Source organism: Azospirillum canadense (assembly GCF_025961225.1).
Classification (GTDB): domain Bacteria; phylum Pseudomonadota; class Alphaproteobacteria; order Azospirillales; family Azospirillaceae; genus Azospirillum; species Azospirillum canadense.
On the sequence record NZ_JAOQNG010000007.1, the window covers coordinates 1,121,058 to 1,233,582 of the forward strand.

The window sequence follows — 112,525 nt, forward strand, 5'->3', positions numbered from 1 at the left end:
CTCACGGCCTTCATGAACGGTTCCGGCCCGCAGCAGTAGACGTGCCGGTCGAGATAGTCCGGCGCGATGGCGCCCAGCATGATCTGGTTCAGCCGGCCGCGGTAGCCGGTCCAGACGTCGAACGGGTCCTCCTGTTCCACGATGAAGTGCAGCTTGATCGACGGGACGCGGGACGCCATCAGCTCCAGCGTCCGGCGGCAGACGAGTTCGGCCGGCCGCTTCGCGCAGGTGACGAGGACGACGTCGATCCCGGTTCCACGGTCGAACAGGTATGTGGTCATCGACACCGACGGGGTGACGCCGGACCCCGCCGAAAGGAACAGGTACTTGTCCCGCGCGTCCGGCCGCAGCGCGAAGGTGCCGGACGGTCCCTTGGCGCGCAGCCGCATGCCGGGCCGGAGATGATCGAGCATCCAGCGCGTGCCGATGCTGCCGGGCTGCGCCTTCACCGTCAGCGAAACGCCCATCGGGCGCGAGGGCGACGACGAGATGGTGTAGGTCCGCCACACCGGTCCGCCGGGGACCGGCAGTTCCAGCGTCAGGAACTGGCCTGGACGATAGCGGAACTGGGCACCGCTGGGTGCCACGAAGCTGATCGTTGCGGTGTCCGGCGCCTCCGGCACGACGGAGCAGCATTCAAGCGGCTCGTCGTCCGTCCACAGGCCAGGGTCGGTTGCGTTGGGCTCGGTTGCCAGGGCCATTGCCAGGTTCATCTCGCCTTACTCCGCGGCCATGGCGTCGCGCAGGGCGGGCACGCCGGTCAGGGTGGCGGCGTACCAGTCCTGGAATTGGGCGATGCCCGCCTCATGGTCGCTCGACAGCGGGCCGGGTTCATAGCCGGGGGACAGGATGCCCCGCTGGTTGTCCTCCACCACCGTCCGGTCCTCGGCGTTGGTGGCGATCCACACCTCGGTCAGCCGGGTGAGGTCGTAGTCCTGCCCTTCGACCGCGTCCTTGTGGACGAGCCACTTGGTCGTGACTTCCGTCTCGGTGGGGCTGATCGGCGTGACGCGGAAGACGATGGAATGGTCGCCGAGGAAATGGTTCCAGGTGGACGGATAGAGGAATTTCAGGAGCGCCCCGGCGTTCCTGAACGGGAAGCTGGAGTTCGGCTTTGTGACCGCGGCCTTGCCGTCCATGGTGTAGCTCTCGGCCGCGCCGAGCAGCGGCATGCGGACGAAGCGCCAGACGCCATCGGGTGAAATCCGGAATTCGGACGGGGCGCCGACCGCCTCGCACCGGTCGCGGTGCGCGTCGAGTTCGCTGGCGAGGCCGCTGCCGCTGTTGCCGATCAGGCGTGCGTCTTCCGGAAAGGTCCGGCAAAGCGCCGGGTGGTTGCCGGCGCAGTGATAGCACTCCCGGTTGTTCTCCCAGACCAGCTTCCAGTTTCCCTTCTCGACGATGGTGCTCTGGTGGGCGACCTTGGAGTTCACGAGGTCGTGCGGCGCCAGATAGCGCGCGGCCTCGCCCACGAAATCCTCGAAGGGCGGGGCGGTTTCGGCGAGGCAGATGTAGACCAGCCCGGCGACCTCGCGGCAATGGACCGGCCTCAACCCATGTTGCTTGCGGTCGAAATCCGCGCCCATGTCGCGCGCCCAGATCAGCGCGCCGTCGAGGCCATAGGTCCACTGGTGATACGGACAGACGATCTTCGGCCGGGATCCCTTCTCGCCCTTGCACAGGACCGAGCCGCGGTGGCGGCAGGTGTTGTGGAAGGCGCGGATCGTACCGTCGTCGCCGCGCACGATGATCACCGTGTGATCGACGACGTTGTGGACGACGTAGTTCCCGGTCTTCGGGATCTCGCAGGCGGGGATGGCGAAGAGCCAGCGCTTGTACCAGATCCGGTCCAGGTCCATCCGGAAGACGGCGGGGTCGGTGTAGAGTTCCCGGGGCAGGGAATGGCCGGGGCGGCGGTTCGTCAGGAGTGCGAGGATGTCCGCATCATGCAACATGGTCGATGCTCCGGGAACGACGGGGCCCGTCGGTTGATTTTGGCTGAACGCGCCCCCTGCCGGCTTCGACGCCGTGCATCGAAGGGCGGCTTGCGGGCCGTGCGGGAGTGGGGAATTGAAGCAGCCGGTCCGTTGCCGACGATCGGCTTCACACCATTTGCCGTTCTGCCGGCCGCTCCATCATTTGAGTGCAGCTTAACGGATGTTCGCGGACCGGACGGACTGAAAAAAAATCGAAGGCGCGTCGACAAAAATTCACGCCGTGTGGGTCGCGTCGGCGGTCTCCTGGGCGGCTTCCTTGGCGGCCTGCTCGACAATCCAGTCCCGCACCGTGCGCACGGCGTCGCTCATGGCGAGATTGCGGTTCCAGGTCAGGTAATAGGCGCCGGGCGCGCGCAGCTTCAGGTCGGTCAGCGGGACGAGCGTTCCGGCCGCGACATGCTCGCGGACCATCCGGTGCCAACCGATGGCCACGCCCTGTCCGGCTTGGCAGGCCTGAAGGGCGAAGGCGAAGTTGCTAAACCGCCGTCCCAGCAACGGGGCGTGAGGGATGTTGCCGCGCCGCAGGAATTCGTCCCACCCCGTCCAGTCCGGATCGACCCAATCCACGTGAAGAAGGGGCAGGGCCGGAAGGTCGGCCAGGGCGATCCCCCGATACCGCTCGGCCAGCGCGGGGGATGCCACCGGATAGATCGTCTCTTCGAAGAGCTGAACCGAGATTTCGTCCGGCCAGGCACCCAGGCCGTAACGGATCCGCAGATCGACCTCCGCCCGGCGGAACCCGTGGGCGTTGTCGGTGACGAGGTGGTTGACGACAATGTCGGGGAAGCGGTGCCAGAAGTCGCTCATTCTCGGCATCAGCCAGCATTTGGCGAAGGCATCCGTGCAGGCGAGCGTGACCGGCCGCTGCGGCCGCCCGGCCCGGATCGCGTCGACGGTGTCCGCCGTCCGCCGGAAAGCGTCCGAAAGGGTAGCGTAGAGCGTCTCCCCCTCGCTGGTCAGCGCCATGCCGGATTGGCTGCGGCCGAACAGCTGGATGCCGAGTTCCTCCTCCAGCCCCTTGATCTGGCGGCTGACCGCGCCGGGGGTGACGTTCAACTCCTCCGCCGCCCGCTTGACGCTGCGATGCCGGGCCGACGCTTCGAACGTCGCCAACGCGGTCAGGGATGGCAACCGATAGAATCGTGACGTCATCAGCAGCCGTTCCTACCCGTACCAGTGACGATGACGCGGACGTCCAGCGGCGCCCACTATCGCACAGGGACGACAGCTGTTCAAATCGGGGTCACCGCAGAACGATCGCCCTCTGGTCGTGCAGCATGACGCGCGCCTCGATGTGCAGCCGGATGGCGCGGGCCAGGACGACGCTTTCGACGTCGCGGCCGATGGCAACCAGATCGTCCGGCGACATGGAATGGTCCACGCGCGCCACCTCCTGCTCGATGATCGGCCCCTCGTCCAAGTCGTCGGTGACGTAATGCGCCGTGGCGCCGATCAGCTTCACGCCGCGCGCGTAGGCCTGATGATAGGGCTTGGCGCCCTTGAAGCTGGGTAGGAAGCTGTGGTGGATGTTGATGACCCGGCCGGCCATCCGCGTGCAGAGATCCTGCGAGAGGACTTGCATGTAGCGCGCGAGCACGACGAGTTCGACGTCGTGCGTCTCCACAATCTCCATCAGGCGGATTTCCTGCTCCCGCTTGTTGCCGGGCGAAACCGGGAGATGATGGAAGGCAATGTTGTGCGATTCGACCAGCGACTTGAAGGCGTCGTGGTTGGAGACGACCCCGACGATGTCGATGGGCAGCGCCCCGATGCTGTGCCGGTACAGAAGGTCGTTCAGGCAATGGCCGAACTTCGACACCATGATCAGGATCTTCGGCTGCCGCCGGGCGTCCCGCACCATCAGGTTCATCGAAAAACGCCTGACGATGGGTTGCAGTTCTTCCAAGAGAACAGCGTCGCTCTGGATTGTCTCCGGAGCATCGAAGGCCATCCGCAGAAAGAAATGCTCGCCGTCGTGGTCGACGAACTGGGCGCTTTCGATGATGTCGCAGTTGCGGTCCGACAGGTAGGTCGAGATGGCGGAGATGATCCCCGGCCGGCTCAGGCAACTGACGTTCATGTAGAACTGGTTGTGATTGGGGCGCATCGCGGATCTCGCGCTGAAGGGATTGGCCGGGGAGAGGTCAGGCGAGGTCGACGATCGTCGGCTCATACCCGAGCCGGCGCAGAAACGCCGACAAATCGTCCGGATGCATCGAAAGCGTCGCGCGGTTCGTCATCGGATGGAAATTGACGACGTCGCCGGCCAGAACGCGCCGCTCCAGCACCGGCCGGACACGCCGTTCCTTGTCCGCCACGAGGGCCAACGGGCTGACTCCACCCGGCTCGATCGCCAGGACCTGCTCTAGCGTGATCGGCGAGGCAAAGGACAGCTTGGCCGCCCCGATGACCGGAGCCAGCGCCTTCAAATTCACCGACTGGTCGTGCGGAAGCACGACCAGCCACAGCACGCCCTTGGCATCCTTCAGAAACAGGTTCTTGGTGTGCAGGCCGGGGACGCTGCGCCAGTGCTCCTCGGCGTCGGCGACGGTGCGCACCGGCGGATGGGCGTGCAGACGCATCGGTGTCGACGCCAGCGCAAGCTCCTGGCACAGCTCCTCGGGAATGCCGGCCTCACGCCAATGGAGGGTGATGGAATCGCTGCTCTCAACCATGCTGGCCATCCTTGTGGTACCGGCAAGCCGGAAAGCGGTTTGCCGCAGTGCAGGGGGAGGTCACGCGGCTTTGCTTGCGCCCGCGGGCATGTTCGTGACCGTTCCGTTGGATGCAGCATGGCGGAACGATCCACCCGCCGCTTGTACGGGGGCGTCATGATCGTTGAAGGATTCCGCCATGCCGGACCCTTGACCGGCAGAGCCTCAGGCCTTTCGGAAGACGGACGGCGTCATGCCGCGCCGTTCCTTGAAGGCGCGGACGAAGTGCGAGGAATCGCAGAAGCCGACGGCGGCGGCGATCTCCGTCACCGACTGCTCGGTGTTGCGCAGCAGGAATTCGGCGTGTTCCAGCCGCATGATCCTGTAGGCCTCGGTCGGCGTCATGCCCAGTGCGTTCTGGAAATGCCGCTCCATCTGGCGCCGGGCCGCACCCAGGCGGCGCGCCATCTCCGCCACCGACAGGGGCACGTCGATGTTCTGCTGCATCAGCAGCAGCGCCTTTTTCACGACCTCGTCGTTCGTGGTGAAGTCGAGCGGAATGCCCGGCTGCGGCTTCTCCCCGCGCAGGGCATCGTCGATGATCATGATGTGCAGGCTTTTGCGGGCCTGGGCGCGGCCGACATGCTTTTCGACGAGATAGGCGGCCAGATGGGCCGAACTCGTCCCGCCCGAGCAGGTCAGCCGGTCGCGGTCCACGATGAAGATCTGGTCGGAGACCGGCGTGATGCCGTCGAACTGCTCCAGGAAATCGGCGTGATGGAACCAGCTGATGCAGCAGCGGTACCCGTCCATCAGCCCCGCGCGCTGCAGGATGAAGGCGCCGGTGCAGACCCCAACCAGGGGGATGTTCGAGGCCGCGGCCTGACGCAGATAGCGGATGTAGTCGGGGCTGAGGTTGGAGATCTCGTCGATCAGCCCGCCGATCACGACGATGTAGTCGAATTTTGTCGGGGCGCCGAGCCGCTCGGTCGGCTGGACCAGCATGCCGCAGCTCGACGCCACCGGCCGCATCTGGTCCGACAGCACGGCCCATTCGCACAGGATCGGACGGCTGCGGTCACCTTCATCGGCGGCAAGCCTCAGCACGTCCACGAAATTCGCAAAGGCGCACAGCGTGAAACGGTGGGCGAGGATGAACCCGACGGACAGGCGCGGCGCCGTGGCGCGGTCCGGGAACCGGCTTGCCCTGGTGGCGCCTGCCCTAACGCTGTTTGCCCCGATGATGTTCGACACGTGACCTCCGGTGGACGGACCGTCGCACGGGTGACATTAAACTGACGCATCCATTCTGTCCAACGAAGGGTCGCTTCCCGATACTGTCAGCACATTGAACTTCGCGGTGCTGCCATGACCCGCTTCTCACTTTCCTCGCTGTTGACCAACGCGCTGACCGGCAACAAGAACTGGCAGCCTCAATGGCCCGACGCGGAACCGAAATCCGAATATGACGTCGTGATCGTCGGGGCGGGCGGGCATGGTCTGGGTGCAGCCTACTACCTCGCCAAGGAACACGGCATCACCAACGTCGCGGTGGTGGAAAAGGGGTGGCTCGGCGGCGGCAACACCGGCCGCAACACCACCATCATCCGCTCCAACTACCTCTACGACGAGAGCGCCCGGCTCTACGAGCACGCAATGAAGCTGTGGGAAGGGCTGAGCCAGGAGCTGAACTACAACGTTATGTTCTCCCAGCGCGGCGTTATGATGCTGGCGCACACGGTGCATGACATCCAGAGCTTCAAGCGCCACATCCATTCCAACCGCCTGAACGGCATCGACAACGAGTGGCTGACGCCCGAGCAGGCCAAGGAGTTCTGCCCGCCGCTGAACATCGCCGCCAACGCCCGCTACCCGGTGATGGGCGCGGCGCTGCAGCGGCGCGGCGGTACCGCCCGACACGACGCGGTCGCCTGGGGCTATGCGCGGGCCGCCGCGGCGCGCGGGGTCGACATCATCCAGAACTGCCCGGTGACCGCGATCCGCCGCGACGCCTCCGGCCGTGTCGTCGGGGTGGAGACGGAGCGCGGCTTCATCAAGGCAAAGAAGGTCGCGGTGTCGGCCGCCGGCAACACCTCGGTCGTCATGGGCACCGCCGACGTCCGGCTGCCGCTGGAAAGTTATCCGTTGCAGGCGCTGGTGTCGGAGCCGGTCAAGCCGGTGTTCCCCTGCGTGGTCATGTCCAACACCGTGCACGCCTACATCAGCCAGTCCGACAAGGGCGAGCTGGTGATCGGATCGGGCACCGACCAGTACACCTCCTACAGCCAGCGCGGCGGGCTGCCGCTGATCGAGCACACCGTCGCCGCGATCTGCGAGGTGTTCCCGATCTTCAACCGCATGCGCATGCTGCGCAAATGGGGCGGCATCGTCGACGTCACGCCCGACCGCTCGCCGATCATCGGCAAAACGCCGGTGCCGGGCCTGTACGTCAACTGCGGCTGGGGGACCGGCGGCTTCAAGGCGACCCCGGGGTCGGCGCATGTCTTCGCCCACACCGTCGCCCGCGACGAGCCGCACCCGATCAACGCGCCGTTCACGCTGGAACGCTTCAAGACCGGCCAGCTGATCGACGAGGCCGCCGCCGCCGCCGTCGCGCATTGAGGAGACGATCATGCTGCTCATCCGCTGCCCCTACTGCGAAGCCGAGCGTCCGGAGGTGGAATTCACCTACGCCGGCGAGGCGCACATCGCGCGACCGACGAACCCGTCCGTCTTGTCCGACGACGAATGGCGCGACTTCCTGTTCATCCGCTCCAACCCGCGCGGCCGGCATTTCGAACGCTGGCGCCACATGCACGGCTGCGGTCGCTTCTTCAACGCGGTGCGCGACACGGTGACCGACAAATTCGCCATGACCTACAGGGCCGGGGCTCCGCGTCCGAGCGACGAGGAGATCGCGCTTGCCGCCACCAGTGCCGCCACCCGCGCCAAGGATGCACGCCCATGACCACGTTCCGCATTGCCGGCAAGGGCAGGGTCGATCACAGCCGCTCGGTCCACTTCGCGTTCGACGGCGCGCAGTACGCCGGTTGCGAGGGCGATACCCTGGCGTCCGCCCTCCTGGCGAACGGCGTCCATCTCGTCGGGCGTTCCTTCAAGTACCACCGGCCGCGCGGCATCCTGACCGCCGGGTCGGAGGAGCCGAACGCGCTGGTCGGGACCGACCGCGGCAACGGGCGGTTCGAGCCGAACACGCGGGCGACCGTGCTGGAGGTCTACGACGGGCTGAAGGCCGAAAGCCAGAACCGCTGGCCGTCGCTGACGCGCGACATCGGCGCCGTGAACGACGCCCTGTACATGCTGTTCTCGGCCGGCTTCTACTACAAGACCTTCATGTGGCCGAAGAGCTTCTGGGACAAGGTCTACGAGCCCTTCATCCGCAGCGCCGCCGGCCTCGGCAAGGCGCCGTCGGCGCCCGATCCCGACACCTACGCCAGCCGCTTCACCCATTGCGACGTGTTGGTCGTCGGTGGCGGTGCGGCCGGTCTTGCCGCGGCTCTGGAAGCCGGCCGCAGCGGCGCGTCGGTCATCCTGTGCGACGAGCAGACGGAGCTTGGCGGCTCGCTGCTGTCCGAACCCGGTGCGGAAATCAACGGGCAACTGGCTTGGGACTGGCTGGAGGACGCCACCGCCGCGCTGGCGGCGCTGCCGAACGTCACCCTGCTGCCGCGCACCACGGCCATCGGCTACTACCACCAGAACTTCGTCGGCCTGTGCCAGCGGCTGACCGACCACCTGAGCGTGGTGCCGGAGGGCGCGCCGCGCGAGCGGCTGTGGAAGGTGCGGGCGAAGCAGGTGGTGCTGGCCCAGGGCGCCATCGAAAAGCCGCTGGTGTTCGCCGGGAACGACCGCCCGGGCGTGATGCTGGCCGGGGCGGCGCGCACCTACCTGAACCGCTATGGCGTCAAGGTCGGCAACCGGGTCGTCGTCGTCACCGCGCACGACAGCGCCTGGCACGCCGCCTTCGATCTGGCCAAGGCGGGGGTGGAGGTCGCGGCCATTGTCGATATCCGCGGGACCGTGTCCACCCAGCTGGCGGCGACCGCTGACGCGCTGCGCATCCGGACGCTGATCGGCTGGACCGTCACCGGAACCCGCGGCCGCCTGCGCGTCTCGTCGGTGCGGGTCAATCCAGTGACCGGCGGCACGGTCGGCCGGGCGCAGACCATCGCCTGCGACGCGCTGCTGATGTCCGGTGGCTGGACACCCAGCGTCCATCTGTTCTCGCACACCAAGGGCGCGCTGACCTGGAACGAGGATGGCCAGATGTTCCTGCCCGGCCGCGGCATGGAGGAGTGCCGTCTGGCCGGCGCCGGCAAGGGCCGCTTCGGGCTGAAGGCCGCGTTCGAGGATGGCGCGGCGGCGGGCAGCGCCGCGGCGGCAGACGCCGGTTTCACCGCCGAACCGGCGGCCTACCATGTGGAGGGCGAGCTTCCCTTCACCGGGGTGAGCAGCCGGGATCTGCCGACCGACCGCGATCCGGGCCACGCCAAGGCGTTCGTCGATTTCCAGAACGACGTGATGGCCAAGGACATCCGGCTGGCCGTGCGCGAAGGCTTCAAGTCGATCGAGCACATCAAACGCTACACCACCAACGGCATGGCGACGGACCAGGGCAAGACGTCCAACATCAACGGGTTGGCCGTCGCGTCCGACGCGCTGAAGCGTCCGATCCCCGCCGTGGGCCTGACCACCTTCCGCCCGCCCTACACGCCGACCACCTTCGGGGCCTTCGCCGGCTACAACAAGGGCGAACTGTTCGAGGTGACGCGCAAGACGCCGATCGACGGCTGGGCCGAGGAAAACGGCGCGGTGTTCGAACCGGTCTCGCTGTGGCGGCGCGCCTGGTACTTCCCGCAGGTCGGCGAGGACATGCACCAGGCGGTGGCGCGCGAATGCAAGGCGGTGCGCTCCTCGCTGGGCATGTTCGACGCCTCCACGCTCGGCAAAATCGAGATCGTCGGTCCCGACGCCGCCGAGTTCATGAACCGCATGTACACCAACGCCTGGACGAAGCTGGCGCCCGGCCGCTGCCGCTACGGCCTGCTGCTGGGCGAGGACGGCTTCATCCGCGACGACGGCGTGATCGGGCGGCTGGCCCAGGACCGCTTCCACGTCACGACCACCACCGGCGGTGCGGCGCGCGTGCTGAGCATGATGGAGGACTACCTGCAGACCGAGTGGCCGGACCTGAAGGTCTGGCTGACCTCCACCACCGAACAGTGGGCGGTGATCGCGCTGAACGGCCCGAACGCCCGCAAGCTGATCGAGCCGTTCGTCGAGGGCATCGACCTGTCGGAGGGCGCGTTCCCCCACATGGCGGTGGCGACCGGCACGATCTGCGGCGTGCCGACCCGTCTGTTCCGCGTCTCCTTCACCGGCGAGCTGGGTTTCGAGATCAACGTGCCGGCCCGCTATGGGCGCGCGGTGTGGGAAACGCTGTTCGAGGCAGGGCAGCTGTATGGCATCACCCCCTACGGCACCGAGACGATGCACGTCCTGCGCGCCGAGAAGGGCTACATCATCGTCGGCCAGGACACGGACGGAACGCTGACGCCGGACGACGCTGGCCTGTCCTGGGCCATCGGCAAGACCAAGCCTGACTTCGTCGGCAAGCGCTCCCTGGCCCGGCCGGACATGCTGGCGGCGGACCGCAAGCAACTGGTCGGCCTGCTGACCGACGATCCGAAGACCGTGCTGGAGGAAGGGGCGCAGATCGTCCTGGATCCCAAGCAGCCGGTCCCGATGGAGATGGTCGGCCATGTGACCTCGTCCTACTGGAGCGCGGAGCTGGGGCGGTCCATCGCCCTGGCGGTGATCCGGGGTGGCCGGTCCTTGCAGGGCCAGACCGTGCATGTGCCGATGCCGGACACGGTCCATGCCGCGACGATCACCGGCATGGTGTTCGTCGACCCCGAGAACAAGCGTCTCAGCGCATAGGAGGCCCCACGTGCTTCTGGCCAATCACCCGTTGCTGGGCAAGACGATCCCCGGCGACACCGCGAGCCGGCTGAACATCCGCGCCGCCGATGACACCGCCCGCTTCAGCCTGCGGATCGATCCCGCCGCGGTCCAATCCGCCGGGACCGCTTTCGGCGCGCCGCTTCCCACCCGCATCGGTGGGATGGTCGAGGCCGGCGGACGCACCGCGCTCCAGCTCGGCCCCGACGAATGGATGCTGATGGCGCCGGTCGCCGAGGGCGATGGCATCGTCGATGCCTTCTCCGCGCTTGGGGAAACGCACAGCCTGGTCGACGTCGGCCATCGCGAGGTCGGCATCCTGGTGGAGGGAGAGGCCGCGTCGCTCGCCCTGCGCTCCGCCATCGCCTTCGACATCGACGCGATGCCGGTCGGCACCGGTTGCCGCACGATCTTCGACAAGGCGCAGATCGTCCTGATCCGCGAGGACAAGACCCGCTTCCGGATCGAGGTCTGGCGCTCCTTCGCCGACCATGTCTGGGGACTCCTGCAAGCCGTAAGCCGCGAAATCGCGCTCGGCATCTGAGTGAGAGGACTGCACATGAACCGTCACCAGTCTCTGCCGAAGCCCGATCTCAGCGATGTCGCGATTGCCGCGGCCATCGAGCGCGAGCTGAACCGCCAGAAGTACGAGATCGAGCTGATCGCCTCGGAAAACATCGTTTCGGCCGACGTGCTGGCCGCGCAGGGCTCCGTCCTGACGAACAAATACGCGGAGGGCTATCCGGGACGCCGTTATTACGGCGGCTGCGCGTTCGTGGACGAGGTCGAGACCATCGCCATCGACCGCGCCAAAAAGCTGTTCGGCGCCGGGTTCGTCAACGTCCAGCCGCACTCGGGCGCCCAGGCGAACCAGGCCGTCTTCCTGGCCCTGCTCCAGCCGGGCGACCGGGTGATGGGCATGTCGCTGGCCCATGGCGGCCATCTCACCCACGGCTCGCCGGTGACCATGTCGGGCAAGTGGTTCGACGTCGTCAGCTACGAGGTGCGCGAGAGCGACCAGCGGATCGATTACGAGGCGCTGCGCGCCAAGGCGCTGGAAACCAAGCCGAAGCTGATCGTCGCCGGCGCGTCGGCCTACCCGCGCGTCATCGATTTCGCCGCGTTCCGCCGCATCGCCGACGAGATCGGCGCCTATCTGATGGTGGACATGGCCCATTACGCCGGGCTGGTCGCCACCGGCCATTATCCGGACCCGCTGCCGCACGCCCATGTGGTGACCACCACCACGCACAAGACGCTGCGCGGGCCGCGCGGCGGCATGATCCTGACGAACGACGAGGCGCTGGCCAAGAAGTTCAATTCCGCGGTGTTCCCGGGCAACCAGGGTGGCCCGCTGATGCATGTCATCGCCGCCAAGGCGGTCGCCTTCGGCGAGGCGCTGACCCCGGAGTTCAAGGCCTATGCGGGCCAAGTGGTCGCCAACGCCAGGGTGCTGTCCGACACACTGGTGAAGGGTGGGCTGGACATCGTCTCCGGCGGCACCGACTGCCACATGGTGCTGGTCGACCTGCGGCCGAAGGGCGTGAAGGGCCGCGATGCGGAGCGCGCGCTGGAGCGGGCCGGCCTGACCTGCAACAAGAACGCGATCCCCTTCGACCCGGAGAAGCCGGCGGTGACCTCCGGCGTGCGGCTCGGCACCGCGGCGGGCACGACTCGCGGCTTCGGCGAGGCGGAGTTCACGCGCATCGGCGAGCTGATCCTGACCGTCGTCGACGCGCTGGCCACCGCCGGACCGGACGGCAACGCCGAGGTCGAACAGCGCGTGCACGGCGAGGTTCGGGAATTGTGCGAGCGCTTCCCGATCTACGGCTGACCTGAATGCTGCTGGGAAATCCTGATTAGGCCAACAGATTTGACCTGACGAGGCGCTCGATGTTTCTCAGCGTTTTCGATGTGTTCAAGATCGGCATCGGCCCGTCGTCGTCGCACACGATGGGTCCGATGACCGCGGCGGTGCAGTTCCTCGACATGCTGCGGACGCACAGCGAAACGGCGCCCGCCGCCGTCAAGGTCCGGCTGCACGGGTCGCTGGCCTTCACCGGCAAGGGGCACGCGACGGACCGGGCGGTGGTGCTCGGGCTTCTCGATTACCGGCCCGACAACCTCGACGTTGACGAGGCCGAAGGACGCATCGCCGAGCTTCAGGTGACGAAGACGCTGCACCCCGCCGGCTTGCCGGCGCTGTCCTTCGATCCGGACGCCGACCTGGTCTTCGACTTCGGACCGCCGCTGCCGGGCCACGCCAACGGCCTGGTTTTCCAGGCGCTGGACCAAGCGGGCCGGGTGGTCCTGTCGGAAATCTTCTATTCGATCGGCGGCGGCTTCGTCGTCACGGCCGCGGAACGGGAATGCCCGCCCGCGGAATTCGCGAGCGAGTCCGCCAGCTGGCCCTATCCGTTTCACAACGCGGCGGCGATGCTGCGGATGGCACGGGAAAGCGGCGCGTCCATCGCCGCCATGAAGCGCGCCAACGAGGTCGTGGTCCGCTCCGCCGCCGAGGTGGAGGACAAGCTCGGGCACATCTGGGCGGTGATGAACGGCTGCATCGAGCGTGGATTGAGCCTGGACGGCCAGCTGCCGGGCAGTCTGAAGGTGAAGCGGCGGGCGAAGGCGATCCACCAGCAGCTGCTGCGCGAACGCGGGGCGAATTCCAGCCAGCCGCATGTGGCGTCGGACTGGCTGAGCGTCTATGCCATGGCCGTCAACGAGGAGAATGCGGCCGGCGGCAAGGTGGTGACCGCGCCGACCAACGGAGCGGCCGGCGTCGTGCCGGCGGTGCTTCGCTATTACCTCGACCACTGCGCCGGCGCCGAGCCCGCGAAGGTCGCCGACTTCCTGCTGACCGCCGCGGCGATCGGCGGACTCATCAAGCACAACGCGTCGATTTCCGGGGCGGAGGCCGGTTGCCAGGGCGAAGTCGGATCCGCCGCCGCCATGGCCGCGGCCGGACTGTGCGCCGTGCTGGGCGGAACGCCGGACCAGGTTGAGAATGCGGCGGAAATCGCGCTTGAGCATCATCTCGGCATGACCTGCGACCCGGTCGCCGGCCTGGTGCAGGTGCCGTGCATCGAACGCAACGCCATCGGTGCGACCAAGGCGGTGGCCGCGGCCTCCCTGGCGCTTCGCGGCGACGGCCAGCATTTCATGCCGCTGGACAATTGCATCCAGGCGATGCGGCAGACCGGCGAAGAAATGAGCGCAAAATTTAAAGAAACCAGCCTGGGCGGACTTGCGGTCAATTTGCCGGAATGCTGACGGCCGCAGTGGGCCGGAAGTCCGGGGTGCAGCCACAAACCGGAAAAAGTAAGAATTTGTTCTAAAAGGAAAATTCGTCTCGGCTTCCTGAAGGCGGGGCATGCTGGGGCTGTTCGAACGGCATATGTATCCTGACTGAATCCAAATTGTGTACGGAAAAAATACAAAAGCTGTTGCTGTGGATCGATGAAGGGACTAACATTCCGTTCATCAAATTTTTAAAAGACCGGCTCCGGCACACCAAGCAAACCAGGGGTGGCAGGTGAAGAACGCAAAAAGCAGCCTTTATGACGATCTGAAGCGCCAAATCCTTACGATGGAGTTGGAGCCGGACGAGGATTTGGACGAGGTGGTTCTGAGTGAAAGCTATGGGCTTTCACGCACGCCGATCCGGGAAATATTCCGTCGGCTGGCCGGTGAGGGCTACATCGATATTCGGGAGAACAGAGGGGCGCGGGTCGCCCCGATGAATTATTCGACCTTGCGCAATTTCTTTCTCGCCGCGCCGATGATCTATGCCGCGATCGGCCGGCTGGCCGTGCAGAATTACAAACCAAAGCAGCTTTCGGAACTGGAAGCGACGCAAGAGCGCTTCCGGACCGCCAGCAAGGACGGCGACACGCTCTCGATGGTGATCGAGAACAACAGGTTTCATGAAATCATGGGTGAGATGTCTGGGAACGTTTATCTGCAGCCCAGCCTGAACCGACTTTTGATCGATCACGCTCGTATCGGGCAAACGTTCTTCAATGCGAAAAACGACGATATGAAGAACAAGATCGGCTTGGCGGTGCATCAACACGACCGATTCATCCAAGAGATCGCCGATCACAATGAAGCTGGTGTCGTGAAGTTGGTCTTTGAGCATTGGGAGTTGTCGCGCGAGACCATGGAAATGTTTATCGCGCCGGAAGGACTGAAAGCGGACACGCCTTTTGAAAATACGTCTGCGCTCGCAATGGAGAAGTCGCCGTGAGATTCGAAGGCATCTACACACCCGCTGTGACACCTCTGGCCGCCGACGGCCAGATTGACAAGACGGCGTTCGCCGCCATCCTGGAATACCTGATCGAATCCGGCGTTCATGGAATCATTATCGGCGGATCGACCGGCGAGTATTACGCGCACACGCCGCAGGAACGCTTCGATCTGGCGGCTTATGCCAAGGATGTGATCGGCGGGCGGTTGCCGCTGATCGTCGGCACGGGTGCGACGCGGACCGAAGATTCGATCGAATACGCAAAGGCCGCGAAGTCCATCGGGGCCGATGCCATTCTCGTGACGACGCCGCCCTATGCGCTGCCGACCGATCAGGAAAACGCGCTGCACGCCATCGCGATCGACCGGGCCGCCGGGCTGCCGATCATGCTCTACAACTATCCCGGCCGGATGGGCGTTTCGATGGGCGAAGACTATCTCGCCCGCGTGTCGCGGCTGAAGAACGTCGTGGCGATCAAGGAAAGCTCCGGCGACATGGGGCGCGTCCATCTGCTGGCGCGGCATTTTCCCCAGATCCAGCTCTCCTGCGGCTGGGACGACCAGGCGCTCGAATTCTTCGCGTGGGGTGCGCGGAGCTGGGTGTGCGCCGGTTCCAACTTCCTGCCGGGCGAACATGTGGCGCTCTATGAGGCGTGTGTCGTCGAGAAGGACTTCGACAAAGGCCGGAAGATCATGTCGGCGATGATGCCGCTGATGAACTTCCTCGACGGGGGCAAATTCGTCCAGTCGATCAAATACGGCTGCGAACTCAACGGGTTCAACGTCGGCTCGGTCAGGTCCCCGCTGCGTCCGTTGAATTCCGACGAAAAGCGCGGGCTTCGCACGGTCGTCAACACCCTGAAGCGCAGCATCGCGCACGTTGCCCTGGGAGTCGAATATGCCTGATCTCCTGTCTGCGGCCGATTATGCGGCGATCGCCGAAACCATGTCCTTTCCGCAGAACGCGTTCGTCGACGGCCGATTCCGTCCGGCGGCGTCCGGAAAGACCTTCAAAACCGTCAATCCCGCGACCGGCAGGGTGCTAGCCGAAGTCGCCGCCTGCGATGCGGCGGACGTGGACCATGCCGTCGCCAAGGCCAAGGAGGCCTTCGATGACGGCCGCTGGCGCCAGCTGTCGCCCGGCGAGCGCAAGTCCGTCCTCCTCAAGTTCGCCAAGCTGCTGGAACGCAACAGCGCCGAACTGGCCGTGATGGAAAGCCTCGACAGCGGCAAGCCGGTCAGCGAATGCCACACGGTCGACGTCCCGGACACGATCCACACCATCCGCTGGCACGCCGAGCTGATCGACAAGATCTACGACAACACCGCGCCGGTCGGGTCGAACACCGTGGCGCTGGTGGTCCGCGAACCGATCGGCGTCGTCGGTCTGGTGCTGCCGTGGAACTTCCCGCTGCTGATGCTGGCGTGGAAGATCGGGCCGGCACTCGCCGCCGGCTGCTCCCTGGTCGTCAAGCCGGCCGAACAAACCTCGCTGACGGCGTTGCGGGTGGCCGAGCTGGCGCATGAGGCGGGAATCCCGGCCGGTGTTTTCAACGTCGTCACCGGGACCGGCAAGGACGTTGGCGAGCCGATCGGCATGCACATGGACGTGTCGATGGTCAGCTTCACCGGCTCGACCGCGACCGGCCGGCGCTTCCTGCGCTACGCCGCCGATTCCAACCTGAAGCGCATCGTGCTCGAATGCGGCGGCAAGAACCCGGCCGTCGTGCTGAGCGACGTCGACAACCTCGACGCCGTCGCCGAGCAGGTCGTCAACGGTGCCTTCTGGAACATGGGCGAGAACTGTTCGGCGACCTCGCGCCTGATCGTCCACGCGTCGATCAAGGACGAGCTGCTGAAGCGGATCAAGTCCTGCATCCGCGAATGGCGGATGGGCGACCCGCTCGACCCGGCCAACCGCGTCGGCGCGCTGGTCAGCCCGGAGCATTTCAAGAAGGTCAAATCCTACATCGACCAGGCCGGTTCCGGCCGCGAGGACATCGTGATCGGTGGGACGGTGCAGGACGGCGCCTTCGTCGAGCCGACCGTGGTCGATCAGGTCGCTGCGGACAGCCGCCTGTTCCAGGAGGAAATCTTCGGGCCGGTGCTGTCGGTGACCAGCTTCAACACGCTGTCCGAGGCAATTTCGCTCGCCAACGACACCCCCTATGGCTTGGCGGCGTCGGTCTACACCAGCAACCTCCGCCATGCCTTCCTGCTGGCACGCGAGATCCGGGCGGGCGTTGTCACGGTGAACTGTTTCGGCGAAGGCGACGCCTCCACCCCGTTTGGCGGCTACAAGGAGTCCGGCTTCGGCGGGCGCGACAAGTCCATGTGGGCGCACGACCAGTACACCGAGCTGAAGACCATCTGGATCGATCTGACCGACCGGTCCCCGGACGCGATCCTCCAATGACCGGGCACACCATCCGGCGCCTGCCTGCCGACACCGGCGTTTCGGGGTGGGAGGCGATCAGCGCCCGCGAATTCCCGGTGCGGGAGCTTGATGGCGAGGTCCTGGCCGACTGGCTGATCATCGGCGCGGGCTTCGCCGGCCTGTCCGCGGCGCGCCGGCTGGCCCAGCTGCGGCCCGGCGAGCGGGTCGTCGTTTTGGATGCGCAGGAGGTCGCCAAGGGCGCGGCCGGACGCAATTCCGGCTTCATGATCGACGTGCCGCACAACCTCTCCTCCGGCGAGTATTCGGTGGGCGATGCGGCCTCCACGACCCTGGAGATCGCGCAAAACCGGCTGGCCATCGGCTTCGCCGCGGAAGCCGCCGCCGAATACGGCATGGCGCCGACGACCTTCGATCCCTGCGGAAAGATCAACGCTGCGGCCACCGAGCGAGGGCTGAAGGCCAACCGCAACTTCCGGGACTCGCTCCAGCGGATCGGCGAAAGCTACGAGGAGCTGGACGCGGAGCAGATGCGGGACATCACCGGCTCCCGCTACTATCTGGGCGGGGTCTACACGCCCGGGGCGGTGATGATCCAGCCGGCGGAATACATCCGCGCCCTGGCGAAGGGGCTGCTGCCGACCACGGAGATTTACGAGAACTCGCCGGTGCGCGAGCTGACGCGGAAAGGCGGCGATTGGGTGGCCACCTCGAACCGCGGGACGGTGACCGCACCCTGTGTGATCCTTGCGGTCAACGGCCATGTCCAGAGTTTCGGCCATTTCCGCGGCCGCCTCATGCACATCTTCACTTACGCGTCCATGACGGCGGCGTTCTCGCAGAACGAATACAGCCGCCAGATGTCGGGGGCGGATCGTTGGGCGCTGCTTCCGGCCGATCCGATGGGGGCGACGCTGCGCAAGATCAGCGCCCACGGCCTGTCCCGCGTCGTCATCCGGACCCGCTTCACCTACGACCCGAGCCTTAAGGTTTCCGAAGCGCGGGTTGCCGGCATCGCGGGGCAGCAGAGGCGGTCGTTCGACGCGCGCTTTCCCGAGCTGGCCGGCGTGCCGATGGAGTTCAGCTGGGCCGGTGCGCTGTGCCTCAGCCGAAACCACGCTCCGGCCTTCGGGGAGGTTGAGCCCGGCCTTTACTCCGCCTGCTGCGAAAACGGTCTCGGCACGGTCAAAAGCACCCTGGCGGGCATGATGGTTGCGGAGCTGGCGACCGGCACCCGCAGCGATCACCTGGCCAAGTACGGGAATCATCCAAAACCCAGCCTGATACCGCCCGAGCCGTTCTCGTGGATCGGGATCAATTCCGTCATCCGGTGGCAGGAAATGCGCGCCGGACGGGAAGGGTAGGAAGAACAAGGGATCGGCGATGGGAAGACGCCCTCCGCCCGCGAAGCAAAAGCAAAACTCGAACAGGAGGTCATCATGAAAGCAATCTGGAAAACCCTCTGCGCGGTGGCGATGGTCGGCATGTCGGTCATGCCCGCCCAGGCGGCCGACAAGGCCATCAAGATGGGGACCCTCGCCTGGGAGGATCTGACCCCGATCACCGGCATCACGAAGAAGGTTCTTGAAGACGCCGGCTACACCGTGCGGGTGACCGAATTTTCGGAATGGGGCATCGCCTACGCCGCCCTGACCAAGGGCGACATCGAGGTCCTGGCGTCGCAGACGGACTACGTCGCCCAGGATTACTGGGACAAGAACAAGAACCGGCTGGAAAAGATCTCCCCGGTCTCGCACGGCCTCTACCAGGGCATCGCCGTTCCCAAATATGTCGGCGTCGACTCCCTGGACCAGCTGAACGCCAACGCCGACAAGTTCGGCAACAAGATCATCGGCATCGAGCCCGGTTCGGGCCTGATGCGCGACGCGTCCAACGCGGTGAAGGCCTATGGCCTCAAGCTGCAGCTGGTCGAGGGCAGCACCTCGGCGATGACGGCCGCCCTGAAGTCGGCGGTGGACCGCAAGGAGCCGATCGCCGTCACGATCTGGGAGCCGTCCTGGATGGCCCAGAAGTTCGACATGAAGTATCTGGCCGACCCGAAGGGCGTGTTCCCGCCGCCGCAGAGCTATTACTGGATCGGCCGCAAGGGCTTCTCCGAACAGAACTCGCAGGCGCGTGAAGTCATGGCCAGCGTCTATGTCCCGCTCGCCGACATCACGGCGATCAATGGCGCGGTGAAGGACGGCAAGACGATGGATCAGGCCATCAAGGAATGGACCGAAGCCCACGCCGACCTGATCAAGCGTTGGGAGAACATCAAGAAGTACTGATCGCAATATCCGCGCGCCGTCTCGCGCAGTCGGCGCGGCGCGCGGGCCTGAACGTTATGCCGGATGCGAGCGTCAGCGCGGCATCCGTGGAGGAGGGTAGGGCGAGATGACGACCGTCAACAGCAGCGAGGTCCTGATCGACTGTCAGTCTGTCTGGAAGGTTTTCGGCGACAATGCTCCCGCCGCCATCAAGGCCATTTCCGAACGCGGCCTGACCAAGAAGGAGGTCCTGCAGGAGTATAATTGCGTGGTCGGCGTTTCCGACGCCAACCTCCAGGTCAGGCGCGGCGAAATCTTCTGCATCATGGGCCTTTCCGGAAGCGGCAAGTCGACCCTGATCCGCCTCCTCAACCGGTTGATCATGCCGAGCTTGGGCAAGGTGCTCGTCAAAGGCCGGGACATCGGGTCCCTGAAGGCGGCGGACCTCCGCCAGATGCGCGCCCGCCACATCGGCATGGTGTTCCAGAGCGTGGCGCTGCTTCCGCACCGCACGGTGCTGGAAAACGCGGCGTTCGGGCTGGAGGTCCAGGGCATCCCGTTGGCGGAGCGGAACCGCACGGCGGAAATGGCGCTGGCGAAGGTCGGCCTGTCGGACTGGCTGAAGCGCTATCCCGGCGAACTGTCCGGCGGCATGCAGCAGCGCGTGGGGTTGGCCCGCGCCATCGCCTCCGATCCGGAGATCATCCTGATGGACGAGCCGTTCAGCGCGCTCGATCCGCTCATCCGCCGGCAGTTGCAGGATGAATTCCGTCAGCTGACCAAGGATCTGGGAAAGTCGGCGGTGTTCATCACGCACGACCTCGACGAAGCGATCCGCATCGGCGACCGGATCGCCATTATGAAGGACGGGCTGATCATCCAGGTCGGCACGGCGGAAGAAATCATCCTGAAGCCGGCCGATCCCTATGTGGCGCAGTTCGTCGCCGGCATCTCCCGCCTCCATCTTGTCAAGGCCCACTCGGTCATGACGTCGGTCGCGGAATTCCAGCAAGCCTGTCCGGGCGTCGACATCCGCGCGCTTCTGCGCACCAACCCCGAAGCGGACATCGACGAACTCATCACCCTAACCATGATGTCGGACCGCGATGCCGTGGCGGTGGTCGACGACGACACCATCGTCGGCATCGTGACGCCGCGCGGCCTGCTGCGCAGCGTGTCGGATGGCCACACGGCCGAGCTGGCTCACGCTTAGAAAAGCGTGATCTCAACCACAGGGTAGGGGAGTTCCTGCAATGGAGGGCCTCGATTTCGCCGGAACGTTCGACGACATCGTCGATTCCGGTCTCGGCTGGCTCGGGGACAATGCGGGTGCGTTGTTCGAGCTTGTGCGGACGGTGCTCGAAGGATTCTACGGGGCCGTGCTCTGGACCCTGAGCCTGCCGCCCTTCTACGTGATCGCGATCGCCTTCGCGCTTCTCGGGTGGCGGGTCGTCGGCCTGCGCTTCGGCGCGCTGGCGGGGGTGGCGCTGGTCGTTTGCGCGGCGATGGGCCTGTGGCCGGAGACGATGAGCACGCTGGCGCTCGTCATTTCGGCGACGATCCTGGCCCTGATTTTCGCGATCCCGGCTGGCGTGCTGACGGGGTTCGCGCCGAAGGTCGACCGCTCGCTGGAACCGGTCCTCGACCTCGTGCAGACCTTGCCGCCCTACATCTATCTGCTGCCCGGGATCGCGTTGCTCGGTTACGGCCCGGCCACCGCGCTGGCAGCCACCTTCGTCGTGGCGGTTCCGCCGGCTTTCCGGCTGACGTCGCTGGGAATCCGCATGACGCCGAACGAGTTCATCGAACTCGGTCAGTCGACCGGCATGACGAACTGGCAGATGTTCAGCAAGATCCGCCTGCCCTTTGCGGTGCCCAGCATCATGGCGGGCATCAACCAGAGCCTGATGATGGCGTTCGGCATGGTGGTGATCGCCGGGATCGTGGGCTCGGGCGGACTGGGCGAAACCATCTACAAGGCTGTCCGCACGCTCGACATCGCAAAGTCGATCGATGGGGCCATCGCCATCGTCATCTTGACCATCGTCCTCGACCGTCTGACCCAAGGGGCGGCCCGGATCGGGTATGGAGGCGGAAAATGAACGGGAACATCGTAATTTCGCCCGGTGCTTGGCTTGCGCCGGCGGTCGACTGGCTCAACCTGAACTTCCGGCCGCTTTTCGCCTTCATCAGCTACATCATCGAGTCCACGTTGGGCGGCATCAATTCGGTGCTCTTGTCGATGCCGCCTTACGCCCTGGTGGCCCTCTCGGTCGTCTTCGCTCTCGTGCTCGCCAACCGCAGGATTGCGGTCCTCGTCGCCCTCGCGATGGGATTCTGCTACGTCGCCGGGCTTTGGGAAGCGACCGTCCAGACCGTCACGCTCGTTACGATATCCGTCGTCGTCTCGGTGGCGATCGCCTTTCCCCTCGGCGTCGTCGCATCGCGGGTGAGGTTCGTCGAATCCGCGCTACGGCCGGTCCTTGACATCATGCAGACCGTCCCGCCCTGGGTCTACCTGATCCCCGCCGTCATCATCTTCAGCCTCGGCAGCGTGCCGGCCATCATCGCGACCGTCATCTACGGGGTTCCGCCGATGCTTCGGCTGACGACCTTGGCCTTCAAACAGGTGCCCAAGGATCTGCTTGAACTTGGGCAGGCGATCGGCGCGACGCGGCGGGCCATCCTGGTCAAGATCGAACTGCCGGCCGCCATGCCGACGCTTCTGGTCGGCCTCAACCAATGCATCCTTCTGTCGCTGGCGATGGTGGTGCTCGCCGGATTGGTCGGGGCGGGCGGTCTCGGCGCGGAGGTCACGAGGGGCCTGACGCGGATGGAGATGGGGGTTGGTTTGCGGGCCGGCTTGGCCATCGTGACCGTCGCCATCGTGCTCGACCGGCTGTCGCGCGGCGCCATTCAGCGGCATCGCACGTCGAAAGCCGGCTGAGCGACTCTCGCATGCGCGACGGAGTCAAAGTCTTTGCCGCGTTGAGCGGCGACGTGGAGCCGTTGCTTGCCTGCGGCTGGCTGCTGTCGATGGTCCCGGGAACGGCCGTCACGGTGGGCCTGTCGGACCTCGGTCCGGGTGCTGGACCGTGGGCGCGCGGCTTCATGGACGCCCACTTTCTCCGTCAGGGCCATGAAAACGAGACGCTGTGGGGTGCCGCCGCGACGCAAGCGCGGCGGCTGGCGACGCAACTTCCGGGCGATGGCGCACTCGAACTGGTCCATGAACCGCCGGTGGAAGAACACGACCTGCTGTTGGTCAGCCGCCCTTCACCGGGGCAATCGCTGTCCGGCAATCCGGCCTATGGGAATGCGGATGCGAAAAAGTTCAGAGCGGTCCTCGTGGCACCGCGCGAGCTGCCGACTTGTCTTGGCCGGAGTGTCACTGTTTTGGCCGACGGGCCGCCACGAGACCTGCCCTTGTTCGGCTTTGCCCGGCGGTTGTTCCCGGACATGGCGTCGGTTCACCTGATCCTCGACGAACGCACCGACTCGGATCGGGGGGCGGAGTGGCCGCAACGGCTGGCGTGCCAATGCCCCGTTCAAGTCTCGACGGTGCATCGGACCAGCGATGCTCGAATGCGCGCCGTCCTTCGGGCCGGAGGCGACGTTCTGATCATGGAACGTTCAGTGCGCTTCTGGAACGCGATGACGTTTGACTGGCGATTGTCGAGTTTCCTCGATCGCACGCCGGGGGCCGTGTTGTTTGCCTCGTGACCGCACCGCCGAGTTCGGTCCGGGAATAGCGTCTTCAATATGGAAAATGCCGAAACGCAGTTGATCGAACACTTCCCTGGAGCAGAGGCATGAAGCATAGTTTCTTTTGCATTGACTCGCACGCGTGTGGAAATCCCGTTCGTGTTGTTGCCGGCGGCGGGCCACTTCTTCCGCATCTTCCGATTTCGGAGCGCCGGGAGATTTTCCTACGCGACCATGATTGGATTCGCAAAGCGCTGATGTTCGAGCCGCGGGGGCACGATATCATGTCCGGCGCCATCATTTATCCTGCATACCGGCAGGATTGCGACATGGCGGTCCTCTTCATCGAGGTCAGCGGTTGTCTTCCGATGTGTGGTGCTGGAACGATCGGCCTGTGCACCGTTCTGCTGGAAGAGGGGCTGGTCACGCCGCGCATTCCCGGCAAGTTGTCGATCGAGACGCCCGCTGGGAAAGTCGTTGTTGACTATGACATGAAGGATGGCTGCGTCGACAGCGTCCGCCTGTTCAATGTTCCCAGCTACCTGCACAGCGCCGATGTGGAGGTCGACGTTCCCGGCCTCGGCCGGATGGTCGTCGATATTTCCTATGGCGGCAATTACTACGCGGTTGTCGAGCCTCAGGAAAACTGGGCCGGATTGCATGGCATGCCCGCCGGGGACATCGTCGCCCTCAGCCAGCGCCTGCGCTCAGCGCTTTCGACGGTCAGCAACCCGGTCCACCCGGAGGATCCGGCGATCTCGGGCGTGCATCATGTGATCTGGTGCGACAGGTCCGAGAGCGATGGTGCGGATGGCTGCGGTGCCGTCTTCTATGGCGATAAGGCGATTGACCGGTCGCCCGGCGGGACGGGAACCTCGGCCAGACTGGCGCAGCTTTATGGGAAAGGACGGCTGAACGTCGGGGATCGTTTCCGCAACGAAAGCCTGATCGGCACGATCTTCGATGGCAGGATTGAAGCCGCCTGCAAGGTCGGTCACTATGACGGCATCCTGCCGAGCATCGGCGGCTGGGCGCGAATCACGGGGCACAACACGATTTTCGTGGATGATCGGGATCCGCTGGCTCACGGATTTCAGATACGATGAAACGGCGGCTGTAACACTGCCTTCAGCACGCCTCCAGATACGATTTATGGGCGATCCTCGGCGGCCTTCAAGCTGGACCGAAGCAGACGTTCGAACCGCAGGGTCGCGTTGGACAGGTGCCGCCCCTCCGCGGCCAGCATTTCCACGCGCCCGCTGGTCAGCAGGTCGTCCCGCATGGGCAGCATGCGAAGGCCGCCCGACGCGCTGGACTTGGGTGCGGACAGCCGCGCCAGGATGGCGACGGCATCCGTCCGTTGCGCGAGTGCCAGCCGCAACGCCACGGAATCGCTTTCCAGCAGCGCCGGTCGCAACGCGACGCCGGACCGCCGCGCCGCCTCTTCGATCAGCACGCGGGTCGGGGAGCCGGCGGGCGGCAGGATCACGGGCCAGTCCGTGAGCTCGGCGAGCGCCACCGCATCCGACGCCGTCAGCCTGTGTCGCGGGTTCACCAGCGCGACCAGCGGCTGGCGCGCCGAGGCGCGCTGGACGATGCCGTCCTCGCGCGGCGGGTTGTAGGCGAGGCCGAGTTCCGCGATGCCCTCCCGGACCAGGGCCACCACTTGGCGCGTGCTGCCGACCCGCACGTCGAAGGACACGCCGGGGTGGCTGTGGTGGAAGCGCGCGATGCAGTCCGGCAGGAAGCCGTCGGCGATCGGCTCGATCACGGCGACGCGCACGATCCCGGTTTTCAGCCCCTCCATGGCCGCGATCTCGTCCCGCGCGTTGCGCAGCTGGTCCACCGTCGCGCGGGCGTGGCGCAAGACGATGCGCCCGGCCTCGGTCGGCTCGACACCCCGCGGCAGGCGCGACAGCAGGCGCGCGCCAAACAGCTGCTCCAGATGCTGGACCTGCCGGCTGAGCGCGGACTGCGCGATGTGCAGGTTGTCGGCCGCGTCGCGGATCGATCCCGCCTCCACGATGGCGATGAAATGGCGCAGCGCGTCGACGTTCATACCGATTCCCGGTTTCCTGAGTGATGCCGAATCAGCATCGCAAATCATGCGTGACCTGTCTTGCTGGATCGCTCCCTTCCACGCTTTGATGCGGGTGCCGCGCCGGTCGAACGGGCGCGCCAGGACGGAGGCGGTGGATGCTGGCCAGGGACATGTTGATCGGGGTGGACGTCGGTGGAACCTTCACCGACCTTGTGCTGGCGGACGGCAGCGGCGGGGTGAGCTTCGTCAAATCGCCCTCGACGCCGGACGACCCGTCGCGCGGCGTGGTGAACGCCCTGGTGCAGATGGCGGCGGAGCGCGGCGAGAGCCTGGAACGGCTGCTCGGGCAAACCCGCGTCTTCATCCACGGCACCACCGTTGCGACCAACGTGCTCGTCCAGCGCAACGGCGCGCGGCTGGGCCTGATCACAACGCGCGGGTTCCGCGATGTCCTTGAACTGCGGGAGGGGGCGCGGTCGAACCGCTATGACCTCCGCGCCCCGGCGCCGGACCCGCTCATCCCCCGTCCGCTGCGCCTGGAGGTGACGGAGCGGGTGGCGGCGGACGGCACGGTGTTGGCGCCGCTCGACGAGGCGGAGCTGGGGGAGGCCATCGCCACGCTGCGCGCCGCGGAGGTCGACGCCGTGGTCGTCAGCTTCCTGCACGCCCACAAGCGCCCGGATCATGAGGCCGCCGTGCGCGCCGCCATCGAGGGGACGGGCTGGCGGCCCTTCGTCTCCCTCGGCCACGAGGTGCTGGAACGGGAAGGGGAATACGACCGGCTGTCCACCGCCGCGGTGAACGCCTATGTCGGCCCGGCCTTGCAGGACTATCTGAAGCGCCTCGTCGGGCAATTGAAGGCCGCCGGGATCGGCGTGCCCCTCTTCGTCATGCAGTCCAACGGCGGCGTGCTGCCGATCGAGGAGGCGGGGCGGCGCGCCTATGGGGCGGTGACCAGCGGCCCGGCGGGCGGCGCCATGGCCGGCGCGCTGTTCGCGCGGACGCTCGGCCTTCCTAATCTGGTGACCTACGACACGGGCGGGACCAGCACCGACGTCTGCGTCATCAAGGACGGGGTCCCAATTGAGCGCAACCGCACCGATCTCGCGGACTTCCGCATCACCGCGCCGGCGATTGAGATCAATCCCATCGGGATCGGCGGCGGCAGCGTCGCGCGCATTGACGCGAGCGGCATCCTGGCCGTCGGCCCGCAGAGCGCCGGGGCGGTTCCGGGACCGGCCTGCTTCGGGAAGAGCGGCACCCGCGCGACCCTGACCGACGCCAACTTGGTGCTCGGCCTCATCTCCGCGGAAACGTTCCTGGGCGGGCGCATGAGCCTGTCCGTTGAGGCGGCGCGGAGTGCGGTCCAGGCCGATGTCGCTGGCCCCCTGGGGGTGAGCGTGGAGGAGGCCGCTTGGGCGGTCCACATCCTGGCGACCGCGGGCATCACCGAGGGCATCCGGCTGGCGACCATCCGCCAGGGGCTGGATCCGCGCGACTTCGCGCTGATGTCCTTCGGCGGGGCCGGCGGGCTGCACGCCGACGCGGTGGCGCAGGACCTGCAAATCCCGACGGTGGTTGTCCCGCGCATGGCGTCGGTGCTGTCGGCCCTCGGCTTCCTCGCCGCCGACATCCGGCAGGACCTGCAACGCTTCGTCAGCCGCCCGATCCGGTCGATGACCGCGGCGGAACTGGCAATCCTCTTCGACGCGCTGGAGGAGGAAGGGCGGGCGCGCCTGCGGGCGTCGGGCGTGGCGACCGACGGCATCCGCGTGGAGCGCAGCCTGGAATGCCGCTATGGGCGGCAGGTGCACGGCATTCCCGTGCGCGTCGGCGACAGCCTGGACGACCAATTCGACCCGGCGGCGCTGGAGCGCGCCTTCACGGAGACCTACCGCGCCCTCTACCAGCACGCCCACGAGGGCGAGGCGGGCATCCTCGACGTCTGCCGCCTTTCCGTGTACGGAGCCCTGCCGAAGATCGACCTGCCCACGCAGCCGGCCGGCCCCTCCGACCCCGCACCGGCCTGGCGGGGTCGGCGCAGCGCCTATCTCGGCGGCTTCCGCGAGTTGGACGTCTACTGGTTCGACGACCTGCGCCACGGCATGCGCATCAGCGGGCCGGCCATCGTCGAATCTGCCTCCACGACCATCCTCGTCGGCCCCGGCCGGGTTGCCGCGGTGGACGGCATCGGCAACCTCCTCCTCAACAACGGGTGAGTCATGAGCCTCAGCAATTCTCCTGCGGTCGCCCCCCTCACTCTCGCTCCCCTCACTCTGGCCGTCGTCCGGCACCGCATGAAGGCGGTGACGGAGGAGATGGTCGAGACGATGACCCGCACCTGCTTCTCGCCCATCCTGAACCAGAGCCAGGATTTCTCCGCGGTCATCCTCGACAGCTCCTTCCAGACGGTGTCGCAGGCCGAACGCGTGCCCATCCACATGGGGGCCATGCCGCGGGCCGTGCGGATGATGGCGAAGGCGTTCGACGGGGACCTCGCCGACGGCGACGTGCTGATGGCGAACGACCCTTACTGGGGCGGCAGCCACCTGCCCGACGTGACGCTCGCCATGCCCTTTTTCACCGATGGCGAAATCCGGCTGTGGGTCGCGCTGCGCGCCCACCAGGGCGACATCGGCGGCCTGTCGGCGGGCGGCTACAGCGCCGCGGCGCGCGAGATCTGGCACGAGGGCCTGCGCATCCCGCCGCTGAAGCTCGTGGCCGGCGGCACGTTGCGCGACGACCTGCTGCGTCTGGTGGCGGAGAACTCGCGCAAGCCGGACGACCTGCGCGGCGATCTGCTTGCCCAGCTCTCCGCCGTGCGCATCGGCGCCACCCGCTTGGCGGAGTTGTTCGCGCGCTATGGACGGGGGGAGATCGCGGGCGCGGTGGAGGCCATCCTCGACGGCGGGGAGGCGGTGATGCGGACCCTGCTGGCCGGCTGCCGCGCGGGCGTGCACCGCGGGCTGTCCCATATGGAGTTCGCCGACGCGCCCGGGGGCCTGCTTCCCATTCCGGTCAGCCTGACCATCGACGGCGGCCGGGCGGTCGTGGACCTGACCGGCTGCCCAGACCAGGTGCGGGCCTTCATCAACAGCCCCTACGCCAACAGCTGCGCGGCGGTGATGGTCGCCTTCCTCTATTTCAGCGGCGACGAGGAGGGGCTGAACGGCGGCAGTGCGCGGGCGCTCGACATCCGCACGCGGCCGGGAAGCCTCGTCGACCCAGTGATGCCGGCGCCGGTCGGCGCCTGCACCTCCTCCACCGCCTGCGCCCTGATCGAGGCCGTGCTGAACGCGCTGGAGGGCGCCGATCCGGACCGCGCCATCGGCAGCTTCGCCCGGCGCTTCCGCTTCGCGCTGGCCGGTGCCACCGACGACGGCACGCCCTTCATCTGGCATCATTTCCTCAACAAGGGCGGCACCGGCGGCAACCGCGACCACGACGGCTGGCCGAACATCGGCGGCCTGCACAACCCCGGCGGCACCGCCGCCCCCAGCGTGGAGCGCACGGAGGCCAGCCACCCGCTGTTCGTCGAGGAGTACGCGCTGCTTCCCGACAGCGGCGGGGCGGGGGAGCGGCGGGGCGGCCTCGGCGGCCGGCTGGTGCTCCGCTACGACGGGCGGGAGCCGGCGGTGCTCAACGCGTCGGGCGAGGGGGTTCTCGTGCCGCCCACCGGGACGCAGGGCGGCGAGGCCGGACCCGGCCACCGCTACGCGTTGCTGCCGCCCGACGGCGCGGCGCGGCCGATCGCCGTGCACGACAGCGGGGTCCGGGTCGAGCCCGGCGCGCGTATCCTGTGCCTGTCGGCCGGGGGCGGAGGCTTCGGCGACCCGCGCCGGCGGCCCCGAGCCCTGGTGGAGCGGGACGTCGCCTACGGTTACGTCAGCGCCGAGGCCGCCCGCGACGTCTACGGGTTGGGGACGGACGCGTGAGCGGCTTAGATGCCGTAATGGGCCTTGCCCCAAGCGCTGGCTTGGCCGGGCGACTGTCCCCACAGTGATGGTGTGAGACACGGGGTCCGAGCGGATCGGCCCCAAGCATCAAGGGGGACAGTCATGGATCACTGTAAGTGACCCATAATGATGCCCCCTCAGTGAGGTTCATGTTGCGAGAGGTCGACGTGCCTGATCTCTCCAGCGACGAGTTGGCGCAAGACGTCGATCACTTGGTCCGTGTCGGGGAAGGCGTGTCGCCCTGTGGCTTGGTCACGCGGCAGTTGGATCAACCCGTGCCGTAACCGGCTGTAGATCCACGTCGGCTTCACACCAAGCTTGGCAGCCACGGCCTTCACCGAAAGTCTTCCTGGCGCAAGCCGCCAGCGAGCCGTCGGTCGCGGCGCTGGAAGGCCAAGGCGGCGGCGGAGAGTCGCCACCGTGCTACACACCACACCACGGTCTCGCATCGGTGAGCGGAACCCCTCGGCGGTTAGGGTGGCGGCGATCTCCTGGTCAGGAAGCCCGGCGTTCACCAGGGTCCGCAAGCGCTCCAGCATGGCGCCATAAGCGGGCAGCGCGGTGATCATTCCGACCGGCAGGGGCACCTCCAACTCCGTCGTCTCACCACCACGCCAGACGATGCGGACACTGGCCGTGTCACGCACCGCCCGGCGCGCCACAACCTTGTCGATCAGACACCGAAGCAGGGCCTTGCGCCGCTCGCGCCCGACCTCAGGGTCCTGCCAGAGGTCGCGGATGCGGCCGCCCAGTTGGACCACAACTCCCTGCAACGTTGGGTCAAGCGGGTCGGGTGCGCGCTGTTCCGCTTCCCGGCGCGCCAATCTTTCCTCGGCACCACGCAGTTCTACGAGGGCCATTTCCCAACGGCGCTCCAACTCGGCGGCGACATTCCGATTATCCGGGTCGACACGGGTGAACTGCCGTTCCGCCAGCGAGGGTGTTGGTGCAGCGAGGTCCGCACAGACGCAGTGAAGCCTGACACGACCTTTGATCAGGCGATGCGGACGGAGTTCGGGCGTGCTTGATCGATCATCCGGTTCAGGATGATGACGCCGGTGGCGGCTTCAGTTCGTTGGCCGGGCAACGTGCGTGCACGCAGCTGGTCGCCGAGGATGCGCTTGTAACGCGCCATCGCGGTTTCCGCCTTCGCCCGCTCGCCATAGTCGGTTTGCTTTTGCCAGCCTGAGCGCCCGTGCTCGGCCAGGCTCTGGATGTGGCGGTCCCGCTGGGTCGGGGCGGTTGTGGCGGCCTCGCTCACGACCGCCGTGGCGCGCGGGGGGATGATCACCCGAGCCCCGGCATCCCGGGCGGCGATGGTCTGGTAAATCGGTTCGCCGTCGTACGCGCCGTCAGCCATGACGGTGTCGATGGGGCCACTGATCTGGTCGAGCAGCGGTCCGACCTGGGAGGCGTCCCCGTCGCTGGTGGTGGTCAGCGTGGCCGCGACGATGGCGCTGCTGGCGGCATCCACCGCGAGATGGAGTTTGCGCCAGGTCCGCGGCCCGCGCACGCCATGCTTGTCGCGGTGCCACTCGCCGGCCCCGTAGACCTTCAAGCCGGTGCTGTCGATCACCAGCGTGACCGGGCCCGTCGGCAGGGCCGTGGCCAACACCGGCGTCAAGCGCGCCGCCCGGCGACTGATCGTCGTGTGGTCGGGAACCGGCAGGTCCACGCCCAGGAGATCCAGCAACGAGCCGAGCAGCCCCTCGGTCTGGCGCAGCGGCTGATGAAACACCAAGCGGACCATGAGGGCTGTTTCGATAGCCGTCTGCGAGTAGCGCGCTTGCCCACCGGGCGTCGTCCGCGACGCCGCTCGCCAGGCGGCGATCGCCGCGTCGCTGACCCACAGCGTCAGACTGCCGCGCCGGCGCAGTCCGGCTTCGTACGACGCCCAATTCGTTACTTTGAACCGCATCTTCGGGATGTGATGGCGCCGCGCGTCGTTGTGTTTGTTCGGCATGCCGAGGCTGACCAATCCGGGAATCAAGAGAGGCGCCCTTCTACACGATGACCCAGGACCGGCAATCCCGAACCTCGCTGCACCAACGCCCTTCTAACCAGAACACCTCTTTTTCTAAACCAATCTACTCAACCGAATTTCCTACGACCTCGCAGTTTTCCTCGCAAATTTTTGGTCAGATCTACTCTACGGCCACATTGCCATCCGGCCGAATTTTGCCTACGTTATGCAGAAACATCCTTCTCGTTCTGTAGGGTTCGCCGTGTCCATCAACATCAAGAACCGCGAGGCGGACGCCCTGTTGGCCGAGTTGAAGGCAGCGACCGGCAAGGGCGCCTCGCAGCTCGTCCTGGAGCTGTTGCGCCGGGAGGCGCAGCGCCTGCGCGCCCGCCGGGTCCGCAGCGCCGACGACGCCGAGGCTCGCATGGCCCAGCTGCACCGCGAACTCGCCTCCCAGCCCGTTCTCGATCCGCGCGCGCCGGACGACATCCTCGGCTACGACGACAGCGGGCTGCCCCACTGATGGTGGTCGATACCTCGGCCATCATGGCCATCCTGCTTGCCGAGCCCGACGCCGCGCGCTATGCCCGCGCCATCGGCGCTGCCGACGTCCGGCTGATCTCGGCCGCTACCGTACTGGAATGCTCCATCGTAGCGATTGCCCGTTTCGGCAATGACGCCACCCTGGCGGCCTGGATGGCCGATCATGCCTTTGAGGTCGTGGTGGTCGACGCCACCCAGGTCGGGCTCGCCCGCGATGCCTTCCTGCGCTTCGGAAAGGGGCGTCACCCAGCCGGCCTGAACTACGGGGACTGCTTCTCTTACGCACTGGCCAAAGCCACCAACGAATCGTTGCTGTTCAAAGGCAACGACTTTCCACTGACCGATCTGACGTCCGCTTTGGAGGCGCTGCAATGAGAGCCGCCGGCAATCCCGGGCATGCGCCGTGAGCCAAGCCCCCGTCCGCCGTCTCCGCCATCCCGGCCACCCCCGCAGGCCGTGTCCGCGACACCCTGGCCGCCGCCGAGGAAGCCTTCGCTCCCAATACCAAGCGCGCCATCCGCGCCGACACCGACGACTTCATCCGCCGGTGCATCGCCGCCAAGCGGGTCTCCCTCCCGGCCAGCCCGGAGACGGTTATCGCCGACTTGGCCGCCCGGACCAACCCGCGCACGGGGCAACGGATCGCAGCATCCACCCTCGCCCGGCGCTTGTCCTCGCTCTCCTGGCTGCACCGCGCGCACGGTCATCCCGACCCGACGAAGACCGCACCGGTGCAGATGAAGATGAAAGCCTTGTCCCGGTGCAAGGGCACGCGCCAGTCGCAGGCCCTGGGGATTGGCCGCGCGCAGCTGGACCTGATCCTGGTGGAGATCGGCGACGCCCCGTGCCTCCTGGAGGATCTCCGCGACGCCGCCCTGTTGGCCGTCGCCTACGACTCGCTCCTGCGCCGCGGCGAACTCGTGACGCTGCGCACCGAAGACATCAAGGTCGACGCCGACGGCACCGGCCTCCTGTATCTGGCGCGCTCCAAGACCGACCAGGAAGGGCAGGGGACCTATGGCTGGCTGGCTCCTGACACTGTCCGCCGCGTGAGCGCCTGGCTCGACGCCCGCGCCGACGCCCTGCAGGCCGAGATGAAATCCGCCCGCGACGCCCTGCGCACGCTGTCCGCCGCCATGCGCGAGGGCAGGGTGCTGAATGGAGAGCGCCGGCGGACCGCGCTGGAGCGCATCCTGGCCCGCCTGGATGCCTCCGCCGAGGTCCTTTGGCTGCAGGTCGGCAAGACGGGAACCGTGCTCGGGCCGCTCGCGGTGCGCGGCCCCGACCCGGGCCGCCGCATCTCGGAGATCTTCAAACGCCGTGCCGAAGCCGCCGGACTCGACCCAGCCCTCGTTTTGGGGCATTCCCTGCGGGTCGGGGCGGCCCAGGGTCTGACCGCCGCCGGCTTCGGCCTGCCGGCCATCCAGCAGGCGGGCCGCTGGAAAAGTCCCACCATGCCGGCCCGCTACGCCGAAAAGATCGTCCCCAAGCAAGGCGCCATGGCCCAACTCGCCGGTAAGCAGGGCAGGGGATGACGCGGCCGACCTCGCTCCAGACCTGCCGGACCTGGCTGAAGGGCCGCGCCGATGTCCTCAAGTCTGTTGAGCGTTTGTGCGGCTATGTGGAGCGGTACGGCGTTCTCCGTGACCCGCCCGAAACCGCCCACGCCAAGGATTCTCTTTGGCCGATAGGGCTGAGAACTTGCGAGCCGCTGCGTATCAATCACCGCGTGTTCAATGATAAGCGAAACGGAACGAAGCATGCTTTCACCGAACGAGGCGCCATCTCGGGATCGTCGATATCTGAACTTTGCGGTGAATAAACATAAAATCCAGAAGAAGTCGCGAGTAACTGCCCGGAGTGTTGCTCGTCCTCGGTTCAGGTCCTATATCGCGCGTCACCACTGTCAAAAAAGGCGTCACTCGGTTAATTAATTTTCACTATTATTGCGCTCGAATGCAATCATGAACACTGCCCCCATGCTGCCCCTGAACCGCCATTCCCGCATGACCCGTAAGGTTTTTCTCCGCGTCGTCGGCGCGCTTTTGATCGGCCTCGCCGCTCCGGCTTGGGCTGATCCCCTCCCCACTCCAGTGGAAAAGCCAATCCTTACCGTCTCGGGCCACATCAGCGTGACCAATCGGGGCGCCCTGGCCGCGTTCGACCGCGCGTCGCTCGAGGCGCTCGGCACCGTGTCGTTCACGACGACAACGCCCTGGTACAAGGAGCCGGTGACGTTTGAGGGCGCCCCCCTGGCACGGCTCATGGAACGCCTCGGGGCGCGCGGCGAGACGATCGTCGCGACCGCGCTCAACGATTACAGCGGTGAAATTCCCATGGAGGATGTCCGCAACCGCCAGGTCATCCTCGCGCTGAAGCGCGATGGACGGTATATGCCGGTCAGCGACAAGGGGCCCCTGTGCATCGTCTACGATTTCGACCACGACCCCGAAGCAAAGAAGCGCAAGTATTACAGCCGGTCGGTCTGGCAGGTTGTTCGACTTGCCATCCAGTGACGATGCCTTGGCTTGAGCGCGGTCGGCGCTGGTTCGCGGGGCAATCGTCCCATCGCCTGAGCGCCGCGCTCGCTGTTCTCATCTGCGGTTTCGGCTTGGCGGCGGCGTATTTGTCCCTGCTGGTGCTGAACTATGGCGACACGCTGCGCAGCGCGTCGCCCTACAACTTCGCCTGGGCCGCAAGCCAAGCGGTCGGCGAGGTGTCGCGCCTGGAGCAGCGCATTCTGGCGAGCGCTCTGCCGGGCTCGGCCATCGACGGCGACGAAGTTCAACTGCGCATCGACATCGTTCGCAACCGCATCAGCGTGTTGGGAGATGGCCAAGCGTCGGCCTTCAGCGACCGCTACCCTCAGCACGGAAAGACCATCGATCGTCTTGAGGCGGCGCTCGACCGGGTGACGGCCCTGCTCGCCGGTCCGGCCCCCGCGGCGGAAAAGGCGATAACCGCCCTTAGCGTTTTGGGCGCCGTGGACCGCGAACTCACCGCGTTCGCATCCGCCGCGAACCAGTTCGGCGGCGAGCAGGTCGACCGGGGCCAGGATCGGTTGCTCTTCCTGCATTGGCTCTTCACCGCTCTGGCCATGGGCTTGGCGGTCTGCGGCATGCTGCTCATCACGCTTCTGGTGATTCAAAACCGCACGATCCGGCAGGCGCATCGCCGGCTGGAGACCATGACCAGCGAACTGCGGGTTGCGGCCGCCCAGGCGGAGGAGGCCAGTCAGGCCAAGACGCGCTTTCTGGCCACCATGAGCCACGAGCTGCGCACGCCGCTCAATGCCATCATCGGCTTTTCCGAACTGATCCAGGATGACGTCCAGCCGCGGACCCGGGTGGCCGCCCGGCCGAAGAACCCTGTCGTCACGCTCCAGGAGCACACGCAATACGCGGGGTACATTCTTGCCAGCGCCAAGCACATGCTGAGCTTGGTGATCGACATCCTGTCGTTCGCTCAAATGGAAACCGGTCACATCAACCTTCGGTTTGAACCGGTCGACGTGGAAAAGGCCATCCGTGCCGCCATTGCGATGATGCTCGGAACACCGTCGGGGCAAGGCCGGTCGATCGCGATGGAACCCCGGGCCGTCTGGCCGGTGCTGCAGGTGGACGAACAGGCGCTGCGGCAAATGCTGCTGAATCTGCTGTCCAACGCCGTGAAGTTCAGCGCGCCCGAAACCCCGATCCTGGTCGACACCGAGATCGCACCGGATGGAGGGTTGGTCATCGGCGTGCAGGACCGGGGCATTGGCATGACCGCAGAGCAGGTCGCGAAGGCGACGCAGCCGTTCTATCAAGCCGACAGCAGTTCCGCGCGCCGTTTCCAGGGCACCGGGCTTGGCCTGAGCATCGCCAAGAGTTTGATGGAGGCCCATGGTGGAAAACTTGTCATCGAGAGTGCGGTGGGCGAGGGCACGCGGACTTCCATGCATTTCCCGGCGGAGCGGGGCGGCGCCTCAACGCTCAGCCTACACACCACACCGTGAGACCGCCGGGCGATGCGCGCATGCCCGGCCACCAACAAACAGCAGAAGACGCCCTGTCCGGCCGGCTGGGCAAGGCGCGGTCGGAGTTCTGGGCTGGGCTGTTCGGTGGGCTCCGGTCCTGGCAGACGGCCGCCCGGCTGGGTTTCTCGTCCATTCCCGCCGATGCCGTCACGGCGGGGTGGGCGGCGGCGGCGAACGGCATGCTGGTCACGCGCTTCATCGCCTCGGCGGTGAAGCAGATCGCGAAGGATGGCGACCGTCAGCTTGCCCTGCGCATGGGCATCGTCTCGCGCGCCGTGATGGACGCCGCCCTGGGCGTTTGTCGTTTCAACGACGAGACCATCGGATCGAAGATCATGGAGCGAATGGCATTCTTCATCACCCGCGTGCAGGGCATGTCCGCGTGGACGAACGGCATCAAGAACGCCTGGGCACTGGAGATGATGGGGCACGTCGCCGACCAAGCCGCCCGGCCCCTGGCGGGCGTTTCCAAGCCGCGCGGCGGAATGGGACGTGATCCGCGCCGCGCCGCTGGTCGAGGCCGGCGGCGCGCGCTTCTTCGACCCGGCCAACGTGTCCGACCGCTCCTTCGGGGAAAAGCTGATGGAGGCGATCCTCCAGGAACGCGCGTTCGCCGTGCTGGAGCCGGACGCCCGGGTTCGCCAGCTGACCAGCGGCGGCGTTCCCCGCGGCACCTTCTGGGGGGAGGTCGCGCGGTCCTTCTGGCTGTTCAAGTCGTTCTCGGTGACGATGGCGACCACTCACCTTGCCCGCACTTCCATCGACGCCACGCCCGGCAAGGTCGCGAGCTTCGCCGCGATGTCCACTCTGCTGACCGTGGCCGGCGCGATGTCCATCCAGGCCAGGCAGATCATCACCGGCAAGGATCCGCGCCGGATGGATGACCTGCGGTTCTGGGGAGCGGCCTACATGCAGGCTGGCGGCGCCGGCCTCTTCGGCGACTTCCTGCAAGCCGGCCTCGACCGCAACATGAAAGGGCTGGCGATCACCATGGCCGGCCCGGTGTTCGGCCTCGCTGTCGATGTGGCCCGGTTGGCGATCCCCGATTATCGCAAGATCATGGACGGGCAGCCAAGCCACTACGGCGCAGAGGTGCTCCGGTTCATCCGCGGCAACCTGCCGGGCTCGAACCTCTGGTACAGTCGTTTGGTCACCGACCGCGCCATCATAGACAACGTCCAGGCGCTACTCGATCCCGGCTTTTGGGACTCCTTCGCGCGGATAGAGAACAAGGCCCAGCAGGAATACGGCCAGCGGTTCTGGTGGCGGCCTGGGCACGAGCCCGACAGGGCACCGGTCCTGGGGACGGCGCTGCCGCGGTAATGTCATTTGTGGCACGTGGTATGGGCAGTTAGGTTCGCGGTGACGGCTACCCGAGGGGGCGGAGCGGACCCCAGCAAACCAAGCTGCATCCGTGCCGTCAGATCATGCGTTGCTCCAAGCAAGCGGAAATGTCGCGACGCCACGAAGGGCCACCCCCGTCCGGGTGGCCCTTTCGGCGTCCGATCGGCCGCTGATTGGTGCCGCTCCGTTCTCATCTTCGAACCTGGAAATTGACATGGATCAAGATGGCACAAGCTTGTTCCTGTTTCGTTCTCGGTTTAGCATGCGCCCTATGCCCAAGCCCGTGCTCGACACCCTCGGCAACCTTCCGGAAACCCACAAGCTGTACGGTGGCTGCTTCCACCAGCGTGGTGCATCGAGGCGAGCGGTGACGGACTGCGCCCGTTTTCCCGGCCTTTTCAAGAGACGCGGACATAGCTCGGGCGTGCCAAACCGAACATGTGGTTGAGCAGGTTGGCGGCGACCATGAGCTCGGTACACCGCCCATCGTCGCTGTGGGCGCGCAGGCGGTCGCCAATGACCTGTTTGTAGCGCGCGATCGCCGCCTCCGCTTTGGCCCGCGTGTTGTCGCCGGACGTTCGCTGCCAAGCCATGCGGCCGGTCGCGGCAATCGCCAGAAGGTGGCGGTCGCGCTGGGTCGGCGCCGCCTCCGCGGTGGTGCTGAGGGTCGCATCGCGGCGTGGTGGGGCGATCACCGCCGCTTCCGGGTGGCGGGCGGACACGGCTGCGTACACGTCGGTTCGGTCGTAGCCGCCGTCGCCGATCAGCCGCTCCACCGGGGCGGTGATCTGATCGAGCAGAGGGCCGACTTGCGAGGCGTCATCGACATCGGGCGCCGTCAACGCCAGAGCGACAATTTGCCCCGTGCCGGCATCGACGCCGACGTGGAATTTGCGCCAGGAGCGGCGCGTCTTGGAACCGTGCTTCTCGACCAGCCACTCGCCCGGGCCGCTGAGTGTCTGTTCGTAGAGATCACGCGCTGAGCCCCTGGGGCGCGAGGCGCTGCAGGCGCCTGGAGAGGATGGAGATGAAGGCGATCTGGACGAAAGCGACGAGGTGCTCCTTCGTCCGCTCGACGATGGTGTTCAATCGCCGGTAGCGGCTGATCCAGCTGAAGGAGCGCTCAATGGTCTAATCACAAATGACAAGTTCTGCCTGACGCGCACAGGGCATCTTCAGCTGAGCTTGTCACACGTGCGGGGCGGCGGGTGGGAGGCGGTTGTGTCCTACCTCTGCGGTGAGGTCACTCACCAAGGAGGGAAGGATGCGGCGGCAAAAGCGGTGTCCTTGGCGCGTTCGGCGCACCGGTGTGTCGACGCCAACCAGTCAGCAGCGTTGGGACCGGGCCGATCAACTCCTTCTGCAGTGGGCGATGACCGCACCGGCGCCAACCCCGACGTGGGCGCCCCCGATCCGGCCGGAGGTGTGTCATGCGCGTAGCGATCTATGGTCGCGTCTCGACCAGCCACCAAGTCGACCACCAGACCATTGAGCAGCAATTCGAGCGCCTGACCGCGCATGTGCACGCACACACGGCCGAAGGCTGGGTGCTCGACCCGGGCCATGTCTTCCGCGACGATGGCTACAGCGGCGCCACGTTGGCGCGCCCGGGGCTCGACCGCCTGCGTGACGCCGTGAAGAGCCGCGAGTGTGACCGCGTGCTCGTCACCGCGCCGGACCGTCTGGCGCGCAACGACGTGCACCAGATGGTGTTGCTGGAGGAATGGGCCCGGTTTGGCTGCATCGCCGAGTTTCTGGACCGGCCGATGAGCGATGACCCTCATGACCATCTGCTGCTGCAGATCCGCGGGGCGGTGGCGGAGTACGAGCGGACGCTGATTGCCGAACGCATGCGCCGCGGCCGGCTGGCCAAGCTGCGCGCCGGTCTGCTGCTGCCATGGACGTATCCGCCCTACGGCTATCGCCTGCACCCGGACCGGCCGCGCGACCCGCGTGGTGTTACCCTCGAGCCGGCCGAGGCCGCCGTCGTGGCCGAGCTGTTTGCCCTATACCGCGAGCCGGGCACCTCGCTGATGGACCTCGCCCGCCATCTCGATGCGCGCGGCGTACCCACCCCCTCGGGCAAACCGTGCTGGTCCGGCCCGACGATCCGGGGGATTTTGTGCAACCCGACTTACACCGGGCAGGTTTATGCGCAACGCACGCGCTGCCGCCCACCCACGCACCGGCGCTCGGCGACGCACCCCATCGGCCGGTCACACGACACGGCGGTGCCGCAACCCGCCGACACCTGGATCCCGGTCGGACCGGTCCCCGCCGTGGTCAGCCAAGCGCACTTCGACGAGGTCCAGGCGAAGCTGGCCACCAACCGCTCCTTCGCGCGGCGGAACAACACCGCCCACCCGTACCTCTTGCGCGTGCTGGTGAGCTGCGGGTGCTGCGGCATGGCCTGCACGGCGCGGGTGGCCAATGGCCGGACCTCCTACTATGTGTGCACCGGGAAGGGGCGAAGGAGCAGCGCGTCCCGCGCGGCATGCTGCCCCGCTCGCTCTATCCCGGCTGACCAGCTCGACGAGGTGGTCTGGAACGATCTCTGCGCCTTGCTGAGGGAACCGGAACCGCTCGCCGCCGCGGTGGCACGCGCCCATGGCGGGGCGTGGCTGCCGCAGGAATTGCTCGCGCGTCGCGAGACGCTGCACCGCGCCCAGGCCCACCTCGGCCAGCAGCTCGAGCGGCTCACCGACGCCTATCTACGGGCGGTCATTCCGCTCGATGAGTATGAGCGACGGCGGCGTGACCGGGAGCAGCAGATACAGGCCCTGGCTAGCCAGGAGGAGCTGCTGCGCAATGATGCCGCGCGCCAGCAGCATCTGGCCGGCGTGGCAGCGTCACTGGAGGCGTTCCGCACGCGTGTCCAGCACGGGCTTGCCGCCGCGACCTTCGAGCAGCGTCGGCAACTCGTATTGCTGCTCATCGACCGTGTCGTCGTTACCGATGCTGATGTTGAGATCCGCTACGTGCTGCCCACCAGCACGGAAAGCGAGCACGTCCGGTTTTGTCAATTGCGTAAAGACTACTTCCACGACCCAGGCGATTTCGGTGGGGATGAATACCCCGTGGCGGCCGCGGGCGATCGGCTGGACGGTAATGCCGAGCGCTTCCGCGGCTTTGGCTAGGCGCTCACCGCGGTAGCCGAGATCGCCGATGGCCGGTCCTTGAAAGCCGCGGCCAGCGAGTTGGCGCAGCACCGGCACGATGCCTTTGGTGTCGTGCACGTTGGCCGGCGAGGCGTCGATCGCCAGCGGGATCCCGTACTTCTCGACGGCGATGCTGATCTTCACCCCGCGAATCTTCTTACCCCCGTCCACGCCGCGCGCGAAGCAAGTCGGGGCCGAAGGGCAGGTGCGGCTGTCGATTACCACCGCGCTCGGCTCCACCGTGTCGCCGCAGGCCACGCGCCAGGTCCGCCGCAAGCGGTCGAGCAGTCGGCGCCACAGGCCGAGCTGGGTCCACCGGGCGAACAGCGTGTACAGCGTGCCAAAGGGCATGCCCGAGAGCTGACCGATGGCCCGCCATTGCATGCCGCAGTAGCCGACACACCAGATGGCCATTATCGCCTTGCGCAGCGCGGATCCGGCGAGAGACGCTTTGGGCCCGCGGCGGGCTGGACGCGCGCCGTCGCTCGCCATCGCCGTCAGTTCAACCAGCACCTCCTCGACAAAGGCCTCGACGTCCGAGAACGCGTCCCAGGAGGCCGGGGTGGTGCTTGCGGGACGAACGGCAGTGCCCATAGAATGCGGCTCCAGGCGGTCAGAATGAAGCCCACAGAGCTACCAGACCAATCCCCGCCGCAACACTCCTGTTCAGCTTAAAGTAGCATTCCGCCCAGCGCCGGCTGGGACGCCTCTGCTACGAACATGCTCTCAATCTTTGGCGACTGCCCGACACGGCCACTGTTGTGCGGATAACAATGCTTCGTGAAGAAATTTGCAGGAAGAGTGCGAAGGGGCGCGCCGATCACCTCAATGTATGCGAAGAAATCATCTCTCGGAACCGGATGTCATTCAAATGTATTGCAGGTCGTGCTGGCGCGCATGCCGGAGGGCGCCATCGGGTGTTGTTGGATTGTGTCCCGAGCCGTGATGCGGGGAGCCGTGGCTGTCGGACTGGAGGGACAAATCATTACGGTTCCCCACAGTTCCTACACCATCTCGTGGGACAGGACCAGAAACCGGGGCCTTCCGGAAACCCGATGCGGTTCGGAAGACTCAAGGCCGGTTCCAGCCCTGGCCCACGACCTTGGAGTTTGGCGCTGGGCTCAAATGCGCTGCGACAAGGCCGGCCGGTCAGGCGCGGGGCGAGCGGAGCGCGGCGAACGAATTGACGGCGATCCAGAGCGAGAGGGCGAGCAGGCCGACGTCCTTCAGCAGGAACTGGCCGGGCGCGACCGACAGTGCCGGAAAGCCGAGTTCCGGCACGAACACGCCGGGGGTCGACACGATGAAGCTGAGCGTCGTCACGAATAGCCCGGCCGAGAGCACGCCGCCGACGAGCGAGTACAGCGGGTTGACGAGCCTGGCCGCGATCAAGGCGCCGATGCTGAGTTCGAGGACACCGAGGGAGCTGGAAAATTCCCGGACGCCGAGGATGGATGAGGCCCAGCTCAGCAACGGGCTGTTGCCGACAAGGACCGTCAGGCCTTCCGCTTCATAGGCCGTGAACTTCATGCCGCCGAACCAGGCATAGATCACGACAAGCGAGGCGTAGAGACCCGCCGTGGTGAGGGTCGTGCCGTAGCGGTCGACCAGATCGAGGGCGGCGGCGCGGGCCTGGAGGCTCGTGTTGGCCGTGACGGTGTGGAAAGGCGTATCAGACATGGTGTTCTCCTGTTTGGGCCGCGCCGGGCGGTGCGCCCTGTGGCCGCGGCATGGATGTGCGTATGGACGTGGCGTTGCCCGGGACGATGCCCTTCCCGACGAAGGGGAGGGCGGTCCGCGTCAGGGGACGATCACATGGTCCGGGTTGGCGATGGCGAAGGCTGCGTTGCGGTCGGCCGCCGGCGGGTAGATCCACTGCGTGTTGATCTCCCGCTTGACGGCCTTGCCGGTCTCGCGGGTCAGCCGCACCTGACGGTCCCAACCCTCGGTGAAGAGCGCGCCCCACGGGCCGAGGTCGAGGCAGGTGACGTATTTCGGCTGGCTGTACGGGTGCAGTGGCAATCCGACCAGTTCCGCGGCGGCGTTGTGGCCGGCAACGCGCCCGAGGCTCATGGCGTGCTGACACGACATGGCCGTGACGTTGCCGAGGTCGTCCGTCGCGGCGCGCACGACATCGCCGGTGACGAAGACGTCCTCCACCGCTCCGGCGCGGAGGAAGGCATCGCCGACCACGCGGCCGAAGCGGTCGTGCTCCCCTTCGATCTGGGCCGCGAGCGGGTTGGCGCGCGCGCCGGCGGTCCAGACGACAGTGTTCGTCGCGATGCGCTCGCCGGATGAGAGGACGACGCCATCGGCGCTGATCGCGGCGACCGCCGCGCCGGTGATGGTCTCGACGCCGCACTCGGCCAGCGCCTCCTCGATCACCGGCCGCGGGGTTGGGCCAAGGTCGGGGCCGATGTGGGAAGCCTGCTCGACGACGATAACGCGGACGGCGGCGGCGCTGCCCAGAACCGCGCGCAGGCGCTCCGGCATCTCGGCCGCGGTCTCAATGCCGGTGAAGCCGCCTCCGGCCACCACGACCGTGTTGCGCGCAACCGTTTCAGGCCGGTCTGCCAGCGACTTCAGATGCGCATCGAGCGCGCGGGCGCTCGCCAGCTGATCGACGTTGAAGCTGTACTCCGGCAAACCCGGCACTGGCGGCTGAAAGAGACGGCTGCCGGTGGCCAGCACGAACTTGTCGTAGGGCAGCCGCGTCCGCGTGCCGTCGACACGCTCAACCTCGATGCGGTGGGCGCCGGCATCGATCGTCTGCACCAGCCCCGCGACGTGCCGCACGTCAACCGCTTCGAGGAGTGGTGCGATGTCGGGGTTCATATTCTCAAGGACCGCTTCGTAGAGACGGGGACGCACCGTCAAGTTGGCGCTTGGCGACACGATGGTCACCTCGATGTCCTGCTCCCGGCCCGCGATCGCGACGGCACGAGCGGCCGAGATGGCGGCCCACATGCCGGCGAAACCCGAGCCGGCCACGAGTATCCTCTTGGTCATGGGACTTCTCCTTGTTCGCCGGACGAGAAGGCATTGAGTCGAGCATCCGCTCGACGGCTTTCTCGGCATGTCCGGCAGAACACCGAGAAGGATTGGTTTGATGGCGTGGAACGGCTGACCGCCGCGGGCTCTACCGGGCGTCTTGCCCGACCTCGGGGAGCGCCCCGGATGATGAGAGGGCTGCGCATCCGACGATCTGCGGGAGGCAACGGATGCCCTGGTCATCAGTGGTGGTCATGTCCGTCTTAACACGGACTATATTTGTCCACGTTCTGTGCCGCAAGCAAAAAACGCACACCGACGTTATCTGCGTTTTTAGGGGCAACAAGGCGAAGCCGATGGTACAGAGATTCTCTTCGCTCTTGGTCCTTATGTCCGACCGGCCGGAGGCGCATCCTCCCCGAAGCGACCATCAACCGAGGACCGACCGATGCACCTGCGCTCTCTCGCCGCTGCCGGCTGGCTCGCCGTTCTCGCGGCTCCCGCCGCCGCGCACACCGCGCAGCCCGGCCACGAAACCGTGACGCCCACCTTCCAGCACGCCATTCCCAACAGTCCCGGCAAGACCCTCCTCTCCGTCGTCGTCGAGTACCCGCCGGGCGGCAAGACGGAGCCGCACCATCACGCAAAGTCGGCCTTCATTTACGCCTATGTGCTGTCCGGTGCGATCCGCAGCCAAGTCGATGATGGCCCGGACAAGGTCTATCGCGCCGGCGAGAGCTTCTTCGAACCGCCGGGCGCCCACCACCGCGTCAGCGAGAATGCCAGCGCCACCGAGCCGGCGCGCCTGCTCGCCGTCTTCGTCATCGACAGCGGCGATACCCCCCTGACCACCACCGATTCTCATTGAGGAGCACCGCCATGACCCAGCGTCTCGACTACAACGCCATCGCGCCCGCCGGCATGAAGGCCTTGGGCGGGGTGTACGGCTACCTCAGCCAGAGCGGCCTGCCGGCCGAGCTGATCAACCTCGTCTTCCTCCGGGTGTCGCAGATCAACGGCTGCGCCTACTGCATCGACATGCACAGCCGCGACCTGCTCAAGGGCGGCATGAGCGTGGACAAGCTGGTGCTGGTGCCGGCTTGGCACGAAGCCGGCGCGCTGTTCACAGACCAGGAGCGCGCCGCCCTGCGCTGGTCGGAGACGGTGACCCGGGTGGCGGACACCGCCATTCCCGACGAGGAGTACCAAGCCGTCTCGGCGCAGTTCTCGGAGAAGGAGCGCGTCGACCTGACCATCGCGGTCGGGCTGATGAACGTCTACAACCGCATCGCCATCAGCTTCCGCGCGACCCCGGCGGCGGTGGCCCGGTAACGGTGGCGCGGTAACGCCCCGCTTCAGCGACAAGGGGGCCGGCGTTTGCGCGCCGGCCCCCCTTTCTTTCGTCTTGCGGAGGCCCATGACCACGGCCTTGCGCGGGCGCTGCCCTCAGGCCCGCGCCTTGCCCAGGCCGTAGCGGGGCGCCACGGTGGCGCTGGACAGGTTGGGCAGCATCGCCTGCCGGGCCGCCTCGTAGGCGTCCCACTGGGCGCCGTCCTGGAGGGAGGGGATGGTCGCGAACTCGCCGCGGTCCAGCCCGACCAGCGCCGCGTCCACCAGGTCGGTCGCGGACATCACCCAGGCTTGCGGCAGGTTGTCGACCGGCAGGCCGGCGGTATTCCAGAAGTCGGTCGCCGTGGCGCCGGGCAGCACCACCTGGACGCGGACGCCCTGGTCGGACAGCTCCTTGCGCAGCGACTGGCTGAAGGCGAGCACGAAGGCCTTCGTCGCGCCGTAGACACCGTTCAGGATCTCCGGCCCGATCGCCACGATGGACGCGATGTTGACGATGGTGCCGCCGCCGCGGGCGACGAAGCGCGGGGCCACCGCGTAGCTCAGCCGGGTCAGGGCGGTGACGTTGATGCCGATCATCTCTTCCATGCGGTCGGCGTCGGACTGGAGGAGCGGCCCGGCGCCGCCGAAGCCCGCGTTGTTGACCAGCAGGGTGACGGCCTCGTCCGTGGCCAGGATGCGCTCCACCGACCGGAGCTGCTCCGCGTCGGTCAGGTCGGCGGTAACGGTGCGCACCGCGACGCCGTGCCGGCTGCGGATCGCGTCGGCTTGGCTGGCGAGGCGCTCGGCATTGCGCGCCACCAGGATCAGGCCGTGCCCGCGTGCGGCCAGACGGTCGGCGTAGACGGCGCCGATGCCGGATGAGGCGCCCGTGACGAGCGCGGTTCCCTTGCTGCTCATGGTCTCGTTCCTTCTGCGGACCGCCGGCGATGTTGCGGCGGCGTTGGTTGAAGCCTATGCGAGGAGGTCGGCGACTGGAATGTCATAGAGACGTCGTTTTCGGACGTGGTTGGGGAGCGTCGGTGCTCAGCTGCGGCCCCGTCGTTCGTGCGCCGTCACGTCGGATCGGGCACCGTGAACGTCACTGTCTGCGCGGCGAGGATGTGGTGCTCCGGATCGGACAGCTCGACCAGCAACTTGTGCGGACCGGGCGGCATACCGACCACGACGATGGTGTCGGTGTTGCTGAAGTCCCCCCAGTGCCAGGGCAGGTCGTCGACGGTCACATGCAGATGCCCGACCCGCGGAGAGACGTTGCGGGCGGCCGCCCCGAGCACCGGCACGACGCGGAAATTCTCCGTCCGGTAGGCGATCAGGACGGCGCCCCGCGCCAGCGGACCGGGGAGCGGCGGGTCGACGATCAGCGTGGGCGCCGGCTCGTTCTCGATGGGGATGATCGGCGAATGGCCGGAACCGTCCTTGGTGCCGTGGGCGAAGGCGGTGCCCGCGGTCAGCGCGGCGGCCGTCAGGGCGGTTGTCATGGCGATGGTGGCGATGCGGCGGATGGTCATAGGGTGCTCCGGTGCGTTCATGCACGTTGTTGTGACGCACCCAAGTCGCCCGAATGTATCCGGCGGAACGGCTTTTTGTATCAGACTGTCCAGCGCTCACGAGCGGATACACGGCGGTACAAAGATTCATTGCGTCAGCCGAACCAGGACAGCAGCCGCACCAGCCGCCGGGTGCGTTCGCCGAACAGCTTCGGGGTGTAGAAGCTGCCCGCGGCGCGCTTGCTGACCTCACCCAGCGTCGGGTAGGGCACGATCATCCCGGCCAGCGCCTTGACGGTGAGCCCCTGGCCGATCGCCAGCGTCCAGACCTGGATCAGCTCGCCGGCCTCGGCACCCAGGATGGAGGCGCCGAGGATCTTGCCCGATTTCGTCGTGACCGCCTTCACGAGGCCGGAGGTCTTGCGCTCCGTCTGGGCGCGGTCGTTCTCGACGAACGGCCAGCGCAGGACCGTGATGGCGTCGCCGTGCGCGGCGCGGGCCTGCTCCTCGGTCAGGCCGACATGGGCGAACTCCGGCTCCGTGTAGGTCACCCAGGGCAATGCCCGGTAGTCCACCTTGGCGGGCAGGCGGAACTGCGCGTTGCGGATCACGATGCCGGCGTGGTAGCCGGCCACATGGGTGAACTGCGGCCCGCCGGCCACGTCGCCGATGGCGAAGACGCGCCGGTTGCTGGTGCGCAGCCGCGCATCGACGGTGATGCCGCGCGGGCCATACGCGATGCCGGCCTTCTCAAGGTCGAGCCCGGCGACGTTTGGCCGCCGTCCGGCGGCGACCAGAATATGCGAGCCCGTGATCCGCTCCTCGTCGCCCTCCCCGGTGTCGAGCACCAAGGCGACGCCGTCCCCGTCCGGCTCGACCCGCAGGATTTTGACCCGCTCGCGGACGGCGATGCCCTCGTTGACGAACTGCTGGCGCAGCAGCGTCGCCAGTTCGGGGTCGTCCTTCGGCAGGACGCGGGCGGCCTCCAGTACGGTCACCTCGGCGCCGAGGGCGCGATGGGCCTGCGCCATCTCCAGGCCGATCGGCCCGCCGCCGATGACGATGAGGTGGCGCGGCAGCACGGTGTTGTCGAACACCGTCTCGTTGGTGAAATACGGCACGCCGTCCAGTCCGGGGATCGGCGGCACGGTCGCGCTCGACCCGGTGGCGATGACGAAGCGCCGGGCGCGGATCCGCGTGTCCCCGGCCACGACCTCGCGCGGGCCGGCGAAGCGGGCGGTGCCCTGGATGACCCGGACGCCGAGCCCTTCAAAGCGCTCGATAGAATCGTTCGGCGCGATCGCGGCGATCACCTCGTGGACGTGCCGGTTGACCGCCGCGAAATCGACGCCGGGCGGCGCATACTCGACGCCCAGCGCCCGCTCGCCGCGCCAGCGGTGGGCCGCCTTTCCGGCGGCCAGCAGGGCCTTCGACGGCACGCAGCCGGTGTTGAGGCAGTCGCCGCCCATCCGGTGGCGCTCGATGAGCACGGTGGAGGCGCCGAGCTGGGCCGCGCCGGCGGCCACCGACAACCCGCCGGAGCCGGCGCCGATGACGCAGATGTCGACGTCGAGGATGCTGTTGCCGATGTTGCTCTTGGTCGTGTTGCTCATGGCAGTTTCCCCGCGGGCTGCGGCGCGCCGCGCCGGAACCGCTTGTGGATGACCGGAACCAGGGCCAGGACGGCGAGGCCGATGACGGGAAGGAGCACGCGCGGCTGGAGAAAGGCGGAGCCGTCCGGCGTGCCGCCGCTGTCCAGGATGGCGCTGAGGCCGGTGCCGACGCTGGTGTAGACCAGGACCCCCGGGATGATCCCGACGAAGGTGCCGATGACGAAGGTCGCCGTGCGGACCCCCAGGAACGCGGGCGCCAGGTTGACGAGCCAGAAGGGGAACAGCGGCACCAGCCGGAGCACGAGCATGTAGCTCAGTTCGTCCTCGCGAAAGCCTGCCTCCAGCTTTTGCAGAAAGGGGCCGGCGCGGGCGCGCAGCAGGTCGCCGAGGACGGTCTTGGCCGCCAGGAAGACGGCCGTGGCGCCCAGTGTCGCCCCAATCAGGGTGCACAGCCCGCCCCACGCGGTTCCGAACAGGAAGCCGCCCAGCGTCGACAGCAGCAGGCCGGTGGGCAGCGACAGAGCGGTGCAGACGGCGTAGACGAGGACGAACAGCACGGGCGCGCCGACGCCCAGGCTGTCCATCCGGCCGACCAGCCAGTCGTGGTTGCGGGCCAGGGCGGCGAAGCTGAGGTAATCGAACGCTCCGGTGATCTTCAGGACGGCGACGACCGCCGCGACCACCAAACCGACGGCCAGCAGCCGAAGCGTCAAGGACGTTGCCGGCGCTGCGGCGACCGGGCCGCCGTCGCCGTGCGGTCGATGGGGTGTAACGTTTGGGGGTGTAAAGCTTGTCATTGCCGGATCTCTCCGTGTGTGCAGCGGCGGGGGAAGCCGAGGAGGACCCGGAAGAAGACCACCGTGCCGATGCCGAAAATCGTGTTGAAGGCGATGTCGAACGGCACCGCCGCGGAAGGGAAGCCGCCGCCGACGCCCAGCCCCTTCAGCGGCAGCACGACGAACCAGTGCACAAGCAGGGGGAAGATGCCGAAGAGGAGCCCGCCCAGTTCTCGCCCGACGCTGGCGGTCAGCCGCCGCTCGACCAGAGCGTAGGCCAGTCCCCAGAGCCCGTCCCAGAACGCCGCGTTGAGGCTTGCCGGAACGCCGAGGGGAGGTACGGGCGCCAGGCTCCAGGGCAGGGCGGGGACGAGGTGCGCGAGGTAGAGGAGAACGCGGAGCCCGTCTTCCAGGAGCAAGTGCGACAGGATTCCAGCGAGGAAGCCGACGCACAGGCGCGTTGATGTGCGAAACATGGGAAAAAACCTGTCGACGATCCGGGCGGTCAGCCGGGCAGCGCGTCCGGTGACGTCCGGTCCGGCCGCCGTGCGGCGGCGAAGGCGGACCGGAACAGGATCGCCGTGCCGAGGCCGTAGATCAGGTGAAGGGCGATGTAGAGCGGGTTGAAACCGCCACCGACGCCGAGCCCCTTCAGCGGCAGCACGACGAACCAGAAGACGGCCAGCGGCGGAATGCCGTAGACGAGCCCGCCCGGAAGCCAGCCGAAGCGGGCGGTCAGCCGCGGTTCGAGCGCGGCGTAGGCCACGCCCCAAAGCCCGGCCCAGAAGGCCAGGTTGAGGCTCAGCGGCACGCCCAGCGGCGGCACCGGCTTCAGGCTCCAGGGCAGGGCCGGCTCCAGATACGCGAAGTGGAGGATGGCCAGCAGGCCGTCCTGAAAAATCAGGTGTGATAGGCCGCCGGCCAGAAAGCCGAGGAACAGCCGTGTCGGAATCGTGCGCATGGAAAGACTTTCTCGTGATGGGGGTGCCGCCACGTCAGCGGACGGTGGGCGTCTGCCCGTCCACGCGCCGGGCCACGGTGACGGCCGTCGGCGCCGTCTTCAGCCCGAGAAAGCCGCGCCCGAAGGTCAGGAACTGCTGCGCCTTCGCGGCGTCGCCCTGGTCCCACAGCGACGCCGCCATGGTGAGATACTTACTGGCCTCGTTGCGCTCCTCCCGGCCGATCGTGCCGGTGTTGCGCTCCACCAGAGCGGTCTTCGCGTCGCTGAGTTGGGTAGCGAAGCTCTCGGGCGTGCCGGATGCGCCGTTGGCGGCGGCGGCGATGCCGGCGGTGGAGGTCAGCAGCGCGGACGAAAGAACGGCGGACGCGGCAATCGTGCGAATGTTCATGATCGTCTCCATGGCGGTGTTGGGGTCGGACGGCCTGCCCGCGGTGCGTAGACAGGCCGTCCGTGATGGGGCCGGGTCAGACGACGGTGCGGGTCAGACGACGGTGATCGTCACGTCGATGTTGCCGCGGGTGGCCAGCGAGTAGGGGCAGGTGCGGTGGGCCGCCTGGACCAGGGCCTGCGCGGTGTCGCGCTCCACACCCGGCAGGCTGACGTTGAGGCGGGCGGCGAGGCCGTACACGCCCTCGGTCAGGCCGAGATCCACCTCGGCGTCGACCGCGAGTTCGGCCGGCAGAGCGACCTTCGCGTTGCGGGCGGCGATCTGGATCGCGCCGATGAAGCAGGCGGACCAGCCCGCGGCGAACAGCTGTTCTGGGTTGGTGCCGTTGCCCGGCTTGCCGGGCGACCTCAGCGCGATGTCCAGGCGGCCATCGTCGCTGCGGGCGGTGCCGTCGCGCCCTCCGGCGGAGGTGTGGGTCTTGCCGGTGTACAGCACTTTCTGCAGGTGGGGCATGGTGGGGTCCTTCGTCGGGAGCGTTTGTGTTCGGTTCCGATAAGATCGGATGCGATTGAAAAATGCGCCAAGCGGGCCGGAGAGTCAACTGTCCGATCTCATCGGATGCGACTGACTTGGGTCTCAGCCGATCACGTTTTTGCGAGCGGAACGGCGGGAAGGGTGTCCGGCGCCCCGGCGGCGCGCCGGAGCGGGTTCAGGAACCCTGGGCGAGGGCGGCGGGAGCCGCTTGGCGGGCCCGCAGCACGATGAACGCGTAGGCCGCCTCCGCCAGCACGAAGGCGACCGCGATCAGCGCCGCGCCGACGAGGCTCAGATAGTGCTGGTCGATGACGACGATCACCACGCCGCCGAGGACGCTCGAACAGGCGATGCCGGCGTAGAGCGCGGTGTTGTTCAGCGCCATCAGCAGGGGGGCCACCTGAGGCGCCGTCTTCACGAGGCGATGCTGCTGCGGAACGATCAGCCCCCAGCCGCAGCACCCCCACACCAGCAGGGCGAGCACGGCGGTCACGGGGTGGGCGGAGGTCCAGGGCAGCAGGCAGAAGTTCCCGATCGCGATCGCCAGCGCGGCGACGATGATCGTCCGGCTCTCGAAGCGGTCGACCAGACGGCCGGCCAGCAGATTGCCGAGGGTCGCGGCGACACCCCAGAACAGGAACAGCGCGGCGAGCGTGCGCTCGTCCCCGCCGGTCACGCGGTCGAACACGAGGCTGGAATAGTTGTAGACCATCAGGAACCCGCCGAAGGCGAAGAGCGTCGTCAGCAGCGTCAGCGCGATGCGGATGTCGCGGACCGGAGCGAAGCGTTCGCGCAGCGTGACGCGCGGGGGCTGCGGTACGGACCGGAGCAGGACGCCCACGCCGATCATCGTGACCAGGCCGAGCGCCGCGACGAACCAGAGCGTGGTGCGCCAGCTGCCAAAACCCCCGATGAAGGTGCCGAGCGGTGCGCCCAGCGCCGTGGCGCCGGCAAGGCCGGCGGTCACCGTGGCCAGGGCGCGGCCCCGCCGTTCGGGGGCGACGAGCGCGGCGGCGATGCCGAGTGCGGTGGGCGAGAACATCGCCGCGCCGAGCCCGGCCACCGCGCGGCCGACCAGGACCGTGTTCAGGTCGGACGCCAGCGCGTTGATCGCGTTGCCCAGGACGAAGATGCCCAGCGCCGCCACCAGCAGGGGCTTGCGCGGCCATCCGCCGCCGACCGCGGCCATGACGGGGGCCAGCACCGCGACGGTCAGCGCGTAGACGGTGACCATCTGCCCGGCGAGGCTCACGGAGGTGTTCAAGGAGGCGGCGACGCTTGGCAGGATGCCGGCGACGACGAAGCTGTCGGTGCCCATGGCGAACATGCCAAGGGCGAGCATGAGAAGGCGACGATCCATGGAAAGGACCTTTCTGTGTTGACAGGAATTAGCCTGGAGGGGGAGTGGACGGCTCAGCCCGCGGGAAGGGCTTCCGGGGGAACCGGACGTTCGCCTTCCAGCCGGGCGCCCTCCAGCCGGGCGGCTTGAAGGCCGTCGGCATCTGCGGGCCGCACGCGGAACCAGAGGGCGTAGAGGGCCGGCAGGAAGACCAGAATCAGCACCGTGCCGACCGCGGTCCCGCCGATCAGCGTGTAGGCCATCGGCCCCCAGAACACGGAATGGGTCAGCGGGATGAAGGCCAGCACCGCGGCGAGCGCCGTCAGGATGACCGGCCGGGCGCGCTGCACCGTGGCCTCCACCGCCGCGTGGTAGGGGGCGAGGCCCTCTTCCTGGTTGGTGTGGATCTGGCCGATCAGGATCAGCGTGTTGCGCATCAGGATGCCGGCCAGGCCGATCAGGCCCAGGATGGCGTTGAAGCCGAACGGCTGGTGGAACAGCAGCAGTGTCGGGACCGCGCCGACCAGCCCGAGCGGGGCGGTCAGCATCACCATGAACAGCGCCGGGAACGACCGCACCTGAAGCATCACGACCGTGAGCATCAAGACCAGCATGACCGGGAAGACCTTGGCGAGCGCCGCGTTGGCCTTGCCGGCCTCCTCGATCGGGCCGGCGATCTCGATGCGGTAGCCCTGGGGCAGTTTGGCGACGACCGGCTGCAAGGCCCGCCAGACCTCAAGGGAGACGTCCGGCGGCTGCCGGGCCTCGTCGATGTCGCTGCGCACGGTGATGGTCGGGGTGCGGTCGCGCCGCTTGAGGATCGGGTCCTCCATGCGCACCTCCGCGTGGCCGATCTGGTCGAGCGGGATCGTGCGGCCATCCTGGGACAGCAGCGTGAAGTCGCCGAGCCGCGCCGGGTCGAACCGACCGGCCCCCAGGCTGCGGGCCACCAGCGCCACGGTGCGGATGTCCTCGCGCACCTGGGTGACGGTCACGCCGGTCAGCAGGAACTGGAGCTGCTGGGCGACCTCGGCGGACGTCAGCCCGATCTGCCGCAGCCGCTCCTGGTCGAGCACGAAGCGGACGGTCGGCGACCGCTCGCCCCAGTCCTGGCTGACCTGGCGCGTGCTGCTGTTGGCGCGCATGACGTCCCGCACCTGGTCGGCGATGCCGCGCACCACCGCCGGGTCCGGCCCCATGACCCGGAAGGCCACGGGGAAGGGCGAGTAGGGCCCGAAGACGAGCTGGCTGACGCGCACCCGCGCCTCGGGGGCCAGACCCTCGGCGATGCGAACGCGCAGGCGCTCCTTCAGGGCGTCGCGCGCCTCCGCGTCCGGGGTCAGCACGATGACCTTGGCGAAGGACGGGTCGGGAAGCTCCGGGTTGTAGGCGAGGAAGAAGCGCGGCGCGCCCTGGCCCACATAGGCCGTGACCACGGTCGCCTCGGGCTGCTGCTTCAGCCAACCCTCCAGCTTGGTGGTGGCGGCCTGGGTGGCCTCGATGCCGGTGCCCTCGGGCATCTGCACCTCGACCAGCAGCTCGGGGCGGTCGGAGGTCGGGAAGAACTGCTTCTTGACCGAGCCCATCCCGGCGCCCGCGGCGACAAACAGGGCGAGCACCGCGACAGCGACCAGCGCCTTGTGCCGGATCGACCAGACGACGAGGCCGCGGAAGCGGCGGTAGGTCGGCGTGTCGTAGATCGCGCCGTGCCCGCCGGCCACCGGCTTGATCGCCGGCAGCAGCTTCACGCCCAGGTACGGCGTGAAGGACACCGCCACGATCCAGGAGGCGATCAGGGCGAAGCCGACGATCCAGAAAATGTTGCCCGCGTATTCGCCGGCGCTGGACTGGGCGAAGCCGACCGGCATCAGGCCGATCACCGTGACCAGCGTGCCCGACAGCATGGGGGCGGCCGTGTGGCTCCAGCTGTAGGCGGCGGCCTGGATGCGGTCCAGCCCTTCTTCCATCTTCACGACCATGGCCTCGATGGCGATGATGGCGTCGTCGACCAGCAGGCCGAGCGACAGGATCAGCGCGCCCAGCGTGATGCGGTCGAAGGCGCGGCCGGTTTCCAGCATGATCAGGAAGACCATGCCGAGCGTCAGCGGCACGGCCGCAGCGACCACGATCCCGACGCGCCAGCCGAGGCTGAGCAGGCTGACCAGCAGCACCACGCCCAGCGCCATGAAGAACTTGACCATGAACTCGCCGACGGCCTGGGTGATGTTGACCGCCTGGTCGGTGATCTTCGCGACGGTCATGCCCAGCGGCAGGCCGTCGGCGATGGCCTTGGTCTCCGCCTCCAGCGCCTTGCCGAGGTCGAGACCGTTCCACCCCTCCTGCATGATCACGCCGAGCACCAGCGCGGGCTCGCCCTGGTGGCGGATCAGGAAGGTGGCAGGGTCCTCGTAGCCGCGACGAATCTCGGCCACGTCGGACAGCTTCAGGGTCCGGCCGCCCGCCGCGATGGGCGTGTCGGCGATGGCCTGCAGGTCGTCGTAGGCACCGTCCAGCCGGATGAAGATCTGCGGCCCCTTCGCTTCGATGGACCCGGCCGGCGTGACCGTGTTCTGCCGCTGGAGTGCGGCGAAGATGTCCTGGGCGCGCACCCCCAGCGTGGCGAGGCGCGGGTAGGAGAACTCGACGAAGATCCGCTCCGGGCGCTCGCCCAGGATGTTGACCTTCTTGACGCCGGGGACGTGCAGCAGGCGCTGGCGGATCGTCTCGGCCTGCCGGGCGAGCAGGCGGGGCGCCATGCCCGGCGCCTTCAGGGCGTAGAGCGCGAAGGTGACGTCGGAGTATTCGTCGTTGACGAACGGCCCGAGCGCGCCGACGGGCAGGGTGCGCGCCTCGTCGCCGAGCTTCTTGCGCGCTTGGTAGAACTGCTCCGGGACCTCGGCCGGCGGCGTGTTGCCGAGCAGCGTCAGCGTCATAAAGGCGAAGCCCGGCCGGGTGATCGTCTCGACGCGGTCGTACCAGCGCAGCTCCTGCAGGCGCTTCTCCAGCGGCTCCGCGACGAGGTTCTGCATCTCTTCCGCGGTGGCGCCGGGCCAGGCCGCGGTCACGGTCAGCACCTTGACGGTGAAGGACGGATCCTCGGCGCGGCCGAGCTTCAGGAAGGCGAAGGATCCGGCCAGCGCCACGGCCAGGATCAGGAACAGGGTGACGGCGCGCTCACGCACCGCCAGGGCGGACAGGTTGGGGAGTGTCATCGGGCGGCCATCCTTGGGCTGGCGTTGCGGACGCGCTCCCCCTGGTGGAGCAGGTGGGCGCCGAGCGCCACGACCTGCTCGCCGGCGCTGACGCCGGAGACGAGCGCGGTCTCCTCGGCGACGCTGCGGACGGCGACGGCCCGGAAGGAGACGGAGGAGGACGCGGCGTCCACGACCCACACGCCGCTGGCCCGGCCGTCGTCGTGGACCGCGCCGATCGGCACGGCGACCAGGTCGCCGCTCCCTCCGCTGGTGATCGACAGGGACACCGTCGCGCCCAGCGGCGCGTCGGCCGCGTTGCCCTCCAGGACATAGCGGGCCTCGTAGGTGCGGGTCAGCGGATCGGCGGCGTCGGCCAGCTGGCGCAGGCGCGCGGGCGACGGGGCGGACATCCCGCCGTAGAGGCGGGCCTGCGCCACGGAGCCGAGCGCCGGGCGCAGCGTCTCCGGCAGGGAGACCGTCGCCTCGCGCGGGCCGGCGTGGGCCAGCCGCACCACCGTCTGGCCGGGGGCGACCACCTGCCCCGGTTCGGCCAGGGTCTCCACCACGGTGCCGTCGGCGTCGGCGAGCAGGGCCGAATAGTGGGCCTCGTTGCGCGCCACCTTCGCTTGGGCCTCGGCGGTGGACAGCTGGGCCCTGGCGCTGTCGAGGCTGGCCTTGACCTGGTCGTATTTCTGGCGGGCCGCCCAGCCGTCCGCGACCAGCTGGCGGTAGCGGGCCTCGTCCGCCGCGGCCTGGACCGCCAGGGCGCGCGCCGCGGTGACTGCGCTCTCCCGCGCAGCGAGCGCCAGGTCGAGATCCTTCTGGTCGAGCCGCATGAGCGGCTGGCCGGCGCGGACGCTCTGCCCGACATCGACGAGGCGTTCCACGACCTTTCCCGGAACGCGGAAACCGAGATTGCTTTGGACACGCGCCGACACCACCCCGGTGAAGGCGCGCTCCGACGGCAGGGCCGGCGTGACGGTGGCGGTCTGGACGAGGGGCGGATCCTGCCGGGGATCGGTTCGTTCGGCCGCCGCCGGCCCCGCGCGGTTGATCGCCGCGAAGCCAACGCCGGCCACCACCGCCAGCGTGCCTCCGGTGAGGAGCAGCGTCTTGATCGTGTTCATCGTTGGCCTCGCTCTTGGAGAGGAACGTGGCGGGGATGAGGCGCCGCGCTGCGGCGCACCATCCCCGTTCCGCGTCAACGCGCCGTCACGGCTGGGACGCCGGACGGGCGGCTGGCCTGCTGCACGGCGGGAACCGCCGGTACATGGCTCAGGCCCAGCTTGCCGCGGGCGAAATTCAGGTAGGACAGGGCCTGGGCCTGCTCCCCGCGGGCCCAATGCCACTCCGCGGTGGACAGATGCGTGTTGATCATGCCGGTGTCGGACGGGGAGGGCGTCTTGGCCCGTGCCTCCGCGACGAGGGACGGGAAGAGCGTCGCCAGATCGCCCGCGCCGATGGACTGGGTGGCCGTCTGGGGGGCCGTCTCGGCGAAGGCGGACGGGATCGGGGCGGCCGACGCGAGGGTGGCGGCGATGATGGCGAGACGAAGGGTGGTGTTCATGGTCGTTCTCTCTGTGGATGGTGAAAAATCGGGGATGATGGCGCCGGTCCTCGACGCTCAAATGGTTGATATCAACCTATATAATGGTGTGACGGCGTGACGATTGATATCAACCCAAATGCCGTTGAAACCCCGGGAGGGTTCAGGAGCCCAGCCGGCGCAACGCCGACCTGAACACCGCCAGTTCGGCGGGGTCCAGGTCCTGTTCGACCGAGGCGTTGACCTCCCGCCACCGTTCCACCGCATCGGCCAGAAGCGAGCGTCCGGAGTCCGTCAGCGCAACGCGCCGGGTCCGCGCGTCCGCCTTGTCGCGCTGGATCTCCAAAAGGCCCCGGCGCTCCAGCGGTTTGACGTTGGCGGTGATGGTCGTGCGGTCGGTACCCAGGGCATCGGCAAGTTTGCCAATCGACGGCGGTTCCGCCTTGAGCAGATTGATCAGCAGCGAAAACTGCCAGTTGTTGAGCCCGAGGGGCCGCAGGGCCTCGTCGAAGCGGCGCCCGATGATGCGGCTGGCGCGCTGCACGCCCAGGCACAGGCAACGGTCGGCAATCAGCTTGGCCATTTCGCTGGGGATGGAGTGTTCGTGGTCCATGAGGCATAATGGTTGATATCAACCTTTCTGTCAAGGGGTGTGGTGTCGTCTCGCGGACGATCAGCGCAGCGGCCGGAACGCGGCGCGGAGTTCGGCGCTGAACAGGTCCGGTTCCTCCCAGGCCGCGAAGTGACCGCCCCGGTCGACCTCGTGGAAGTGGACCAGATTGCGGTAGGCGCGCCGCGCCCAGCTCTCCGGGGCCTGGTAAATCTCCCCCGGAAACACCGTGACGGCCACCGGAAGCGCGATGTCGGCGGTCTTCTGCGCGGACGCGACGATGATGCCGCGTGGACCGTTCTCCCAATACAGCCGCGCCGCCGATGCCGCACTGTTCGTCAGCCAGTACAGCGTGACGTCGTCCAGAAAATCGTCTTTGGCCAGCAGGCGCTCCGGCTCCCCGCCGTTGTAGTCGTACATCCAGGCGGCCAGCCCGACGGGAGAGTCCGTGAGGGCGTAGCCGATGGTCTGCGGCCGGGTGGCCATCATCACGGAATAGGCTCGGTTCTTCTTGAAAAAGGTGTCGAGCGCATCGTAGGCCGCGCGCTCCTTGTCGGAGAGGTCTGCCGGCACCGGTCCGCCGGCGCCGAGCGCCGCGGCGATCTCGGGCGGCACCGCCGCCGGAAGGTTGACGTGGATGCCCAGCAGGCCCGGCGGCGCCTGGCGCGCCAATGCGTGGGAGACGGGCGCGCCCCAGTCGCCGCCCTGCGCGACGTAGCGGCGGTAGCCGAGGCGCTCCATCAGCACCGCCCAGGCGCGCGCGATGCGGTCGGGAGCCCAGCCGGTGCCCGTCGGCTTGCCGGAGAAGCCGAAGCCGGGCAGCGACGGGATCACGAGGTGGAAGGCGTCCTCCGCACGCCCGCCATGGGCCGTCGGGTCGGTCAGCGGGCCGATGGTCTTCAGCAGTTCGAACACCGACCCCGGCCAGCCGTGGGTGATGATCAGCGGCAGCGCGTCGGGATGCCGCGAGCGGACGTGCAGGAAGTGGATGTCGAGGCCGTCGATCGCCGTCAGGAACTGCGGGTGCGCGTTCAGCTTTCCCTCGGCCTTGCGCCAGTCGTAATCCGTCCGCCAGCGCTGCACCAGCTCCTTCATGGCCGCGAGCCGCACACCCTGCGACCGGTCCGCGACGGTCTCCTGGTCGGGCCAGCGGGTTGCCGCCAAGCGGCGGCGAAGGTCGGCGAGATCCTCCTTGGGAACCGCCACGCGGAAGGGACGGATGGCGGTGTTGTCCGCCGCCGCGTGCAGCGCGCCGGGCAGCGCAGCGATGGCACCTGCGGCCATGGAGGCGGCAAGAAGGCCGCGCCGGGTGAGCGACAGTGACTGTGGAGCCATGGGTTTCTCCTTACTGTGTGTGATCAGGAACCCGGCGCGTTGTCGGCGAAGGCCGGAATGCCGCGCAGGGTCGACACGATCTCGGCGATGTTGGGCCACTGCCGGATGTCCAGGCCGACGCGGTCGGTGGTCAGGGCCTGGGGGAACAGGACGATGTCCGCCACGGTGGGCTGGCTCCCCACCACGAAGGGGCCCGTTCGCCGGGCGCCGATCAGCGTTTCGACCGCCGACAGGCCTTCGCTGACCCAATGGCGTTTCCAATCCGTGACGGCGCTTTCATCGACCCCTGGCAGCGCCATCAGGCGCGCCGCGACCCGGGGCGGCAGCAGGGCGTGGGTCTCCGACACGATCGCCAGCGTGACCGACCGGGCGAACGCCCGCTCCTTCGGGTTTCGCGGAAGCAGCGGCGGCTCGGGATGGGCCTCGTCGAGGTATTCGATGATCGCGAGCGACTGCGTGAGCAGCGTGCCGTCGTCCGTCAGCAGCGTCGGCACGAGGCCCTGCGGGTTTACCCGCAGATACCCGGCCTGCCGGCTCCCGGCGTCCGGCCCAAGAATGGACACGGATTGCCGGACCACGTCCACGCCCTTGAGCGCCAGCGCAATGCGGACACGCGAGGCGGCGGAGGAGATGCCGTTGTCGTAGAGGATCATGGTTGCTCCTTGTGTTGGCGGAGGACGCGGACCCGCGACGGCGCAGCGTCGGTCTGTTGCGGGGCGGCTTGGGCAGGAACCCCGCCGTCCGCGGACGCCACCGCGGGCTGGCGGAACGGGGAGAGCGCGCGCGAGAGCGCCACCGCGTCGTGGGGGCTGCTGTCCCAGGCGCAAGGCGCCAGCAGCACGGCGGCGCCGATCAGCAAAACGACGTAAGTGCGCATATCGAACCTCTTGCCTGTTCGCGGCGCCTGTTCACGGCCGCCTCAATCGGCGACCAGCACGGCCTGATCGCGATAGAATTGAGGGAAGAACCGTTGCAGGTTGCCGACCTTCGGCCGCTCGGTGAGCGCGATGTACGGCTGCGTCGGGTTGGCCTCCATGAAGTTCTGGTGATAGGCCTCCGCCTTGTAGAACGTTTTTCCGGTTTCGACGGTGGTGGCCATTTTCGTCTTGAAGACCTTCGACTGGTCGAGCTGCCCGATGTAGTCGGACGCCGACTTGGCCTGTTCGTCATTCATCGGGAAAATGGCGGAGCGGTATTGCCGGCCGACGTCGGCTCCCTGCCGGTCGACCTGCGTGGGGTCGTGGGCAACCGAGAAGAAGATCCGCATCAGCTGGCCGTAGCTGACCTTGCGCGGATCGAACACGACCTGGACGGCCTCCGCGTGGCCGGTGGACCCGGTCTCCACGAGGCCGTAGGAGGCCGTGCCGGCGCTCCCGCCGGCATAGCCGGCCGTGGCGCTGATCACGCCGTCGACGTGCTGGAAGACGCCCTGGGTTCCCCAAAAGCAGCCGCCGGCGAAGACCGCGGTCTGTGGGCCGGAGCCGGCGGCAACGTCCTGCAGGGCGGCGGGGACGAGCCTCGGCTCCTCGGCCGCGAAGGTCATGGTGCTGAAGGCGGCGGCGCCGAGCAGCCCGCCGGCCATCAGGAATGCGCCCGCTCGAGCGTGGAAGGCTGTGGGTATGGTTGTGCTCCTCAACCGAAGGTGAAGACGAACGCTTCGGCGCCGGGGTCGAGGAAGCGGATTTCGAACGTCCGCTCCGTCACGGCGCCCGACTGACGGACGAGCTGGTAAAGGCGGGTTCGCGTAACCGTTCCTTGTCCCTCGGCGTCGGTGTCGGACCCGTGGTCCGCCCCCGGCGGCTTGCCGTTCACCATGACTTGGAAACGCACTGGCTGGCCGGACGGGCCCGGGCCGAGGACCATGTGGAGGTCGCGTGCCTTGAAGCGGTAGGTGACGGCGCCACCGGCCTTGGTCAGCGTCGCGCGCTCCGGCCCCACCGTCCAGTCGCCGGACAGGCCCCAATCGTTGAGATGGAGCGGCCCGGTCGTGTAGGTCCGCGGCTCCCCCTCGGCAAACGGCTCGTTCGAGGCGAAGTTCGCGGCGCGCTCGTAGCCGACGTAGGTCTCGGAGGAGCGGATGTTGGCGAGGTCGGGGGCGGCCTGCGCGCCGACGGCGTCCGGCCGAACGACGTCGTTCTCCGCCTTCAGCCGGCCGGCGTCGGCGAGCAGATCCTGGATCACCTTTTCGGCCTTGTCGTATCCACCCTCGCCGAACTGGTGGTGCCGGATCCGTCCCTGGGCGTCGATGAAGTAAAGGGCCGGCCAGTAGCTGTTGCGGAAGGACCGCCAGATCTTGAAGTTGTTGTCGATGGCGACCGGAAAGCCGATCCGAAAATCCGCAACGGCGGTCTTGACGTTGTCGATCTTCTTCTCAAAGGCGAATTCCGGAGCGTGGACGCCAAGAACCACGAGCCCCTGGTCCTTGTACTTCTCCGCCCAGGCGTTGATGTAGGGGATGGTGCGGATGCAGTTGATGCAGGAATAGGTCCAGAAATCGACGAGCACCACCTTGCCGCGGAGCTGTTCGGGGCTCAACGGCGGCGAGTTCAGCCAGTGCACCGCGCCGTCGAGCGACGGAAATTCACCTTCCACCGGATAATCCTTCTTGAAGGTCCGGGTGGTCCCGGAGGTCGCGACCATGGTCGGCGCCGTGGCCGAATGGTCGGTGTCGAGACTGTCCAACAGCGCCTGCTCGACGTTCCAGGTGCCGGCGTAGGACAGGCGCGCCAGAAGGCTGGTGTCGAGGCCGAAGGCGATGGCCGCCGCCGTGGCGAGCACCGCGACGCCGACGCCCCGGCGCAGCGCTTCGCCCGCGGGAAGGGCCCTCTTCATCGCCGCGAACAGCCGCCCGCCGGCGAGAAGCGCGATGGCCAGCTGGATCACCGCGCCGGCCGCGTAGGCCGCCAGAAGCAGCACCGTCTGTCCGCTCGCGCCCTGAAGCGCCGCACCCGTCAGCACGAGGCCGAGGATCGGTCCGGCGCAGGGCGCCCAGAGCAGGCCGGTTGCCACCCCCAGCAGCAACGAGCCGCCGGTGGTCGCAAGGGCGTCCTGCCCGGCGGGGGTTTGGGCCAGCCGGTTGCCGAGCGCGACGACCGGGCGGGTCAGGACGCCCGCGACCGCCGGGGAGATCAGCGCGACGCCGAAGACCGCGACTAGGGCGATCGCCGCGAACCGCCCGTAGGCGTTGGCGTAGACCGCCCAGCTGCCGCCGACCGCCGCGAGCGCGGCGATGCCGGCGAACATGCATCCCATGGCCAGCAGCATCGGCAGCGTGCTCGTCAGGAACGGGCGGTTGGCCCGCGCGATGACGATGGGAAGGATCGGCAGAATGCAGGGGCTGAAGACCGTCAGCATGCCCCCGGCATAGGCGATGAGGATGAATGCCATGGCTGCTACCTTTGACGCCGAACCTGTCGGCTGGACGGCGTTGCATCGTCGCCAGCCATGGCCGCATCAGGACACGCGGACGTATCGCCATTGTGTCCGGCCCCCGCCGATTTTGTATCGCACTGTACGGAGCGGTCCTGGCGCTGGAATTCCAGGCCCCGCCACGCGCGCGGCGACAAAAATGTCAGGCACTGTATCTCGCGCCGGATCAGATACACTTGCTTACAAACGGTTCCCCAACCGGCCCCGCCGCACGCCTACACTGCGCGTGGACGTATGGGGCGGAGGCCAAGATGGAAGCGAACACGATGGATCACGTTGATCACATTCTTGTCGTCGACGACGATCGTGAGATCCGCGACCTGCTTTCGGCCTATCTCAAGAAGAACGGATTGCGCGTGACCGTTGCCGCGGACGGCCGGCAGATGCGCAGCGCCCTCGACGCCAACTCCGTCGATCTCATCGTGCTCGATCTGATGATGCCCGGCGACGACGGCTTGGTCCTGTGCCGCGAGCTTCGCGCCGGAAAGCACAAGGCGACGCCGGTGCTCATGCTGACGGCGCGGTCCGACGAGATGGACCGCATTGTCGGGCTCGAAATGGGGGCCGACGATTATTTGGCGAAGCCCTTCGCCGCGCGCGAGCTTCTGGCCCGGATCAAGGCGGTCCTGCGCCGCGCCCGGATGCTGCCGCCCAATCTGCAGATCACGGAGGCCGGGCAACTCCTGGCCTTTGGAAAGTGGCGCCTCGACACCACGCAACGCCATCTGCTGAACGGCGACGGCGTGGCGGTAGCGCTCAGCGGCGCGGAATACCGTTTGCTGCGCGTGTTCCTCGACCATCCGCAGCGGGTGCTCAGCCGCGACCAGCTGCTCAACCTGACGCAGGGGCGCGAGGCCGAGCTGTTCGACCGTTCCATCGACCTGCTCGTCAGCCGGCTTCGCCAGCGGCTCGACGACGACGCCCGCGAGCCCGTCTACATCAAGACGGTCCGCAGCGAAGGCTACGTGTTCGCGATGCGCGTCGAGATTTCCGAGCCTTACTCATGACCGGGTGGCGCCAACTTCGCTCCTGGCCCCGCACCTTGGGGGCGAGGCTGTTTCTGATCCTGTTGGCCGGGCTCACCATCGCGCACGTCCTGTCCTTCGCCGCCCTGTTCCTGGAGCGCTACAACGCGTCCAGGGCCATGATGCTGGGCATGCTGGAAAAGGATGTCTCGGCCGCCGTCGCCATCCTCGACCGGTTGCCGAGGGACGAGCGGCAGGACGTGGCCTGGCGGCTGGATAAGCGGACCTACCGCTTCATCCTTACATGAGGGTTCAGCTGTCAACGGGTCTCGCGCATTCCTTGCCTCCCTGTCGCTGGCCAATGAACTGGCCTGATCGTGCCATGGCAAAGGTCCGGGGCGGATCAATCGCGCAGCCGCGGCTGCATCACCTTACATGCGGTCGGGCCCGCGCCGCGGTCCCGCACCAGAATGCCTCTTGCACGAGGCGTGGCCCCGGTGAGACGCGACCCACCTGAAACGCGGCAACTCTCGGTCGCCAATGACGAAGACGGTCGCGCTCCCTTATCGCCGCCGGTCGATGCCGCCCGGCGCCGATGTGCTATCCCCTGAGTTCGACGCCCTCCGGCACCACTCCGGTCTCGATGTAGCGCCAGAGCGCGACCAGAAGCTTGCGCGCCATGGCGACGATGGCGATCCGCCGCGTCCGTCCGGCGAGCTCGCCAACACGGTTACGGAACCATTCCGCCAACCCGCTTCCCGGCTGGTAGCGGAGCCACAACCACGCCAGCTGGATGAGGGTTGTCCGGGCTCGAGGGTTTCCGGCTCGCCCGATCCGCCGATCGCGGTCCATGGCTCCACTCTGGTGCGGCATTGGAGCGATGCCGACGTAGCTGGCGAGCTGGCGGCGGTTGCCGAAGCCGCGGTAGAAGACCTCGCGCGTGAGCACGGCGGCGAAGTTGTCGCCGATGCCGCGGATGCGGGCAAGGGCCGCCATCTTCCGCTGGGTCGGGTCGGACGGCGAGGCCGCAAGAGCCGTTGTCCGTTCGGCTTCGATCTCGCGGATCAGCTCCATGGTGAGGACGAGCCGCCGTCTCAAACGATCGAGCTCCGCGCACAGATGCGGCGGCAGTTCCCGCCCGTCACCCGTCCGTAAGGCGGCGAGATCGTCCGTCCAGGAGCGCAACGATGGCCGCTTCTGAATGCCTTGGGTGGCCAGAAGCGCCGCGATGCGGTTCTCGATCCGGACCCGTTCCTGGACCAGGTGTTCGCGCTCCCGGTGCGGGCGCTTGGCATCCTCCTCCGCCGGGCTTGGCACGTGGAGCACACTGCACACTTGATGATCGCCTCGGTGATAAGCCGCCAGCACCCGCAGCAGCCCCTCCGCGTCGAGCCGATCCGTCTTGGCCCGCCGAGCACGGCGGTTGACCAGAATGCTGGTCGGCTCAACGACATGGTTGTTCACACCATTGGCGAGCAGAAGTCGGTGCAGCCAGAAGCCGTCACGCCCCGCCTCGAAGCAGGAGACGACGGCGACCGAGGCGCCCAGGCGGGCTTCCACGCGTGCGCGCTGGGTCGTGATGAACGCGAGCAGCGCCGCCGTGTCGCCGGCCGCTATGCGATGCAGGACACTCTTGGTGGCCCCTGGCAAGCGCATGGCGGCGAGCCAGGTGGAGCGGCTGAGTTCGAGCGCCAGGTAGATCGTGCTGTCGACAACGGGGCTGGTAAGCGGCATCGCTGGCTCCTTGCACATGAGGGACACCCCCTATGATCCATCATCCACGGAGCCCCGCCTCATAGCATCTGGGACCGGGGCTCGCCGGCACCCCGGACCTCAGCCGCCGGGGCGGGGAGATCGCGGCGACCCTGCGCGAGGCCCTTGGTCCGCGCTCCGCCGTCCGCGTCGAAGCGATCCCAGGCGACGGCAACCGGTTGCAGGCCCATCTCCGCCTGAGCGACGGGGAGCCGCTGACCATCGACATCGTCCCGTCCATCATGCCGCTGGCGGACTGGCTGCCCATCGTGCTGCTCGTCCAGCTTCTGCTTCTCGTCCTATGCAGCTGGTTCGCGGTTCGCCTGGCGATCCGCCCGCTGGTTCACCTGGCCCAAGCGGCGGATGCGCTGGATCCGAACAAGAAGGAGCCGCGCCTGCAGGAAACCGGGCCCATCGAGGTCGCCTACGCCGCGACGGCCTTCAACGCGATGCGCGACCGCATCGCCCATCACCTGGAAGAGCGCGTTCAGATCCTGGCCTCCATCTCCCACGATCTGCAAACGCCGATCACCCGCATGAAGCTTCGCGCGGAAATGGCGGACGATGGCGTGGAGAAGGACAAGCTCTTGCAGGATCTGACCGAGATCGAACGGCTCGTGCACGAAGGCGTCGCCTACGCGAAAAGCGCCCATGGCGACGCCGAAAAGCCGTCGCGCATCGACATCGGGTCCTTCACGGACAGTCTGGTGCTCGACTACCAGGACACGGGGCGGGCGGTCACCCTGACCAGGAAGGCCACGGCGGCCGTCATGACCCGTCCGCACGCCCTGCGCCGCATCCTCAGGAACCTGATTGAGAACGCGTTGAAGTTCGCGGGCGAGGCGGAGGTGACCGTGGACAAGATCGACGGCGACCGGATCGTCATCCGCGTGCTCGACAACGGGCCGGGCATTCCGGAGGACCAGCTGGAGGCCGTCCTGCAACCCTTCGTCCGGCTTGAGCAATCGCGCAACCGCAAGACCGGCGGCACCGGGCTCGGTCTGGCGATCGCCCACCAGCTCGCGCAGGCGATCGGCGGAACGCTGACGTTGCGGAACCGGGATCATGGCGGGCTGTCGGCCGAAATCACCCTTCTCCCGTCCCGGCTTTCCTGAGCGCATCGCTCGCCGTTCGTTGATTTCCGGAAAGAGATACTTCCGATCAGATCGGACGCGATCTATATAAGGGCCAGACCTCGCAATTCCGTGCGCTTGAGAGAATGACCATGGACTCCATCACTCCCGATGACACGGCCAGCCCCAGGCTCGCCGATTTCCTCTGCTTCGCGGTCTATTCGGCCAACCTCGCCTTCGGCCGGGCCTACAAGCCGATCCTGGAGGAACTCGGCCTGACCTACACGCAGTACATCGCCATCGTGTCCTTGTGGGAGGAGGACAACCAGACGGTCCGCGGCCTCGGCGAGACGCTGTTCCTGGAGTCCAACACGCTGACGCCCATCTTGAAGAAGCTGGAGGCGTTGGGGTATCTCACCCGGCAACGCGACCCCGCGGACGAGCGCCATGTCCGGGTCCGCCTCACCGACGCCGGCCGCCGCCTGCGCGAGAAGGGCCTGAACATGACGCTGGTGAAGCAGACCGGCCTGCCGGCGGAGGAGTTCGCCAAGCTTCAGAAGGCCGTGTCGGCCCTGCGCGACAACCTCATCGAGTCCACGGAGCGGGATTGACCCGCCTGCCATCGATCTGCCTGCCATCCCAGCGGGCGGTCCAAGCGGACGATGACGCAACCCGCTCGTCCTACTTGGACAAGGTAAGGACCGGCTTGCCCTTGTCGAGAAGATAGGTGGCGAGTTCCGACGCCTTGACGTCGCCGACGTTTTTCGCCGAATGGGCGGTGCCGGCCGGAATGAACAGGGCGTCGCCGACCTTCAGCGTTACCGGCGGCTTGTCATCGAGCTGATACTCCATGGCGCCTTGAGGACATAGGCGATCTCCTCGCCCGGGTGCGTGTGCTTGGGGAAGGACGCCCCCGGGGCGAAGTCGACGCGCACCTGGACGACCTCGCGTCCGGAGTTGCCGAGGTCATGGCGCAGGGTTTCCGTGCGGCCGATCCCCGACTGCTGCGCCTGCGCCAAGCCCAGCGTCAAACCGCTCCCGACGAACAGCACGGCCGCGGCCAGGATTGAGGTCCTTTTCATGCGAAGCATCCTTTCATGGTTCAGGCGAATGGAAGGCAGAGTTTGGCGTGGCGGGGGACCCGGCCGGCGGGAGAGAGCGGGGCGGGGCCGCCGGCCGGGCATCGTCCGAGGAGGGTCGGTCGATGCCTCCGTTATGCCGGGTCCATGTCAGCCAAGTGTGTCCGGAAGACCGGCTTTTTGTATCAGTCTGTTCCGCCGTCCCGGGGTCGGCACGTTTGCGTACAAAGTTGGGGCACCCCGCCCATCACCGGTCGTTCGTGTCCTGCATGGATACCATTACGCCGTCGGTCCCCTGCAGCCCTTCGGGCGGCGCGACCGTGAATGGAATGCCGCCCCGCTCCACGGCGCCGCTGGCGGTCTGCACCGCCCATCGAAGTTGATAATGGCCTGCTGGCAGCACACCCATGGCGACGAACAGCGTGTTGGGCGCGCTGGTGAGCCGCGGCTGCAGGACGCGGGACGATCCCGGCGCGACCAGCTCGACGCGTGCCTGCGCGTGGTTGAAGGGTTCGTCGAACCGGACGGAGAAGGAGCGTGCCGACCCCGCGGCAACGACGTTCGCGGTTCGGGGGGATTGGGCGAAGCCGGTGCCCGCCGGAAGCAGGGCAGCGATCGAGGCGGCGATCAGCGCGGCGGGCGCGACGCGGCGGAGTGTCATGGCGTCCTCAGATGCGTTGGTGGGAATGCGCGGGTCGGCGCGCAGGGGCGGGGTGCTGGTCGGGAGCGGCGGTTGGTCCGCGGTGGAGTGGGACCGGCGCCGCCGTCCGCGACGGCGCCCGTGTCGGCCCAAGGCGGCCCCAAACCCGCGTCAGTGGTGCGTTCCAGCATGCTCGGGCACGACGAACGGCACCACGACCACCTGTCCGGGGAAGATGCCATGGTCGGCATTCACCAACTGGATGGTCACCTTGTGCGGGCCGGGTGGTAGGCCGGCCACGTCGACCGTGTTGTTGTCGCTGGCATCCGCCCACCACCACGGCAGGTCATCGACGATCACGTGCAGATGGCCGATGCGTGGTGAGGCCTGGAGGGCGCCGGCTCCGAACACCGGCACGATGCGCAGGTTCTCCACCCGATACTGGGCCTGGAAAACGCCCTCCGCCAAGGCGCCGGGAAGCGGCGGATCGACGATCAGCCTGGGGGCGGGTTCGTTCGCGATCGCTTCATAGGGCGACGGGCCGCGGATCTCCCGCGCGCTCTGCGCGACGGCGCTCGTCGTGAGCAGGGCGGCCATCGAGGCGGCGACCGCGGCAACGGTCTTGATGGCAGCCATTTAGATGAATGTGGTCATGGGGTCGTTCCTGTGCGTTGCGGCCGGCGGCGGGAAACACCTGGGCGGAGCATCCCGCCGCGCCGGCCGATGGAGGGGGCGCCGGTCTCAGACCAGGGTGATCTGGACGTCGATGTTGCCGCGCGTCGCCTTGGAATAGGGGCAGGTCAGGTGCGCGGTGGCGACGAGCTGCTGGGCAACCTCACGGTCCAGGCCGGGCAGGCTGACGTTCAGCCGCGCGGCGAGCAGATAGCCGTCGCTGTTGGTGCCGAGGTCGATTTCGGCGTCGACGCTCACGCCGCCGGGAAGGGCGACCTTCTGCTCCTTGGCGGCGAGGCCGATGGCCGCGGCGAAGCAGGACGACCAGCCGGCGCCGAACAGCTGCTCGGGATTGGTGCCCGGAACGGACGTTCCCGGTGTCGACAGCTTGACGTCGAGCTGGCCGTCGTCGCTGCGGGCCGTGCCGGCGCGCCCACCCGTGGTGTGCGTGCGGCCGGTGTAGATGAGCTTCTGGATCTTCGTCATGGTACGTCTCCGTAATTTTGCGCCCTGCGAAAGGCACGTCCGATGAAATCGCATACGATTTATGCGACCGGGTGATGGGCTTGGTTGGGTGCGGTGGGGGACTTGTGTCCATGCCACGCGAGGCGGGTTTCCGCCGGCCTCGCGTGGCCGGGTCCGTTGACTAGAGCTGCGTGAGGCCGCCATCGACGGCCAGCTCGACCCCCGTGATGTAGGACGCGTCGTCCGACGCCAGGAACGTCACCGCCTTGGCGATCTCCTCGGGCGTGCCGAAGCGCTTGGCCGGGATCCGCTGCATCAGGTGCTGGCCGAGTTCCTGCACGCTGGCCTCGGACAGGCCGAGCTTGCCGAAGAGCGGGGTTTCGACCACGCCGGGGCTGATGGCGTTGACCCGGATCTTCCGGGGCAGCAGTTCCGACGCCAGCGTCCGGGCGAAGTTCCGAAGCGCGGCCTTGCTGGCCGAGACCACCGACGTCCCGGCGACGCCCGCCTGGACGAACCAGGAGGTGGTGAAGACGATCGCGCCGCCGTCGCTGAGCAGCGGCAGGGCCTTCTGGACGGTGAAGTAGGCGCCGCGGAAATTGGTGTTGATGATCTCGTCGAACATGGCCTCGCTCGTGCCTTCGACGGGGGCGAGCTTGGCGGTGCCGGCGTTGGCGAACAGGACGTCAATCCGGCCATGCCGGTCACGCACGGTCTGGAACAGGGCATCCAGGTCGGCGGCCTTGGTGACATCGGTCGGAACGATGAGCGCGTCCGGCCCCAGAACCTTCTCCGCCTCGCTGAGCGAGCTTGGGTTCCGGCCCGTCACGACGACCTTCGCACCCTCCCGGGCAAACTCCTGTGCCGCGGCAAGACCGATGCCGCCGTTGCCGCCGGTGATAACCACGACCTTGTTCGTGAAACGGCCCATGACATGACTCCTCATTGACGGGACGCGGCCAAAAGATGCCTGTTGCTGCGAGCAGTGCCGCGGCCGGTTGCAGCGAGACAACCAACAGTGAAGCGCTCCGGATGATCGCTGAGCGACCGTCGAGCGGGGCTATCCTCCTAAGGAAGCCGCGCCGATTAGAATGATATCGTAAAGGGAAACGACCTGACGCAAAGGGCGACTGCCATCGCAATGTGGTGCTGGAGGGATGTGCCGCCTTGGTAGACTGCGTTTTCGCGCTCCAGTCCTATGCGGGGTTCAGCCCCAGACGCTTGAGACCTCCTGTCTCGCCGACGCCCTCGAAGTAACCGTTCATCTGTGAGTTCAGAGGTTATCGGCCGCTGAATAACCTGTCAACACGTTTTTACCAGGTTACTGTCGATTTTTGCGTCTCCCCTCCGCCGCACGACCGACCGGCTGTGAATGCGGCATCCCGAAGCTTTCCCTACGCAGGAAGTCCATCTGCCAACGGAAAGCTTTGGTATCGACTCGATACGACGTAGGATCCTGTCGGCAGCTTGTGTTGATGCTGCTTCCGCGCGTTCCTCCTGATGCGCTCCTCCCAGACTAGGGTCGCTGTCGCCCCCGACGGTGGCCCATCCTTTCCGCGGGCGATTCCGCCGAATGGAATGGCTTCTCGCGCAGGAGCCGACAGGCGCGCCTCGCGCGGAACGCCCGTATGGCGCACACCGCCAGCCGGTTGGAGGGCCAGCCGGTTGAACAGGAGAACTCCCATGGGCAGCGGCAGGAACGAACGGGCGATCGTCTTCGGCGTCGGGCCGGGCTTGGGCCTGGCGCTCGTGCGACGGCTCGCGGGCGAGGGCATGGCGGTCGCGATGGTGGCGCGCGATGTCGGTAAGCTGGAGCGCCTGCGCGACGCGGCGGGGCTTCAGGGCGTGACGGCCCATGCGTGCGACGTGTCGAAGGGGGACGAGGTCGCCGCCGTGTTCGGGGCCGCGTTCGACGCCATCGGCGCCGCGCCGGATCTCGTCGTGTTCAACGCCAGCACGTTCGAGCCGGCCGGCATCCTCGACATCGATCCCGCCGCTTTCGAGCGGTGCTGGCGCATCGACTGCCTGGGCGGATTCCATGTCGGCCAGCAGGCGGCCCGGCGCATGGTGCCGGAAGGGCGGGGCACGATCCTTTTCACCGGCGCGACCGCGAGCCTGCGCGGCAGCGCGCGCCTGGCCAAGTTCGCGGTCGCAAAATTCGGCCTCCGGGCGCTTGCCCAGTGCATGGCGCGGGAATTGGGGCCGCAGGGCATCCATGTCGGCCATGTCGTGATCGACGGCCAGATCGCGACGCCCACCGCGCGCAAACGCCAACCGGACCGCGACCCGGACACGATGCTTGACCCCGACGCCCTTGCGGAGACCTATGTGCACCTTCACCGCCAGCCGCGCACCGTCTGGACTCTGGAGCTGGACGTACGGCCCGCGGTGGAGAAATTCTGATCCCTATCGACGACGCCCGTGGGCCGCTAGACGGCCTTGGCGCGGGCGCGGTGCGCGGCGGCCTTGGCCCGGTTGCCGCAGACGGCCATACTGCACCAACGGCGCTTGTGGGCCTTGGTCCGGTCCAGGAACAGGAGCGTGCAGGTCGGCCCTTCGCAATTTCGCACCAAGCCGAGATCTTCTTCCGTCAGGAGCCTCGCGATGGACGAGGCGATCGGCTGCAGCGTTTGCTCGGCACTCGCCCACCGGTTCACGCGCCTCAACTGCAGCCCATGAGCGCCGTCGCCGGACTGGCCTGTGATGCGCGCAAAGCTGTTGTCCTTGGCCAGGACGTCGTTCAGCGGCCCGAGGTCGCTCTCATGGACGTGGGGATGAGCCTGCGCCGCAAGCGTCAGGACGATCTGGCGGAACCAGTCCCGAAGTCGGCGCGCCTGCCCGGCGACGGCATCCAGGTCGTCGGCAGGCATCCCTTGGAGCCGAGCCGCGTCTTCGGCGTCGATCGCGCCGGCCTTGAGCAGCCACAGGACGAAGCCGTGCCCGTCCCGCAGGCAGTCGGTCGAGGCATCGCGAGGATTCTCGATGCTGTTCAGGAAATCCATCGCAAGATGATCGCCAACCAGGATAGGATCCGGGTAATGGCCGACGTTCACGCTCATCAGATGCCTACGACTTTGGATGGGACGGTGTTCGTAACCGTTAAAATATGCGTTTTTGGGTTATCTTTCAAGAGTGGCCGTCGGCCGACCGCACAGAAAAGCATGCGCCCCGTCAACCCACGCTGACGTCGTCGAGGTCGATCCAGACATAGGTCCGGTCGCGATCCGGACGGCCATCGGCGCACCGGGGGTGGGCCCGCCGTTTCGTCGGAAAGGTGAAGCCGTCGGCCTGCACCCTGTCGTGGACATATTGGGCGGCCGGAAAGCCTCCGGAGATGTCGACCTGATAATCGTGGCGGCGCAGCAGGAAATCCGGTCCGAAGTAGAAGTCCTGCACCGGGCAGTGGCTTTCGATCTTGGCCGGGAAGGTCACCCGCAGCACGCGCCAGGTTTCATCGCCTTCCCGCCAGGGGGCGATCTCCTCGACGCCGACCTTGGGCAAAGCCATCAGAAAAGGCGTGTTCAGATAGGTCCACATGGCGTAGCCGCTGAAGTAGGATCGGTGGAGAGGATCCCACGGGGTGTCCAGCGCGTGGTTGGCGAAGGCGGCGCGTGGATGATCACGTTCGGCGACGATGCGGCCATCGCCCGCTTCGATCATGCAACGCTCCGGCGTGAAGGTCATGCGCCAATCGGGTTTGCCGTAAGGGGCCACGCTCGCCCATTCGCGATGGATGGCGGCGACGACGCGGCGGCGTGTTGAATCAGCCTCGATCCCCTTCATGCCCCACAGCTCGCCACCCGACACCATCGTCGCGTTGACGGTCTTGAAGGAGTTCCAGCGGTCGAGCCCGCCGTGCGCGGCCAGGACCTTGTGCAGTAGGTCGGTCATCGTCGTCTCCCCAGGGTTGCACGGGGCGCGGGGTCCGGCGGCAAGGCCTGTCGGTCCCCCCAACCTCCCGCCGTCCACAAGACCTGAACAGCCACCGATGCCCCCCGGCACAGCGGCCGCGTCACACCGACGGCGGGCGCTTCGCCGCCGTGCGGCGCCGGTACTCCACCACCGGCACCCCGCCCTGGCCCCAGTTCTCCAGGGGCTGCACAGTGCGCTCGAAAATTGGCTCTTCCGCATTCTCGATACTGCTGGCGAATTCCTGAGCGGCGTTTCGGGGAGCTTCACAGGGCGAAAAATCATGTCCCGAAACGTTGGGTCTGATAGGGTCCTTGGAGTTCACGGAGCAAGCCGTCGAATTCGCCAGCAGTATCATTCTCGGTGCACAACTCTGAGAGCTTTAAGCTGCAGCGAGCACCCGCTGACGCAAGAGGTCGAATTTCGCCCGACCGTGCATCTGGCGTTTTACCAGCTTGAGTTTGGTGATCCGCCCTTCCACTGGACCGGTGCTCCACCCCAGGGACAGGGCGGTCACCGGCAACACGCTTCAGGCAGCTCGGGGCCGACGGGCAACTCCGGCTGTCGATTACGACGTCGCTGGGTTCTGCCACACCGCCGCAGGCCAGCCGCCAAGTCCGGCGCAGCCGGTCGAGCAAGCGCCGCCACAACCTGAGCCGCGTCCAGCGGGCATCATTCAATCCCTGCTCACCACCGGCTGCATCGTCATTATCGCCAACAGGCGCGTCGCTTTAGGACAACCGCCTCAAAATTGATGAGGCTCTTGGCCCCAAAGACTCTTGGCCCTAAAGACTCTCGGCACCCAAGGCTCTTGGCAATTCCAAGCGCATAACCAGGTTGAACAGGGCGGCGGCGGCCGGCGCCATACTTTCCGGTCCCGTCTGGATGAGATGTTTCAGCCTGGATGAGCTGTATCATCAACGAGGCGATGATCGTACCCTGAGGCTCTGGCTCCCGGTTTTTCATGCTTGGCAACAAGGGCGAACGGTATTAAGGGCAACACAGTCGCGGGAACCTCCACGGCGGGGGCAGCCCAGCGACAAAAGCCAAATTTCCAGACCTCAGGTTACGCATCCGGCTCGCGAGGATAGAGGACAGATCGAACTTACCGTGACAGCGGGGGCGTCTTACCTGTGCGGTCATGTTCATTTTGGCATCACGGCGGCGCTCCACGGCGTGATCACGCTCAAGAGCAGACGAGCCAAGCAAACCAGCTTCGACAGCTCCCAGATCCTGTGCATGAACGAAGCTTTGGCCGTCGAGGTTCGCATCGTCCATGCCAACACGGAGGAGGATGCCGTGCACCTGACCGACGTCTCCCCATTCCTCGTCGAAGATAAGCTGAAGCGTTTGGGCGCCAACTACGAAAGGGCGGCGACTGGGCTGATTTCACCGTTGTCGACGGGCGGCTGATCACTGGCCAAAACCCGTCCTCATCAGCCTCGGCTGCTCGGGAGTTGCTGCTGCTCGGGAGTTGCTCAAGCTTCAACGGGGCGAGGCTCCCACGTTCCGACGAAGCTCGCGGTGCCTTCACCTGATGGCTGCTCGCCGCCGGGGTGATGCGCGGTTCCTGCGCGGCACGGACGAAGCGGAGATGGCGGGCGGCGGCTTCGAAGGCGTGGAACCCGCTGAGGGGCAGCTACGGTCGCGACATCGACAAATTCCTTTTGCCGATCTGCTGAGGAAAGCTCGTTTGTCCTTTTATGCGTCCTAGCGCATCGTCTTATGGGAAAGCGGGGCGCACAAACGGCAAGGAGCGCCGGTCGGAAGTCTCGGCTTCAGCAAGAAATTCTCACGTTTCTGCCTACGCTAACGGGCGTGGGACGACCCGCGGCACCTCGGGTGGAGGTGGCGGGCCGCCCATCCACTCACCCTGTTCAAATTCGAGGATCCATCATGAGCACGCAGACGGTTGCGCTGATCACCGGCGCGTCGCAGGGCATCGGGGCTGGTCTGGTGGCGGGCTTCCGCCAGCGCGGCTTCGCCGTCGTCGCCACCTCGCGCTCCATCCAGCCGAGCGGCGACCCGAACGTCCTGGCCGTCGGCGGCGACATCGCCGACCCGGACACCGCCAAGCGCGTCGTCGCGGCCGCCCGCGAGCGCTTCGGCCACATCGACACGCTGGTCAACAACGCCGGCATCTTCGTCGCCAAGCCCTTCACCGAATACACCGCGGCCGATTTCGCGGCGGTCATGGCCACCAACGTGGCCGGCTTCTTCCACGTCTCCCAGCTGGCCGCCGCGCAGATGCTGACCCAGGGCAGCGGGCACATCGTCAACATCACGACCACGCTGGTCGACCAGCCCCTGGCCGGCGTGCCGGCGGCGCTGGCCTCCCTGTCGAAGGGCGGCCTGGACGCGGTGGTCCGCTCGCTTGCCATCGAATACGCCGGCAAGGGGATCCGCGTGAACGCGGTGTCGCCGGGCATCATCAAGACGCCGATGCACACGCCGGAGACGCACGAGTTCCTGTCCGCCCTGCACCCGGTCGGCCACATGGGTTCGATCCAGGACATCGTGGACGCGGTCCTCTACCTCGACGGGGCGGGCTTCGTCACCGGCGAGACGCTGCACGTCGACGGCGGCCAGCACGCCGGCCGCTGGTAGGAGCCCCTGGCAGCCGCCGACAGGCACCCCGAACGCAAAGGAAAGCTCCAATGCCCTACGTGAACATCCAGATCACCCGCGAGGGTGCGACCCCCGGCGAGACCGCCGCGACGCCGGAGCAGAAGGCCGCCCTGATCAAGGGCGTCAGCGATCTGCTGTACGAGGTGCTGAACAAGCCCCACGAGGCCACCTTCGTGGTGATCGACGAGGTGCCCCTGGAGAACTGGGGCCAGGGCGGGGTGCCGGTGGTGGAGTACCGGCGCCGGACGGCGACCAAAACCACCTGAACCGACCACCGCCCTGGCCGCGGGGCACCAAAAACGGCTCAGCTCGCTGCGGCTTTGAGAGCGGGCCGACTGCCCTCGATCGCACGCTGATCCCACAGCGGCCCCGCTTCGGGATGAGCAGACCGCTCGCGTCCGAGCATTGCGCGACACGGAAGCTTGTCTTGCAAAGAGACGGCATACAAACGGCAGGCGCGCGCATTTCGATTGCGGTCGCAGGCGTGAACCCCGAGCGCGAGGCCTCGCGCGGCTATCGGCGGGGAGCGGATCGTCGAAGTCCGGGAGTCCCGCCGCACGTCCGGCGAGCACCCGCCCCGTTGCCAGGGTCCGTCACGGGCGTCCGGAGTGCGCCCCGAACCTTCGAAAGCCGGCCAAACACTGCGCCCGCAACGACGAGGAAAGCGCTATGACGACATCGTCTGCCCATGACCGCCCAATCCTCGTGACCGGAGCCGCCGGCAGCATCGGTGCCATCGGCCGCACGCTCACGGCAATGCTGCTCGCCAACGGGCATAAGGTGCGTGCCTTGGTGCGGCGGGAGGACGAACGCTCGGAAGACCTGCAACGGCTTGGTGCCGAGGTCGTGCAGGGCGACCTGACCGACTTGACCGCGATGCACCGCGCCATCGAAGGGTGCGCGCGCCTCTATTTCGGAATGTCGGTTTCGGAGGCCTATCTGGAAGCCACCGTCAACACCGCCGCGGTGGCGCGCCACCACGGCGTCGAGGCCTTCGTGAACATGTCGCAGATGACGGTCACGCAGATGGGCATCACCGAGACCACCAACAGCCCGCAGCACAAGCTGCACTGGCTTGCGGAGCAGGCCTTGGCGTGGTCGGGGCTGCCCGTCGTCACGATGCGGCCGACGGTCTTCCTGGAAGGCTTCTTTCTGCGTCTCGCCGCGGCCGGCGTACGAGACGGCGACGAGTTGGCGTTGCCGCTCGGCCGCGGCAGGACCTCGCCGATCTCGGCGGTCGATGTGGCGCGCGCTGTATCCGTGATCCTCGACGACCCGAGGCCACACATCGGTCACGTCTACAATCTGACCGGCTATGAGTCGGCCGATCTGGACCACTACGCGCGCGTCTTTTCCGAGGCCCTCGGCCGACCAATCCATTACCGCAACGTGCCTCTCGCGGGATGGGTCGACGGCCTTCGGCAGGCGGGGGTGCCGATGCATCTCGTCAACCACCTCACCGCGATGGCCGATCTGCATGCGCAGGGCCGGTACGATCGCATGACGGACGACCTGATCACGCTCACGGGCAAGGCGCCGACGAGCATGTTCGATTTCGTGAAACTCCACGCCGCCGAATTCACGAGGAGCAACGCCACGGCGTGACGCGGAGGTCGCTCGCCGTCCCCCCTCCGCTGACCTCGGCGCTGGGAGATGCGGCGTTGATGCTGGCGGCGATGGAAAACGAAAGTCTGTTCATCGCCGTTCAGCCCTGCATGCCGACGAGCGGACGCCTGAACCAATCGTCGGCCCGCGACGCCTCGTCTAAGGCCCGGTTTCCAGAACTCTCCGAGGTCAGCTGCGAGCGTGATCAAGTAACCGCATGCCGGTTCCCGTGCCTTTGGCATGGGAGCGGACATGCGCGCGCAGGCGGTAGAGCTGGTGGCTGGCATCATCGACCGGATCGAGCCCCGGCACCCCGGTCCGGGGCGCCCCCCGGTGCCGACGGCGGAGGTGATCCGGACGCTCGGCTTCTTTGTGCGCGAGGGTGTCCAATGGCGGGAGTTGAAGGCTGCGGACGGACGCGCCTCGGGCTCCACCCTGCGCCGCCGCCTGGACGAGTGGCACACCACGGCGTTGCTGCGCCGTGTCCATGCCGTCCTCATCCGCATGGCGCGCTCCGGCCCCGACGCCGCCGCATGGGACGTCGTGGTGGACAGCTGCTCGGTGCGGGCCAAGCGGGGCGGCGAGTTGACCGGGGCGAACCCGACCGACCGCGGTAAGCCCGGGACCAAGTACCACGTGGTCGTCTCGACCGATGGCCTGCCGCTGGCGGTCGTCCCTTCGCCCGCCAATGTGCATGACACCAAGCTCTTTCCGGATCTGCTGCGCCTGGCCCAGGTTGTCTGCGCCGCCATCAGCAGGCTCTACGCGGACGCGGGTTACGACAGCGCCGATAACCGCTGGCTCTGCTTGCGCGACGGCATCCAGCCGCACATCCGCAAGATCGGCGAGCCCCACGGCTCGGGGCTCGGCAAAGTCCGCTGCGTCGTCGAGCACGGCTGCGCTTGGCTGCTCGCAAACAAACGCCTAGATCGACGGCAGGACAGGTTGGGGCGGATCATACTCGCGCTGCTCACCGCCGCGGCGATCTTCATCGTCGCCAACCGCCTCAGCGCATTCTGAAAACCGTCCCTAACTCTTCGCCGTAGGGCGAAAAGCGACCGCCCCGGAGTAAACCGGCGGCCTCGACTCGCCGAAGAACATACAGGCTCCCTCGGGAACCATAACCCTGGAGCAAGATCCCCGAGCGTTATCGATGCTTTGGCCGACCATCAGAACCAAGCTGTTATCAGCTCGGCGGTCCCTCTCACTGTCCAGCACATCGCACGGGAGAAGAAGAGAGACACCATCGCCACGGGTGCCGCGACCTGGGCGCTGACTGGCGCCGCCTGTTCATCGAATGGCGTGCATTGGCGCTACGTCCTGACGTTCTTACAAAAGCGCTTGCGGACGTGAACCGAGACGACGTGCGCCAGCACGGCCAGGAACACGGCCGTGCCGACGCCCCAGGCGCCATTGACGAGCAGGCCGGTCAGCATGCCCGCCATCCGCCATCCGCCACCGACCGGCATCCCCTTGAGCGGCAGGACCACGAACCAGCCCACCAGGGTTGGGGCGATGGCGCCGAAGAGAAAGGAGGCGGCAAGCCCGCGCAAGACGCCGCGTGGAAACCATCGTTGCACCATCGCGAACACGCAGCCCCACAGGCCACCCCAGAAGGCCGCGGACAGGACGGCCGGCACCCCAAACGGAGCGGTCGGGGTGAGGCGCCAGGGTGCTCCGGCCGCAGCTTCGGCGAGATGCAAGACACCGAGCGTCGCCTGATGGAAACTCAGGACGGACAGGGCTCCGGCCAGGAAGCCCAGAGCCAACGTGTGGTGCCAGACGGGCTTCACGCGAGGAAGGGTGTTGGTCGCCTGCTGCATCGCTCGTCACGTGTTTTCGACTCATTATATCGGCTGCGGCGCTGATCCGCAGCCGAGCAAACGGAGCTGAGTTGCGGATCGCGCCTGGGTGGGCAGTGAGTGCCACCGCCCACAAACAGGCGGTGACCACCAGAGCACCGACCAGGGCGGCGCCCACGCGAGCGTCATAGGAGCCGAACGCCTGCCACAGCGGCGCACTGAAGGACAGGTGCGGCCACCTTGGCCACCATCGCCGCCGTCCCAATCGCCCCATTGATCGCGCCATAGACCTTGCGGATCAGCCTTTCCGGCACGCCCAGTCCGCGCACCATGGCCATGCCGGCCGATGGGCAACTTTCCCCGATAGGAAGTCTTGCGCACATGCGCCTCTGCACGGATGTTGGATCGTGCCCCGAGGCGTGGTGTCTGAGGGGGCCTCTGTGCTCTTCGGCGGGTTGAGGCCGCCGGTCTACTCCGCTGCGATGGACAGCGGATCAGGGGTGTGAGGGTGGCACAGCTCGGCCAGGCTTTCCATGGTCATGTAGCGCCGGGCCACCGCCCATTCATCATGCTGCTCCAGCAGCAAGGCGCCGACGAGGCGCACAACCGCCCCTTCGCCAGGGAAGATGCCGACGACGTTGGTGCGCCGCTTGATCTCGCCATTCAGCCGCTCCAGAGGATTCGTGCTGTGCAATTTGGTGCGCAGGTCCTTGGGGTACTTCATGTAGGCCAGCACGTCGAACTCCGCCTCGTCCATCAGCGCCGCCAGCTTGGAAAAGCGCGGCCGCAGGCTGTCGGCCACCCGGCGCCACTGCTCATGCGCCGCCTCAGCGGTCTCCTGGGCAAAGGCGGTGCGAATGGTGGCCGCGACCATCGTCTGGTGCGCCTTGCCGACGCAGGCGAGGAGATTCCTCATGCAATGAACACGACAGCGTTGAAGTGTGGCGCCCAGCACCTTGGAAGCGGCGGCCTTCAGCCCGAGATGCGCATCGGCGATCACCAGCTTTACGCCGCGTAGGCCCCGGCGGGTGAGGGTGCGCAGGAAATCGGTCCAGAAGGTCTCGGCTTCCGACAGCCCGAGGCCGAGCCCCAGCACCTCGCGCCGGCCATCGCTGTTGACGCCGATGGCCAGTATGGCGGCGAGCGAGACGATGCGGCCGTCCTGGCGCACTTTCACGTAGGTCGCATCCAGCCACACAAAGGGCCAGTCGCCTTCCAGCGGCCGGTTCAGGAACGCCTGCACGCGCTCGTCGATGTCCTGGCACAGGCGGCTGACCTGGCTCTTGGAGATGCCGGTCATGCCCATCGCCTTGACCAGATCATCGACGTTGCGCGTCGAGATGCCCTGCACGTAGGCCTCCTGAATCACCGCGATTAGCGCCTTCTCCGCGGTGCGGCGCGGCTCCAGGAAGGCCGGGAAGTAGGAGCCGCGCCGCAGCTTGGGGATGCGCAGGTCGATGGCCCCGGCGCGCGTCTCCCAGGTCCGCTCCCGGTAGCCGTTGCGCTTGGTCTGGCGGTCCTCGCTGCGTTCGCCATACCCGGCGCCGCACAGGCTCTCCACCTCCAGCTCCATCAGGCGCTGGGCGGCGAAGCCGACCATCTCGCGCAGAAAGTCGGCATCGGCGCTCTTCCCAATCAGCTCCTGAAGAGCGATCCTGTCCTCGGTCATCGTGGTCTCCGTCTTGGTTGATGGTCGTTAAGCAACCTCAACTTAGCCGAAGAACACGGTGACCGCCGCTCCCGAACGGCCGGCCCGCCTGCGCCAGCTATGGGGGAGCGCTCCGGCGGGCCAGCCTCACGCCTCAGACACCACGCGGTGGGACGCGATCGGATGTTGGATTGGCATCGGAGTATTCTGTTCCCGACGATGACGGATGGAGCGGCACGAGTGTGGCGCCGGCACGCCTGGAGGCAAACGGCCTTGGCGATCGGCCTGCTGGCGGTTCTGGTCGGCGGGGGCGTCATCGTCGTGCTGAACGGGAGTTCGGTCGCCCTATCGCCCGGCGATCTGGTTGCGCTGCTCCGTTCCTGGGGGGCCTGGGGCGTTCTGCTCTCGGTTGGGCTGATGATCCTGCATTCGTTTGTGCCCTTTCCAGCCGAACTTCTGTCTGTGGCGAACGGGATGGTTTACGGCGCGGTCGGGGGCGCGGTGGTGACCTGGGGCGGCGCCATGCTCGGTGCGTGGGCGGCTTTCGGCTCAGCGCGCATCCTTGGCCGTCCCTGGGTGCACCGGGTGCTGGCCGAGCATCATTGGCGGGTGCTGGACGACTGGTCCGGGCGGCAGGGGTGGCGGGCGCTGTTGATCGCGCGCCTGATCCCGGTGATCGCCTTCAATCTCGTCAATTACGCCGCGGGGCTGACCGCGGTGTCCTGGTGGACGTTCACCTGGGCCACGGCGGTCGGCATCGTGCCGATGACGGTGCTCACGGCGGTGATGGGCGACCGTATGCTTGACGGGAACGTCTGGGCCTGGGCAGCGCTCGGCGTCGCCATCCTGCTGCTCGGAGCCGGTGCGTGGTGGCGCCGCTTATCCCGCACGCGCACAGAAGCCTGACACCGTTGCGCACGTCGCCCCCTTTCAACATGGCGGTACGGGACCGCAGTCCCATGACGGCCCCCGCGATCAAACACCAAACCGGAGCGCGCTGAGTTTCTCTATTCGCCGAGCGGCGGCGCGTACATCAAGCCGCCCTGGGTCCACAGTGCGTTCAGCCCCCGCTCCATGCCGAGCCGAGTACCTTTTCCTAGATTGCGGTCGTAGATTTCGCCGTAGTTGCCGACCTGGCTGACCACGCGCCAGCCCCAAGCATCGTCCAAGTCGAGGCCCCGGCCCAAGCCGGGGATCACGCCGAGCAGTCTGCGAACCTCCTCGTTCCCAGAGGTCTTCAGCGCCTCGGCATTGGTGGCGGTGAGGCCCTCCTCCTCCGCCAACACGGTGCTCAGGACGACCCAGCGCACAACATCGAACCAGCGCTTGTCGTCGTTGCGGATGATCGGACCGAGCGGCTCTTTGGAGAGGAGTTCAGGGAAGATGACGTAATCGGCGCTGTTCGGCGCGTTGTACAGGCGCGTGCCCCGCGGCCAGATGTGATCATCGGTGATGAGGCCACACTGGTGCGTGAAGAACATGTGCAGCCCGCCGTTGGATGAGCGCGGTTGTCGGACTTGAAAAAGGCGAAGTGATCAAGCAAGCCGCATCTCCAAGGAGAGCCCGCCGCCATGCCCGCCCCGCCCGCCGCCGATCACGCCGCCGACCGCGCCTTTGCCCTCGTCCGCTCCGTCGCCGTGGACCGCGCCGCCGACGGCGCGCGCATCCGCTCCGGCCTGCTCGACGACCTTGTCCTGCCCGGCGCCCACACGTCCGAGCAGCTCGTCGAGATCGAGCGCCTCGTCAAGGCCGCCGCCCGCACCGTCGCCGCCCGCTACAGCGCCAACACCGAACGCGCCTACCGCGCCGCCTGGCGCCGCTACGAGGCCTGGGCCGGCCGCCTCGGCTTCGCCCCGCTCGGCGCCGACCCGCGCGTCGTCGGCCTCTACCTCGCCCAGGCCGCCGAGACCCTGGCGCTGCCCACCCTCAAGGTGCACCTGTCCGGGCACCGTCAAGTCCACGGTGGCGGGGTGGAAGGGGTGCGGGTATATGATTTGCCATGACGACGCCCCGTGATCCCCGCTATGCCGGCTACCGCTTCCCCGCCGAGGTCATCGCGACGGCGGTGTGGCTCTACTTCCGGTTTCCATTGAGCCTGCGGATGGTGGAGGAGATGCTGGCGGCGCGGGGTATTGTCGTCAGCCACGAGACGGTCCGGCAGTGGGGCCTGAAGTTCGGCCGCGAGATCGCGGATCGGTTGCGCCGGCGGGCGCCACGCCGGGGCGATAAATGGCACCTCGACGAGGTCGTCCTGACCATCGCCGGCAAGAAGCAGTATCTATGGCGGGCAGTCGACCGCGACGGCTACGTGCTTGATGTCCTAGTCCAGAGCCGGCGTGATGCCAAAGCCGCCAAGCGCTTGCTGCGCAAGCTGCTGAAGAAGCAGGGCTGGGCGCCCCGTGTGATTGTCACGGACAAGCTGAAGTCGTACGCCGCGGCCAAGCGGGCCGTCATACCCGGCGTCGAGCACCGGCAGCACAAGGGCATCAACAACCGGGCCGAGAACTCGCACCAACCAACCCGTCGGCGCGAGAGGCAGATGAAGCGCTTCAAGTCGCCCCGGCAGGTGCAGCGCTTTCTGTCCATCCACGACCCGATCGCCAATCTCTTCCACCTCCGCCGCGACCACCGCTCCGCCTCCGACTACCGCGCCGCCCGCGCCCAGGCCTTCACCACCTGGGCTGAAGTCGCCGGCGCGCCGCTGGTCGCCGCGTGATCACTCGCTCCCTGGTGTCCCTCGGCAAACTGTGTCCTCCTGAATCGCCAGCCTCAACGAGTTGACGGTGCGCTGGCTTCAAGTGGAGACTGACCCGGCCGGCGGGGCTGCCGCGACCCGCCACCGGAAGAAGCGAAAAGTGCGACCGCCCCGTGATTTTGGCCAGGACGGGCGCGATGTCTGGGAGTAGTACGCTCTGGCGCCGGGGGCGCCGCACCGCTCCACAATGCGCCTTCTGAACGTGGTGCTTTGTGCCTGGGGAGCTGGGCCGCGACGCTCCGTCTCCCCGGCTGCCAGCTTGGGCAAAAGCGCTGCCTGAAGGCGGCCTGGTCAGCAGGGAAGGGAAAGGCGGTCAGGCGGCGACAGCGCGCACCGCGTCGGCCACCATATCGGGGGCTTGGTCGATCAGCCGCAACAGCACGCGGGCTTGCGCGTCGGGCTGCTTGCGCCCCTGTTCCCAATCGCGCACCGCACCGACCGAGAACCCGAAGCGGGCGGCGAATTCGGCTTGCGTCAGATCGAGCTTGGCGCGGATCGCCCGCACGGCCACGCCGCCGGACGGGTGCACCACCCGCAGCGCTTCCGGCGGCGCGTCGCCGAGGTCCACTGCGTCGGGGTTGGCGGCGATCTGGCGCGCAATGTCGTCGTCGGTCATCGCGTCAATGGCTTTCCAGTCCACCGCCGCCAGGGCGGCCTGGGCCGCCGGTGAGAGCTTGGTCGTGTCAGCCATAGCGGCGTTCCTCGCGTTTGTTGGCTCTGCGAAAGGAAATGATCCAGCGGGTGCGCCCGTCGTCCCGCCACGTGTACACGCATTGAAACAGGCGGCCGTTGATGCGGCCGTAGGCCTGGATGCGGACTTCGACGTAATCGTGGCGGGTGTCTGTCACTTCCTGCACCGGGCCGGTGAACAGGACTTCCGCCAGTTCGAACGGCACCCCGTGGTTGGCGAGGTTCAGGGCGGCTTTGACAGGATCCCAACGGTGCGTGATCACGAGATGAAATATACGGCCGGGCCGCAGTGATGTCGAGGGAGAACCTGTGGACGCACCGTCAACTCGTTGAGGCTGGCGATTCAGGAGGACACAGTTTGCCGAGGGACACCAGGGAGCGAGTGATCACGCGGCGACCAGCGGCGCGCCGGCGACTTCAGCCCAGGTGGTGAAGGCCTGGGCGCGGGCGGCGCGGTAGTCGGAGGCGGAGCGGTGGTCGCGGCGGAGGTGGAAGAGATTGGCGATCGGGTCGTGGATGGACAGAAAGCGCTGCACCTGCCGGGGCGACTTGAAGCGCTTCATCTGCCTCTCGCGCCGACGGGTTGGTTGGTGCGAGTTCTCGGCCCGGTTGTTGATGCCCTTGTGCTGCCGGTGCTCGACGCCGGGTATGACGGCCCGCTTGGCCGCGGCGTACGACTTCAGCTTGTCCGTGACAATCACACGGGGCGCCCAGCCCTGCTTCTTCAGCAGCTTGCGCAGCAAGCGCTTGGCGGCTTTGGCATCACGCCGGCTCTGGACTAGGACATCAAGCACGTAGCCGTCGCGGTCGACTGCCCGCCATAGATACTGCTTCTTGCCGGCGATGGTCAGGACGACCTCGTCGAGGTGCCATTTATCGCCCCGGCGTGGCGCCCGCCGGCGCAACCGATCCGCGATCTCGCGGCCGAACTTCAGGCCCCACTGCCGGACCGTCTCGTGGCTGACGACAATACCCCGCGCCGCCAGCATCTCCTCCACCATCCGCAGGCTCAATGGAAACCGGAAGTAGAGCCACACCGCCGTCGCGATGACCTCGGCGGGGAAGCGGTAGCCGGCATAGCGGGGATCACGGGGCGTCGTCATGGCAAATCATATACCCGCACCCCTTCCACCCCGCCACCGTGGACTTGACGGTGCCCCGGCCAGACCAAAAGCCCGTTCTACACGACCAGCTTCCCCTTGGACATTGACCACGACCTCGTTCAGGTCCACGGGGCGGCGGCCCAGGCGTTGGGCACGGTCGCCCACATCGGGGGCCGGATCCGCGACCGCACCGGGCGGCCGGTCTCCGGTGCGGTGGTCGAAATCTGGCAATGCGACGGACAGGGGATCTACCGGCACCCACGGGCGCCGGGCCACGAGCGGTTCGACGGCAACTTCCAGGGCTACGGCCGGACGGTGGTTGATTCGGGCGGGGCCTATCGGTTCCGGACGCTCAAGCCGGTGCCCTATCTCGGTCGCACGCCGCACATCCATTACGCGGTGATCGTGCCCGGTGCCGGACGGTTCGTGACGCAGATGTACGTCGCGGGGGAGCCGCTGAACGCCTATGACGGCCTGCTGAACGGCATCCGCGATCCGCAGGCGCGCCGCAGCGTGATCGTCCCATTGATCGCGGCGGACGTCGTCGAGGTGGGTGCGCTCCGGAGCACTTTCGACATCGTCCTCACCCTCTGATCCACTCCGGGGGCCCGGTCTCCGCCCTCCACGACGCCGGCCGGTCCCATCCGCTCAACCAGCACCGCGTCAGAGAACATGCTCGCTCGACAGATGCGGCGGCTCCGCAGCCAGAGTCGGGCGCGGCACGGACACGTGCATCGGGGCGGGCCGCGTCGAGGCCTGCCACCGGTCGAGAAAGACCCCCAGGTGGGGGCGGGTTGCCCGCTCGCGGACCAGGCACTCCACGAGGCTGTCGACGCTGGCGTTGTGCCCGGCCGGGTCGGTGCGCCCGGTGAGCAGCGCCCAGCGGACATAGGCGGCGTACAGGGTTAGGACATCGGACTCGCAATAGGCTCGCACCTTCTCCAGCTCGCCGCGCGCCATCATGTCGGCCACCTCGCTGCCGTGGCCGCCGATCTTGCCGGGCAAGCCGATCAGGTCGGCGATGTCCTGCAGGCCGATGCGCTGGCTGGCGCCGTAGTCGGCGATCTGCTCCATGAGGTCGCAGTTGAAGTCGGGCTGGTAGCGCTGGGTGTAGCCGGTCCACTTGTCGCCGGTCTGGAACCACGCCGGCACGGGGACGCCGTAGACCATCGCGCGCAGGCGCAGCACCGGCAAGTCGAAGCCGCGCCCGTTCCAGGTCACCACGCGCGGTAGCGTCCGGGCGAAGTGCTTCCAGAAGCCACGGATTAGTCGCTCCTCGTCGTAGTCGAGGTCGCCGCCGGACCGGCACTCAATGACCCGATAGTGCTCCACCCCGGACGAGCGGTCGATCGCCGCCTCGACGAAACTGATCGCGACGATCTGGTGGCAGTGCGGCGGCGGGAACTTCTCCGCCGGCCAGTTCGCCGGGAGGATCTGGCGGTCCGGCATCGTCTCGATGTCGAGGCAGAGCAGCGTGTCGTGGTGCATGGGACTTCCAGGGTGCAGCGGCGCCATGCTCTTCAATCGATTGAGGGAGCACAACGGACAAATGACCGATCCGCGTTCTGCGGACATGGCGCTGCATGGACGGCAGACCGTGACGTTCACCACCAGCAAGGCGACGTCTCACCGGTTCAGCGGGCACGGGGGGCACAGTGGTTGGCAAGGCTGCCATCGCCATTAACGGGGCAGCGGCCGGGTGCCGTGAATTGCCGAATGGTTGGCGGCGCTGCTCAACGTCAACGGTACCGCGCAGGCTTGCATGGCTTTCCGCCATTCGGTCATCGTTACAAACCGGAACCCCTGTCGCATCCCTTCATCGACAATGGTTGGCAAAGCGCGGACGGACTCGGGCTTGGTGCTGTGCATCAGGATGACCGCACCAGGCCTCAGGCGCTCCATCACGCGCTGGTGAATCGCGCCGGCGCTCAGACCCTTCCAATCCTGGGAGTCAATGGTCCACAGCACCGTCTGCATGCCGCAGTCGTGCGCCTCCCGTACGACCGTCTCGTCGAAATCACCGTAGGGCGGCCGGAACCAAGTCGGCCGCACACCGATGTTGCCGAACTCCTCCATGGCCGTTTCCAGGTTGCGGAGCTGTGCCGCCGGCGGGATGTCTGTCATCATTGGGTGGTCGTGGGTGTGGCAGCCGACCTCGTTGCCCGAGGCGGCGACATGGCTGGCGACGTCGCGGTGTGCGGACAGCTTGCCGCTGATGCAGAAGAACGTCGCTTTGGCGTTCCGTTGGCGCAGGAGCTCCAAGATGCGGAGGTCGTTCGGGTCAGGCCCGTCGTCGATGGTCAGCGCGATCACCCGGGCGGCGGGGTTGGCACGGTCGACCGTCGTCAAGTCGAGCGTGTCGCCGGGAAGCAAGTGCTCCGTTGCAAAGGGAGCGGTGCCGTGCGTGGCGGCGTAGCTGCGATGTTTCGTGGCGGCGCAGGCTGGACGCGCCGCCAGCAGCGCCACAGGTGCACCGAGCACAAAGCGGCGGCTGAGTGTCATCACCGTAGCCATCCACAAACGGAATCAGTGCAATAATCCACAGAGCCCATTGTGCCTGGACAATGTTAATCATGTCTAAATGCAAACCATCATCAGGAATGGCCTGCGGCCGACTCTCCGGAGACTGTCGCATCGGACGTCCACGCTCTGCACTGTCGATCGGCATTCGGTATCTGTTCGTGGACGTCACGGGCGGGCTACCTGGGTAACGACCCGTTTCAGCCGCCTGAAAAGGATTGAGGGCTTCTTTTTGGATCAGCGCCTGACCTCAACCGCTTAAAACGTGCAAAGCCGAGCCGAGAGAACGAGCATCGGTGGCTAATCAGGCCCTTTTTGCGTTCCAAGACGCGCCGCGTCGCGCAGGATTGCAGTGGTGGCGTGCTGCACCTTATCCATCAGTGTTTGGGTTGTTGCCAGTACAGATGAACACCCAGGATGCGTCGGATCGAGCGTCCTCATGATTCGGGCTGTCGTTTCCCAAAAGTGGATCAACTCGGAGAGGCCCGGGTGCGGATAGGTCGCGGCGAACGTCGTCAGGGTGGCAATGACCGTCTCGGCGGCCTGCAGGATGGTGGCCCGTTGCGCGGCAAATTCCTCAAGCTGCGCGGCGGCAACGGCAGCGCGGCGCTCCTGAATGCGAGGATGCATGTGCATAATGGCGGCGTTCCTGGAAAGGGAGAGAGGAGAGAGAGGGGCCGCGCATCACCGCAACACATCCCCTTCATCGCAACGGGCTCGACCGGATCGGGCTGGTCAAGCCGCTTTGACGTTTGTGAGGAAGCCCTCGACCTCAGTGCTCAGGCGCGCCGACTGGTCGGCCAGGTGCTGGGCGACATCCCGCACCTCGCCGGCGGCCTGGCCCGTCTCCCCGGCGGCGCGGGTGACGCCGGCGATGGTGCTGGTCACCGCCTGAGTGCCCTGGGCGGCTTCCTGCACGTTGCGGCTGATCTCCTTGGTCGCCGCGGCCTGCTCCTCCACCGCTGAGGCGATGGTCGCGGAGATCTGGCTGATTTCGGTGATCACGCGGCTGATCTCCCCGATGGCGCCCACCGCCTCGCGCGTGGCGGCCTGGATGGAGCCGATCTGCTGGGTGATCTCCTCCGTCGCCTTGGCCGTCTGGTTGGCTAAGCTCTTCACCTCGCTCGCCACCACCGCGAAACCCTTGCCGGCCTCCCCGGCGCGCGCCGCCTCAATGGTGGCGTTCAGCGCCAGTAGGTTGGTCTGCCCGGCGATGCTGTTGATCAGGTCGACCACCTGCCCAATCCGCTGCGCGCCCTCGGCCAGACCGGAGACCACGCTGTTCGCCCGACCAGCGCCGGCCACGGCACGTTCGGCCACTTGGGAGGACTGGGCGACTTGGCGGCCAATCTCGCCAATTGACGCGGCCAGTTCCTCGGCCGCCGAGGCGACGGTCTGGACGTTGGCGCTCGCCTGTTCGGAGGCGGACGCGACCGTGGTGCTCTGCTGGTTAGTCGCTTCGGCCGTCTGGGTCAGTGCGCCGGCCGCCTGCTGCATCTGGGTGGCCGCGCCGGTCAGGCTCTGCACCACGCCGGTGATCGTGCCCTCGAAGCCACGCATCAGCTCGTCCAGGCGCTGGACGCGGCGGGCCTTCGCCTCCTCCTCGGCCCGTTGGGCGGCGGCGAGGCGGTCGGCCTCGATGGCGTTGCGCTTGAAGACCTCGACCGCGTCGGCCATGGCGCCGATCTCGTCGCCGCGACCAACGCCGGGGATCGCCACCGTCTTGTCGCCGCCCGCCATCCTGGTCATGCAGGCGGTCAGGGCGATCACGCCGCCGCCGATGGCGCGGCTGAGCAGAAGCCCCATCAGGACAGCCACCGCCAGCGTCAGCAGGCCGCCGACGATGATCGTGGTGTAAGCGGTGTTGAAGGCCGCCTCCTGGTCCGCGTGGCGCGTGTCAAGCAGGCCGCGCTCGGCGCTGTCGATTTCGTGCACCAGCTTGCGGATGCCGTCCATAGAGACTTTGCCTGCTCCTTTGGCCTCCATCATCCAGGCATCACCCTGGCGCCCCTCCGAGCCTTGCATGAGTGCAATCTCCGCCTCGGCAACGTCCTTGCGCCACTTCTGAGCGTGACCATTCAACTCGTTGAGCCGGCGCTGCTGGTTCGGGTTATCTGCGGTCAACCGCTTGACGGCGGCGAAGGCCTTCTCGTAGGCCTCAATTCCCTGTTTGTAGGGCTGGAGAAAGGACTGCTCGCTGGTCACCAGATAGCCGCGCAGGCCGGTTTCCTGGTCAACCATCGCCGCCATAACGCGATTGATTTCGTCCAACACCTCGTAGGTGTGGGTGGTCCAGCCGTTGCTGGTCTGGATGAAGCCCAGCGTGCGAAAGCTCATGACGCTGACCACCGCCGCCACCAAGACGATGGCGGCGAAGGCGACGGCCTGCTTGCGCGCGATGCGGAGGTTGATGAACCAAGCCATGTCTGTGTTCTGCTCCCGAAGTCGGCCAAGGAGCGACAGGCGCGCGTCAGAGCGATTTCTGGCTGCGTGCAACACCCAGGCATCGTTGCCGACGGCCAGCCGTCCTTTTGGCGGTGACGTATACGTCATAACCGACAGTATGGATCCTGCTCGAGGCGAATTAATTTCGGATTCATTGGAAATTTGTTGCGCCTTTGGGCAACCGGTGAGGATACGGCTCGCCGCAGCGTGGTGCAGGAATGCGGGATTGGCGGCGGCCTACGGATCGGCGTGGAAGCCATGGCCCGTTGAGGCCTGCCACCACCGTCGCCCGATGCCGTTCAGACACCACGCTGCGCACCGCCACCAAGTCCCTCGCGCCACATACCGTGTGAGGAATTGGGCGGCCGATGAGGCCAGTCTGCGCCAGCGTAGCAGCCTGACGATCTGGTTCAGTGAGGAGGCCATCCAGGCCTGGCGTCCGGCTCTGCCGTGCGGGCGCGCACGGCTTCCAATGAGAAGAGGGGACGACGTGAGCGGTGGCCGGCCGCGAGACAAACCAGCAAGCGTTGTACGGAGCCGTCCGACCGTTCCGCCGATCGACCCGGCACCTCGGCCAGGATCGGCGCGCCAAAGTGCAGCAATCAGGCAGATTCTGTTGAACCGCCAAGCACCAACAGTCCCGGTGCCGGAACGCATGCTCCGGATTATCCAAAAACGCACTGGGTCTGGGTGGCGCTGACCATCCGTGGCCGTCGCTCAAACACCCTGCCGCAACATTATATCGGCTTTCTGATGTCCAACGAAGCCGACGCCAGATCAGTGGTTTCCCATTGAAATATGTCTGGGAAAGGCTTTGCATACGAGTTTCTGGGCGCTCTGGGGCAGCGATTGGCCCTGGGGTGCCAAGTTGGCATATTCGAAAGCCGTAGGGCCTCGCCCTTTTCGAAAGCGGGGCTCGACCACCATACCAGTCGAGAACGACTGGAGGGGCAATGAAGCTGAACCTGCGGTTCACGCTGCTGTGCGCCATCTTGGTGTTGATGGTGTGCTCCCTTGCGGCCGTTTCCCTCGTTGCCCTCACTCGACACCGCACAATGGCCAAACTGGTTGGGGAGCGCGCGATCGAACAGGCGACCAACGACGTCGCCTTTCGGGTGACTCGCTTTCTCGAAAATGGTCCCGCGGCCCTCAGCCGGATCAAGCATGTCATCGAGCGTCGCGGCATTGCGCTGATGGACGCCGAGCGGATGACCGACTACTTGGTGGCGGAGGCACAGGCCAGTCCGGCTCTGACATGGGTCAGCGTTAGCGACGCCGCGACAGGGAGCTTCCTCGGAATCACCCGGCGCGATGGCAAGCTCATCCTCAACCGTTCGGTTCCAACGCTCAACAACGGCATTGCCCGCGAATGGGAACTCCAGGCTGACAGCACCTGGATGCCGCTGACATCCGGACCAGGGGTGCCGTATGATCCGCGACGGAAACCCTGGTTTGCATTGGGGATGGGCACCGACGGCCCACGCTGGACGGACCCTTATGAATTTGCGGAAGGGCTGGCGGGCATTTCGGTGGTGATTGGCTTGAACGATGCGGGAACCCATCACCCCGCAGGCGTCGCGACGGCCGACTTTCATTTGCGTGAAATAGAACTGTTCCTAAGTGAACTTCGTGTCGAGCGTGAAGGACGAGTCGTGGTCATGGCTCCTTTGTCCACAGGCGGATACCTTGTGTTTGGTGTCCTGTCGGCCCTTCCGGCGAACATGCAATCCGTGCTTCCGGTGGTGACCGAACGTGCTCTCAGCCCCACGGCCCAGCCCGAGCATCGAGACGGCAAACCCGACGTCCTGTTCCGGGACACGATTGGTGGAGTCATCGTCGACGGGCGTGCGCTTGCGATTCCCGGCGGTTTGGTGTGGCGCTTGGTGGTGCTGCTGCCGAGCGCAGACGTGGAAGCGCCGATCGCAGCGGCAACGACGGCGGTGTTCATTGTGGTTTGCATTTTCCTGCTGGTTGGAATTGCGGCCGCGGCCTGGATGGCTCACGCGATATCCCGTCCCATCCGTCTGATGAGCCAGGACCTGGTCGACATTGGTGAGTTGCGCTTCTCGCGTCCTGCGCCGCCACGCTCCTTTATCGGTGAAATGTAAGCGGTGTGACAGGGCCACGGGGTCAGGCGTTGGCCGCTGAGCCGTAGGTTTCCTTCCAGGCCCATGGCAAGAGGGAGGGAAGATCGGGCGTCTTCACCGCGCCTGACACGATCCGCTCCAGAATGTCCCGCAAGTACGCGAAGGGCTCCAGATCGTTGAGCCGTGCGGTCTGGAGGAGTGATGCGATGATTGCCCAGCTGTGCGCCCCGGCTTCCGATCCGGCGAAGAGGTGGTTCTTCCGGCCCAACGCGATGGGCCGCATCGCGCGTTCCACCGTGTTGGTATCCAGGTCGATCCGGCCGTCATCAAGAAAGGCGATCAGCCCCTCCCAATGCCGCAGGGTGTAGCGGATCGCCTCGGCCAGGGCCGACTTGCTCGACACGCGACCAAGCTGCGCCTCCAACCAGAGTTTGAGCGCCTCCACCTGGGGGCGGCTCGTCTCCTGGCGAACCCGCCGGCGCTCGTCGGGCGGGCGGCCGCGGATCGTCTCCTCGATGGCATACAAGGCGGCGATCCGCCGCAGCGCTTCGCCGGCCAGCGGCGAGCCGGTCGCCTGGTGAAACTCGTAAAAGCGCCTCCGCGCGTGCGCCCAGCAAAAAGCCAGCCTGACCGTTCCGGCCTCGCGCGTGCCGCTCAGCCGCGTGAAGCCGCGATAGCCGTCCACCTGCAGAACCCCGGTGAAGCCGCTCAGGTGGGTGGCGGGATGAACGCCCTTGCGATCCGCGCTGTAGACGTAGACGACCGCCGGGGGATGCGCGCCGGCCCACGGGCGATCATCGCGGGCATACGCCCACAGCCGCCCGGTTTTGGTTTTGCCCGTGCCAGGCGCCAGCACCGGTACGGGCGTGTCATCAGCGAAAATCCTGGTCGATCTCAGCACCGAGCCACGCAGCTGTTCCCACAAGGGGCGCAACCACCAGCCCGCCCGCCCCACCCAGTCGGCCAGCGTCGAGCGATCCAACGCGAGGCCCTGGCGGGCCATGATCTGGCTCTGCCGGTACAACGGCAGGTGATCGAGGAACTTCGACACCAAGACGTGGGCGACCAGCGCCTCGGTGGCCAAGCCGCCGGTGAGGACGCGATCGGGAGCGGGCGCCTGCACCACAGCCCCCTCACACCGGCGGCAGCCGTAGCGCGGGCGCCGGATCACCTTCACGCGGAATTGCGCCGGGATCACGTCGAGCATTTCGGAGACGTCGGCGCCGATCTCATGCAAGGTCCCGCCGCAGCAGGGGCAGCTCTTCTCGGCGATGTCGAGCAGAACCTCGACGCGCGGCAGGTGGGCGGGCAGCGCACCGCGATTGCGTCGTGGCGGGGGCCGGACGGCCGCCGTGCCGGTGCCCGGCTTGGCCGCGGCGTCCTCCTGGGCGGCCTGCGCCGCCGCCACCGCCTGCTCCAAGTCCTCCAGAGCCAGCTGCAATTGGTCCGGGTCGAGCCGCTCGGAGCGCCGCCCGAATTGCATCCGCTGCAGCTGTTTGATCAGCAATCGCAGCCGCTCGATCTCCGCTGCATGCAGGTCACGTTCAATTTTGATCGCCTGGAGCGCGGCATTTTGCTGCTCAACCATTTCCGCCATGTCGCGCAGCATCTGCGTCAGCAGCGCGGGGTCTTGGGGCAGATTGGTGAGATCCAGCGTCATGCCACCATTTTACTGGAGAGCAACCGGCGAAACGAGGGTTCGTGCGGCTTAGCACGCCTTGGTCGGGCGTGGCGGTGGCGGGCGTGCCGGCATCCGGTTCCACGGTAGCCCTTCCAACAGGGCGGCCAGCTGCGCCGCGGAAATGAGCACGCGCCCATCGGCGGGCGATGGCCAGGTGAAGCGCCCCGCCTCCAAGCGCTTGCTCACGAGTATCAGGCCGCTGCCGTCATAGAGGAGGAGTTTCACGCGATCGGCGCGTTTGGCGCGGAACACGTAGACATCGCCGGCGAACGGATCGGCGCGCAGGACCTCCTGGACCAGAGCGGCCAGCCCGTCCATGCCCTTGCGGAAATCCACCGGGCGCGCCGCGATGAAGACGCGCACACCAACTGGAACGCTGATCACGCCACGCTCCGCACGACCTCCAGGACCTGGCGCAGCGCCGCCGCATCAAACGGCTGGGCGACGCGCACGGTGATGGGGCCGATCAGAATGTCGATGGACGCCCTCGCGGGCTCGCTGTCTCCCGTGTCGGCAACGCCGACCGCCAGGAAGCCGTTCGGTTGAGACCGCTCGGCGTGTTGCTGCCATTCGCGCCGCCAGGCATAGAGCTGATTGCGGTGCAGGCCGTAGCGCAAGGCGATCTCCGCCACGACGGCGCCGGGCTGCTGACTCTCCGCGACGATCTGCGCCTTCTGCGCCAGCGACCAGGAGCGGCGCCGTCGCTCCCCCGTCAGCACTTCGATGCGGCGGAAACTGTGCCCGTTAATGGGCAAATCAATTGGCACATCAGGCATCCCGGCCTCCTCTTCACGAGGCCATCAGCCTGCAAGATTGACCGCCAGCACGCGAGGTGGGGAACTGACGACGCTTACGGTGAAATTGACGCGATGTCCCGGTCGCTCGTGTGCATGAAAGCGGCGTTGCGCTCCTTCATGCGCTATGTTCCGGTCGACGTGGTCCGGTCGGTCCTGCTCAGCGGCCGCCCCGCCGAACTCGGCGGCGAGGTACGCGTGCTGACCGTGCTGATCTCGGATGTTGTCGGCTTCACCGCGATCGCCGAGACCATGCCGCCGGGAGCGCTCGTGCGACGGCTAAGTGCTTACTTCGAAGTGCTGGAGCAAGCCATCAATGGTGAGACGGGCTTGGTGGACAAGTTCATGGGGGACGGCATGCTGGCGTTCTTCAACGCGCAAGGCAGTGACGCTAATCACGCGGCAAGCGCCTGTACAGCAGCCCTGGCCGTGCAGCATTCTCTTGAGGCGTTCAATGCAAATGGCGATAGCCCGCCCTTTCACACGCGTATTGGTCTAGCTGCCGGAGAGGTCATCGTCGGCAACATTGGCACCTCGCAACGGCTTTCGTACACCGCCATCGGTGACGCAGTAAACTTGGCCTGCCGTCTTGAAATGCTCAACAAGGCTTATGGCACACGGATTTTAGCGTCCGAAGACGTGCATCGCGCAGCACAGGACGACTTCGAATGGCGCCATCTTGACCGCGTCACGGTGCCCGGACGGTCCAGGCCTCTGGAGCTGTACGAGTTGCTGGGGCACAAAGGGGAGGTGGATGCGGAAACGCTTGCGGTTCGTGATCTGCACGAGGTTGCATTGCGAGCATTCGTCGCCGGTTCCTTCGATGAAGCAGAGCGTGGTTTCGTTGGTGTCCTCGCCAAAGCACCCAATGATCAGCCCGCTCGCCTCCTTCTCGATTTTACCACCGCGATGCGACTGGAGCTTGTTGCAAAGAGGCAAGCGGAGGCATGGCGGGGCGTGCATCCGTATTCTTCGAAAATGTAAGAAGCTGTTCGTGACGAGCTCGTGCTGACCGGTGCCGGGCGGAATGCTGCTTTGAGCGGCGTTGTTGCGTAAATCCCGTCTCGGGCGGGCCGCGCCCTGTGGCCCCGACTTCAGAAATTTTTCGATAATGGCATGCCGAAGCTGGTCATGCGGTTGATGACGGTGCAGGCGGTGCGGCTTCCGACCATCTGCGCGGACAGGGTTCGGGCCCGGAACCTGCGTCCGATCAAAGTTTTGCATCAGTAGAAGGCGGCTTCGCCGAGCGCGCATTTTCCATAGCCGGTGGCGTTCTGCCAGCCCGCATGCGGTAGCCCACACAGACCAAGCACGAAAGGCAGCCGATTGAGCCGAGTGCTGCCGCATCCCGCGGGAACGGTGCTCAACCGTGAGCTGGCGTCCTTCCTGTGCACCGTGCGTGCTCGCCGGATGGAGTGGTCCGCAGGAATCCGGGATGAGGCGCCATTCCCCCATCGCCCCATTCCCCTGGCGCGTAAGGCCGTATTCCGTTCCGCGAGCGAACGCGCGCTGCCATAGCGGGAAGTCCCCTCGGTCACGGTGGGCCACCGCCATGATGCCGTCCAGGCTGCCCCTCCGTTCGGTCGTGCGTGCCGCCGCGACGTGGGCGGCCCGGAACGCCGTCCTCTGGTCGGCCCTGGTCAGGTTGCAGAACACGAGCCGCCGCGGCGATCCTTGGCTGCGGGTCCATCCCTTCGACGCCGACCACGGCACGCGGACGAGCGGCTACATCCCGGCTTGGCTCCTCAGGGCCGGCCGACCGGGCGACGCCGGCATCACCGCCTACGCCGGTTGCCAGCCGAGCTGCCTGCGGGCCGTGCTGTGGTGCACGGAGTTTATGAGAGCAGAGGGGAGCCTTGGTTTCTAGATCATCCGGCGGCGCGGGCGGACTCCAGGCGTCCGAGGTCGAGCATGCGGTTAAGAACGTTGACGGCAATCCTGGTTTCGACCTCTTGTGCCGGTCGGCTATGGGAACGCAAGGTGTCGCCAATGATGCGCTTATACCGGCTCATCGTTCCCTCCGCCCCGGCCCTTGCATTGTAGCTGGAAATTCGCTGCCAGCCCATCCGGCCCAGTTCGGCAATGACCTGAATATGGCGGTCGCGCTGAGTCGGGTCGGTTTCGGCCGAGGCGCTGAGAACGGCCGTCGAGCGTGGCGGCACGACAACCGCAGCCTCCAGGGAGTGTTCGGCCACGCCATCGTAAACGCGATCCTGGTCATAGGCGCCGTCGGCAATGATGGCGGCGAGCGGACCGTCGATCTGGCCGAGCAAGCGGCCGAGTTCAGCAGCATCGTCGACTTCCTTGCTGGTCAGGGTCGAGGCGACGATCGTGCCGGTGGCGGCATCGACACCCAGGTGCAACTTCCTCCAGGCCCGGCGGCGCTGGGTGCCATGCTTCTCGACCAGCCATTCACCCGGCCCGCTGAGCTTTACGCCGGTACTGTCGACCAGCAGGCGCACCGGTCCGCTTGCCGCCTGAGGCGCCACCGTCAGCGTCCTGGATCGTCGGCTCAAGGTAGAATGATCCGGCACCGGCAGATCCAGCCCCATCAGCGCGAGCAAGGAGCCGACCAACCCCTCGGTCTGGCGCAGCGGCTGGTGAAATACTGTCCTCATGATCAGTGCTGTCTCGATCGCGAGATCCGAGGAGCGCGCTTGGCCGCCCGGCGTTGTCCGCGGCGGCGCCTGCCAAGCTGCGACCGCCTCATCACTGAACCAAATCGTCAACGAGCCCCGCTGGTGCAGGCCAGCCTCGTAGGCCGACCAGTTCATCACCTTATAGCGGGTCCTCGGAATCCGGTGGCGGCGGTCGGCATTGTGTTTGTGCGGCATGGTCAGACGGGCGATCAGAAAGGGGCAGGTTTCCTATCGAACCGCGTCCGCAGGGGCAACAACGGCATCCCTGCACCAACGCACCCGCAGTGCCTGGTCGCCGCGTACAGCCGGGTCGTTCCGGTGCCCCGCCGGACGATTGCCCAGATGACCGTCGCAACGGGGCCTCCCCCTTCCTTGCCGGTCAGCCGGCTCGGTTCCAGCGGAGGTGAGCATGCCTGATCACCGTGTCGCGCTTTACGCGCGGGTATCGACCGAACAGCAGGCCCGCGATAACACCATCGCCAGCCAAGTGGCGGCGTTGCGCGAGCGGATCGCCGCGGACGGTGGCCAACTGGAGCCTGACGACGCCTATGTGGACGAGGGCTACAGCGGCTCGGTCCTGCTGCGACCCGGGCTGGAGCGTCTGCGCGATGCGGTCGCCACCGGGGCGGTCGAGCGCGTCTACGTGCTGGCGCCGGACCGGTTGGCCCGCCGTTACGCGCATCAAGTGCTCCTGATCGAAGAGTTCCGCCGCGCCGGAGCGGAGGTCACCTTTCTCACCCACCCGCTCGGCGGCACCGCCGAAGACGACTTGCTGCTGCAGGTCCAGGGCGTCATCGCGGAGTACGAACGGGCGAAGATCCTGGAACGTGGCCGCCGCGGGCGCCGCCATGCGGCCCGCTGTGGCCTGCTCAGCGCCTTCACCACTGCCCCCTTCGGTTACCGTTACGTTCCCAAGGGGGTGGGCGGCGGCGTGGCGCGGTTCGAGGTGGATTCGGAAGAGGCTCGGTTCGTGCGCCTGATCTTTGCCTGGGTAGGGCTGGAGCGCGTCAGCCTGCGCGAGGTTTGCCGCCGCCTGAAACAGGCCGGGTGTCAGACACGCCGCGGGGGTGCGCTGTGGTACGCCTCGACGATCCACGGCATGCTGCGCAACACCACTTACATCGGAAAGGCGATCTATGGCCATGCCCGCTACGTGACGGCGCCCCCCAAGTTGTTGCGCCCGTTGCGTGGTCATCCGCTGCCATGCAAACGGCCCAGTGCGCGGGTGGTTGTGCCGCGCGACGAGTGGATCGAGGTGCCCGTGCCGGCGCTGGTCGATCCAGCGGTGTTCGATGCGGTGCAGGAGCAACTGGACGAAAATCGTCGGCGCAAGCGGGAGAGCCTCAAAGGACCACGGTGGTTGCTGCAAGGCCTGATCGTCTGCCGGCGCTGCGGCTACGCCTACTACGGCAAGGCGGCGCCGCGCTCGGACTGGAAGAAGTCCAAGGACGAGCTTTGCTATTACCGCTGCATCGGCACCGATGGCGGCCGATTCGACGGGCACGCGGTGTGCGACAATCCACCGATCCGCGGCGACTTCCTGGAAGGCGCGGTCTGGGAGCGAGTGCGCGCCGTACTGGAGGATCCCGGCCGCGTCGCGGACGAGTACCGTCGGCGGCTCAGCGCCCCCTCCACCAAGTCCTCCGAAGCCGGCGACATCGCCTTGCTCGACCGCCAAGCCGCCAGCCTGCGCCGCGGGATCGGCCGCTTGATCGACGGCTACGCCGAAGGGCTGTTCGACCGCGCCGAGTTTGAGCCCCGCGTCGCTGGATTGCGCAGCCGCCTCGCCCAAGTCGAGGAACGTCAACGGCTCGCCGCCGAGGCGGTCGAAGCCGCACGCGAATTGACCGTGATCATCGGCCGGCTGGACGAGTTCGCGACGAGGGTTCGCCAGGGGCTGGATAGCATCGACTGGGAGGGCAAGCGCGACATCATCCGAACCCTGGTTCGCCGGATCGAGATCGATGGCGACCACATTGAGGTCGTTTTCCGCGTGCCGCCGCCCCCAACGCCCCAGGGCCACGACCAAACTTGGCAACATTGTCCGGTGGAGAGCGGAAAGGACATTCGCGTGGCTTGGCAGACATCGCCGTTTGTCAAAAGATTACGAGCGCCTTCCAGAGTCGGAGGAGGCATTCATTTACATGGCGATGAGCCACATTCTGGTGAAGCGACTCGCGCGTCCGCCTTTGCATTTGCGCTGAAGCTTCTCAGCCTTCTACTCAACGGCCTCTTACTCGGTCTCCGATTGCTGCACGACGTAGTCGATGTGGAAATCGTCGCGGTAGAAGGATTCGCCGGTGACCAGCGGGCGGCGGTCGATGCTGTAGAGCACGTAGTCGCGGATGATCAGGGCCGATCCCGCCTCGATGTCCAGCGTCCGGGCGATGTCGTCGCCCGCCACGCCGGCGCGGATGCGCCCCTCGACCCGCCACACGCGCAGGCCGAAGGCTTCGTCCAGGATTTGGTGGATGGACTGCGTGCGCAGCATCTCCAGCGTGATCCGGCGGCCGAGTTCCTCCGGGAGGATGCGGTGTTCCAGGCTGATCCGCTTGCCGTCCACGATGCGCAGGCGGTCGAGCGCGTAGACGCGGCCGTCCGGATCGAGGTGCAGCTTGTGCGCCTCGTCTCCCGTCGCGGCGCGGTGGTCGAAGCCCCGCAGTTCGTAATCGATCCGCGCGCCGAGCGACGTCACCTGCTCCTCGAAGGAGCGGACGCGCGTCAGGTCGATGGGCGCGCTGATGGAGCGCGGGGCGACGAAGGTGCCGCTGCCCGACCGGCGCACGATGATCCCCGCATAGACCAGTTCCTGGAGCGCCCGCGCCACCGTCGCCCGCGTGGTGCCGAACCGTTCCGCCAGCGCCGGTTCGGACGGCACGCGGTCGCCTTCCTTCAGCCGCCCCGACGAGATCTCGTCGCGGATGAAGCGCTGGACGCGCGCGTAGATCGGCGTGAAGTCGGTCGGCGGCACCGTCATCTTTTTGTCTCCGGAAGCTGCATAGGCAGCTAGACAGCTAGGCAACTATGTGTGTACTGTAGGTTATCGAGAACGACGGTGCAATTCCCAAACCGGAAGGCCGACGGACTGTGACCGCTGATGCGAACAGCACCCCCATCCTGAAGGAGCCGCGGCCGCCCTGGCTGGCTGGCCATCGCTCCTTCGGCTTCCTCTACACCGCGTCGATCGTCGTCGGTCTGCTCGTCTGGCAGGTGATCGCCCAGGGCTATTCCAGCTTCGTGCTGGCGCCTCCGACGGGCGTCGCCGTCCGGCTGTGGGAGATGGTGGCGAGCGGCGAGCTGCCGATCGCGGTGGCCGGGGCGTTGCGGCACATGGTGCTGGGCTACGCGATCGCCTGTGTGATCGCCATACCGGTCGGGCTGCTGATGGGGCGTTTGCGCTTCGTCCACGATCTGCTCGACCCCGTCGTCAACCTCGTCTACGCGGTGCCCAGCGTCGCCTGGGTGCCCTTCATCATGATCTGGTTCGGCCTCTATTTCGAGGCCCGCGTCGCGCTGGTCGTGATCATGTGCGTGTTCGACATGATCATCGTCGTCAGCACCGGCGCGCGCAACGCCGACCAGAAGCTGCTCAACGTCGGGCGGTCCTTCGGGGCCGGCGCCTGGCAGCGCACGCGGCTGATCCTGCTGCCGGAATGTCTGCCCTTCCTGTTCACCGCGCTGCGCCTCGGCGTCGTCCGGGCGGTCAACGCGATGATCACGGCGGAGCTGTTCCTGGCCGCCGCCAACCTGGGGTCGATCATGAAGCAGGCGGCGGTCCGCCTGGACAGCGCGGCCGTGCTCGGCGTCCTCGCCGTCCTCTGCCTGCTCGGCCTCGCCTTGCAGGAAATTCTGCTGCTGGTCGAGAAACGGGTCTGCGTCTGGCGGCCGAAGGGGGCGTCATGAGGTTCGGATCGCGCATCGTCAACCTGCTGGGCATCCTGCTTGTCCTGGCGCTGTGGCAGGCGGCCGGCGCGCAGCTCGGCGACGCCCTGCTCGCCACCCCCGTCCAGGTCGCCCGCGCGCTGGTCGAGACCGTGCAGACCGGGGCCTTCTGGGCGGCGCTCTGGCAGATGCTGTGGAAGATGATGCTGGGCTACGCGCTGGCCCTCGTCATCGGCATTCCGCTCGGCGTCGCCATGGGCCGCGTGCCGGTGGTGAACGCCATCGTGAAGCCCTGGGCGTCGATGTTCATCGTCATCTCCGCGGCGGCGATCGTCCCCCTGTTCATCATCCTGATGGGGCGCGGCCTGGTCTTCAGCACGGCCATCGTCTTCGTCGTGACGGTCTGGTACGTGGTCGTGACGATGACGGAGGCGGCGCGGTCGGTGTCGCCGAAGCTGCTGAACGTGGCGCGCTCCTTCGCGGCGAATGACTTCCAGCGCTTCCGCTACGTCATCCTGCCCTCGCTCCACCCCTTCATCATGATCGCGGCGCGGGTCGGCTTGGTCCATGCGTTGCGGGCGATGATCACGGCGGAGATGTTCATCAGCGCCGGCTTCGGCGGGCTGCTGAACGACGCGGGGCTCGACCTGTCCACCGCACCGCTCTTCGCGCTGATCGTGGCGCTGATGATCATCAGCGTGTCGATGACCAGCGCGCTGCGCTGGATCGCCCACCGCAGCGCCCCCTGGTACGCCAGCCGCACCGGCGACCGCTGACGCCGTTCCCAAGCCCCCCTTCATTCCACCGCAACCGATAAGGGCCGAGAGTCATGTTCGATGATGTCAATCGCCGCACCGTCCTGCGCGCCGGTCTCGGCGGGTTGAGCGTCCTGGCGCTCGGCCCGCTGGCGGGGTCCATGCAGGGCGCCTTCGCCCAGACCGGCCGGGTGCTGAAGATCAACACGCTGGCCTCGGCGGCGGCGGTCAACGTGCCGATGCAGGCGGCCCTGCGCTCCGGCGTGGGGATGATGGCCGGCTTCGCCGCGCCGGAGGTACGGCCGACCAAGAAAATCCCGCAGATCGCCCAGGAGGTGATCGCCGGGGCCGCCGACCTCGGCGACGCCGACGTCGCCTCCACCCTGGCGGCGGCCGAAGCCGGCGCGGACCTGAGAATCATCGGCCTGTCCTACAGCAACACCTCGCAGGTCATCGTCGCCAACACCGACAAGGTCAAGAGCCTGGAGGAGATCGCCGCCAAGGGCGGCACCATCGCCGTCAACAGCATCGGCGACTTCATGTACGTGATGCTGGCGGGCGCGCTGCTGAAGCGCAACATCGACCCGAAGAAGGTGAACTTCATCGAGATGGGCAGCTCCGGCGACCGGGCCCGCGCGCTGGTCGCCGGGCGCGTGGACGCCGTGCCGATGCACATCGAGCAGGCGCTGGAGCTGGCCCAGATGGGCAGCTACGAGATGCTGGTCCGGCCCTGGGAGGAATACGACAACTGGTTCAGCGCCATCGTCATGACCACCGGCGCGTGGCTGAAGGCGGACGAGAACAAGCGGGCCGCCGTCGCGGTGCTGAAGTCGGTCCTGACCTCCTTCCGCAACACCAACAAGGACTACGGCTGGTTCAAGACGCAGGTCGGCCAGTACGCCTCTTCCAAGGAGTTGAAGGCGGCCGACGACAGCATGCTGAAGCCGGTGTGGGAGACGCTGACCACCCGCATCAAGGCCTTCCCCAACAACATGGAAACGCTGACCCCGGACGAGTTCGCCAAGGTCATCCCGGCCTACAAGGCGGTCGGCGCGCTGAAGGGGACGGTCGACCTGACCAAGGTCATCGACCGCACCTACCTGGAACAGGCCGTAAAAGAGCTTGCCTGATATGGCCCATCTCTCCGTTTCCCACGTCTCCAAGTCCTTCGGCGGCGTCCAGGTGCTGGTCGACCAGTGCCTCGATGTCCGGGAGGGCGAGTTCGTCGCCCTGCTGGGGCCGTCGGGCTGCGGGAAGTCGACGCTGCTCCAGATCATCAACGGCCTCGTCCCGGCGGACGGCGGCAAGATCGTGCTGGGCGGCAAGGACATCACTGGCAAAACCGGCACCGGCCGCGGCATGGTCTTCCAGGGGGCTGACCTGTTCCCCTGGCGCACCGCGCTGGAAAACATCGCCTTCGGCCTGGAGGTCGTCGGCGTCGGCAAGGCCGAACGGCTGGAGCGGGCGCGCCATTACCTGAACCTCGTCGGGCTCCGCGGGTTCGAGGACTCCTGGCCGCACCAGCTCTCCGGCGGCATGCAGCAGCGGGTCGGCATCGCGCGGGCCTTCTGCATCCAGCCGACCCTGCTGATGATGGACGAGCCCTTCGGCGCGCTCGACGTGCAGACGCGCGACGTCCTCCAGGACGAGCTGGTGCGCATCTGGGAGGCGGAGCCGAAGACCGTGCTGTTCGTCACGCACGGCATCGAGGAGGCGCTGTACCTCGCCGACCGCATCCTGGTCTACAGCAAGCGGCCGGCCCGCGTCCTGCGCGAGATCACCGTGCCCTTCGCCCGGCCCCGGCGCGAGGACATCAAGCTCGACCCGCAATTCCTGGAGCTGCGGCGGGACATCTCCGACCTGCTGCGCCACGATCTCTACGCCTGAGGCGACCATGACCAACGACACGGCGAGCAATGACTGGAGAGGGGCCGCGATCGGCGAGGCGATTGCTTCGGCCCTTGCGGGGCTGACCTACGACCGGCTGCCGCCCGACGTGGTGCGGACCGTCAAGCTCTTCACCCTCGACACCCTGGGCGTTATCGCCGGGGCGGCCAAGGCGCCGGGCATGGCGGAGCTGCTGTCCGCCCTGACCGCCTGGGAAGGGGAGGGGACGGCGACGCTCCTCCTCGACGGGCGCCGGGCGAACCCGGCGACGGCGGCGCTCGCCAACGGGGCCGCGGCCCACAGCCTGGACTTCGACGACCAGCACGACCCCGCCCGCGTCCACGTCTTCTGCGTCGTGCTGCCGGCCGTGCTGGCCGCGGTGGAGGCGGAAGCGGGCGCGGGGCGCCGTCCCACGGGGCGGGAGATGATCACCGCCGTGGCGGTGGGGGTGGAGCTGTTCTGCCGCCTGGGCCTGGCCTGCTACAACTCGCTGGGCAAGGGCTGGCACCCGACCACGGCGCTGGGGACCATCGCGGCGGCGGCGGCGGCGTCTAAGGTTTTTGGGCTCGACGCCGGGAAGACGCTGCACGCCATGGGCTTGGCCTTCGTTCAGCTCAGCGGCACGACGCAGTTCATCGCCGACGGGGCGCTGGCCAAGCGCGTCGGGCCGGGTTTCGCGGCGCGCTCCGGCGTGCTGGCCGCCCATCTGGCGCGGCACGGGCTGACCGGGCCGCACCGCTTCCTGGAGGGCGACGCCGGCCTGTTCAAGCTCTACGAGCGCGGCGAGGTGAAGCCGGAGATTCTGACCGAGGGCCTGGGCCGCAGCTGGCGCGTTCGCGACCTCAGCATGAAGCCCTATCCCTGCTGCCGCTGCGTCCACACGACTATCCAGCTGGCGCTTGACGCGCGGGCGCAGGGCATCGCGGGCACGGACATCCAGCGCGCGACCATCGAGTTGGGCGAGGTGAACCGCAAGATCGTCGGCGCCCGCTTCGACGGGGCGCACCCCAACCCGGTGGTCCACGCGCAGTTCAACGCCGCCTATGGCTTCGCGGCTGCGCTGACGGACGGGAAGGTCGACATCGCGACCTACACGCCCGCCCGCATCCGCTCCGGCGACCTGGCCTTCGCGTCGCGCCTGGAGACCATCGCCGCCACCGACATAGAACCGACCGCGATCGCGCCGGCCCGCGTCCGGCTGGAGCTGACCGACGGACGCGCGGTCATGCTGGAGCGCTGGGCCATGAAGGGTGCCCCGGACGACCCGATGACCAACGAGGAGGTGTTCGCCAAGTTCCGCGCCTGCGTGGACTGGGGCCTCGATGCCGACCCGGAGGCGGTGGATGCGCTGCTGCATTCCGTGATGCAACTCGATGAGGTCGCCGACGCCGGCGAGGTGGTGCGCCGCTTCCTCTCCTGCCGGGCCGGAGCCCCCGTCGCATGACGACGTCAATAGCCCTGGTCGGTGAACCGGTTTCGGCGCTCGACACGCCGGCGCTGGTCGTCGACCTCGACATCATGGAGCGCAACCTGGCCTGGATCGCCGGGACCTGCGCGGAGCATGGCGTGGGCTGGCGGCCCCACTGCAAAAGCCACAAGTCCCCCGACATCGCCCGCCGGCAAATGGCTGCCGGCGCCATCGGCATCACCTGCGCCAAGCTGTCCGAAGCGGAGATGCTGGTGGACGCCGGCATCACCGACATCCTCGTCGCCAACCAGATCGTCGGGCCGATCAAGATCGCGCGACTGATGGGGCTGCGTCGGCGGGCCGACGTCATAGTCGCGGTGGACGGGCCGGACAACGTCCGTGCCCTGGCCGAGGCCGCGGCGGCCGAGGGGCTGAGCCTGCGCGTTCTGATCGAGGTGGACACCGGGACGCAGCGCGCCGGTGTCCTGCCGGGCGCGCCGGTGCTCGCCTTGGCGCGGGTGGTCGCGGGCCATCCGTCCCTGCGCCTTGCCGGCGTCATGACCTGGGAGGGGCACACCACCCGCATCCCCGACCCCGAAGAAAAGCGCCGCGCCATCGGGGAGGCGGTCGGGGCGCTGGTCGCCAGCGCGGATCTCTGCCGCGCCAACGGCATCCCGATCGGGATCGTCAGCTGCGGCGGGACGGGCACCTTCGAGACGACAACGCGCATCAAGGGCGTCACGGAAATCCAGGCCGGCGGCGGCATCTTCGGCGACGTGCGATATCGCACCCTCTACAACGTGCCGGTTGAGTACGGCCTGACGGTCCATTCCATCGTGACCAGCCGCCCCACCGACCGGCGCGTGATCACCGACGCCGGCAAGAAGGCCATGAGCACGGACGCCGGCCTGCCGGTCCCGCTCGACCTGCCGGACATCGACAGCGTTGGCTTTTCCGCCGAGCACGCCAAGATCGAACTGCGGCAGCCCAGCGCCACGCCCGCCGTCGGCGACCGCATCCGCTTCGTCGTCGGCTACGCCGACACGACCATCCACCTCCACCAGGAGATCGTCGCGACGCGCGGCGGCCGGATCGAACAGGTCTGGCTCATCCCGCCGGACGCGCGGCTGCGCTGAGGCGCGGCGCTCCAACGAACCTCGGGGTCACCATGACACGGACATCCTACCGGCTTGGCGTCGACATCGGCGGCACGTTCACCGACGTCGTGCTGATGCGAAGCGACGGCCGGATCTTCAGCAAGAAGGTTCTCTCGACCCCGCAGGACTACAGCCAGGGGATCGAGACCGGCATTTCGGCCCTGCTGGCCGAGCTGAACGTCGATGCCGGCGACATCGCCGAGTTCGTCCACGCCACGACCGTCGCCACCAACACGATCATCGAGCGCAAGGGCTCGACGGTCGGGCTGGTCACGACCAAGGGCTTCCGCGACGTGCTGGAGATCGGGCGCTTCCGCACGCCGCGTCTCTACGACATCCACTACAAGAAGCCGGCCCCGCTGGTGGAGCGGCGGCTGCGGTTGGAGGTGATTGAGCGTGTCGGCTCCGACGGCGGCGTGCTCGTCCCGCTCGACGCGGCGGAGCTGGCCCGCGTGGCCGACCAGTTCGAGGCCGAGGGGGTGGAGGCCATCGCCGTCACCTTCATCAACTCTTACGCCAACGCGGTCCACGAGCGCCAAGCGGCCTCCTATTTGCGGGAGCGCTTCCCCGGCATCCCAGTGACGGCGTCGGTCGACCTGCTGCCGCAGCTCGGCGAGTATGAGCGCACCAGCACGACGGTGGTGAACTCCTACATCCGGCCGGTGGTGGAGCGCTACGTCTCGTCGCTGAAGACCCGGCTCGACCGGCTGGGCATCAAGGCTCCCTTGATGATCATGCAGTCGAGCGGCGGCGTCTCCCCCGGCGAGGTGGTGGCCCGCCAGCCCATCGACATCATCGAAAGCGGGCCGGCGGCCGGCGTGCTGGGCGGCCAGCGTCTCGGTACCAAGGTCGGCGTCGCCGACATGATCGTCTTCGACATGGGCGGCACCACCGCCAAGGCGACAGTGATCGAGGACCACGCCTTCGCCCTGTGCCCGGAAACGGAGGTCGGCGGCGGTGCCGCGCTCGGCACCCGCATGATCAAGGGCGCCGGCTACCCGGTCCAGGTGCCGACCATCGACATCGCCGAGGTCGGGGCTGGCGGCGGCTCCATCGCGGCGAGCGACGCGGCCGGCGGCCTGTTGGTCGGCCCGCGCAGCGCAGGCGCCGAGCCCGGCCCGGTCGCCTACGCCCGCGGCGGCACCGACCCGACGGTGACCGACGCCAACCTGATCCTCGGCTACCTCAACCCCAGCGCGCTGGTCAGCGGCGAGCTGAGCCTGGACATCGAGGGCGCGCGGGCGGCGCTGGCGTCGCTGGGCGAGCGGATCGGGCTGTCGACGACCGACACGGCCCACGGCATCCACGCCATCGCCGACGCCACCATGCTGCGCGCGCTGCGCGGCGTGTCGTCGGAGAAGGGGCGCGACCCGTCGCAATACACCATGGTGGCGATCGGCGGGAACGGGCCGGTGCACGCCTGCTCGCTGGCCGAGGCCGCGGGCATGACGCGCATCCTGATCCCGCCGGTCGCCGGCCTGTTCAGCGCGCTCGGCATGCTGTTCGCGGATGTGGAGCACCAGCTGGTGACCGCCTTCTACCGGCGCGTGGACGGGGTGGACCGGGCGACGCTGGACGCGGCGGTCGGCCCGATGACGGCGCGCGGCCTCGACATGCTGCGGGCGGAGGGCTACCACGACCCGGCGCAGCAGCGCACGGCGCTCTACGCTGATTTGCGCTACATGGGCCAGACCTCGCCCCTGACCCTTCCGGTCCCAGACGGGGAGGGCGCGATGCAGGCCCTCCAGCAGGCCTTCCACGTGGAGCACCGCAACGTCTTCGGCTACGCGTCGGAGAAGGAGCCGATCCAATTCGTCGCCCTGAAGCTGGTGTGCCGTGGCGTGGCGGAGACCCCGCGCATGCCCGACCGCATTGAGCGCGGGGCGGAGAAGACGGCGACGCGCCACACGCGCAAGGCCTTCTTCGGCGAGGCCGGCTGGGTGGAAACGCCGGTGGTGCCGCGCTCCGCCCTGGGTGCGGAGCCGATGGCCGGCCCCGTCATCGTCGAGGAATACGACACCACCATCGTCGTGCTGCCGGGCTGGGAAGCCGCCGTCGACGGCTGGAACAACGTCGTGCTGGCCCGCAAGGCTGGTTGAGGAGGATAGACATGATCACCATCGATCCGGTCCGGCGCGAGCTTCTGAAGAACGCCCTGGTGACGACGGCCGACAACGCGCTCGTCATGGTCACGCGCACGGCGCGCACGTCCAACGTCAAGAACAGCATGGACTTCTCCGCGGCGGTCTGCGACGGCCGTGGGCGGCTGGTCGCGCAGGGGCTGGCGGTGCCGGTCCATCTCGGCGTCGTCATGCCGGCGCTGGAGGCCTGCCTGGAGCATTTCGGCGACGACATCCAGGACGGCGACGTGCTGGCCAGCAACGATCCCTATTCCGGCTGCAGCCACCTGAACGACATCTTCACCTTCAAGCCGGTCTATGTGGACGGCAAGCGCGTCGCCATCGTCAGCCTGATCCTGCACCACTCCGACCTCGGCGGGCGCGTGCCCGGCGGCAACGCCGCCGACAGCATGGAGATTTTCGAGGAAGGGCTGCGCATCCCGCCCGTGAAGATCGTCGAGAAGGGTGAAGTCAACAGCACCTTGATGCGCATCATCGAGTTCAACACCCGCGTGCCGGAACGGGTGATGGGCGACGTGCACGCCCAGCTCGCCGCCCTCGACCAAGCTGCGGCGGAGGTCGCCAAGCTGGCCCGCGCGTGGCAGCCGGCGGTGCTGGAGGCCTATCTCGACGACCTCATCGACTACGCGGAGACGCTGACCCGCGCCGACCTGGAGGCGCTGCCCGACGGCACGGTCGAGTTCGAGGAGTGGAACGACGACGACGGCGTCGGCAACGGGCCGATCCGCATCCACCTGAAGCTGACCAAGGCGGGCAGCACCATCGAGGCGGACTTCAGCGCCACCGACGATGACAAGGGCGGTGCCGTCCACTGCAACCGCGCCTTCACGGTGTCCTGCACCTATGCGGCGATCCGCACCGTGCTCGGCGCCGCCATCCCGAACAACGCCGGGCTCTACCGCCCGATCACCGTGAAGACGCGGCCCGGCACCTTCGTGGATGTTCGCTACCCAGCGGCCGTGGGGTCGCGCGGGCAGGTGGGCTTCCGCCTGCGCTCCATCGTTCTGGGGGCGCTGGCGCTGCTGCTGCCCGGGCGCTTGCCGGCCTGCGCCGGCGGGTCGGAGTTCGCCATCGCCGCGTCCGGCCAGGACGAGGCCGGGCGGCGTTTCCTGCATCTGGAGTTCCACAACAACACCGGCCTCGGCGGCGGCCCGGACTCCGACGGGCAGGACGCAGGGCCCTACTGCATCGGCAACCTCGCCAACGTTCCGGTCGAGCTGATCGAGGCGGAACATCCCATCCGCATCGAGGAGTACGGCTTCCTGCCGGACACCGGCGGTCCCGGCCGCTACCGCGGCGCGCTCGGTCTCGTGCGCCAGTACCGCCTGCTGGTCGACGACGTGCAGGTCCAGGTGCGCTCCGACCGGTTCAAGTCGCAGCCCTGGGGCCTGTTCGGCGGTGGTGGCGGTGCCGGGGCCATGTCGATCCTCAACCCCGGTGGTGCCGGCGAGGAGATGCTGCCGTCCAAGTTCACGCGCCGCTTCCGCAAGGGCGACGTGCTGCGCTTCGAGATGGCCGGGGCCGGCGGCTACGGCGATCCGGCGGCGCGGGACCGTACGGCCATTGATGAGGACCGGCGGCAGGGGAAGGTCACGGACGCCCACATCCAGGCGTGCTACCCGGACCACGGGGCGTAGCGACGCGCACCGTCATGCCGAAGGCGTTTGATGGAAGCCATCAAACGCCTTCGGTATCACAGACCGAGGCGGTCCATAATCCGTCCATGCTGGACCACGGACCAGACGGCGAGTGGCCAGACCGACCTAATCGCCGCCAACACGGAGGAACTCGCCCTCCTAGAGACGCTCGACATGGGCAAGCCGATCCGGGACAGCCTCGCGGTCGACCTGCCGCTGTCGGCGCAGTGCATCGACTGGTACGCCGAGGCGATCGACAAGCTCTACGACGAGATCGCGCCGACCGCCTCCACCGCGGTGTCGCTGATCCGCCGCGAACCGTTGGGCGTCGTCGCCGCGGTCGTGCCGTGGAACTTCCCGCTGCTCATGGCGGCTTGGAAGCTCGGCCCGATCCTGGCCGCCGGCAATTCGGTGATCCTGAAGCCGGCCGAACAGTCTCCGCTCACCGCCATCAAGCTCGGCGAACTGGCCGTGCGGGCGGGCATCCCGGATGGGGTGTTCAACGTGCTGCCCGGCTTCGGCGAGACCGCCGGACGCGCGCTTGGCCTGCACATGGACGTCGACGCGGTCGCCTTCACCGGCTCCACCGAGGTCGGGAAATACTTCCTCCAGTATTCCGGCCAGTCGAACATGAAGCGGGTCGGCCTGGAATGCGGCGGCAAGAGCCCGAACATCATCCTGGCCGACGCGCCGGACCTCGACGCCGCGGCGACGGCCGCCGCCTGGGGCATCTTCTACAACCAGGGCGAGGTCTGCAACGCCGGCTCCCGCCTGATCGTGGAGCGCAGCGTCAAGGACGAGGTCGTCGAGAAGGTCGTCGCGGTCGGCGGCGCCATCAAAGTCGGCGATCCGCTCGACCCGGCGACCGGGATGGGCGCCATGGTCGACGGCCGGCAGACCGAGCGCGTCCTGGAGTACATCGCGAAGGGCAAGGCGGAGGGCGCCACGCTCCGGCTCGGCGGCGGCCGCATCGCGTCGGAGGGCTGCTTCATCGAGGCGACCCTGTTCGATGACGTGACCAGCGGCATGACCATCGCCCGCGAGGAGATTTTCGGCCCTGTCCTGGCGACCATCGCCGCGGCCGACGTCGACGAGGCGATCCGCATCGGCAACGACACCAGCTACGGCCTCGCCGCGGCGGTGTGGACCCGCGACATCAACACGGCCTTCAAGGCCTCCTCGGCGCTGCGGGCCGGCGTCGTCTGGGTGAACTGCTTCGACCACGGCGACATCTCCTCGCCGTTCGGCGGCTTCAAGCAGTCCGGCTTCGGGCGGGACAAGTCGCTGCACGCCTTGGAGAAGCACACCGAGCTGAAGGCGACCTGGATCCATCTCGGCAAGTGAGGGGGCGACCGTGCCAGACCTGATGTTCAGCGGACTCATCCCGGCCTTCCCGACGCCGCTGCGCGCCGACGGCACGCTCGACGAGGCCGGGCTGGAGCGGATCGTCGCCTACCAGATCGACCGCGGTGCCTCGGGCCTTGTACCGCTCGGCGGCACGGGGGAGGCGACCTCCTTCGACCTCGCGACCAGCCGGCGGATCATGGAGGTCACCGTTTCCGTCGCCGGCGGGCGCGTGCCGGTGGTCGGCGGCGTGCTTGCCCCCGGCTTCGGCGGCGCGGTGGAGATCGGGCGGATGTGCCGTCAGGCCAGCGCCGATGGCCTGATGGTCATCCCGCCCTTCTACGTGCGAACCGATCAGGAGGGCATATTGCGCTATTTCCGCGCGCTCGCCCCCGAACTCGGGCTGCCGATCCTCTATTACGACAACCCGTTCCGCAGCCACATCGTCACCGCGCCGAAGACGATCGCGCGGATGGCGGACGAGCGCTTGATCGTCGGCATGAAGGCGTCGAACACCGATCTCTATCACCTCGATCGCCTGTCGAAGCTGGTCGACGATGCTTTCTGCCTGCTGAGCGGCCAGGACACACTGTTCGTCCAGCAGGTCATCCTTGGCGCCAAGGGGGGCGTGCTGACCTCGGCGGCGCTGCTGCCCGGGCATTGGGCGAAGGTTCAGGCGCTTGCCGAAAGCGGCCGCGTGGCGGAGGCGTTGGCGGCCCAGGCCCAGCTCAAACCCCTGATGGACGCGCTGTTCGCCGAACAATTTCCGGAAGCGGTCCGGCGGGCCTTCGCCATGATCGGCCTGCCGATCGGACGGTCGCTTCCCCCCGTCGGCAGCCTCTCCGAGGTCGCTGAGGCAAAGCTCGTCGCCGCGGTCGAAGCGCTGATCACCGCCGGCACGCTGGCGCGCGTCGGCTCTTAAACCGAAAGCCGCACGTTCGATACACCACGCTACCCCGCGCGTGGCGGCCGAAGGTCGATGGTGGTCGGCAGCCGGTCCAGCAGCAGGTGGCGTTGGACTTTCTGCGTCGCGGTCTTGGGAATGTCGGGGCGCGTTTCCACGAAGCGGGGAAGCATGAAGTCCGGAACGCGACCCTCAAGGACGCTCAGGACGCCGCGGGGGTCGAAATCCGCCCGGCAGACGATCACCGCCTTGATCTCCTCGCCCATGATGTCGTCCGGGACGCCGACCACCGCGCAGTCCTGGATGGCCGGGTGCTTCAGCAGGGCAAGCTCGATCTCCGCCGGGGCGATCATCTCGCCGCCGCGGCGGATCAGTTCCTTCATCCGTCCGTCGAAGTGCAGGAAGCCGTCGTCGTCGAACTGGCCGCGGTCGCCGGTGTGCAGCCACAGATTCCGGGTCGCCGCGACCGTCGCCTCCGGCTTCTTCCAATAGCCGTCGAACATCAGGCCGGGACGGCCGGGGCGCACGACGATCTCGCCCTTGCGGCCGGGCGGCAGCGGGTTGTCGTCGGCATCCACCACCCGCACCTCGGTGTCGGGGCGCGGTGCGCCGACGGATCCAA

General features: G+C 67.3%; 110 protein-coding genes and 5 pseudogenes (2 of these 115 only partly in view). 57 read left to right on the forward strand and 58 right to left on the reverse strand.

The window, feature by feature from the left end:
- The 6 genes from M2351_RS32800 to M2351_RS32825 form a co-directional block, all read right to left on the reverse strand.
- On the reverse strand, positions 1-713 hold the 5' portion of the coding sequence (locus M2351_RS32800; protein WP_264660182.1) for a hybrid-cluster NAD(P)-dependent oxidoreductase. The gene continues 382 nt to the left of window position 1, outside the view; the window shows 713 of its 1,095 coding nt (coding positions 1-713); its start codon is at positions 711-713; its stop codon lies beyond the left edge, outside the window.
- Positions 714-719: 6 nt separating this feature from the next.
- Positions 720-1,955 carry an aromatic ring-hydroxylating oxygenase subunit alpha gene (locus M2351_RS32805; RefSeq protein WP_264660183.1) on the reverse strand — a complete coding sequence of 412 codons (1,236 nt, stop codon included), beginning with the start codon at positions 1,953-1,955 and terminating at the stop codon, positions 720-722.
- A 255-nt stretch (positions 1,956-2,210) separates the two neighbouring features.
- Positions 2,211-3,149, reverse strand: a complete 939-nt coding sequence (locus M2351_RS32810) for a LysR substrate-binding domain-containing protein (protein ID WP_264660184.1) — start codon at positions 3,147-3,149, stop codon at positions 2,211-2,213.
- A gap of 91 nt (positions 3,150-3,240) precedes the next feature.
- Positions 3,241-4,104, reverse strand: a complete 864-nt coding sequence (gene purU / locus M2351_RS32815) for a formyltetrahydrofolate deformylase (RefSeq protein ID WP_264660185.1) — start codon at positions 4,102-4,104, stop codon at positions 3,241-3,243.
- 37 nt (positions 4,105-4,141) lie between these two features.
- Positions 4,142-4,672 (reverse strand): prolyl-tRNA synthetase associated domain-containing protein, encoded by a 531-nt coding sequence (locus tag M2351_RS32820; RefSeq protein WP_264660186.1) that lies wholly within the window; start codon positions 4,670-4,672, stop codon positions 4,142-4,144.
- A 204-nt stretch (positions 4,673-4,876) separates the two neighbouring features.
- Positions 4,877-5,905 carry a GlxA family transcriptional regulator gene (locus M2351_RS32825; protein WP_264660187.1) on the reverse strand — a complete coding sequence of 343 codons (1,029 nt, stop codon included), beginning with the start codon at positions 5,903-5,905 and terminating at the stop codon, positions 4,877-4,879.
- 114 nt (positions 5,906-6,019) lie between these two features.
- Between M2351_RS32825 and M2351_RS32830 the strand changes: the two genes are divergently transcribed.
- The 16 genes from M2351_RS32830 (at position 6,020) to M2351_RS32905 (ending at position 24,363) form a co-directional block, all read left to right on the forward strand.
- Positions 6,020-7,273 carry a sarcosine oxidase subunit beta family protein gene (locus M2351_RS32830; RefSeq protein ID WP_264660188.1) on the forward strand — a complete coding sequence of 418 codons (1,254 nt, stop codon included), beginning with the start codon at positions 6,020-6,022 and terminating at the stop codon, positions 7,271-7,273.
- A gap of 10 nt (positions 7,274-7,283) precedes the next feature.
- Positions 7,284-7,619 (forward strand): sarcosine oxidase subunit delta, encoded by a 336-nt coding sequence (locus tag M2351_RS32835; RefSeq protein WP_264660189.1) that lies wholly within the window; start codon positions 7,284-7,286, stop codon positions 7,617-7,619.
- A complete protein-coding gene (locus M2351_RS32840; protein ID WP_264660190.1) occupies positions 7,616-10,612 on the forward strand; it encodes a sarcosine oxidase subunit alpha in 2,997 nt (998 codons plus the stop codon). The genes M2351_RS32835 and M2351_RS32840 overlap by 4 nt, the downstream gene beginning before the upstream one ends.
- A gap of 10 nt (positions 10,613-10,622) precedes the next feature.
- Positions 10,623-11,177 carry a sarcosine oxidase subunit gamma gene (locus M2351_RS32845; protein ID WP_264660191.1) on the forward strand — a complete coding sequence of 185 codons (555 nt, stop codon included), beginning with the start codon at positions 10,623-10,625 and terminating at the stop codon, positions 11,175-11,177.
- Between the two features lie 15 nt (positions 11,178-11,192).
- The gene (gene glyA / locus M2351_RS32850; RefSeq protein WP_264660192.1) at positions 11,193-12,467 is read left to right on the forward strand and encodes a serine hydroxymethyltransferase; all 1,275 of its coding nucleotides are present in this window, start codon (positions 11,193-11,195) and stop codon (positions 12,465-12,467) included.
- Positions 12,468-12,526: 59 nt separating this feature from the next.
- Positions 12,527-13,909 (forward strand): L-serine ammonia-lyase, encoded by a 1,383-nt coding sequence (locus M2351_RS32855; protein WP_264660193.1) that lies wholly within the window; start codon positions 12,527-12,529, stop codon positions 13,907-13,909.
- Between the two features lie 262 nt (positions 13,910-14,171).
- On the forward strand, positions 14,172-14,885 hold the full coding sequence (locus M2351_RS32860; RefSeq protein WP_264660194.1) for a GntR family transcriptional regulator: 714 nt from the start codon (positions 14,172-14,174) through the stop codon (positions 14,883-14,885).
- On the forward strand, positions 14,882-15,793 hold the full coding sequence (locus tag M2351_RS32865; RefSeq protein ID WP_264660195.1) for a dihydrodipicolinate synthase family protein: 912 nt from the start codon (positions 14,882-14,884) through the stop codon (positions 15,791-15,793). Before M2351_RS32860 ends, M2351_RS32865 begins: the two co-directional genes overlap by 4 nt.
- Positions 15,786-17,303: an aldehyde dehydrogenase gene (locus M2351_RS32870; protein WP_264660196.1), complete on the forward strand. Its 1,518-nt coding sequence runs from the start codon at positions 15,786-15,788 to the stop codon at positions 17,301-17,303. The genes M2351_RS32865 and M2351_RS32870 overlap by 8 nt, the downstream gene beginning before the upstream one ends.
- Positions 17,300-18,646: an NAD(P)/FAD-dependent oxidoreductase gene (locus tag M2351_RS32875; RefSeq protein ID WP_264660197.1), complete on the forward strand. Its 1,347-nt coding sequence runs from the start codon at positions 17,300-17,302 to the stop codon at positions 18,644-18,646. Before M2351_RS32870 ends, M2351_RS32875 begins: the two co-directional genes overlap by 4 nt.
- Before the next feature lie 75 nt (positions 18,647-18,721).
- Positions 18,722-19,573: a glycine betaine ABC transporter substrate-binding protein gene (locus tag M2351_RS32880; RefSeq protein WP_264660198.1), complete on the forward strand. Its 852-nt coding sequence runs from the start codon at positions 18,722-18,724 to the stop codon at positions 19,571-19,573.
- Positions 19,574-19,679: 106 nt separating this feature from the next.
- The gene (locus M2351_RS32885) at positions 19,680-20,765 is read left to right on the forward strand and encodes a quaternary amine ABC transporter ATP-binding protein (protein WP_264660199.1); all 1,086 of its coding nucleotides are present in this window, start codon (positions 19,680-19,682) and stop codon (positions 20,763-20,765) included.
- Between the two features lie 40 nt (positions 20,766-20,805).
- A complete protein-coding gene (locus tag M2351_RS32890; protein ID WP_264660200.1) occupies positions 20,806-21,654 on the forward strand; it encodes an ABC transporter permease in 849 nt (282 codons plus the stop codon).
- A complete protein-coding gene (locus tag M2351_RS32895) occupies positions 21,651-22,499 on the forward strand; it encodes an ABC transporter permease (protein ID WP_264660201.1) in 849 nt (282 codons plus the stop codon). The genes M2351_RS32890 and M2351_RS32895 overlap by 4 nt, the downstream gene beginning before the upstream one ends.
- Before the next feature lie 11 nt (positions 22,500-22,510).
- On the forward strand, positions 22,511-23,275 hold the full coding sequence (locus tag M2351_RS32900) for a hypothetical protein (protein ID WP_264660202.1): 765 nt from the start codon (positions 22,511-22,513) through the stop codon (positions 23,273-23,275).
- Between the two features lie 89 nt (positions 23,276-23,364).
- Positions 23,365-24,363, forward strand: coding sequence for a 4-hydroxyproline epimerase (locus M2351_RS32905; RefSeq protein WP_264660203.1), 999 nt, complete (start codon positions 23,365-23,367; stop codon positions 24,361-24,363).
- A 44-nt stretch (positions 24,364-24,407) separates the two neighbouring features.
- On the opposite strand, the gene M2351_RS32910 is transcribed toward M2351_RS32905, so the two are convergent.
- On the reverse strand, positions 24,408-25,316 hold the full coding sequence (locus tag M2351_RS32910; RefSeq protein ID WP_264660204.1) for a LysR family transcriptional regulator: 909 nt from the start codon (positions 25,314-25,316) through the stop codon (positions 24,408-24,410).
- 137 nt (positions 25,317-25,453) lie between these two features.
- Here M2351_RS32910 and M2351_RS32915 point away from each other — a divergent pair, with 137 nt between their 5' ends.
- Together M2351_RS32915 and M2351_RS32920 are read left to right on the forward strand one after the other, a co-directional pair.
- A complete protein-coding gene (locus tag M2351_RS32915; protein ID WP_264660205.1) occupies positions 25,454-27,517 on the forward strand; it encodes a hydantoinase/oxoprolinase family protein in 2,064 nt (687 codons plus the stop codon).
- Between the two features lie 3 nt (positions 27,518-27,520).
- Positions 27,521-29,233, forward strand: coding sequence for a hydantoinase B/oxoprolinase family protein (locus M2351_RS32920; RefSeq protein WP_264660206.1), 1,713 nt, complete (start codon positions 27,521-27,523; stop codon positions 29,231-29,233).
- Positions 29,234-29,391: 158 nt separating this feature from the next.
- Here the strand turns inward: M2351_RS32920 and M2351_RS32925 are convergent, their stop codons facing one another.
- A complete protein-coding gene (locus M2351_RS32925) occupies positions 29,392-30,078 on the reverse strand; it encodes a hypothetical protein (RefSeq protein WP_264660207.1) in 687 nt (228 codons plus the stop codon).
- 170 nt (positions 30,079-30,248) lie between these two features.
- Positions 30,249-31,217 (reverse strand): IS5 family transposase, encoded by a 969-nt coding sequence (locus tag M2351_RS32930; RefSeq protein WP_264660208.1) that lies wholly within the window; start codon positions 31,215-31,217, stop codon positions 30,249-30,251.
- A 262-nt stretch (positions 31,218-31,479) separates the two neighbouring features.
- Between M2351_RS32930 and M2351_RS32935 the strand changes: the two genes are divergently transcribed.
- The 6 genes from M2351_RS32935 (at position 31,480) to M2351_RS32960 (ending at position 35,757) form a co-directional block, all read left to right on the forward strand.
- The gene (locus M2351_RS32935; protein WP_264660209.1) at positions 31,480-31,740 is read left to right on the forward strand and encodes a type II toxin-antitoxin system VapB family antitoxin; all 261 of its coding nucleotides are present in this window, start codon (positions 31,480-31,482) and stop codon (positions 31,738-31,740) included.
- Positions 31,740-32,135, forward strand: a complete 396-nt coding sequence (locus M2351_RS32940; protein WP_264660210.1) for a type II toxin-antitoxin system VapC family toxin — start codon at positions 31,740-31,742, stop codon at positions 32,133-32,135. The genes M2351_RS32935 and M2351_RS32940 overlap by 1 nt, the downstream gene beginning before the upstream one ends.
- Positions 32,136-32,365: 230 nt before the next feature.
- Entirely contained in the window at positions 32,366-33,295 is a 930-nt protein-coding gene (locus tag M2351_RS32945; protein WP_264660211.1) for a tyrosine-type recombinase/integrase, read from the forward strand.
- Positions 33,292-33,582 carry a hypothetical protein gene (locus tag M2351_RS32950; RefSeq protein ID WP_264660212.1) on the forward strand — a complete coding sequence of 97 codons (291 nt, stop codon included), beginning with the start codon at positions 33,292-33,294 and terminating at the stop codon, positions 33,580-33,582. Before M2351_RS32945 ends, M2351_RS32950 begins: the two co-directional genes overlap by 4 nt.
- A 157-nt stretch (positions 33,583-33,739) precedes the next feature.
- Complete coding sequence (locus M2351_RS32955) at positions 33,740-34,276, forward strand: molybdopterin-dependent oxidoreductase (RefSeq protein ID WP_264660213.1); 537 nt, start codon at positions 33,740-33,742, stop codon at positions 34,274-34,276.
- A 2-nt stretch (positions 34,277-34,278) separates the two neighbouring features.
- Positions 34,279-35,757, forward strand: a complete 1,479-nt coding sequence (locus M2351_RS32960; protein WP_264660393.1) for a sensor histidine kinase — start codon at positions 34,279-34,281, stop codon at positions 35,755-35,757.
- A gap of 259 nt (positions 35,758-36,016) precedes the next feature.
- Here M2351_RS32960 and M2351_RS32965 read toward each other — a convergent pair whose 3' ends face one another.
- Positions 36,017-36,175 (reverse strand): hypothetical protein, encoded by a 159-nt coding sequence (locus M2351_RS32965; protein WP_264660214.1) that lies wholly within the window; start codon positions 36,173-36,175, stop codon positions 36,017-36,019.
- A gap of 95 nt (positions 36,176-36,270) precedes the next feature.
- On the opposite strand from M2351_RS32965, the gene M2351_RS32970 reads away from it, so the two are divergent.
- Positions 36,271-37,101: a hypothetical protein gene (locus M2351_RS32970; protein WP_264660215.1), complete on the forward strand. Its 831-nt coding sequence runs from the start codon at positions 36,271-36,273 to the stop codon at positions 37,099-37,101.
- Positions 37,102-37,520: 419 nt separating this feature from the next.
- Here the strand turns inward: M2351_RS32970 and M2351_RS32975 are convergent.
- A pseudogene (locus M2351_RS32975) lies at positions 37,521-38,060 on the reverse strand (transposase); the annotation flags it as partial.
- 492 nt (positions 38,061-38,552) lie between these two features.
- On the opposite strand from M2351_RS32975, the gene M2351_RS32980 reads away from it, so the two are divergent.
- Positions 38,553-40,259 carry a recombinase family protein gene (locus tag M2351_RS32980; RefSeq protein WP_319801955.1) on the forward strand — a complete coding sequence of 569 codons (1,707 nt, stop codon included), beginning with the start codon at positions 38,553-38,555 and terminating at the stop codon, positions 40,257-40,259.
- Between the two features lie 27 nt (positions 40,260-40,286).
- Here the strand turns inward: M2351_RS32980 and M2351_RS32985 are convergent.
- The 3 genes and pseudogenes from M2351_RS32985 to M2351_RS32995 form a co-directional block, all read right to left on the reverse strand.
- Positions 40,287-40,874, reverse strand: a pseudogene (locus M2351_RS32985) (transposase); the annotation flags it as partial.
- 555 nt (positions 40,875-41,429) lie between these two features.
- Positions 41,430-41,960 carry a YkgB family protein gene (locus tag M2351_RS32990; protein ID WP_264660217.1) on the reverse strand — a complete coding sequence of 177 codons (531 nt, stop codon included), beginning with the start codon at positions 41,958-41,960 and terminating at the stop codon, positions 41,430-41,432.
- A gap of 120 nt (positions 41,961-42,080) precedes the next feature.
- Positions 42,081-43,289: an NAD(P)/FAD-dependent oxidoreductase gene (locus M2351_RS32995; protein ID WP_264660218.1), complete on the reverse strand. Its 1,209-nt coding sequence runs from the start codon at positions 43,287-43,289 to the stop codon at positions 42,081-42,083.
- Positions 43,290-43,719: 430 nt separating this feature from the next.
- On the opposite strand from M2351_RS32995, the gene M2351_RS33000 reads away from it, so the two are divergent.
- Together M2351_RS33000 and M2351_RS33005 are read left to right on the forward strand one after the other, a co-directional pair.
- Positions 43,720-44,139 (forward strand): cupin domain-containing protein, encoded by a 420-nt coding sequence (locus tag M2351_RS33000; RefSeq protein WP_264660219.1) that lies wholly within the window; start codon positions 43,720-43,722, stop codon positions 44,137-44,139.
- 11 nt (positions 44,140-44,150) lie between these two features.
- Complete coding sequence (locus M2351_RS33005; RefSeq protein ID WP_264660220.1) at positions 44,151-44,603, forward strand: carboxymuconolactone decarboxylase family protein; 453 nt, start codon at positions 44,151-44,153, stop codon at positions 44,601-44,603.
- 114 nt (positions 44,604-44,717) lie between these two features.
- On the opposite strand, the gene M2351_RS33010 is transcribed toward M2351_RS33005, so the two are convergent.
- The 18 genes from M2351_RS33010 to M2351_RS33095 form a co-directional block, all read right to left on the reverse strand.
- Complete coding sequence (locus tag M2351_RS33010; RefSeq protein ID WP_264660221.1) at positions 44,718-45,521, reverse strand: SDR family NAD(P)-dependent oxidoreductase; 804 nt, start codon at positions 45,519-45,521, stop codon at positions 44,718-44,720.
- 155 nt (positions 45,522-45,676) lie between these two features.
- Complete coding sequence (locus M2351_RS33015; RefSeq protein WP_264660222.1) at positions 45,677-46,132, reverse strand: DUF6130 family protein; 456 nt, start codon at positions 46,130-46,132, stop codon at positions 45,677-45,679.
- 134 nt (positions 46,133-46,266) lie between these two features.
- Positions 46,267-47,724 (reverse strand): dihydrolipoyl dehydrogenase family protein, encoded by a 1,458-nt coding sequence (locus tag M2351_RS33020; RefSeq protein WP_264660223.1) that lies wholly within the window; start codon positions 47,722-47,724, stop codon positions 46,267-46,269.
- Positions 47,721-48,437 (reverse strand): TVP38/TMEM64 family protein, encoded by a 717-nt coding sequence (locus M2351_RS33025; RefSeq protein WP_264660224.1) that lies wholly within the window; start codon positions 48,435-48,437, stop codon positions 47,721-47,723. Before M2351_RS33025 ends, M2351_RS33020 begins: the two co-directional genes overlap by 4 nt.
- Before the next feature lie 80 nt (positions 48,438-48,517).
- Positions 48,518-48,976: a hypothetical protein gene (locus M2351_RS33030; RefSeq protein ID WP_264660225.1), complete on the reverse strand. Its 459-nt coding sequence runs from the start codon at positions 48,974-48,976 to the stop codon at positions 48,518-48,520.
- 29 nt (positions 48,977-49,005) lie between these two features.
- The gene (locus tag M2351_RS33035) at positions 49,006-49,461 is read right to left on the reverse strand and encodes a hypothetical protein (RefSeq protein ID WP_264660226.1); all 456 of its coding nucleotides are present in this window, start codon (positions 49,459-49,461) and stop codon (positions 49,006-49,008) included.
- 34 nt (positions 49,462-49,495) lie between these two features.
- A complete protein-coding gene (locus M2351_RS33040) occupies positions 49,496-49,849 on the reverse strand; it encodes a hypothetical protein (protein ID WP_264660227.1) in 354 nt (117 codons plus the stop codon).
- 93 nt (positions 49,850-49,942) lie between these two features.
- Positions 49,943-50,362, reverse strand: a complete 420-nt coding sequence (locus tag M2351_RS33045) for an organic hydroperoxide resistance protein (RefSeq protein WP_319801956.1) — start codon at positions 50,360-50,362, stop codon at positions 49,943-49,945.
- Between the two features lie 196 nt (positions 50,363-50,558).
- The gene (locus tag M2351_RS33050) at positions 50,559-51,743 is read right to left on the reverse strand and encodes an MFS transporter (RefSeq protein WP_264660228.1); all 1,185 of its coding nucleotides are present in this window, start codon (positions 51,741-51,743) and stop codon (positions 50,559-50,561) included.
- Between the two features lie 53 nt (positions 51,744-51,796).
- Positions 51,797-54,934, reverse strand: coding sequence for an efflux RND transporter permease subunit (locus tag M2351_RS33055; RefSeq protein ID WP_264660229.1), 3,138 nt, complete (start codon positions 54,932-54,934; stop codon positions 51,797-51,799).
- A complete protein-coding gene (locus M2351_RS33060) occupies positions 54,931-56,043 on the reverse strand; it encodes an efflux RND transporter periplasmic adaptor subunit (RefSeq protein ID WP_264660230.1) in 1,113 nt (370 codons plus the stop codon). The genes M2351_RS33055 and M2351_RS33060 overlap by 4 nt, the downstream gene beginning before the upstream one ends.
- Positions 56,044-56,117: 74 nt before the next feature.
- The gene (locus tag M2351_RS33065) at positions 56,118-56,483 is read right to left on the reverse strand and encodes a hypothetical protein (protein WP_264660231.1); all 366 of its coding nucleotides are present in this window, start codon (positions 56,481-56,483) and stop codon (positions 56,118-56,120) included.
- Positions 56,484-56,625: 142 nt separating this feature from the next.
- On the reverse strand, positions 56,626-57,045 hold the full coding sequence (locus M2351_RS33070) for a MarR family winged helix-turn-helix transcriptional regulator (protein WP_264660232.1): 420 nt from the start codon (positions 57,043-57,045) through the stop codon (positions 56,626-56,628).
- Between the two features lie 90 nt (positions 57,046-57,135).
- Complete coding sequence (locus tag M2351_RS33075) at positions 57,136-58,407, reverse strand: epoxide hydrolase family protein (RefSeq protein ID WP_264660233.1); 1,272 nt, start codon at positions 58,405-58,407, stop codon at positions 57,136-57,138.
- 23 nt (positions 58,408-58,430) lie between these two features.
- The gene (maiA, locus tag M2351_RS33080; protein WP_264660234.1) at positions 58,431-59,060 is read right to left on the reverse strand and encodes a maleylacetoacetate isomerase; all 630 of its coding nucleotides are present in this window, start codon (positions 59,058-59,060) and stop codon (positions 58,431-58,433) included.
- Positions 59,057-59,284: a hypothetical protein gene (locus M2351_RS33085; protein WP_264660235.1), complete on the reverse strand. Its 228-nt coding sequence runs from the start codon at positions 59,282-59,284 to the stop codon at positions 59,057-59,059. Before M2351_RS33085 ends, maiA begins: the two co-directional genes overlap by 4 nt.
- Positions 59,285-59,326: 42 nt before the next feature.
- Positions 59,327-59,989 (reverse strand): peptide-methionine (S)-S-oxide reductase MsrA, encoded by a 663-nt coding sequence (gene msrA / locus M2351_RS33090; RefSeq protein ID WP_264660236.1) that lies wholly within the window; start codon positions 59,987-59,989, stop codon positions 59,327-59,329.
- Positions 59,990-60,039: 50 nt separating this feature from the next.
- The gene (locus M2351_RS33095) at positions 60,040-61,794 is read right to left on the reverse strand and encodes a cytochrome c biogenesis protein DipZ (protein ID WP_264660237.1); all 1,755 of its coding nucleotides are present in this window, start codon (positions 61,792-61,794) and stop codon (positions 60,040-60,042) included.
- A gap of 308 nt (positions 61,795-62,102) precedes the next feature.
- Here M2351_RS33095 and M2351_RS33100 point away from each other — a divergent pair, with 308 nt between their 5' ends.
- Positions 62,103-62,843 (forward strand): response regulator, encoded by a 741-nt coding sequence (locus M2351_RS33100; RefSeq protein WP_264660238.1) that lies wholly within the window; start codon positions 62,103-62,105, stop codon positions 62,841-62,843.
- Positions 62,840-63,109, forward strand: coding sequence for a hypothetical protein (locus tag M2351_RS33105; RefSeq protein ID WP_264660239.1), 270 nt, complete (start codon positions 62,840-62,842; stop codon positions 63,107-63,109). Before M2351_RS33100 ends, M2351_RS33105 begins: the two co-directional genes overlap by 4 nt.
- Before the next feature lie 292 nt (positions 63,110-63,401).
- On the opposite strand, the gene M2351_RS33110 is transcribed toward M2351_RS33105, so the two are convergent.
- Positions 63,402-64,553 (reverse strand): IS110 family transposase, encoded by a 1,152-nt coding sequence (locus M2351_RS33110; protein WP_454464601.1) that lies wholly within the window; start codon positions 64,551-64,553, stop codon positions 63,402-63,404.
- Positions 64,554-64,732: 179 nt separating this feature from the next.
- Here M2351_RS33110 and M2351_RS33115 point away from each other — a divergent pair, with 179 nt between their 5' ends.
- Positions 64,733-65,668 (forward strand): sensor histidine kinase, encoded by a 936-nt coding sequence (locus M2351_RS33115; RefSeq protein ID WP_264660241.1) that lies wholly within the window; start codon positions 64,733-64,735, stop codon positions 65,666-65,668.
- Between the two features lie 110 nt (positions 65,669-65,778).
- Entirely contained in the window at positions 65,779-66,237 is a 459-nt protein-coding gene (locus M2351_RS33120) for a MarR family winged helix-turn-helix transcriptional regulator (protein WP_264660242.1), read from the forward strand.
- 70 nt (positions 66,238-66,307) lie between these two features.
- On the opposite strand, the gene M2351_RS33125 is transcribed toward M2351_RS33120, so the two are convergent.
- The 6 genes from M2351_RS33125 to M2351_RS33150 form a co-directional block, all read right to left on the reverse strand.
- Positions 66,308-66,478, reverse strand: a complete 171-nt coding sequence (locus tag M2351_RS33125; protein ID WP_264660243.1) for a cupin domain-containing protein — start codon at positions 66,476-66,478, stop codon at positions 66,308-66,310.
- Complete coding sequence (locus M2351_RS33130) at positions 66,445-66,708, reverse strand: cupin domain-containing protein (protein WP_264660244.1); 264 nt, start codon at positions 66,706-66,708, stop codon at positions 66,445-66,447. The genes M2351_RS33125 and M2351_RS33130 overlap by 34 nt, the downstream gene beginning before the upstream one ends.
- A 244-nt stretch (positions 66,709-66,952) precedes the next feature.
- Positions 66,953-67,366 (reverse strand): copper resistance protein CopC, encoded by a 414-nt coding sequence (locus M2351_RS33135; protein ID WP_264660245.1) that lies wholly within the window; start codon positions 67,364-67,366, stop codon positions 66,953-66,955.
- Between the two features lie 150 nt (positions 67,367-67,516).
- Complete coding sequence (locus M2351_RS33140; RefSeq protein WP_264660246.1) at positions 67,517-67,981, reverse strand: DUF6130 family protein; 465 nt, start codon at positions 67,979-67,981, stop codon at positions 67,517-67,519.
- 105 nt (positions 67,982-68,086) lie between these two features.
- Entirely contained in the window at positions 68,087-68,503 is a 417-nt protein-coding gene (locus tag M2351_RS33145) for an organic hydroperoxide resistance protein (RefSeq protein WP_264660247.1), read from the reverse strand.
- A 160-nt stretch (positions 68,504-68,663) separates the two neighbouring features.
- Positions 68,664-69,413, reverse strand: a complete 750-nt coding sequence (locus M2351_RS33150; protein WP_264660248.1) for an SDR family oxidoreductase — start codon at positions 69,411-69,413, stop codon at positions 68,664-68,666.
- Between the two features lie 752 nt (positions 69,414-70,165).
- Between M2351_RS33150 and M2351_RS33155 the strand changes: the two genes are divergently transcribed.
- On the forward strand, positions 70,166-70,885 hold the full coding sequence (locus M2351_RS33155; protein WP_264660249.1) for an SDR family NAD(P)-dependent oxidoreductase: 720 nt from the start codon (positions 70,166-70,168) through the stop codon (positions 70,883-70,885).
- A 26-nt stretch (positions 70,886-70,911) separates the two neighbouring features.
- Here the strand turns inward: M2351_RS33155 and M2351_RS33160 are convergent, their stop codons facing one another.
- Both M2351_RS33160 and M2351_RS33165 read right to left on the reverse strand, forming a co-directional pair.
- A complete protein-coding gene (locus tag M2351_RS33160) occupies positions 70,912-71,541 on the reverse strand; it encodes a CGNR zinc finger domain-containing protein (RefSeq protein WP_264660250.1) in 630 nt (209 codons plus the stop codon).
- Between the two features lie 112 nt (positions 71,542-71,653).
- Positions 71,654-72,373, reverse strand: a complete 720-nt coding sequence (locus M2351_RS33165) for a hypothetical protein (protein WP_264660251.1) — start codon at positions 72,371-72,373, stop codon at positions 71,654-71,656.
- 1,194 nt (positions 72,374-73,567) lie between these two features.
- Here M2351_RS33165 and M2351_RS33170 point away from each other — a divergent pair.
- From M2351_RS33170 to M2351_RS33195, 5 genes are all read left to right on the forward strand, one after another.
- Entirely contained in the window at positions 73,568-73,804 is a 237-nt protein-coding gene (locus M2351_RS33170) for a hypothetical protein (RefSeq protein WP_264660252.1), read from the forward strand.
- A gap of 483 nt (positions 73,805-74,287) precedes the next feature.
- A complete protein-coding gene (locus M2351_RS33180) occupies positions 74,288-74,998 on the forward strand; it encodes an SDR family NAD(P)-dependent oxidoreductase (protein ID WP_264660253.1) in 711 nt (236 codons plus the stop codon).
- Between the two features lie 50 nt (positions 74,999-75,048).
- Complete coding sequence (locus tag M2351_RS33185; RefSeq protein ID WP_264660254.1) at positions 75,049-75,285, forward strand: tautomerase family protein; 237 nt, start codon at positions 75,049-75,051, stop codon at positions 75,283-75,285.
- Between the two features lie 403 nt (positions 75,286-75,688).
- Entirely contained in the window at positions 75,689-76,624 is a 936-nt protein-coding gene (locus M2351_RS33190) for an NmrA family NAD(P)-binding protein (RefSeq protein WP_264660255.1), read from the forward strand.
- A gap of 252 nt (positions 76,625-76,876) precedes the next feature.
- Complete coding sequence (locus M2351_RS33195) at positions 76,877-77,644, forward strand: IS5 family transposase (RefSeq protein WP_264657561.1); 768 nt, start codon at positions 76,877-76,879, stop codon at positions 77,642-77,644.
- Positions 77,645-77,937: 293 nt separating this feature from the next.
- Here M2351_RS33195 and M2351_RS33200 read toward each other — a convergent pair whose 3' ends face one another.
- On the reverse strand, positions 77,938-78,447 hold the full coding sequence (locus M2351_RS33200; RefSeq protein WP_264660256.1) for a hypothetical protein: 510 nt from the start codon (positions 78,445-78,447) through the stop codon (positions 77,938-77,940).
- A 448-nt stretch (positions 78,448-78,895) separates the two neighbouring features.
- Positions 78,896-80,095, reverse strand: a complete 1,200-nt coding sequence (locus M2351_RS33205) for an IS256 family transposase (RefSeq protein ID WP_264654291.1) — start codon at positions 80,093-80,095, stop codon at positions 78,896-78,898.
- A gap of 252 nt (positions 80,096-80,347) precedes the next feature.
- Between M2351_RS33205 and M2351_RS33210 the strand changes: the two genes are divergently transcribed.
- Positions 80,348-80,980, forward strand: a complete 633-nt coding sequence (locus M2351_RS33210; protein WP_264660257.1) for a TVP38/TMEM64 family protein — start codon at positions 80,348-80,350, stop codon at positions 80,978-80,980.
- Between the two features lie 101 nt (positions 80,981-81,081).
- Here the strand turns inward: M2351_RS33210 and M2351_RS33215 are convergent, their stop codons facing one another.
- Entirely contained in the window at positions 81,082-81,555 is a 474-nt protein-coding gene (locus M2351_RS33215; protein ID WP_264660258.1) for a type 2 periplasmic-binding domain-containing protein, read from the reverse strand.
- A 90-nt stretch (positions 81,556-81,645) separates the two neighbouring features.
- Between M2351_RS33215 and M2351_RS33220 the strand changes: the two genes are divergently transcribed.
- The gene (locus M2351_RS33220) at positions 81,646-82,077 is read left to right on the forward strand and encodes a hypothetical protein (RefSeq protein WP_264660259.1); all 432 of its coding nucleotides are present in this window, start codon (positions 81,646-81,648) and stop codon (positions 82,075-82,077) included.
- Positions 82,074-82,790, forward strand: coding sequence for an IS6 family transposase (locus M2351_RS33225; RefSeq protein ID WP_264660260.1), 717 nt, complete (start codon positions 82,074-82,076; stop codon positions 82,788-82,790). Before M2351_RS33220 ends, M2351_RS33225 begins: the two co-directional genes overlap by 4 nt.
- A 352-nt stretch (positions 82,791-83,142) precedes the next feature.
- Here M2351_RS33225 and M2351_RS33230 read toward each other — a convergent pair whose 3' ends face one another.
- The 3 genes from M2351_RS33230 to M2351_RS33240 all read right to left on the reverse strand — a co-directional run bounded on the left by M2351_RS33230 (position 83,143) and on the right by M2351_RS33240 (position 84,622).
- Entirely contained in the window at positions 83,143-83,520 is a 378-nt protein-coding gene (locus tag M2351_RS33230) for a helix-turn-helix domain-containing protein (RefSeq protein WP_264660261.1), read from the reverse strand.
- Positions 83,513-83,782: a BrnT family toxin gene (locus M2351_RS33235; protein ID WP_264660262.1), complete on the reverse strand. Its 270-nt coding sequence runs from the start codon at positions 83,780-83,782 to the stop codon at positions 83,513-83,515. The genes M2351_RS33230 and M2351_RS33235 overlap by 8 nt, the downstream gene beginning before the upstream one ends.
- A 123-nt stretch (positions 83,783-83,905) precedes the next feature.
- Positions 83,906-84,622, reverse strand: coding sequence for an IS6 family transposase (locus M2351_RS33240; RefSeq protein ID WP_264660260.1), 717 nt, complete (start codon positions 84,620-84,622; stop codon positions 83,906-83,908).
- Between the two features lie 81 nt (positions 84,623-84,703).
- Between M2351_RS33240 and M2351_RS33245 the strand changes: the two are divergent.
- Positions 84,704-85,216: pseudogene (locus tag M2351_RS33245) on the forward strand (protocatechuate 3,4-dioxygenase); the annotation flags it as partial.
- 69 nt (positions 85,217-85,285) lie between these two features.
- On the opposite strand, the gene M2351_RS33250 reads toward M2351_RS33245, so the two are convergent.
- The 4 genes from M2351_RS33250 to M2351_RS33265 form a co-directional block, all read right to left on the reverse strand.
- A complete protein-coding gene (locus M2351_RS33250) occupies positions 85,286-86,110 on the reverse strand; it encodes a 3'-5' exonuclease (RefSeq protein WP_264660263.1) in 825 nt (274 codons plus the stop codon).
- Positions 86,111-86,302: 192 nt separating this feature from the next.
- Positions 86,303-87,124 carry a polysaccharide deacetylase family protein gene (locus M2351_RS33255; protein ID WP_264660264.1) on the reverse strand — a complete coding sequence of 274 codons (822 nt, stop codon included), beginning with the start codon at positions 87,122-87,124 and terminating at the stop codon, positions 86,303-86,305.
- Positions 87,125-87,442: 318 nt separating this feature from the next.
- The gene (locus tag M2351_RS33260) at positions 87,443-87,778 is read right to left on the reverse strand and encodes a hypothetical protein (RefSeq protein ID WP_264660265.1); all 336 of its coding nucleotides are present in this window, start codon (positions 87,776-87,778) and stop codon (positions 87,443-87,445) included.
- A 99-nt stretch (positions 87,779-87,877) separates the two neighbouring features.
- Entirely contained in the window at positions 87,878-89,566 is a 1,689-nt protein-coding gene (locus M2351_RS33265; RefSeq protein ID WP_264660266.1) for a methyl-accepting chemotaxis protein, read from the reverse strand.
- 974 nt (positions 89,567-90,540) lie between these two features.
- Here M2351_RS33265 and M2351_RS33270 point away from each other — a divergent pair.
- Positions 90,541-91,695 carry a PDC sensor domain-containing protein gene (locus tag M2351_RS33270; protein WP_264660267.1) on the forward strand — a complete coding sequence of 385 codons (1,155 nt, stop codon included), beginning with the start codon at positions 90,541-90,543 and terminating at the stop codon, positions 91,693-91,695.
- A gap of 22 nt (positions 91,696-91,717) precedes the next feature.
- Here the strand turns inward: M2351_RS33270 and tnpC are convergent, their stop codons facing one another.
- The 3 genes from tnpC to tnpA are packed head-to-tail and all read right to left on the reverse strand — an operon-like array spanning position 91,718 to position 94,131.
- Positions 91,718-93,334 carry an IS66 family transposase gene (tnpC, locus tag M2351_RS33275; RefSeq protein WP_406567461.1) on the reverse strand — a complete coding sequence of 539 codons (1,617 nt, stop codon included), beginning with the start codon at positions 93,332-93,334 and terminating at the stop codon, positions 91,718-91,720.
- A 48-nt stretch (positions 93,335-93,382) separates the two neighbouring features.
- A complete protein-coding gene (gene tnpB / locus M2351_RS33280) occupies positions 93,383-93,739 on the reverse strand; it encodes an IS66 family insertion sequence element accessory protein TnpB (protein WP_264660268.1) in 357 nt (118 codons plus the stop codon).
- Positions 93,736-94,131, reverse strand: a complete 396-nt coding sequence (gene tnpA / locus M2351_RS33285; RefSeq protein WP_264660269.1) for an IS66-like element accessory protein TnpA — start codon at positions 94,129-94,131, stop codon at positions 93,736-93,738. Before tnpA ends, tnpB begins: the two co-directional genes overlap by 4 nt.
- 93 nt (positions 94,132-94,224) lie before the next feature.
- Between tnpA and M2351_RS33290 the strand changes: the two genes are divergently transcribed.
- Complete coding sequence (locus M2351_RS33290; protein WP_264660270.1) at positions 94,225-95,133, forward strand: adenylate/guanylate cyclase domain-containing protein; 909 nt, start codon at positions 94,225-94,227, stop codon at positions 95,131-95,133.
- Between the two features lie 110 nt (positions 95,134-95,243).
- Here the strand turns inward: M2351_RS33290 and M2351_RS33295 are convergent.
- Positions 95,244-95,432, reverse strand: a pseudogene (locus tag M2351_RS33295) (IS5/IS1182 family transposase); the annotation flags it as partial.
- Between the two features lie 269 nt (positions 95,433-95,701).
- Between M2351_RS33295 and M2351_RS33300 the strand changes: the two are divergent.
- Positions 95,702-96,016: a hypothetical protein gene (locus M2351_RS33300; protein ID WP_264660271.1), complete on the forward strand. Its 315-nt coding sequence runs from the start codon at positions 95,702-95,704 to the stop codon at positions 96,014-96,016.
- Between the two features lies 1 nt (position 96,017).
- On the opposite strand, the gene M2351_RS33305 is transcribed toward M2351_RS33300, so the two are convergent.
- On the reverse strand, positions 96,018-96,983 hold the full coding sequence (locus M2351_RS33305; RefSeq protein ID WP_264660272.1) for an IS5 family transposase: 966 nt from the start codon (positions 96,981-96,983) through the stop codon (positions 96,018-96,020).
- Between the two features lie 214 nt (positions 96,984-97,197).
- Between M2351_RS33305 and M2351_RS45355 the strand changes: the two are divergent.
- Positions 97,198-98,298 (forward strand): annotated as a pseudogene (locus M2351_RS45355) (recombinase family protein); the annotation flags it as partial.
- A 454-nt stretch (positions 98,299-98,752) separates the two neighbouring features.
- Positions 98,753-98,992, forward strand: coding sequence for a transposase (locus tag M2351_RS33315; protein WP_264660274.1), 240 nt, complete (start codon positions 98,753-98,755; stop codon positions 98,990-98,992).
- Between the two features lie 29 nt (positions 98,993-99,021).
- On the opposite strand, the gene M2351_RS33320 is transcribed toward M2351_RS33315, so the two are convergent.
- On the reverse strand, positions 99,022-99,765 hold the full coding sequence (locus tag M2351_RS33320; protein ID WP_264660275.1) for a GntR family transcriptional regulator: 744 nt from the start codon (positions 99,763-99,765) through the stop codon (positions 99,022-99,024).
- Between the two features lie 110 nt (positions 99,766-99,875).
- Between M2351_RS33320 and M2351_RS33325 the strand changes: the two genes are divergently transcribed.
- From M2351_RS33325 to M2351_RS33370, 10 genes are read left to right on the forward strand one after another with little or no spacing between them, the layout of a single operon-like run.
- Positions 99,876-100,691 (forward strand): ABC transporter permease, encoded by an 816-nt coding sequence (locus M2351_RS33325; RefSeq protein WP_264660276.1) that lies wholly within the window; start codon positions 99,876-99,878, stop codon positions 100,689-100,691.
- A complete protein-coding gene (locus M2351_RS33330) occupies positions 100,688-101,446 on the forward strand; it encodes an ABC transporter permease (protein WP_264660277.1) in 759 nt (252 codons plus the stop codon). Before M2351_RS33325 ends, M2351_RS33330 begins: the two co-directional genes overlap by 4 nt.
- A 53-nt stretch (positions 101,447-101,499) precedes the next feature.
- Positions 101,500-102,555, forward strand: a complete 1,056-nt coding sequence (locus tag M2351_RS33335; RefSeq protein WP_264660278.1) for an ABC transporter substrate-binding protein — start codon at positions 101,500-101,502, stop codon at positions 102,553-102,555.
- Position 102,556: 1 nt separating this feature from the next.
- Positions 102,557-103,312, forward strand: coding sequence for an ABC transporter ATP-binding protein (locus M2351_RS33340; protein ID WP_264660279.1), 756 nt, complete (start codon positions 102,557-102,559; stop codon positions 103,310-103,312).
- Positions 103,313-103,319: 7 nt separating this feature from the next.
- Complete coding sequence (locus M2351_RS33345) at positions 103,320-104,756, forward strand: MmgE/PrpD family protein (protein WP_264660280.1); 1,437 nt, start codon at positions 103,320-103,322, stop codon at positions 104,754-104,756.
- Positions 104,753-105,856: an alanine racemase gene (locus M2351_RS33350; RefSeq protein WP_264660281.1), complete on the forward strand. Its 1,104-nt coding sequence runs from the start codon at positions 104,753-104,755 to the stop codon at positions 105,854-105,856. The genes M2351_RS33345 and M2351_RS33350 overlap by 4 nt, the downstream gene beginning before the upstream one ends.
- Positions 105,857-105,888: 32 nt before the next feature.
- A complete protein-coding gene (locus M2351_RS33355; RefSeq protein ID WP_264660282.1) occupies positions 105,889-107,976 on the forward strand; it encodes a hydantoinase/oxoprolinase family protein in 2,088 nt (695 codons plus the stop codon).
- Positions 107,977-107,987: 11 nt separating this feature from the next.
- On the forward strand, positions 107,988-109,655 hold the full coding sequence (locus M2351_RS33360) for a hydantoinase B/oxoprolinase family protein (protein WP_264660283.1): 1,668 nt from the start codon (positions 107,988-107,990) through the stop codon (positions 109,653-109,655).
- A gap of 30 nt (positions 109,656-109,685) precedes the next feature.
- A complete protein-coding gene (locus M2351_RS33365) occupies positions 109,686-110,999 on the forward strand; it encodes an aldehyde dehydrogenase (protein ID WP_264660284.1) in 1,314 nt (437 codons plus the stop codon).
- A 10-nt stretch (positions 111,000-111,009) separates the two neighbouring features.
- Positions 111,010-111,921, forward strand: a complete 912-nt coding sequence (locus tag M2351_RS33370) for a dihydrodipicolinate synthase family protein (protein WP_264660285.1) — start codon at positions 111,010-111,012, stop codon at positions 111,919-111,921.
- Positions 111,922-111,950: 29 nt separating this feature from the next.
- Here the strand turns inward: M2351_RS33370 and M2351_RS33375 are convergent, their stop codons facing one another.
- Positions 111,951-112,525, reverse strand: partial view of an AMP-binding protein gene (locus M2351_RS33375; protein ID WP_264660286.1) — the end only. 919 nt of this gene lie beyond the right edge of the window; only the last 575 of its 1,494 coding nucleotides appear in the window; its start codon lies off the right edge, out of view — the gene reads right to left on this strand; the stop codon is at positions 111,951-111,953.

Coding starts and splice junctions, on each gene's coding strand:
- M2351_RS32805 (WP_264660183.1), bottom strand. CDS start 1,955: ATGTTGCATGATGCGGACATCCTCGCACTCCTGACGAACCGCCGCCCC.
- M2351_RS32810 (WP_264660184.1), bottom strand. CDS start 3,149: ATGACGTCACGATTCTATCGGTTGCCATCCCTGACCGCGTTGGCGACG.
- purU (WP_264660185.1), bottom strand. CDS start 4,104: ATGCGCCCCAATCACAACCAGTTCTACATGAACGTCAGTTGCCTGAGC.
- M2351_RS32820 (WP_264660186.1), bottom strand. CDS start 4,672: ATGGTTGAGAGCAGCGATTCCATCACCCTCCATTGGCGTGAGGCCGGC.
- M2351_RS32830 (WP_264660188.1), top strand. CDS start 6,020: ATGACCCGCTTCTCACTTTCCTCGCTGTTGACCAACGCGCTGACCGGC.
- M2351_RS32835 (WP_264660189.1), top strand. CDS start 7,284: ATGCTGCTCATCCGCTGCCCCTACTGCGAAGCCGAGCGTCCGGAGGTG.
- M2351_RS32840 (WP_264660190.1), top strand. CDS start 7,616: ATGACCACGTTCCGCATTGCCGGCAAGGGCAGGGTCGATCACAGCCGC.
- glyA (WP_264660192.1), top strand. CDS start 11,193: ATGAACCGTCACCAGTCTCTGCCGAAGCCCGATCTCAGCGATGTCGCG.
- M2351_RS32855 (WP_264660193.1), top strand. CDS start 12,527: ATGTTTCTCAGCGTTTTCGATGTGTTCAAGATCGGCATCGGCCCGTCG.
- M2351_RS32870 (WP_264660196.1), top strand. CDS start 15,786: ATGCCTGATCTCCTGTCTGCGGCCGATTATGCGGCGATCGCCGAAACC.
- M2351_RS32875 (WP_264660197.1), top strand. CDS start 17,300: ATGACCGGGCACACCATCCGGCGCCTGCCTGCCGACACCGGCGTTTCG.
- M2351_RS32880 (WP_264660198.1), top strand. CDS start 18,722: ATGAAAGCAATCTGGAAAACCCTCTGCGCGGTGGCGATGGTCGGCATG.
- M2351_RS32885 (WP_264660199.1), top strand. CDS start 19,680: ATGACGACCGTCAACAGCAGCGAGGTCCTGATCGACTGTCAGTCTGTC.
- M2351_RS32890 (WP_264660200.1), top strand. CDS start 20,806: ATGGAGGGCCTCGATTTCGCCGGAACGTTCGACGACATCGTCGATTCC.
- M2351_RS32895 (WP_264660201.1), top strand. CDS start 21,651: ATGAACGGGAACATCGTAATTTCGCCCGGTGCTTGGCTTGCGCCGGCG.
- M2351_RS32900 (WP_264660202.1), top strand. CDS start 22,511: ATGCGCGACGGAGTCAAAGTCTTTGCCGCGTTGAGCGGCGACGTGGAG.
- M2351_RS32905 (WP_264660203.1), top strand. CDS start 23,365: ATGAAGCATAGTTTCTTTTGCATTGACTCGCACGCGTGTGGAAATCCC.
- M2351_RS32910 (WP_264660204.1), bottom strand. CDS start 25,316: ATGAACGTCGACGCGCTGCGCCATTTCATCGCCATCGTGGAGGCGGGA.
- M2351_RS32915 (WP_264660205.1), top strand. CDS start 25,454: ATGCTGGCCAGGGACATGTTGATCGGGGTGGACGTCGGTGGAACCTTC.
- M2351_RS32920 (WP_264660206.1), top strand. CDS start 27,521: ATGAGCCTCAGCAATTCTCCTGCGGTCGCCCCCCTCACTCTCGCTCCC.
- M2351_RS32930 (WP_264660208.1), bottom strand. CDS start 31,217: ATGCCGAACAAACACAACGACGCGCGGCGCCATCACATCCCGAAGATG.
- M2351_RS32940 (WP_264660210.1), top strand. CDS start 31,740: ATGGTGGTCGATACCTCGGCCATCATGGCCATCCTGCTTGCCGAGCCC.
- M2351_RS32950 (WP_264660212.1), top strand. CDS start 33,292: ATGACGCGGCCGACCTCGCTCCAGACCTGCCGGACCTGGCTGAAGGGC.
- M2351_RS32955 (WP_264660213.1), top strand. CDS start 33,740: ATGCTGCCCCTGAACCGCCATTCCCGCATGACCCGTAAGGTTTTTCTC.
- M2351_RS32960 (WP_264660393.1), top strand. CDS start 34,279: ATGCCTTGGCTTGAGCGCGGTCGGCGCTGGTTCGCGGGGCAATCGTCC.
- M2351_RS32965 (WP_264660214.1), bottom strand. CDS start 36,175: ATGCCGTTCGTCCACGCGGACATGCCCTGCACGCGGGTGATGAAGAAT.
- M2351_RS32980 (WP_319801955.1), top strand. CDS start 38,553: ATGCGCGTAGCGATCTATGGTCGCGTCTCGACCAGCCACCAAGTCGAC.
- M2351_RS32990 (WP_264660217.1), bottom strand. CDS start 41,960: ATGTCTGATACGCCTTTCCACACCGTCACGGCCAACACGAGCCTCCAG.
- M2351_RS32995 (WP_264660218.1), bottom strand. CDS start 43,289: ATGACCAAGAGGATACTCGTGGCCGGCTCGGGTTTCGCCGGCATGTGG.
- M2351_RS33000 (WP_264660219.1), top strand. CDS start 43,720: ATGCACCTGCGCTCTCTCGCCGCTGCCGGCTGGCTCGCCGTTCTCGCG.
- M2351_RS33005 (WP_264660220.1), top strand. CDS start 44,151: ATGACCCAGCGTCTCGACTACAACGCCATCGCGCCCGCCGGCATGAAG.
- M2351_RS33010 (WP_264660221.1), bottom strand. CDS start 45,521: ATGAGCAGCAAGGGAACCGCGCTCGTCACGGGCGCCTCATCCGGCATC.
- M2351_RS33015 (WP_264660222.1), bottom strand. CDS start 46,132: ATGACCATCCGCCGCATCGCCACCATCGCCATGACAACCGCCCTGACG.
- M2351_RS33020 (WP_264660223.1), bottom strand. CDS start 47,724: ATGAGCAACACGACCAAGAGCAACATCGGCAACAGCATCCTCGACGTC.
- M2351_RS33030 (WP_264660225.1), bottom strand. CDS start 48,976: ATGTTTCGCACATCAACGCGCCTGTGCGTCGGCTTCCTCGCTGGAATC.
- M2351_RS33035 (WP_264660226.1), bottom strand. CDS start 49,461: ATGCGCACGATTCCGACACGGCTGTTCCTCGGCTTTCTGGCCGGCGGC.
- M2351_RS33040 (WP_264660227.1), bottom strand. CDS start 49,849: ATGAACATTCGCACGATTGCCGCGTCCGCCGTTCTTTCGTCCGCGCTG.
- M2351_RS33045 (WP_319801956.1), bottom strand. CDS start 50,362: ATGCCCCACCTGCAGAAAGTGCTGTACACCGGCAAGACCCACACCTCC.
- M2351_RS33050 (WP_264660228.1), bottom strand. CDS start 51,743: ATGGATCGTCGCCTTCTCATGCTCGCCCTTGGCATGTTCGCCATGGGC.
- M2351_RS33055 (WP_264660229.1), bottom strand. CDS start 54,934: ATGACACTCCCCAACCTGTCCGCCCTGGCGGTGCGTGAGCGCGCCGTC.
- M2351_RS33060 (WP_264660230.1), bottom strand. CDS start 56,043: ATGAACACGATCAAGACGCTGCTCCTCACCGGAGGCACGCTGGCGGTG.
- M2351_RS33065 (WP_264660231.1), bottom strand. CDS start 56,483: ATGAACACCACCCTTCGTCTCGCCATCATCGCCGCCACCCTCGCGTCG.
- M2351_RS33070 (WP_264660232.1), bottom strand. CDS start 57,045: ATGGCCAAGCTGATTGCCGACCGTTGCCTGTGCCTGGGCGTGCAGCGC.
- M2351_RS33075 (WP_264660233.1), bottom strand. CDS start 58,407: ATGGCTCCACAGTCACTGTCGCTCACCCGGCGCGGCCTTCTTGCCGCC.
- maiA (WP_264660234.1), bottom strand. CDS start 59,060: ATGATCCTCTACGACAACGGCATCTCCTCCGCCGCCTCGCGTGTCCGC.
- M2351_RS33085 (WP_264660235.1), bottom strand. CDS start 59,284: ATGCGCACTTACGTCGTTTTGCTGATCGGCGCCGCCGTGCTGCTGGCG.
- msrA (WP_264660236.1), bottom strand. CDS start 59,989: ATGGCCGGCGGGCTGCTCGGCGCCGCCGCCTTCAGCACCATGACCTTC.
- M2351_RS33095 (WP_264660237.1), bottom strand. CDS start 61,794: ATGGCATTCATCCTCATCGCCTATGCCGGGGGCATGCTGACGGTCTTC.
- M2351_RS33100 (WP_264660238.1), top strand. CDS start 62,103: ATGGATCACGTTGATCACATTCTTGTCGTCGACGACGATCGTGAGATC.
- M2351_RS33105 (WP_264660239.1), top strand. CDS start 62,840: ATGACCGGGTGGCGCCAACTTCGCTCCTGGCCCCGCACCTTGGGGGCG.
- M2351_RS33110 (WP_454464601.1), bottom strand. CDS start 64,553: ATGTGCAAGGAGCCAGCGATGCCGCTTACCAGCCCCGTTGTCGACAGC.
- M2351_RS33120 (WP_264660242.1), top strand. CDS start 65,779: ATGGACTCCATCACTCCCGATGACACGGCCAGCCCCAGGCTCGCCGAT.
- M2351_RS33125 (WP_264660243.1), bottom strand. CDS start 66,478: ATGGAGTATCAGCTCGATGACAAGCCGCCGGTAACGCTGAAGGTCGGC.
- M2351_RS33130 (WP_264660244.1), bottom strand. CDS start 66,708: ATGAAAAGGACCTCAATCCTGGCCGCGGCCGTGCTGTTCGTCGGGAGC.
- M2351_RS33135 (WP_264660245.1), bottom strand. CDS start 67,366: ATGACACTCCGCCGCGTCGCGCCCGCCGCGCTGATCGCCGCCTCGATC.
- M2351_RS33140 (WP_264660246.1), bottom strand. CDS start 67,981: ATGGCTGCCATCAAGACCGTTGCCGCGGTCGCCGCCTCGATGGCCGCC.
- M2351_RS33145 (WP_264660247.1), bottom strand. CDS start 68,503: ATGACGAAGATCCAGAAGCTCATCTACACCGGCCGCACGCACACCACG.
- M2351_RS33150 (WP_264660248.1), bottom strand. CDS start 69,413: ATGGGCCGTTTCACGAACAAGGTCGTGGTTATCACCGGCGGCAACGGC.
- M2351_RS33155 (WP_264660249.1), top strand. CDS start 70,166: ATGGGCAGCGGCAGGAACGAACGGGCGATCGTCTTCGGCGTCGGGCCG.
- M2351_RS33160 (WP_264660250.1), bottom strand. CDS start 71,541: ATGAGCGTGAACGTCGGCCATTACCCGGATCCTATCCTGGTTGGCGAT.
- M2351_RS33165 (WP_264660251.1), bottom strand. CDS start 72,373: ATGACCGACCTACTGCACAAGGTCCTGGCCGCGCACGGCGGGCTCGAC.
- M2351_RS33180 (WP_264660253.1), top strand. CDS start 74,288: ATGAGCACGCAGACGGTTGCGCTGATCACCGGCGCGTCGCAGGGCATC.
- M2351_RS33185 (WP_264660254.1), top strand. CDS start 75,049: ATGCCCTACGTGAACATCCAGATCACCCGCGAGGGTGCGACCCCCGGC.
- M2351_RS33190 (WP_264660255.1), top strand. CDS start 75,689: ATGACGACATCGTCTGCCCATGACCGCCCAATCCTCGTGACCGGAGCC.
- M2351_RS33195 (WP_264657561.1), top strand. CDS start 76,877: ATGCGCGCGCAGGCGGTAGAGCTGGTGGCTGGCATCATCGACCGGATC.
- M2351_RS33200 (WP_264660256.1), bottom strand. CDS start 78,447: ATGCAGCAGGCGACCAACACCCTTCCTCGCGTGAAGCCCGTCTGGCAC.
- M2351_RS33205 (WP_264654291.1), bottom strand. CDS start 80,095: ATGACCGAGGACAGGATCGCTCTTCAGGAGCTGATTGGGAAGAGCGCC.
- M2351_RS33215 (WP_264660258.1), bottom strand. CDS start 81,555: ATGTTCTTCACGCACCAGTGTGGCCTCATCACCGATGATCACATCTGG.
- M2351_RS33220 (WP_264660259.1), top strand. CDS start 81,646: ATGCCCGCCCCGCCCGCCGCCGATCACGCCGCCGACCGCGCCTTTGCC.
- M2351_RS33225 (WP_264660260.1), top strand. CDS start 82,074: ATGACGACGCCCCGTGATCCCCGCTATGCCGGCTACCGCTTCCCCGCC.
- M2351_RS33230 (WP_264660261.1), bottom strand. CDS start 83,520: ATGGCTGACACGACCAAGCTCTCACCGGCGGCCCAGGCCGCCCTGGCG.
- M2351_RS33240 (WP_264660260.1), bottom strand. CDS start 84,622: ATGACGACGCCCCGTGATCCCCGCTATGCCGGCTACCGCTTCCCCGCC.
- M2351_RS33250 (WP_264660263.1), bottom strand. CDS start 86,110: ATGCACCACGACACGCTGCTCTGCCTCGACATCGAGACGATGCCGGAC.
- M2351_RS33255 (WP_264660264.1), bottom strand. CDS start 87,124: ATGACACTCAGCCGCCGCTTTGTGCTCGGTGCACCTGTGGCGCTGCTG.
- M2351_RS33260 (WP_264660265.1), bottom strand. CDS start 87,778: ATGCACATGCATCCTCGCATTCAGGAGCGCCGCGCTGCCGTTGCCGCC.
- M2351_RS33265 (WP_264660266.1), bottom strand. CDS start 89,566: ATGGCTTGGTTCATCAACCTCCGCATCGCGCGCAAGCAGGCCGTCGCC.
- M2351_RS33270 (WP_264660267.1), top strand. CDS start 90,541: ATGAAGCTGAACCTGCGGTTCACGCTGCTGTGCGCCATCTTGGTGTTG.
- tnpC (WP_406567461.1), bottom strand. CDS start 93,334: ATGACGCTGGATCTCACCAATCTGCCCCAAGACCCCGCGCTGCTGACG.
- tnpA (WP_264660269.1), bottom strand. CDS start 94,131: ATGCCTGATGTGCCAATTGATTTGCCCATTAACGGGCACAGTTTCCGC.
- M2351_RS33290 (WP_264660270.1), top strand. CDS start 94,225: ATGTCCCGGTCGCTCGTGTGCATGAAAGCGGCGTTGCGCTCCTTCATG.
- M2351_RS33300 (WP_264660271.1), top strand. CDS start 95,702: ATGATGCCGTCCAGGCTGCCCCTCCGTTCGGTCGTGCGTGCCGCCGCG.
- M2351_RS33305 (WP_264660272.1), bottom strand. CDS start 96,983: ATGCCGCACAAACACAATGCCGACCGCCGCCACCGGATTCCGAGGACC.
- M2351_RS33315 (WP_264660274.1), top strand. CDS start 98,753: ATGGCGACCACATTGAGGTCGTTTTCCGCGTGCCGCCGCCCCCAACGC.
- M2351_RS33320 (WP_264660275.1), bottom strand. CDS start 99,765: ATGACGGTGCCGCCGACCGACTTCACGCCGATCTACGCGCGCGTCCAG.
- M2351_RS33330 (WP_264660277.1), top strand. CDS start 100,688: ATGAGGTTCGGATCGCGCATCGTCAACCTGCTGGGCATCCTGCTTGTC.
- M2351_RS33335 (WP_264660278.1), top strand. CDS start 101,500: ATGTTCGATGATGTCAATCGCCGCACCGTCCTGCGCGCCGGTCTCGGC.
- M2351_RS33340 (WP_264660279.1), top strand. CDS start 102,557: ATGGCCCATCTCTCCGTTTCCCACGTCTCCAAGTCCTTCGGCGGCGTC.
- M2351_RS33345 (WP_264660280.1), top strand. CDS start 103,320: ATGACCAACGACACGGCGAGCAATGACTGGAGAGGGGCCGCGATCGGC.
- M2351_RS33350 (WP_264660281.1), top strand. CDS start 104,753: ATGACGACGTCAATAGCCCTGGTCGGTGAACCGGTTTCGGCGCTCGAC.
- M2351_RS33355 (WP_264660282.1), top strand. CDS start 105,889: ATGACACGGACATCCTACCGGCTTGGCGTCGACATCGGCGGCACGTTC.
- M2351_RS33360 (WP_264660283.1), top strand. CDS start 107,988: ATGATCACCATCGATCCGGTCCGGCGCGAGCTTCTGAAGAACGCCCTG.
- M2351_RS33365 (WP_264660284.1), top strand. CDS start 109,686: ATGGAAGCCATCAAACGCCTTCGGTATCACAGACCGAGGCGGTCCATA.